Raw genomic sequence first — 113,662 nt, 5'->3', positions numbered from 1 at the left:
AGTCATCATGGGGGCGTATGGAAAGTTTGAACGCCATGGCGCTGTTCGTTCAGGTCGCGACCGGCGGCAGTTTCGTCGCCGCAGCCAGACAGCGTGGCTTGTCAGCATCCGCCGTCAGCAAAAGCATTGCCCGGCTCGAAGCGAGCCTGCAGGTGCGCTTGCTGAATCGCAGCACCCGTAATGTGACGCTGACCGATGAAGGAATGCGTTTCCTTGAACGCAGTCAGAGCATTTTGGCGCAGGTGCAGGCGGTGGAAGACGAAATGGCGCAGAGCAGCGCGGCCCCGCAGGGAACGCTGCGCGTCAGCCTGCCGGCGGAAAGTAGCATGACGCCGTTGCTGGCCGCGTTTTTGCGTGAATATCCCGCCGTCAGGCTGGAGCTGGAGTTTACCGATCGCTTTGTCGATGTGATCGCTGAAGGTTTTGATCTGGTGATCCGCGCCGGTCAGCCGACCGATTCACGACTGGCAGCGCGCCGGCTGGCGCCGCTGCGTTCTTTGCTGGTGGCATCGCCCGACTATCTGCGGCGGGCGGGAACGCCGCGTCATCCCAACGATTTGTTTAGCCATGCATGCTTGCATTACCGCTCTTCCAATAGCGGCCGGCTTGAGGTGTGGCAACTGCGGGAGTTTGCCCCCATCGATTTTCCGCGCTTACCGGTCACCATGGTGTGCAACAACATCGAGGCGCGCATTTGCTTTGCCCGTGACGGGCTTGGCCTGGCCTGGCTTCCCGACTATTTCGTGCGGGCGGACATCGCCGCCGGCACGTTGATCAGCGTGTTGGACAATCATGCCGTGCGCGCCGAGGCGATGTGGTTGTTGTGGCCTTCCGGCCCCTATTTGCCGCCAAAAGTGCGCGTGCTGATCGATTACCTGAGCAGGCGTGCCGCCTGAAGCAAGTGCGCTAATCGATAGCGCAGACCAGGTGAATATCCTCCGGCTCGCGGGCGAACAGCTCGGCATCCGGGCGCTCGATGAGCCGGCAACCCTGCGCCAGGTAGAAGTCTACGGTGCTTTTGTTGGGGATGGAGGAGACGTACAGCCCGGCGGCCCCTTCTTGCTCGGCCTGCCTCAGGCAGAGCTGGAACAGCTGCTTGCCTAGCCCCTGGCCGCGTTGGTGCGCGCTAACGTAAAAGAACAGCAATTGGCGCAGATCCTGCTGCGGGCCGCGCGGCTCGGTGTCCAGCGCCGCCGCCGCTACGATCTCCTCGCCGTCGAACAGCGCGAAAAACGCGCCACCGCGATCGAAACATGCCTCGTGGATTGGCGTATAGGTTTCCCGATCGTGCGGATCCCAACCGCGTACATCATAGTAGTCCGGGTAGGGCTGCAGCTTGCCGTCTTGCAGGCGATACAGGGTGTCGATAATTTCACTGCGGTCGATATCCCATAGCCGGTCAAGTTGCTGCCGTTGCAGCAGTACAGGGGCGATCATGTTCGTGATTAACTCTCAATCTGTGGCCGGTAACTTTCCGGCAAATCGATGATAAAGCCGATGCCGCGATCGTCGAGGCCCTCGGTGATGCGCAGCTGTGCGCCGATTTTGTCGGCCAGGTTGCGGGCGATGGCTAATCCCAGTCCGCTGCCGGTCTGCTGCGTGCCGGGCACGCGGTAAAAGCGTTCAAACAGGCGCGGAAGGTGCTCTTCGCTCACTCCGAGGCCGTTGTCGCGCAAAGTAATATAGCAGCCGAGCGGCGCCAGCGAGCGGATATTGGCTTCGATGCGGCTGCCGGGCGGCGCGTACTTGAGCGCGTTGTCCAGCAGATTGGTGAAGATGGCGATCAGCGCATGGCGATCGGTGCTCACCACCACGTCCTCACTGCCGTCGAGCGACAGTTCGACGTCTTTTTCCAACGCATAGGGAACGTGCTGCGCGATGCATTTGCCGATTTCGGCATAGATGTCCACCGCCTCAATTTTCAGCGGAAAATCTTCCGCCTCCAGCTTGGCCAGGTTGATCAGCTGGCGCGACAGCGACGCCGCGCGATCCAGCCCTTGCTGCATGTCGCCGATGATCTCCTGGCGTTCCTGCCGCTCCGAAACCTGAGTCAGCAGATGCAGCTGCGCCAGCACGGCGGCGATCGGTGTGCGCAGTTCGTGCGCCGCATCGGCCATAAAGCGTTTCTCGCGCTGGTTGGCGGCGTCGATGCGCGCCATCAGCTTATTGACCTCCACCACCACCGGCCGGATCTCCTGATACTGCTCGCTGACGTTGATCGGCGACAGGTTGCCCGGCTGGCGATCGGAAATGGTGCGGGCGATCTGGCGCAGCGGCCGCAGGCTGAAGTAGGCGGTAAACAGTAAGGTGATGATGATCGCCGCCAGAATGCCCAGCAGCGGTAGGGCGGTGCTCTCCGCCGGGTTGCCGAAAATGGTGGTACGGTTGTCGAAGGATTCGCCGACAATCACCCTAAACTGCTGCTTATCGCTCCAGCTACCGGCGATATGCCATTCCACGTTGGCGTAGCTGATGGTGCCGGTCAGCACCGTCGGAGGCAGATTCAGCGGTTGTTCCTGCCGGGGCGAGGCGTAAATAAGCCGATTGTCACGATCGTAAACCAAAAATAACGGGCGATAGTCTAGTTCTTCCACGGCGCCGTTTTTAATCGATTCGATATACATCTCCTCGATATCTTTGATGATGTCGATATAACGGGGATCGGCAATGTCGGTTTTGTCGAGAATATTAGCGATGCCGAGTGCGACAAGGCGCTGCTGATTATCCAAATACTTTTCTGCATCAGGGTAATAGAAGTATTTCACCCAGCCGATTAATACTCCCCACAGCAGCAATATAGCCATAACCTGAAAAACAATGGTGCGCATAAAGAAGGATTTGAAACTGATCATCCCGTTACTCTTTTTTCAGCAAATAGCCAATGCCGCGTACGGTAATGATTCTTTCTTTACCGATCTTGCGGCGTAAATTATGCATATGCACTTCCAGCGAGTTGCTTTCCACGCTGTCACCGTGGCCGAACAGCCGCTGTTCCAACACCGCTTTGCGCACCACGGTGCCGGCGCAGCGCATCAGCTCGTGCAGCAGGTGGTATTCTTTTTTCGACAGCATCAGCAGTTCGTTATCCAGCGTCACCTGATGGTTGACCGGATCGAGATACAGCGTGCCGAGGCTCCAGGTTTGCGAAGCGAAGCCGGCCATGCGCCGGTTGACCGCCTTGACGCGCGAGATGAGCTCGGGCAGTGCAAAGGGTTTGGCCAGAAAGTCGTCCGCGCCGGAATCCAGGCTGTTCACCAGGCTTTCGATGCGGTCACGGGCGGTCAGGATGATGATCGGGATATTTTGCCCGGCGGCGCGCCAGGCGATCAGTTTCTGCAGACCGTCGCCGTCCGGCAGCGTGAGATCCAACAGCATCAAGTCGAACCCGCCGGGTGAAAGTTTATTTTCCGCGTCCGCGAGCAGGCGCACCCAGCACAAATTAAAGCCGGTTAGCTCCAATGCGCGGCACAGCGCCTTGCCTAATTGCAGGTCGTCTTCCACCAACAGTATGTTCACGTTTATTCCGCTGAGATCCTTGAGTCGCGATTATCTAACTATAACCCTGACGGGAAGACAACGGGGAAACCCGCTTTGCCTGCGCGTTCTTAAGCAAACCTTAATCTGGCTTTAATCTCGCGTTAAGGGAGCGCGAGGGAATTTCAGTTATTTTTGTCGCCATTCGATATCACCACAGAGAGGGCGACAATGCGCACTGACGGTTACCCGAGCGCGGGCGCTTCGCGGCGGCTGATGGATTCAGGCTTGGCGATGCTGCTCATTCTGTTGATGCTGTCGTTTCGCGGCGATGTGCACAGCCCTGCTCACAAAGGCCTGCATGCTTCCGCTTTGCAGCGGGGCCATCAGGTGGCGGTAACGGACGCCTCCGGCTGCGCGAAATACCGGATTAAAAAGCTGCTGCGCCGCCTGGCTCAGCTCTGAAGCGTTTTCTAGAGCGCCGCTCTATACTCTGACGGGCAAACGGGGTGCCTGTGTGCAGGCCGTTATTTTTATATCGCCAACCAGAGAAAAAAATACGATGACGAAAGTGGCATTGGTGACTGGCGCAAGCCGGGGAATTGGCCGCGCGACCGCCTTGTTGTTGGCCCGGCAGGGCTATGCGGTGGGCGTGAATTACCTGCGCGACGAAAGTGCGGCACGGCAGGTGGTGACGGAGATCGAGGCGCAGGGCGGCAAGGCGCTGGCATTGCAGGCCGACGTGGCCGACGAAGCGCAGGTGATGGCGATGTTCGGCGCACTGGATGCCGGGCTGGGCACGCTCAGCGCGCTTGTCAACAACGCCGGCATTCTGTTCCAGCAGGCGAACATTGAACAGCTGACCGCCGAGCGCATCAATCAGGTGCTGAGCACCAACGTTACCGGTTACTTCCTGTGTTGCCGCGAGGCGGTGAAGCGCATGGCGCTGCGCCATGGCGGGCAGGGCGGCGCTATCGTCAATGTGTCCTCCGCCGCTTCCCGTTTAGGCGCGCCGGGGGAATATGTGGATTATGCCGCCTCGAAAGGCGCCGTCGATACGCTGACCATCGGGTTATCGCGGGAAGTGGCGGCGCAGGGCATTCGCGTCAACGGCGTGCGGCCCGGTTTCATTTATACCGAGATGCACGCCAGCGGCGGCGAGCCCGGCCGGGTGGATCGCGTGAAGGACAGTTTGCCGATGCAGCGCGGCGGCCATCCGCAGGAAGTGGCGGAGGCGATCGCCTGGTTGCTGTCCGACGCCGCGTCTTACGTGACCGGCACTTTTATCGAGGCTGCAGGCGGGCGTTGAACGCATCCGGAGGGTTTTGGCATCTCTCCGGAGGCGATGTGCTTTGGTTAAATAACAACCAAAATGTGGTTACAAAAATGTATGTTTATTTTGAATGGAATCAGAATAAAAATCACAGTAACCAACGCAAACACCGTGTCAGCGTTGAGATTGCGCAGCGAGTTTTTCTGGATCCCAACCATTTGGCTGTGCTGGAAAGATCGAGGGCAGAGAAGAACCTTGGCAAACGATCGGTATGGTCGGCTCCTGTTTGCTGCTGCTGGTGGCGCATACGACGATCGAAACGGATGTCGATGGCGATACGATAGAGATCGTGCGCATCATTTCAGCACGCAAGGCCGATGCCAAACAGAGGGGAATATATGAAGCGCAAAAATTCCGCCAAAAATCTGGCTCATAGCGTACTCCCTCCGTTGACGGAGGAGCAGAAAGCGCAACTTGCTTCGCTGAGCGCGTTGCCGGACGAGGATATCGATTACGCCGATGCGCCGGCGCTGGGGGAGGAAACGTGGCAGACTGCGGTGCAGGGGCGTTTTTATAAACCGATGAAAGTATCGAAAACCATCCGCATCGATGCGGATGTGCTGGCCTGGCTTCAGCGGCCAGGCAAAGGCTATCAGAAACGCCTGAATGCCGTTCTGCGTGAAGCGATGTTGAAAGAGCATGAGCACGAGGAATAATGTGTGTCAGGCGGCTAACAATCCGGTGAGGCTCTCGCCGGATTTTTTTTGCCGTTTTTTCAGGTAATGCCTCTCAACCTCGACTGTCTATTGGCGGCGTTCGGTCAAAACCACAAAAACGGTCATTAACGGTCATGTTGCGGAACGTGGAATTGTGACCGTTTACCGTTTCTCTGCTGTGCGCCTCAGGCATTCGTTCATCATAACTGTCTGTTACTCCACACTTTCGTAATTATTCATTTCAATTCCTTCCCGATTTTTTTGACAACTATCACAGCGCCATCGTTGACCGATCGCGGGGCGAGGCGCTTTGCGTCTGCGCGCAAAACGCGGCGCAGCAAATCGATATCGTAATCATCGTTGTGGAGGAGAAAAGAAACATGCTGCCTGTAGAACGTCATCGCTTTATCACCGAAGTCTTGAGCCAGCGCGGCCGCGTGATGGTGCAGGAGGTGGCGCAGCTGTGCCACATCTCTATCGAGACGGCGCGGCGTGATCTGGCCCTGCTTGAACGGCGCGGCCTGCTGCTGCGCAGCCACGGCGGCGCGGTGTTCGTCGAGCCGCCGGCGGTGGAAAAAACCTATGTGCCCGCCGAGATTGACCAGGGCGAATCGTTCCGCCAACGCAGCAACGAAGCGCCGGAGCAGAAGACGCGCATCGCCAAACGCGCGCTGGAATTTATCGCGCCGGGGGATTGCCTGCTGCTGGACAGCAGCTCCACCAGCTGGTTTTTGGCGCGCCAGCTGCCGGATATCTCGCTGGTGGTGCTGACCAACTCGCTGCACATCATCCAGACGCTGGCCTGCAAAGCCAACGTGCGCACCATCGGCCTGGGGGGCGAGTATTCCGCCAAGTACGAGGATTTTATCGGCGTGCTGGCGGAGCAGATGCTGAAAGAGTTCGTGATCAACAAGCTGTTCTTCTCCTGCCACGGCATCTGCCAGGACGGTGGCATCCGCGAGAGCAATGAGCACCATGCGCGGCTGAAGCAGCAGATGCTGCTGGCGTCGGAGCGCAAGTTCCTGCTGGTGGACAGCAACAAGTTCGGCCGCCGCTCGTTTGCGCGCATCTGCCACTACCGGGAGATAGATACCTTAATCACCGATCGGCTCAGCGACGACGAGTTTCGCCAGGAACTGGCCTGGAACAACGTCGACGTGATCGAAGTTTCACCCGCCGCGAAAAGGGCGGCGCGATAACAACAACGAAAACCCTTTATTACAGCCAACACTTGTGGAGAGAGAACAATGAAAAAATCCGTACTGGTCGGTCTGTTTGCCTCGCTGCTGCTGTCGCTATCCGCGCAGGCGGCGGACAAGCTGAAAATGGGCGTGGTGGTGAAAATCGGCGGCATTCCCTGGTTCAACGCCATGGAGGCCGGCATCAAAAGCGAGAGCGCCAAACGCGGCATCGACGCCTGGATGGTTGGGCCGACGGCGGCGGATCCGGCGCTGCAGGTGCGTGCCATCGAAGATCTGATCGCGCAGAAGGTGGACATTATCGGCGTGGTGCCGAACGACGCCCGGGTGCTGGAACCGGTGCTCAAGCGCGCGCAGGAGGCGGGCATCAAGGTGATCGTGCACGAGTCCCCCGGCCAGAAGTACGCCGATTGGGATTTTGAGTTGGTGGACGCCTCGCAGCATGGGGTCAACCACATGAAAGCGTTGGCCGCCTGCATGAAAGAGCAGGGTAAGTATGCGGTGTATGTCGGCAGCCTGACGGTGCCGCTGCACATCACCTGGTCGGACTCGGCCATCAACTACCAGAAGCAACACTACCCGAACATGCAACTGGTGGGCGACAAGTTTGGCGTGGGGGAATCGCTGGATGACAGCGTGCGCACCACCAACGACCTGATGGCTAAATATCCCGATCTGAAAGGCGTGCTGGCGTTCGGTTCGCAGGGGCCGATCGGCGCCGGGCGCGCAGTGCTCAACCGCGGCAAAAGCAACGATATCTGCGTCATCGGGCCGTTCAGCCCGGGCCAGGGCGCTTCGCTGGTCAATCGCGGCGCCATCAAGGGCGGTTACATCTGGAATCCGATGGTGGCCGGCGAAGTGTTCGTGCGCATCGCCGACATGATGCACAAGGGGGAGAAAATCACCGACGGCATGACCATTGAAGGCATGGGCAAGGTGCAGGTGGATGCGCAGCAGCACACCATTCTCGGCAACGCCACCGAAAGCCTGGATAAGCAAAACCTGCCGAAACTGGTGAAGATGGGGCTGTGATCATGGCGATTTCCGGCAATACGGCAACGCAGGGCGCGCCGCTGATCGCGCTGCAACAGCTGTCGATGACCTTTGGCGGGCAGCGTGCGCTGAACGAGATTTCACTGGCGTTGATGCCGGGAGAAGTGCACTGCCTGGCCGGCACCAACGGCTGTGGCAAGAGCACGCTGATCAAGGCGATCGCCGGCGTCTATCAACCGGACGACGGCAGCCGCATCATCATCGATGGGCAAACCTTCGGCCGGCTGTCGCCGGATCAGGCGCGCGCTTTCGGCATTCAGGTGATTTACCAGGATCTGTCGCTGTTTCCCAATCTGACGGTGGCGGAAAACATCGCCTTCGAACACAACCTGCGCGGGTTGTTGGGTTGGCACCGCCCGGCGCGGCTGCGGCGCGCCGCCGAGCGCCAGCTGCAATCGCTGAGTTTCAATCTGGATCTCGACAAACGAGTGGCGGAGCTGCCGATCGCGCAGCGCCAGCAGGTGGCGATCTGCCGTGCGCTGGTGGCGGAGGCGCGGCTGGTGATCATGGACGAACCGACCGCTTCGCTGACCCGCACCGAGGTTAACCAACTGCTGCGCACGGTGGACTATCTGAAAGCGCAGGGCATCTGCGTGGTGTTCGTCAGCCACCGGCTGGACGAGGTGCTGGAGATCTCGGATCGCGTCACGGTGATCCGCGACGGCAACAAAGTCGGCACCTGGCCGGCGGCAGAGATCACCGGCGATCGTCTGACCGAGCTGATGACCGGTCGGAAGCTGGATTATCGCCTGAAAGCGCCCAGCCTGAATAAGGATCGGGTGATGCTGGAGGCGGATCGCCTGAGCCGCGCCGGCCAGTATCAGGACGTGTGCTTCCGGCTGCATCAGGGGGAGGTGCTCGGTCTGTGCGGGCTGCTCGGCTCCGGGCGCACCGAGCTGGCGCTGAGCCTGTTCGGCATGACCCGGCCGGACAGCGGCAAACTCTACCTCGACAGCAAACCGGTGCGCTTTCGCGGCCATGAGGACGCGATCAAGGCCGGCATCGGTTACGTTTCGGAGGATCGCCTGACGCTGGGGCTGGTGCAGCAACAGTCGGTGGCGGACAACGCGGTGCTGACCATTCTCGATAAGCTGCGCGGGCGTTTTCGCCTGATCGACGACTACCGCAAGAATCGCATCGTGGCGGAGTGGATCGCCAAACTCGGCGTGCGGGTGGCGGATCCGGATCAGGCGGTCTCGACGTTGTCCGGCGGCAATCAGCAAAAGATCGTGCTGGCCAAGTGGGTGCTGACCCAGCCGCGGATCCTGATCCTCGATTCGCCGACCGTCGGCGTCGACGTCGGCGCGAAGGCCAGCATCTACCAACTGATCCATCTGCTGGCGCAGGAGGGGATCGCGATTCTGCTGATCTCCGACGAGGTGCCGGAGGTGTATTACAACTGCGATCGGGTGCTGCACTTCAGCGGCGGCAGCGTGATCGGCGAATACCTGCCGGAGCAGGTGAGCCAGCAACGGCTGGCGGAGGCGATCAATGCGTAGATTCAGCCTGAAACCACGCGGCAACGAAGGCTACCTGGCCTGGGTGCTGCTGCTGACGGTCATCGTCTTTTCGCTGCTCAGCGACCAGTTTTTGACGGTGCAGAACCTGCTCGATCTCAGCGAAAGCTACGCGGTAAGCGGCATTTTCGCCCTCGGCCTGTTCGTGGTGCTGGTGACCGGCGGTATCGATATCTCCTTCGCCGCGGTGGCCTCGGTGGTGCAGTACCTGATCGCCACGCTGGCCACCCACTACGGCCTGGCCAGTCCGACGGGCAGCATCCTGCTGGCGTTGGCGATCGGCGCCGCGCTGGGCATGGTCAACGCGCTGTTGATCTACTGCCTGCGTATCGTCTCGATCATCGTCACCATCAGCATGCAGGCACTGTTGTTCGGCATGCTGATGTGGCTGACCAACGGCCGCAGCCTGTACGCGCTGCCGGACTGGTGGACGCTGCCGCGCAGCGTGCTGCCGTTCCAACTGGGCGAGCAAAGCTATCAGCTCGGCTTGCCGACGCTGGTGATGCTGGCGGTGGCGCTGCTGACCTGGCTGCTGCTGAACAAGACCCACCTCGGGCGCCAGCTGTTCGCCGTCGGTGGCGATGCGGAATCGGCGCGGCGCATCGGCATCCGCGTCGGCCTGCTGCACCTGTTCGCCTATGGCTATTTGGGCGCGATGGCGGCGATCGGCGGCCTGGTACAGGTGTACCGCATGGGGGAAGTGGTGCCCAACGCGCTGGTGGGCGGCGAGCTGGACGTGCTGGCGGCGGCGGTGTTGGGCGGCGCCAGCCTGAACGGCGGCAAGGGCAGCGTGGTCGGCACGCTGATGGGCGTGTTCCTGATCGGCGTGCTGAAAAACGGCCTCAACCTGATCGGCGTGTCCAGCTATTTCATGAACGTGGCGATCGGTCTGGTGATCGTCGCGGCGATCACCGTCACCCACTACAAGAAACGCAAAGAAACCGACGTCGGTTTCGCCTGAGGAGCGCCTGATGGGCAATAACCTGAAATTTCGTCCGGACGGCGCCGCCGTCGGTCTGATGGCATTGCTGCTGGCGGTGGTGCTGGTCTTCAGCCTGCTGATGCCGGGGCGCTTCTTCAGCGGCGCCACCTTCACCAGCGTGGCGTTCCAGCTGCCGGAACTGGGCCTGTTGACTCTGGCGATGTTCATTCCGATCCTCAGCGGCGGTCTGAACCTGTGCATTATCGCCTGCGCCAACCTGACCAGCCTGCTGATGGCCTGGCTGTTTATCCGCTATCTGCCGGCGGGCGCCGGGCTGGGGATGCAGGCGCTGTGGCTGGCGTTGGCGCTGGTGGCGGCGATGCTGCTGGCCGGGCTTATCGGCGCGGCGACCGGCGCGCTGGTGGCCTACGTCGGCGCGCATCCGATTCTGGTGACGCTGGCCACCATGACCACGGTCAACGGCATCGGCATTTACCTGACGCGCGGTGCGGCGCTGAGCGGCATGCCGGAGATCGTGCGGTTTATCGGCGCCGAGAGCGTGCTGGGCGTGCCGGTGCCGCTCTTGATCTTCCTGACGGTCGCCGCGCTGCTGGCGCTGTTTTTGCAGAAAACCCGCCTCGGCAAGTGTATCTACATGAGCGGCAGCAACATCAACGCTACCCACTTCAGTGGCGTGAATACCCACCGGGTACTGATCGCCATTTACACCCTCTCCAGCCTGCTGTGCGTGATCGCCGGGCTGGTGATGATGGCGCGCTTCAACTCGGCGCGCATGGGCTACGGCGACTCTTACCTGCTGCTGACGGTGCTGGCGATCATTCTGGGGGGCACCGATCCGTTCGGCGGCTTCGGCCGGGTCAGCGGCGTGGTGTTGGCGCTGGTGGTGCTGCAGGTGATCGCCACCGGTTTGAACCTGATGAACGTCAGCCCGCACTTCAGTCTGGCGATGTGGGGCGCGGTGCTGATCGCGGTGCTGGCGCTGAAGTTTTTCCGCCATCGCTATCGGCAGCGGCGGGCGATGCGCCGCAGCGCGGCACAGGCCAGAACCGCGGCGGGCCACTGATCTTTTTTCCCTTTTGCGCAGGATAACGCTAATGAAATACCAGATTTCACCTTCACTGATGTGCATGAACCTGATGGATATTCGGCAGCAATTGGCGGTGCTGAACCGCCGCGCCGATATGTTGCACATCGACATCATGGACGGGCACTACGTTAAAAACATCACGCTGTCGCCGTTCTTTATCGAACAGATCCGGCCGCACACCTCGTTGCTGCTGGACGTGCATCTGATGGTGGAGAACCCGACCGATTTTATCGACCCTATCGCCCGCGCCGGCGCGGATTTTATCTGTCCGCACGCCGAAACCATCAACCGCGACGCGTTCCGGGTAATTAACCAAATCCGCGCGCTGGGCAAAAAAGTGGGGGTGGTGCTGAACCCGGCCACGCCGGTGGAGTTTATCCGCCACTATATTCATCTGCTGGATAAAGTCACCGTGATGACCGTCGATCCGGGCTATGCCGGGCAGCCGTTCATTCCCGAAATGCTGGAAAAGATCCGCCAATTACGCGATCTGAAACGCCAACAGGATCTGAACTATCTGATCGAAATAGATGGATCCTGCAACCAGCGCACCTACCACGATCTGATGGGCGCCGGTGCGGAAGTGTTGATCGTCGGCAGTTCCGGGCTGTTCAACCTCGATCCGGATCTGGAAACGGCGTGGGAAAAGATGCTGGATCAGATGCGGCAAGCGGCCTGAGGCGGGGGATATGATGCGGCATTTTCTTGGCGTTGACGTCGGCGGCACCAATACCCGCCTGCTGTTGATGGATGATGAAGGCGAGTTCAGCGGTTACCGCAAGATAGCGACCGCCGATTGGGCGCAGCAGGCCGATCCGCTGGCGGCGTTGGGCGATCTTATCGCCCGGCATTGCGAGGATCGTCAGGTGGTGCAGGTGATGCTGGGGCTGCCGGGGATCCTCAGCCGCGATCGTTCTCGGGTGTTGTCGTTGCCGTTTATCCCGGCGCTGGATGCCCAGCCGGTGGCGGCGTTATTGAGCGAACGGCTGGCGCTGCCGGTGCGAATGGACAAGGACGTCAACCACCTGTTGTGGTGGGATCTGCAGCAGCTGCCGGCGCTGCCGCAGGTGGCAGTGGGGCTGTATCTGGGCACCGGCATGGGCAACAGCCTGTGGCTGAACGGTGATTTTTACCACGGGGCGCACGGCGCCGCCGGCGAGCTGGGGCACATTCCCTGGCCAGGCCATCAGGGTGAATGCCCGTGCGGCAAACGAGGCTGCGTCGAGAGCCTGACCTCCGGCCACTGGCTGACCGGCTGGGCGCGCGCCAACGCGCCGCAAACGCCGTTCGAGCGGCTGTTCGAATGCCACGGCGATCATCCGGATCTGCGCCGCTTCGTCGATCGATTGGCGCAGACCATCGCCATCGAAATGAACGTGCTCGATCCAGAGCGGCTGATCCTGGGCGGCGGCGTGATCGCCATGAGCGGTTTTCCGTTGGCGCAGCTGGAGCAAGAGATCCGCCGCCATTTGCGCGGGCCGCAGCCGGCACAGGGGCTGACGATCTCCGTCAGCCGCCTCAGCGATGAAACCGGCAGCAAAGGCGCCTGTCTGGCCGCCCGGCGCCACCTCCAATTGAGCAGGGAGTATCAGCAATGAAAGGCAAAGTTTGCGTGTTCGGTTCGTTCAACCTGGATATCGTCGCCGGCATGGCGCGCTTTCCGCAGCCCGGCGAATCGCTGATTGCTCGCAACAGCATGATGGGGGCGGGCGGCAAGGGCGCCAATCAGGCCACCGCCGCGCTGCGCGCCGGGGCGCGGGTGCATTATATCGGCAAGGTGGGGCGCGACGACTTCGGCACCTTCGCCCGGCGTCATCTCGCCGCCGCCGGCTTCGATGCGGTGACGCTGTTCTCGACCGGCGATTGCCCGACCGGCAATGCGCTTATCTACGTTGCCGGCGAGGATGCGGAGAACATGATCGCCGTCGATCCCGGCGCCAATCTGACGGTCAGCGACGATGAGGTGCGCCAGTGCCGGCCGGCGATTGCCGCGGCGGATATTCTGCTGACCCAGTTGGAGAACAACCTGCCGGCGATCGAGCAGGTGATCGCTATCGCCCGTGAGGCGCGGACGTTCATCATTCTTAACCCGGCGCCGTTTCAGCCGGTGCCGGACAGCCTGCTGGCGCAGGTCGATCTGCTGACGCCCAACGCCACCGAATGCACGTTGCTGACCGGCGTGCCGGTGCGGGATGAGGCTTCAGCGCGGCAGGCGGCACAGGTGCTGCACGCCAAGGGCATTCGCTTGCTGATCGTGACGCTGGGCACGCAGGGGGCGTTGTTCTCGGACGGGGAGCGCAGCGAGCTGATCCCGGCGTTTCCGGCGCAGCCGAAAGACACTACCGGCGCGGGCGATGCGTTTAACGGCGCCCTGGCGGCGCAGTTGGCGAATCAGGTGCCGTTAGCCGAGGCGGTGCGCTTCGCCGCCGCCTATGCGGCGGTCTGCGTGGAGCGAGCGGGAGCGGCGGTGTCGATGCCGAGCTATGACGAGGCGCTGGCGCGCCAACGGGCGTGCGCGTGACGGCGACGGGCTGCGGCGCAGAGGCGGCAGCCCGGTCCCCTTACTTCAACCAGCCTTTGCGCTGCGCATCCCGAAGATGTTGCTCCATGTGGTGCCACAGCTCGGGGTGCACGTCAGCGATCGATGCATTGCGCGCCAGCACCTGCTCCAGGCTGATGCCGTTTTCTACCCAGCTCTGGCCTTCGTTGTGCAGGTTCATCAGCATCGGCATGGTGCGATCCAGCAGTAAGGCAAAGCGCGCATCGGCGCTTTCGCCGTCTTCATATTCCTGCCATAAAGCGGTGAAATACTCGCGCTGAGCCTCCGGCAACATGCCGAACAGACGGCGCGCCGCCGCCACTTCCTGATCGTGGATCGCCGCGCGGGCCGCCAGATCGTAGACCAGCACGTCGCCGGCGTCGATTTCCACGATGTCATGCAGCAGCGCCATCTGGATCACGCGCTGAATGTCTACGTCATCACCGGCGTAGGGGGCCAGACTCATGGCGGCGATGGCGAAATGCCAGCTGTGTTCGGCGGAGTTTTCCTGGCGCTGGGTGCCCAGTACCTTGGTGCGGCGTTGTACGCCTTTCAACTTATCGATTTCCATCAGGAACTGGATGACCTGGGTCATTGAACCGAAATCTAACGCGGGTACAGCGGATGACATGGTGTAAACCTCAAGGTGGGTGGGTTGAAGCCTGACGATTGTAGACCAGCGGGCGGGGGATTTCGATGGTTACACGCGTTCACATTTTTATTTTAGCGTACACGTGTACACTGGAATTATTCTCAGTTAAGCTGCTTTGCGTTAATTTCGCACAAAGCAGGGCATTTTGAGGGGTTGCGCGTTATGGGGAAAACGGACGTAGTGAAAACCGGGGCCGATAAGATCGTCGCCGCGGCTTATCCGTGGGCGGAAGAGATCGCCAACAGCATCAGCCACGGCATCGGGCTGGTGTTCGGTATTGTCGGCCTGGTGTTGCTGCTGGTGCAGGCGGTGAATACCGGCGCCGATGCGACGGCCATCACCAGTTATAGCCTGTATGGCGGCAGCATGATCCTGCTGTTTCTCGCTTCTACGCTGTACCATGCGATTCCGCATCAAAAGGCCAAGCATTGGCTGAAAAAATTTGACCACTGCGCCATTTATCTCCTGATTGCCGGCACTTACACCCCGTTCTTGCTGGTAGGGCTGGATTCGCCGCTGGCGAAGGGCCTGATGGCGGTAATCTGGGGGTTGGCGCTGCTTGGCGTACTGTTCAAGCTGGCCTTCGCCCACCGTTTTGAAGCGTTGTCGCTGGTGACCTACCTGACGATGGGCTGGCTGTCGCTGATCGTGATTTATCAGCTGGTTACGCGGCTGGAGGCCGGCGGCGTCACGCTGCTGGCGATCGGCGGAGTGGTCTACACCCTGGGCGTGATTTTCTACGCCTCCAAGCGCATTCGCTTTGGCCACGCCATCTGGCACGGCTTCGTGCTCGGCGGCAGCGCCTGCCACTTCATGGCGATCTACCTGTACGTCTAAGCGTTGCCGCTACATCTGAATGCGTATTGAACAGGCGCCTCTTTTGTTTTAAAAAAGAGGCGCTTGCTTCTTTCGGGTATCCAGCAAGCCCGTTCTTTCATTTCTGAGCCCGCATACTCTTTCTCTAACCTGTTCAGGACTCATTACGATGATCGTTCGCTTATCCAAAGCGCTGCTGGTCTGCGCTATCGCCTTGTTTGCTTCGCTGGTGGCCTTCGGTAACCTCACCGACTACGGCTCCAATTTCGCCTTCGTGCGCCACGTCTTTATGATGGACACTCTTTTCCCCGACGCCACTATCGGCTACCGCTCGATACAGACGCCGTGGCTGCATCACGCCGGCTATATTTTCATCATTGCGCTGGAGAGTCTGACCGCGCTGCTGTGTTGGATTGGCGGCCTGCGCCTGCTGGGCGGCCTGAAACTGCCTGCCAAAGCTTTCAACGGCCGAAAACAATGGGCGGTAGCGGGCCTGACGCTGGGCTTCCTTACCTGGCAGGTCGGTTTTATGTCGATTGGGGGGGAGTGGTTCGGCATGTGGATGTCGCAGCAATGGAACGGCGTGCCGAGCGCGTTTCGCTTCTTCGTCACCATCATCCTGGTGCTGATCTACCTGGTGCAGCGCGATGGGGAGTTGGACGAGTAGTTAAGACGGCCGCAGGCAGGGCACCTGCGGCCGGCGGGTTATTTCTCTTCGGCCAGCGAGTAGGGCAACGGTTTGATCGCCAGCTGGCTGGCGGCATCGTCGCGTACCCGCAGCTTGCTGTCGGCATCCAGATCGTTGTTCATCACCACCTGCACCCACAGCGTGCCGTCGGCCAACTGACTCGACGCCAGTACGGTGCCGGTGCGGCGCCAGTTTTCCCCCAGCTGCAGCTCCAGATCTTCCGCCGCCTGCGGGGCGCGGGCGGCTTTACCTTCCAGCCAGTAGAGCGCACGCTTATTGGCGCCGCGGAACTTGGCGCGCGCCACCATCTCCTGACCGGTATAGCAGCCCTTGCTGAAGCTGATGCCTTCCAGCGCCTGGAGGTTGGTGGCCTGTGGGATCAGCTGCGCGCTGTTGGCGGCGTCGATAACCGGATAACCGGCCTCGATCTCCAGCGCCAGCCACTGGCCGCTGTCATTCAGCTCCGCCTGATCGTGCAGTTTGCCGATCAGCTGTTCGGCAACGGCGGGGCGAGTCACCAGCAGAAAACGCTCCGCCGGCGCATTGAAGTGCAGCAGCGTGGTCTCGCCCTCCTGCACCACCGGGTGCTCGGCGCTCGGCAGCGTGGCGAACAGGCCCGCCAGCGCGGCGCGCGCCTGGAAACCGGCGACGCCCAGCAACACCGCGTCATTGTCGGCGGCGATGGTGACTTTGGAGAACACCGCATATTTTTTGATTTCAGCCAGCTGGCTGTCCAGCACGCTGCGGCGCTCCAGATAGGCGAAGCCTTCGCCACGGCGGAACAGACGCAGGTTGCTCCACATTTTGCCCTTGGCGTCGCAGTGGGCGCACAGCACGTGTTGATCGGCCGCCAGCGCGTCGATGTCCGCCGTCACCTGGCCCTGAAGATATTTCACCGTGTCCGGCCCGTTCAGCGTCACCAGCGCCCAATCTTCCAGCGAGATCAGCGTCAGGGGAAGATGGGTGGAAGCGGAGGGCTGACGGGGTGGGAATGGAATGTTATGCGCCATAGTAAGTTCCTGCTCAACGTTTAGCTTACCTGAAGGGTATTGAACCCATGGTAAAAGAGGCGGCGGGCTTTGCAAACTGTTATTCGCGCCGCGGTGCCGGGGGGCGCTTTTTTTGGCATTTTGCGCTTTATTGCGTTTTCCACCTCCAAGCGGCTTCCCGGCGTGTATGTCAAATTGTTACTCTATAGGCTTGCGGCCAGGGCGCCCTTGCAGACAGATCCCCCGGCTGATGGAATTATATTGCGACGGCGTTGCCATACAGTGTGTCATTTGAACCCTGCGCTGGCGCTGCCGCGCTGAAAAGAGGTGAGTCATAACAACATGGATATTAACAACAAAGCACGTATTCACTGGGCTTGCCGCCGTGGCATGCGCGAGCTGGACATCTCCATCATGCCGTTCTTCGAATACGAATACGACAGCCTGAATGACGCGGACAAGGCGTTGTTCATCCGCCTGCTGGAGTGCGACGATCCCGATTTGTTCAACTGGCTGATGAATCATGGCGCGCCGCAGGACAGCGAGCTGCAAAGAATGGTGACCCTGATCCAAACGCGAAATAAAGACCGTGGCCCAGTGGCGATGTGATATCCGCATTTCCTGGCGCACCCAGCTGTTTTCCCTGTTGACCCACGGGGTTCTGATCCTGCTGATCCTGATTTCGCCCTGGCCGGAAGGCTTTGGCCCGCTCTGGCTGGTGCTGCTGACGCTGGTGGTGTTTCAGTGCATTCGCAGCCAGAAGCGCATCGCGGCGGTGCAGGGTGAACTGCGGCTGCTGGCCGACCGGCGCTTCAGCTGGCACGGCCGCGAATGGCAGCTGGCGAAAAAACCCTGGATGCCGGGCTACGGCATGCTGTTGACGCTGCAGCCGATGGAGGGCAAAAAGCGCCGCCGGCTGTGGCTGGCTTCCGACTGCATGGGTAAGGAGGAGTGGCGCCATCTGCGGCAGCTGTTGCTGTATCCTCCGGCGGGTGACGGCGAGGAGCACTGATGAAACCCGTACTCTGGTTGGTGGAAGATGAACCCAGCATTGCCGATACGCTGGTTTACACGCTGGAGAGCGAAGGCTTCGAGGTGCGCTGGTTCGAACGCGCAGAGCCGGCGTTGCAGGCGCTGGCGCAGGGCGCGCCCGCGCTCGCTATCCTCGATGTCGGTTTGCCGGATATCAACGGCTTTGAATTGTGCCGCCGCCTGCTGGCTCAGGCGGCCGATCTGCCGATTCTGTTTCTTACCGCCCGCAGTGATGAAGTGGATCGCCTGATCGGGCTGGAGATCGGTGCCGATGACTATGTTGCCAAACCGTTCTCCCCTCGCGAGGTCAGCGCCCGGGTGCGTACCATTTTGCGCCGCCTGCATAAGCAGCAGCGCCTGCACCAGAGTGCGCTCTACCATTTCGGCGCTTTCGTCCTCGACGAAGACGCCGCCATCATCTGCTATCACCAGCGGCCGCTGCCGCTGACCCGTTACGAATACCTGCTGCTGAAAACTCTGCTGTTGGCACCCGGACGGGTGTTCTCGCGGCAGCAACTGATGGAAAGCGTCTGGGCGCAGGCGGAAGAAAGCCTGGATCGCACCGTCGATACCCACATCAAAACGCTGCGTGCCAAGCTGCGTGCGGTTGAGCCGGGTGAACCGCCGATCCACACCCACCGGGGATTGGGCTACAGCGTGAGCCGCCAGCCATGAAAATTGGCCTGCGTCTGCTGCTGGGATATTTTCTGATCGTGGCGGTGGCCGGGTATTTCGTGCTGAGCATTTTCGTCCAGGAAGTTAAGCCCGGCGTGCGGCGCGCTACCGAAGGCACGCTGGTGGACACCGCCAACCTGCTGGCGCAGATCGCCCGTCAGGACATGCAGCGCGGCGATGCGGCGCATGGCCAACTGGCGCAGGCGTTTATGCAGCTGAATCAGCGGCCGATCGGCGCCAACATTTCCGGCATCCGCAAGGATCGCAGTGAATACCACGTCTATCTTACCGATGCGCGGGGCAGGGTCATCTTCGATTCCGCCGGTCGCGCGCTGGGGCAGGATTATTCGCGCTGGAATGACGTTTATCGAACGCTGCGCGGCCAGTACGGCGCCCGCAGCACCCGCAGCGATCCGCAGGATGAAAACAGTTCGGTGATGTATGTGGCCGCGCCGGTGATAGAACAAGGGCGCATTATCGGTGTGCTCACCGTGGGCAAACCCAACAGCACCATGGCGCCGGTGATCAAACGCAGCGAACGGCGCATTCTGTGGGCCGGCGCATTGCTGCTGGGGATCGCGTTGCTGATCGGGGCGGTATTTGTGTGGTGGATCAACCGCTCGATAGGCCGGCTGGTGCGCTATGCAGACGGGGTGGCGCAGGGGGAAAACGCGCCGCTGCCCAAAGTGGGCGGCAAGGAGCTGACGCAACTGGCGCAGGCGTTGGAGAGCATGCGCCTTAAGCTGGAAGGCAAAGCTTATATCGAACAGTATGCGCATACCCTGACGCATGAGTTGAAAAGCCCGTTGGCGGCGATCAGGGGCGCGGCGGAGCTGTTGCAGGAACTGCCGCCGCCGGAAACCGCCCGGCGTTTTCTCACCAACATCGAGCAGCAAAGCGCGCGTATCCAGCAGCTGGTGGATAAACTGCTGGTGCAGGCGCGGCTGGAGAGCCGGCCTGAAATGGAGACGGCGCCCATAGCTATCGCGGCGTTGATCGACCAGGCGGTGGCGGGCAAAGAGGCGCAGGCGACGCAGCGCGGCGTCAGGTTGCAACTGGAGACGTTGGCGGAGGTGACGCTGAACGGCGATGCGTTGCTGATCAGCCAGGCGCTGACCAACCTGTTGGACAACGCGATCGACTTTACCCCGACGGGCGGTTGCGTCAGCGTGCGAGGCGAACGGCGGGAACAGCATTACTGCATTAGCGTCTGCGACGACGGCAGCGGCATTCCTGACTATGCGCTCGATAAGGTGTTCGAGCGTTTTTATTCGCTGCCGCGCGCCGAACGCCCGAAAAGCAGCGGGCTGGGCCTGAACTTCGTGCAGGAAGTCGCCCGTCTGCATCATGGCGGTATTCACCTGCACAACCGCCGGCCGCACGGGGTAGAAGCGACGTTCATGTTATCGCTGTGACTTCACCTTCCCTTCACATAACCACATTCTGATTTCACCTGCGGGTTTTATCGTGACCTCATTACCTACAAGGAGTGAACATGATGAAATCGGTACTTTTCTGGAAAATAACCACGTTGCTGGGATTGATGTTGGTGATGTTGATTCCCATCGCCCAGCTGATGAGCGTGATCGACGAACGCAGCGGCTATCGGCAAAGCGTGGTCGGGCAGGTGAGCGACAGCACCAGCGGGGCACAGCGCGTGCTCGGCCCGTTGATTGTCATTCCTTATGTCGAACGAGAAGAGAAGAAAGACGAGAAAGGGCAAACGGTGGTGCAGCGGGTGCAGCATTACCGCTATTTGTTGCCGGAGTCGCTTCAGGTGCAGGGGGCGCCGAATGTGGAGGTGCGCAAACTGGGCATTTATCAGACGCAGGTTTACCAAGGGCCGCTGAACTTCAAGGTGCGTTTCGGTCAGCCGGAGCTGACGGATTTGCAACGTGCCAACGTGACCGTCGGCCAGCCGTTCTTATTGGTAGCGCTGAGCGACTCTCGCGGCATCAAGAGCATTTCTCCGCTGGCAACACCGCAGCCGGTGGCCTTTGAGCCGGGCACCGGTGTGGGATCGTTGCGCCAGGGGATCCACGCACCGCTGACGCTGGCGGCGCTGCAACAAAAAGAGGGACTGAACGCCGATTTCACCCTGACGCTGGCGGGCACCAGCAGCCTGTCGCTGGTGCCGCTGGGGCGCAGCAGCGAACTGCAGTTGCAAAGCAACTGGCCGCATCCGAATTTCCTCGGCAACTTCCTGCCGGACGAACGCAAGGTGACGGAGCAGGGGTTTAGCGCTCGCTGGCGCAGCACCTGGTTTGCCAACAACATCAACAGTGCGTTCTATTACGATGATGGCATTATCGACGAGGATAAGCTGCCGGCCTTCAGCGCCAGCCTGGTCGAACCGGTCGATCACTATCAACTGACCGAGCGCGCAGTCAAATACGCGCTGCTGTTTATCGGGCTGACGTTTATGGCGTTCTTCCTGTTCGAAACCCTGACCGGGCTGCGAGTGCACCCGATTCAATATCTGTTGGTCGGTGCGGCGCTGGTGCTGTTCTACCTGATTCTGCTGGCCTTTTCCGAACACCTGGGGTTTGCTCTCGCTTACCTGGCGGCCAGCATCGCCTGCAGCGGGCTGATCGCCTTCTATCTGAGCGCCGTACTGCGCGGCAAGTTGCGCGGTGCGCTGTTCGCCGCGAGCTTATTGTTGTTGTACGGCGTGCTCTATTTGCTATTGCAGTCGGAGGACAATGCGTTGGTGCTGGGGGCAGGGCTGCTGTTTGCCATTCTGGCGGGCATCATGCTGTTGACGCGCAAGTTGGACTGGTATCAGGTGGCCGATCCGGCGCGTCTGACAAAGGAAATGCCTGCCAGCGAAGAAGAACCACGTTTCCGGCTGTGGAAATAAGCGGGGAAATCGGGCGCGTTAAGCGCCCGATAGCGGTTACAGCAGCGGCTCCATTTCCAACAGGATCTGTTCGCACCATTGCTGCAGGCGCTCTTCGCTCAGATCGTATTGGTTGACCTCATCGAGCGCCAGGCCGACGAAGTGTTTGCCGTCGGCGCTCAGCGGTTTGGGGCTGGTGAACTCGAAGCCCTCAGTCGGCCAGAAGCCGATGAACTGTACGCCCAGCGGCGCGATGTGATCGTGCAGCATGCCCAGCGCGTCGAGGAACCACTCACCGTAACCGAGCTGATCGCCCATGCCGTACATGGCGACGATCTTGCCTTTCAGATCCAGCGCCGGCAGCTGCGGCCAGATCGCTTCCCAATCTTCCTGCAACTCGCCGAAATCCCAGGTTGGGATGCCGAGGATCAGAATGGAATACTCCTCCATCAGCTTGGGCGAGACGTCTTTCAGGTTGTGCAGGTCGACCAGGTCCTCACCCAGAATCTCACGGATTTTTTCCGCCGCCATCTCGGTGTAGCAGGTGCTGGAGCCGTAAAACAGACCAATCTTCATGTGTAAACCGTTACGTTGCTGTTTAGAGAATTGCAGCGAGTATACCTGATTTGCGCCGGCTTAAGGCATAATGGCGCGGGTGGAAATGCAACAAAGAGAGGACCGCGTGCAACAGCAAGACAATGCGCTGATTGAACAATTCCTGGATGCGCTGTGGCTTGAGCGCAATCTGGCGGAAAATACGCTGGCCTCTTACCGGCTGGATTTACAGGCCCTGGGCGCCTGGCTTGGCCAGCAAAACACCACCTTGCTGCAGGCGCAGGCGTTGGATCTGCAGGCGTTTCTCGCCGAGCGGGTGGACGGCGGCTACAAGGCCACCAGTTCCGCGCGCTTGCTGAGCGCCATGCGTCGCCTGTTTCAGTATCTGTACCGCGAAAAACTGCGTGCCGACGATCCCACTGCGCAGCTGGCTTCCCCCAAGCTGCCGCAGCGTTTGCCGAAGGATCTGAGCGAGGCGCAGGTCGATGCGCTGCTGCAGGCACCCTGCGTCGATCAGCCGCTGGAGCTGCGCGACAAGGCGATGCTCGAAGTGCTGTACGCCACCGGGCTGCGAGTCTCCGAACTGGTGGGGCTGAGCATCAGCGACGTCAGCCTGCGCCAGGGCGTGGTGCGGGTGATCGGTAAGGGCAACAAGGAGCGGCTGGTGCCGCTGGGCGAAGAGGCGGTTTACTGGATCGAAAATTATCTGGAACATGGCCGCCCTTGGCTGGTCAACGGCCAGACGCTGGATGTGCTGTTCCCCAGCACCCGCTGCCAGCAAATGACCCGACAGACGTTCTGGCATCGCATCAAACACTATGCGATCCTTGCAGGCATCGACAGCGAGCGTCTGTCGCCGCACGTGCTGCGGCACGCGTTCGCCACCCATTTGCTGAACCATGGGGCCGATCTCCGTGTCGTACAGATGTTGTTAGGGCACAGCGATCTCTCGACCACGCAAATTTATACTCATGTAGCGACCGAACGACTGAAACAGCTACATCAACAGCATCACCCGCGCGCCTGAGCGGCGGGTTCGAAAGGATTGGAACAATGAAAAAAGGTTTAATGCTGCTTTCTCTGCTGGTGGCTTCGGTGGCCGGCGCCGCCCATGCCGATGACGCAGCGATCAAAAAAGCGCTCGCCGGTCTGGGCATCCAGCAGGCGGACGTGCAGCCTTCGCCGGTCGCCGGTCTGAAAACGGTGCTGACCGACAGCGGCGTGCTGTACGCTTCCGAAGACGGCAAGCACATTCTGCAAGGCCCGCTGTTCGACGTCAGCGGCAAAGAGCCGGTCAACGTGACCAATCAGCTGCTGAGCACCAAGCTGGACGCGCTGAAAGATCAGATGATCGTTTACAAGGCGCCGAAAGAAAAACACGTGATCACCGTGTTCACCGACATCACCTGCGGGTACTGCCACAAGCTGCACCAGCAGATGAAAGAGTACAACGATCTGGGCATCACCGTGCGTTACCTGGCGTTCCCGCGCCAGGGGCTGGCCTCCCAGGCTGAAAAAGACATGAAGTCAATCTGGTGTACCGCCGACAAGGCCAAGGCGTTTGACGCCGCCATGAAGGGCGACGCCATCTCCCCGGCGACCTGCAAAACCGACATCAGCAAGCATTACGAGCTGGGCGTGCAGTTCGGCATTCAGGGCACGCCGGCGATCATCCTGGAAAACGGCATGATGATTCCAGGCTATCAGGGGCCGAAAGAGATGGCCGCCATGCTGGACGCGCACCAGGCCGCTACCAAAGCCGGTGGTTAATCGCCGGTGAGTATCAAAACGCAACTACGCCGCCGCCCGGCGGCGGACGACACGCATCTGCCCGCCAGTTTGCCGCCGTTGCTGCGGCGGCTTTACGCCCTGCGCGGCGTGCAGGCTGAGCAAGAGCTGGAGCGCGGCGTCAAAGGTATGCTGCCCTGGCAACAGCTGGACGGCATCGACGCCGCGGTCAGCCTGCTGCAACAGGCGCTGGCTGACGGCCGCCGCATCATGGTGGTGGGCGATTTCGACGCCGACGGCGCCACCAGCACTGCGCTGACGGTGTTGGCGCTGCGCAGCATGGGCGGCGCTGCCGTCGACTATCTGGTGCCGAACCGCTTCGAAGACGGTTACGGCCTGAGCCCCGAAGTGGTGGAACAGGCGGCGGCGCGCGGCGCGGAGCTGATCGTCACCGTCGATAACGGCATCTCCTCCCACGCCGGCGTCGACGTGGCGCACGCCAAAGGCATGCAGGTGCTGGTGACCGATCACCACCTGCCGGGCGAGACCCTGCCGGCGGCCGAAGCGATCGTCAATCCCAACCTGCGCGGCTGCGCCTTCCCATCCAAGTCGTTGGCCGGGGTAGGCGTCGCGTTCTACCTGATGCTGGCGCTGCGCGCCCGGCTGCGGGACAGCGGCTGGTTCGAGCAGCGCGTCCTGGCGATGCCCAATCTGGCGGAACTGCTGGATCTGGTGGCGCTGGGCACCGTGGCCGACGTGGTGCCGCTGGACGCCAACAACCGCATTCTGGTGTATCAGGGGTTAAACCGCATCCGCGCCGGCAAATGCCGCCCAGGCATCCGCGCGCTGCTTGAGGTGGCCAACCGCGACGCCCGCCAACTGGCGGCCAACGATCTCGGTTTCGCTCTCGGCCCGCGCCTCAACGCCGCCGGCAGGCTGGACGACATGTCGATCGGCGTGGCGCTGCTGCTGAGCGACGACATTGCGCAAGCGCGTATGCTGGCCAACGATCTCGATGCGTTGAATCAGACGCGCCGCGAGATCGAGCAGGGCATGCAGGTGGAAGCCCTGCAGCTGTGCGATCAGTTGGAGCGCACCAGCACCGAGCTGCCTTACGGGCTGGCGATGTATCACCCGGAATGGCATCAGGGCGTGGTGGGCATCCTCGCTTCGCGTATCAAAGAGCGTTTCCACCGTCCGGTGATCGCGTTCGCGCCGGCGGGCGACGGCATCCTGAAAGGCTCAGGCCGTTCGGTGCCAGGCCTGCACATGCGCGACGCGCTGGAGCGGCTGGATATGCTGAACCCTGGGCTGATGATGAAGTTCGGCGGCCACGCGATGGCGGCCGGGCTGTCGCTGGAAGAAGCCAAATTCGACGAGTTCCGCGAGCGTTTCGGCGAGCTGGTGGGGGAGTGGCTCGATCCGGCGATGCTGGAAGGGGTTATCTGGTCTGACGGCGAACTGGCGATGCAGGAGCTGTCGCTGACGACGGCGGAGCTGCTGCGCGAGGGCGGCCCGTGGGGCCAGGCGTTCCCGGAACCGACCTTCGACGGCAAGTTCCGCATTCTGCAGCAGCGGTTGGTGGGCGAGAAACACCTGAAGCTGATGGTGGAGCCGCTCGGCGGCGGCCCGCTGCTCGACGGCATCGCTTTCAACGTGGACACCACGCTGTGGCCGGACAGCAGCGTGCGCGAAGTGGAATTGGCCTACAAGCTCGACGTCAATGAGTTTCGCGGCAACCGCAACGTGCAGCTGTTGATCCAGCATCTTTGGCCGCGCTGAAGTGAAATTGCGTTCATGCGCCGGCAAGTGGCCGGTGCATGAACGCACCATCAGTTTCGTGGCGAGATGATCAGGCTGGCGACCCCTTTCTGTTCGATAATTTCCAGCATTCTTAGCGCGGAACCCTGAGGTTTTACCGCGTTGCGTTCCCATTTTTGTACGCTGGTGGTCGACATGTTGACCACGGCCGCCAGATCGGCCTGGCTTAGGCCAAGCCGCTTGCGCAGCATTTTGATGCGTGCACCGTCCATTTGCTCACGCTGTTCACGCTGGGTATTTTGCTCTTGCGCCTGTACGCGCGCATCGATGTTGCGCATCGTATCGTCTGAGACGGCGCCTACCTCATGGAAACGTTGCGCCATTTTTTGCAGCCTGAGCAGGCGATTTTCAGTCATCGCATTTCACCTCTCGCAGGTAACCGCTATCGATGGCTCGTTTGATAATTTCCGGCGGCATGGCAAGAAAGTCTTTGGCGAGTTCACGATAGGTTGCCAATTCATCATCGTTAATTTCTTTTGCACCGCTCTGTTTTACGGTGTTTTTTAGCCATCCATCAACAAAATACTGATGATGTCCGCGTTTAAACGCCACGACCGATCGGGCGCCGCCCCGTTTACCCCGATTGAGCGGAATGCGTTTCTTGTAGACGCCGCCGCCCAGATCGCCGTCATGGTTGCCATGTTCAAGTTCGTGAGCCGCCGTGCAAATCTTTTTATCGACGATGCGATTTTTCTTCATAAATTTGTCGAAATCATCCGTGATGAAAATGTCCATATTGGCAACGCCTGTCCCTGAGAGTCATCGTGGTGACTATAGTCTTAATGGCTACCTTGCTCAATACTTGAACAGCTTAGCGGCGTAGTGGGCATAAGCAATAAAACGCTGACGAAATTCCAGCTCATCCTGCCACCCGCTTTGCTACCCGATCGCCACAAAAACTGACCAACTCGCTATAAACTGCCGCCCGGATCCGTTAGAATTAGCGGTTCCAATGGCATTCCGCCATCGACGACATCAACGTAAAAGAACGAAACCATGTTTGAAATTAATCCGGTAAAAAACCGAATTCAGGACCTGTCCGAGCGGACTGCGGTTCTTAGGGGGTATCTTTGACTATGATGCCAAGAAGGAACGTCTAGAAGAAGTCAACGCCGAGCTGGAGCAGCCGGACGTTTGGAACGATCCTGAGCGCGCACAGGCGCTCGGCAAAGAGCGCGCCGCGCTGGAAGCCATCGTTGAAACCATCGATCAACTGCAGCAGGGCGGCGAAGACGTCAGCGGGCTGCTGGAACTGGCGGTGGAAGCCGACGATGAAGAGACCTTCAACGAAGCGGTCGCCGAGCTGGATCAACTGATCGCCAAGCTTGAGCTGCTGGAATTCCGCCGCATGTTCTCCGGCGAATACGACAGCGCCGACTGCTACCTGGACATCCAGGCCGGTTCCGGCGGCACCGAGGCGCAAGACTGGGCCAGCATGCTGCTGCGCATGTACCTGCGCTGGGCCGAAGCCAAAGGCTTCAAAACCGAAGTGATCGAAGAGTCCGACGGCGACGTCGCGGGCTTGAAATCGGCCACCATCAAGATCATCGGCGACTACGCGTTCGGCTGGTTGCGCACTGAAACCGGCGTGCATCGCCTGGTGCGCAAAAGCCCGTTCGACTCCGGCGGCCGTCGCCACACCTCGTTCAGTTCGGTGTTCATCTACCCGGAAGTGGACGACGATATCGATATCGATATCAACCCGGCGGATCTGCGCATCGACGTGTACCGCGCCTCCGGTGCGGGCGGTCAGCACGTCAACAAAACCGAATCCGCCGTACGTATTACTCACCTGCCAACCAACATCGTGGTGCAGTGCCAGAACGATCGTTCTCAGCATAAGAACAAGGATCAAGCGTTTAAACAGCTGCGAGCCAAGCTGTACGAGTTTGAGATGCAAAAGAAAAATGCTGATAAACAGGCGATGGAAGACAACAAGTCCGACATCGGCTGGGGCAGCCAAATCCGTTCTTACGTGCTGGATGACTCCCGCATCAAGGATTTGCGCACCAACGTCGAAACGCGTAACACGCAGGCCGTACTGGATGGCGACCTGGATAAATTCATTGAGGCAAGTTTGAAAGCCGGGTTATGAGGAATAGAAATGTCTGAACAACAAGTACAGGGCGCCGATCAGGCGCTGGATCTCAATAACGAACTGCAGTCCCGCCGCGAGAAACTGGCCGGCCTGCGCGAGAACGGCATTGCGTTCCCGAACGACTTCCGTCGCGATTCCACCTCCGACAAACTGCACGCTGCGTACGGCGATAAAGACAACGAAGAGCTGGAAGCGCTGGGCGTAGAAGTGACCGTTGCCGGTCGCATGATGACTCGCCGCATTATGGGCAAGGCGTCCTTCGTTACGCTGCAGGACGTGGGCGGCCGCATTCAGCTGTACGTCGCGCGCGACGATCTGGCTGAAGGCGTGTACAACGACCAGTTCAAAAAATGGGACCTGGGCGATATCCTCGGCGCGCGCGGCAAGCTGTTCAAAACCAAGACCGGTGAACTGTCGATCCACTGCACCGAACTGCGTCTGCTGACCAAAGCGCTGCGCCCGCTGCCGGACAAATTCCACGGCCTGGCGGATCAGGAAACCCGTTACCGTCAACGTTATCTGGATCTGATCGCCAACGAAGAATCGCGCAACACTTTCAAAGTGCGTTCGCAGGTGATGTCCGCTATCCGTAACTTCATGGTGGAACGCGGCTTCATGGAAGTCGAAACCCCGATGATGCAGGTGATCCCGGGCGGCGCGTCCGCGCGTCCGTTCATCACGCACCACAATGCGCTGGATATCGACATGTACCTGCGCATCGCGCCGGAACTGTATCTGAAGCGTCTGGTGGTCGGCGGCTTTGAGCGCGTGTTCGAAATCAACCGCAACTTCCGCAACGAAGGCGTTTCTCCGCGTCATAACCCAGAGTTCACCATGATGGAACTCTACATGGCTTACGCGGATTACAAAGACCTGATCGAACTGACCGAGAGCCTGTTCCGCACCCTGACCGAGAAAGTGCTGGGCACCTCTCAGGTGCAGTACGGCGACGAAGTGTTCGATTTCGGCAAGCCGTTCGAGAAGTTGACCATGACCGAGGCGATCAAGAAATACCGTCCGGAAACCGATCTGGCTGATCTGGCCGACATGGGCAAAGCGGTGGCCATCGCCGAATCCATCGGCATCAAGGTTGAGAAGAGCTGGGGTCTGGGCCGCGTCGTGACCGAGATCTTCGAAGAAGTGGCGGAAAGCCATCTGATTCAGCCGACCTTCATCACCGAGTACCCGGCAGAAGTGTCGCCGCTGGCGCGCCGCAACGACGTTAACCCGGAAATCACCGACCGCTTCGAGTTCTTCATCGGCGGCCGTGAAATCGGCAACGGCTTCTCCGAGCTGAACGACGCCGAAGACCAGGCGCAGCGTTTCGCCGATCAGGTGAACGCCAAAGATGCCGGCGACGACGAAGCTATGTTCTACGACGAAGACTACGTTACTGCGCTGGAGCACGGCTTGCCGCCGACTGCCGGCCTGGGCATCGGTATCGACCGCATGGTGATGCTGTTCACCAACAGCCACACCATCCGCGACGTGATTCTGTTCCCGGCGATGCGCCCGCAGAAGTAATCCCGTTTAGCGTGCAACAACCGGTGCAGGCAGCTGCGCCGGTTTTTTTTCGCCCACGGAACTTAACCGCTTAAAACATCGACAGTTACGCGCCATCTCCGCTTGCCCGCCGCCGATAACCGGTTATAATGCCTGTCGCACACCGATGCGGGTGTAGTTCAATGGTAGAACGGCAGCTTCCCAAGCTGCATACGAGGGTTCGATTCCCTTCACCCGCTCCAAAATCTCCTTATGTATCATTTCATTAAGTTATAACCACTTTCAGAAAAGACGATTTCTCACCGAACCGCATTACCGTTTGGGTATCGAGTTGGCTTGTGATCATCTCACCCCCTGGTCCTGCGTTTTGGCGCGATAAACAACGCGCCACCCAAGCCTGACGCGGGTGTGAGCCGCCGTCGCTGCCCACACCGCGCTATTGCCGCTTAACTCCACTTCTGTTTAGCCCCGGATGGCAGGCGGTCGTCGGTTTCTCCGCCGGCGCGATCGCACTCTTTCGGCAGCAGGAAGGTGATGGTGCCTGCCAGCAGCAGCGATACGGCCAGCGCGCAAACCGCGACGTTCTGCCCATACAGATAAATCATGACGCCCACCAGATAGGGGCCGCAGAACCCACCGAGATTGCCCAGCCCGTTGATCACCCCGCGTGCGCTGCCGGCGACTTCTGCCGACGCAATGCGCCCGGGAATAGACCAGAATGGACTGGTCGCCGCTTTAAGGAAGAAGCCGCACACCACCAGCGCGATATAAGCGGCCACCACGTGCTCATGCAGAATTACCGAGGCCACCAGCGCCGCCGCAAAACAGTACAGGGAGATCCTCACCCATAAACGGCGTTTACCGCTGCGATCGCTGAACAGCGAAATCACATAAATCCCCGCCAGAGTGGCAATAAACGGCAGGATCGCCAGCACGCCAACATTAGCCATGCTGCCGCCGGTCAGGTTCTTCAAGATGGTGGGCAGCCACAACGTATAACCATAGTCACCGGTTTGGTAGAAGAAATTCAGCACGACCAGGCGCATCAATCCTTTGTTACGGAACACGGCTTTGAGCGGCGCTTTGGCCGCCGGCGCCATCCCTTCTCGCGCTTTGCGCTCCCGGGCCAGCTCGGTCAATAGGTATTCGCGTTCCTTGGCCGGTAGCCAACGCGCTTCTTCCGGGCGGTCACTGATCACCAGCCACCAAATGGTCAACACCACGATCGACAATAAGCCTTCGATAATGAACAGCCAGCGCCAGTCGAGGGCGGCAATAATCGCGCCGGAAACCGGGGCGGTCAGCATCCCTCCCAATGGCGCAAACATCATGACAAAGGCATTGGCCCGGCCCAGTTCTTTTTCCGGGAACCAATTGCTTACCATGGTCAGCACCACCGGCAACATCCCACCTTCGGAGACTCCGAGAATAAAACGCAGCGCGAGCAACTGATATTCATGGGTGACAAACCCGGTAGCGATAGAGACAATCGCCCAGGCCACGAGCGACCAGGCAATAAAACGTTTGCCGCTACCGTAAACCGCCAGCCGTCCGCCGGGAATCTGCAGAAATAAATAACCAATAAAAAAGATACCGCTGGCCACGCCAGCCATCTGGCTGGTAATGCCTAAATCCTGTTCCATGCCGCCCGGCAGAGCAAAGCTGATATTAACGCGATCCATAAATGAAATAATGCAGGTGATAAGGATCGGCGCGATAACCCGCAGCCAGCGAGTTCCTGGTATTTTATCGGTCATAGTAACGCCTCGATGATATCCGCCACGATAAGCGGATATTTTGTTAGGCTGAATAAAAATGATGGTTCGCCATTCAGGCGATCATTTTTATTGAATTAAGCCAGGAATATCCTGATGGGAAAAATAACCAGCCAGATTATCCAAAACGGATTGGCTCATTCCCTGGCGGGTTTCTACGGTAGCGCTGGCCACGTGGGGCTGAAGCAGAACATTCTCGAGAGCCAAGAGCGCCGCCGGTACATGGGGTTCGTTTTCAAATACGTCCAGAGCGGCCCCGGCGATAACATGATTTTGTAACGCCGTTATCAGCGCCGGTTCATCGACCAGGCTGCCGCGGGCGATATTGATAAGCCAGGCGCGATCGGGCATGGCGGCAAATACGCTAGCATCAATAATCCCGCGGTTCTCCGCACTGCCAGACGCCGCGATCACCAGAAAATCACTCTGTGCTGCGAGCGCGTGCAGATCGGCGCACCACTGATAGTCCAGGCCGCCTTTGCGCTGGCGATCGGTATACAGGACGGTCATATCAAAGCCTTTGGCTCGTCGGGCGATGGCTTGGCCGATGTTCCCCATGCCAAAAATGCCGATGCGTTTGCCGCTCACTTTGGTCGCCAGCGGCGGCGGCGTCGTTTCCCAGCGGCCTTCACGCACAAAGCGGTCCCCTTGGCACAGGCGGCGGCTGGCGGACAGCAGCAGCCCCATCGCCAGATCGGCCACATCATCGGTCAGCACGCCGGCGGTGATCCCGACGCGGATATCACGCTCCCGGGTGTAGTTGAGATCGATAGCGTCTGTGCCCACCCCAAAGACGGCAATCATGCCGGCCTGCGGCAGCTGTTCCAGCGTCTCTCGGGTGACCCCCACATCGCCACGGGTGACCACCGCCCGAACCTCTGCGCCATGGCGAGCCAAAAAGGCCGGAATGTCAGATTGTTCATAGAGACGGAATACCCGGTAACTGGCGTCCAACGCGATCTGTAAAGCGTCCATGACCGGCGCGATAAGTAAAACGGTAGGTTGAGTGTCAGTATGCATGGTTGCGATCCTGTCTGAAAACAAAATGGGATATCTTGTATCAGACGTTTTTTTACCGCTTATTTTTGCGATCTGTATCACGCCAAAGAGTGTTAAAAAACCGTGTTACTGCTGGCGTGATCTGGTGTGCAATTTCATTATTTCTGTCAGTTATTATCAGGGGAAATAAGCACATTATGCCGGTGGCCGGGTCAGTGAAACCTATCAACCCTGTTGGAATCGGTGAATATCCAGCGATTATCTGCTGTGGATCACAGGATAGGTAACGTCGTTTCGTAACATGCCATTAAGTGATTTTTGTCATGTTTTTAAGCAGCTAAAAGCCGTGAGATAGGTCGGCGCTTATTCCGTCATGTCAAAGACGATCCCGCAACGGCTCAGACTGTCGGCGGAAAACCTCCCTCATCCACCTCCTGAATAATGGTGCACGAGTGCTATTTCAGATGTTGCACAAGGGCTCGCCCCTCTCGTAAATACGGCTAACGTTTGGCGTTTAAATATTGCGTCGGGTCGAATCCATTTACGACATAAATTACGCCGAGTTATTTTCCGGGTAATTCGTCGCGCGTTTTTATTATGTCATTAATGCACCGTGAGTTTATCGTCGGTGCAAAAAACGGCAACGCCATAACACCTTGATCTTTTAATGCTATTCCTCATTTAGATGCCATTTTTCATTTTGGTTTGCATGCATTCTGATACATATTAAAAAAAACTATACAAAAACATAATTATTTTGGAGCTAACTATGTCGTTGCAAACCGTGCTTACCCGCAGGGAGGCGCTGGCAAAAATGGTGGGCGTAATCGTCACCGCCAGCCTGTTACCTTATTCAAATATTACCTATGCGGAACGGGCTCAGATTGCCGCTTCGCCCATTGAATACGCGCAATTTTTGCAAATTTCGAGGAAAATTACGGCGTTTGACGATCTGGACGTCACGCTCTCCGCCCGCTATTTTTCTGCACTGCGCGAGCATTTTCCGCAGCTGAACCCACAGCTCAACGCCCTGTTCATCCTGAGCCAACAAACCACAGATGCGGAAGCCTTTAACCGGAAGGCGATCGAGCAGGGGCAGAGTGAGCTGATCCAGGCAATTGTGACCGCGTGGTATACCGGAACCGTAGATCCTTCAAACGCCGAACATGGCCAGCTGATCGCCTATAAAGAGGCGCTGATGTACCGCACGGTGCAGGATGCTTTGATTGTGCCGACCTGGTGTAATTTTGGCCCCCTGTGGTGGACCGGCCTGCCGCCGGGTGTTACCCGCCAACCCGCCATTCCCGCAACAGATTTGCCTGCCTTATTTGCCGAAAAAGATAAGGAGCCCGCGTGAAAAGCCCAATCATAAATGCTGCCAGCGATGCTGAAGCCGATGTCGTCATTGTCGGTTCCGGCATCGTGGGCGGCCTGATGGCGGATACTTTGGTGAGCCAGGGATATTCGGTGCTGGTGCTTGAAGCCGGCCCGCGCATTGAGCGCGCTCAGGCGGTGGAAAACTGGCGCAATATGCCGCTGCACAACCGTGCGGGGTCGGACTTCCAGGGACTTTACCCTCAATCGGAGTACGCCACCGCGCCGCTCTATTTCCCGGAAAACGACTATATCAAGCTGACCGGCCCCAATGGATCTGGTTTTAAGCAGGGTTACTTGCGCGTGGTGGGAGGAACCACCTGGCATTGGGCAGCCTCCTGCTGGCGTAATCACCCCAATGACTTTCGCATGAAATCCCTCTACGGCGTAGGGCGAGACTGGCCGATTTCCTACCAGGAAATCGAACCGTGGTACGCCAAAGCCGAAGAGGAGATCGGTGTTGCCGGCCCGAACAACCCGGAGTGGCAGTCCCCTGCGGAACGCAGTGGGCCTTACCCGATGGACATGGTGCCCTGGGCCTACGGCGACCGGCGTATCGCGGAGATTGTAAATCCTCACGGTTTCAAATCGGTGCCCATTCCGCAAGGTCGCAGCACTCGGCCCTGGAATGGGCGGCCCACCTGCTGCGGTAACAACAACTGCCAACCGATCTGTCCGATCGGAGCGATGTACAACGGCATTCACCACGTTGAACGGGCCGAACACAAAGGGGCGAAGGTGATCCCCGAAGCGGTGGTGTACAAAATCGACACCGACGACAATAACCGCGTCACTGCCGTCCATTGGTACGATACCACGCACCGCTCTCATCGGGCGATCGGCAAAGCGTTCGTTCTGGCCTGCAATGGGATTGAAAACCCGCGCCTGCTGCTGCTGGCGGCCAACGAAAAGAACCCGAACGGCATCGCGAACAGCTCGGATCAGGTGGGGCGCAACATGATGGACCACTCCGGCCTGCACTGTTCCTTCCTGGCGCGTGAGCCTCTGTGGGTTGGCCGCGGTCCGGCGCAGAGCAGCTGCATGGTGGGGTATCGCGACGGCGCCTTCCGCAGCGACCATTCCGCCAACAAGATCATCATCAATAACATCAATCGGGTTATCCCATCCGCCCTGGAGGTGCTGAAAACGGGCAAGGTCGGCAAGGCGCTGCAGGAGGAAGTGCGCGACCGCGCCAGCCGCTCGGTGGATCTCTCCATCAGCCTGGAACCGCTGCCGGATCCGAATAACCGCCTAACGCTGAGCCCAACCCGCAAAGACAAACATGGCCTGGCTTGCCCGGACATCCACTACGACGTCGGCGACTACGTGCGCAAAGGGCTGGAAGTGGTCAAAACTCAGCTGCGCCAGATCGGCGACTTGTTTGATGCGCAAGAGTTTGTGATTAACGACAAGCTGAATGCCAACAACCACATTATGGGCGGCACGATCATGGGCAGCGATCCCAGCAACTCGGTGGTGGACGGTAACTGCCGTGCTCACGATCATGACAATCTTTGGATCCCGGGCGGAGGCGCGATGGTTTCGGCCAGCGTCGTCAACACCACGTTGACGATGGCGGCGCTTGGGCTTAAGGCGGCCAATGACGTACTGCGCGCCCTGGAGAGCAAATGAATAAAGTAACCCACTCGTTGGCGGCGGCGCTGCTGCTGGGATGCGGCCTCGCGGCGCACGCTCGGGACGGCGATCTGATCGCTAAAGGGCAGGCGCTGGCTATCGCCTCGGACTGCATGGCCTGTCATACGAATGCGCAGCAGCAGGGCAAACCTTTTGCCGGGGGATATGGCATCGCTTCCCCGATGGGCACCATCTACGCCACCAATATTACCCCATCGGTGAAATACGGCATCGGTGGCTATTCCGAAGCTGAGTTTGCCGATGTGCTGCGATCCGGGATCCGCAAAGATGGCTCGCATCTCTACCCGGCAATGCCTTACACCGCCTACACCCGTCTGAGTGATGACGAGATCCATGCGCTGTATACCTACTTTATGCATGGCGTCGCCCCGGTCGATGAACCGGCCGAGCACTACACCGATCTGCCGTTCCCGTTCAATATCCGTCTCTCCATGGCGGTGTGGAATATGCTCTATTTGGACAATCGGCGGTACGTCGCGGATCCGACAAAGGATGACGCATGGAACGAAGGGGCCGCGCTGGTGCAGGGCCCGGCTCACTGCGGAACCTGCCATACGCCGCGTAATGTGCTGATGGCGGAAGACAACTCGCGTTTCCTGATGGGGGCATCGTTGGGTGCCTGGTACGCGCCAAATATCACCGCCGATCGTCAGGAGGGCATCGGCAGCTGGAGCGAGCAGGAGTTAATGGACTATCTGAAAACCGGCCGGGTGGAAGGGCGCGCGCAAGCGGCGGGGCCGATGGCCGAGGCCGTTGAGCACAGCTTCCAATACCTTACCGACCGGCAGCTGCGGGCGATAGCGATTTACCTGAAGAGCGTGCCTGCGCAGGGCGACGATCGTCAGAGCGCCAGTCTTAGCCTGGCGCACTACAACGTCGAGCGCAACCTGCGCGGCGTGAACTCGCCCAACGCCAACCACACGCTCAATAGCGGCGAGGCGCTTTACAGCGGTTACTGCGCCAGTTGCCATCAGCCGGACGGCAGCGGCAGCCTTAACCAGGCCTACCCATCGCTGTTCAATAACTCCACCACGGCAGCGAGCAACCCGTCAAATTTGATAGCCGTTATTCTGCAGGGGGTCGATCGCCGGGTTGACGGTAAGCATGTGTTGATGCCGAGCTTTGGGGCCGGTTCTTACATCGGCGAGCTGACGGATAAGCAGGTGGCCGATATTGCGAACTTCGTGCTGCAGAAATACGGCAACAGTAGGCTGAGCGTGACCGAGGCCGACGTGAGTGAAGTGCGCGCCGGGGGGCCGAAACCGCTGTTGGCACGCGCGCAGCCGATGATTCTGCCGGGCATGGCCGGCGGCGCGATAGTCGTCATCCTGCTGATACTATTTTGGCTCCGTCGCCGTAAGGCGCGTTAAGGGGAGGGAACGGCCAGGTGGGCGACGCCGCCTGGCTGAAGTTGAACGGCGCAAGGCGGGCTTTTCCGCAGACGAAACCGGCAGGGCAAGCTATATCGTCTCCCCCATCGACAGGCGATAGTGGAGATCGACGTGCTCAATGGTCGGCAGCCCTTTGATTTTCTTTATGATGATCTCTGTCGCCACTTTCCCCATTTCATACCGTGGCGTCAGTACGCTGGCCAGTTTGGGAGTAATGACCTGCCCGATCTCAAGACCGTGAAATCCGGCAATGGCGATTTGCGCGGGGACGCGGATGCCGTTTGCCAGGCACTCCTGCAGCACCCCCACGGCCAGATCGTCATTGGTGCAGAGAATACCGTCCATATCCGGATACATTTGGCTCGCGAGCGTCATCATGCCTGTCCCGATCGAAATGGAAGAGACCTTATTGGGGGAAATGCGCCCGGTAGGTAAATCCTGGTTCGCCATCGCCTGGCAGTATCCCGCATAGCGCTGTTCATCGCGGATATCAGACATTGAACCAAAATAGATAATGCGCTTTTTACCGCTAGCCAGCAGCATGGTGGTCATGTCATAGCCGGCTTTGACATTGTCAAAACCCACGTTAATTCGATCTGCGTTGCCCGATAGCCCCATAATTTCGGCAACGGGTATCTTCGCCGCCCGCAGGAATTTTTCCGCCCGCAGGCTATGGACCGACTCGGTCAGCAGCAGCCCTTTGATCTTAAAAGCCAGAATGGCGGCAATTTGCTCCTCTTCACGTTTGCTGTTGTAGTCATAATTGACCACGAGCGTCTGATAGCCCTGCACAGACGACACGGATTCAATGCCCGCAAGCACGTCAGCAAAGATCAGATTGTTAAAGGAAGGGACCAGAACGCCGATCAGGGGAGGGCTGTTGGCAGAGAGGGTCGGGTTGTCAGGATCGGCCTGATAGCCGACGTCCTCGATCACGCTGGCAATGCGCGCCGCCGTTTCTGGTTTCACCCTCTCCGGCGTGCGCAGATAGCGACTGACCGTCATTTTAGTGACACCCGCCAGTACAGCTATGTCATTTAACGTAATTCGCTGCGACTTCACCATTGATTCTCATCTGACCCAGACCGTGTTTGTCATTATGCCGACTGCCGAGTCAAAAGAGAATGCGTGCAATGTGCTGTCTCCGGGCGTCGGGCGGCTACCGCAAGATGCGCCGTTCTCGCTATCTTTTCCATGCCATACCGGCATTAATAGGCTCTTTTCCTCGCAGATCATGACGGTTTGATATCAAGGGAGGAAAAGGCCATTTACCCCTTTGCGGCCCGCCCAATGGGGTGAGCGGGCCGATGCTGCGGTTAACTGAGGATATCTTCGGCGATCGTATCGAACAGCGTGTCGATCTCGCCCTGGGTGTTGTAGTGCATCATGCCGATGCGCAGCACGCCGCCCTCTTGCAGCCCCAACTGCTGAACCAGGCCCAGCGCATAGAAATGTCCGCTGCCGGCGCAGATATTGTGCTGCCCCAGGCGGCGGGCGATCGCGTCAGGCGTATGACCATCGAAGGTCAGGGCGAAGGTCGGCGTGCGACGTGTGCTGTCCGCCTGCGGATTACCGTAGAGCCGGATGCCGTCGAGCATCTGCAGCCGTTGCAAAAAGTGGCGGCACAGCGCCTCTTCGTGCCGGTGGTAAGCGGCGAAGCTCTCCTGTAGACGCTGTCTTAACGGCGCGCCGGGCGTGCCCCATTGCGCCAGATAGTCGATCGCCGCCGTGACGCCGGCCAGCGCCTCGAAGCTCTGCGTGCCGGTCTCGAAACGGCCGGGGCCGACGTCGGTGGCCGGTTCGACTTTGTACGGCTGCAGACGCTGCAGCCACTGCGGCGCGATATAGGCCATGCCGACGTGCGGGCCGAAGAACTTGTAGGCGGAACAGACCAGGAAATCACAACCCAACGCCTGTACGTCGATCAGGTTGTGCGGCGCATAGTGTACGGCGTCGACATACACCTGTGCGCCCACCCGATGTGCGGCTTCGACGATGGTTTTGATATCGACGATGCTGCCGGTGACGTTGGAGGCGTAGCTGACCGCCACCAGGCGGGTGTTGGCGTTGATGCGTTCACACACTTTCGCGGCGTCGAGGGAACAGTCGGCGTGCTCCAAGGCTATCTGATGCAGCACAGCGCCTTTATCGGCGGCGGCTTGCCGCCAGCTGGAGACATTGGCGTAGTGATCCAGCGCGGTGACGATGACCTCATCGCCGGCCTGCCAGTCACGGCTGATAGTGCGGCTGAGGTGAAAAGTCAGCGTGGTCATGTTCATGCCGAAGACGATGTTGTCGGGTGACGGCGCATTTAACAAGGCGCGCACCGATTCCCGCGCCTGGCCCATCACCTCGCCGGTGACGCGGCTGGAGAAGTAGTGGCCGCCCAGGTTGGCGTTGTATTTCCCCAGGTAGTCCGTCATTTTTTCCAGCACGCCCCGTGAGACCTGCGCACCGCCGGGGCCGTCGAAAAAAATCACCGGCTTGCCGTCGATCTGCTGAGACAGGGCGCTGAACTGGCTTCGGGCGAGCTCGGGCGTAAAGATCATGCTTTCTCTCCCCGGGCGGTGAGGACGAAGAGATCCAGGTAGCCTTCTTCTTGCGGGCTCACGGCGTTGATCGGCGTGGCGTTATGCCACAGTTTGCTGTCCGCCAGCAGCACGGCCTCGCCGTCCGCCAGCGCTTTTTTAAAGAAGGGATCGTGATGGCTGTCGTCGTACAGCATGATTTCGCCGCCGACGATGTTGTGCCGGTGAATGGCGATCATGGCGATATGGTCGAAACCGTCCTGGTGAATGCCTTCCGGCGCCACCAGCGTATCTTTCTGGATGGCGACCACGCGCATTTGGTGGATCTCTATCTCGGTGCCTTCCGGCAGCTCGTTATTTTCGGCGAACAGGTTGCACATCTCCGCCATGCCGGCGCTCTGCAGCACGGCGCTGTCGATAGGTTCGAAGCGGCGCACCACGTTGCCCTGGAAGTGGTTGATCTGATCGGACTGCATGAAGGTGCGCGGCCCCACTTCGGCGACGTTGGGGTTGAGATATTTGACGACCGAATAACGGCGCAGGCGATATTTGCCATCGGCGTGTTGCGTGTGGGGCAAGAAGGAAAACGAAGGCATCAGTTGTTGGGTGGCTTGTGGGCTTAGTACAGTCATACTTATTACGTTTTCGTGTTTCTGTAACATAATCACCTCTAATAATAATAATTTCTGATGTTGTAGGGGGTAATTCGATTGAATTGTAGACGACTCTATAACCAACGCAATTTGAGGTTGGCGAGGTGTGATGGCGGTCGTAAAGCTGGATGAACGCGAAGAGCAGAAGGGGCGTACCAGGAGGGGGCGACACGGCGCGGCCTATTCCCCGCGCAGCAGCTGGCACGGGGTGACTGCATGGTCGAAACGGTCAGAAGGTTTCGAAATAGAGCTCGCGCAACAGCCAGGAAATTTCATTATTGGTGCGGTTCAGGGTATCGATTCTGTGAACCCCTTTCGCTTCGGCGCGCAGATCGAGCAGCAGATTACGAATCTGCTGAAACAGTGGGGTTTGCGGGCTCGGCTTGGCTAACTGTTGTCCGCACAATTTGATACCGGCGTCGCAACCGGTGGCGATGTCCGCCAGGCAGCATGGGCAGACGGTTTGTTGACGCGCCATATTACGGCATTGCTGCCCGATTACCTGATTGAAGTGGCGCAATTGCAGGCAAACTTCACGTGAGTTCAGCGGGTTGGAATGGGTAGTCATCGGCTTCAGCTCCCTTGTCTTCACCTATATTGGCACTTACCGATGAAGATAACCACGGACAAGCTGCGGGGGTATCGCGTTGTTTTGCCTGGAAACGGCGGAGAAGAGGAGGCGAAGTGACGGCCCGCCGGCGGCGGGCCGGTAGGGTCAGGCGCGTTTGAACAGGTTCGCCGCCTGGAACAGCGCAAAGGAGCTGACCAGCATCTCGATGCCGACGATCGCCGTCACCAGCGTGACCGATGCCGCCGGGCCTGAGCCGATCAGCATCCAGGCGATGATCAAATCGAGTACGCCAATGACGTACTGCAACCAGTTGCCCGGCAATCCGCGGCGCATATAGCCAGCCGCCAGGCGCGCGATGCCGCCGAGCGCGAACAGCACGGCAAGGTACACCGCCAGCGCCAAAATGCCCGCCAGCGGGCTGGTGATGAACACATAGCCGATAATCAGGTAGGCCACGCCCAGTAAAATGCCGCCGATCATCGGCCAGGTATTCTGCGCCCGATTGGCGATCATGGCGATAATCAGCCCGGCGCCGCTCAACAGCAGCAGGACGCCCACCACGATGCTCAACGCCGCGCCGGAGGCGAAAGGATTAACCAGACACAGTATGCCGCCGGCCAGCAGCAGGAAGGCGATGATCAGCAGGGTGGTGCGTTGCTTTTTGAGCAGATCTTCGCTCAGGAGGGGCAAATTATTGCGGTCGAGGTTCAACATGACAGTACTCCATTTCGTCGTTGGGTAATAAATCAGTCATCCTTACCTGTTTAGCATAGACCGTCTGGGGGTTTTTGACTGACCCGGCGCAAATGTTACACTGTGCGGCTGACGCGCATCAGAACCGAAACGACGACCGAGGACAGGATTTGAGCACAGGAAGCAAACTGGCAGGGTGGCGCCGCATCGCGGTGTGTCTGACATTGGGGCTGCTGTTGGCCGGGTGTTCGGGTAAAAACACCTACAACCGCGACTACGACAAACTGCCGAAGGGCAGCTACACCGGCAAGTCCTACACCGTCAAACGGGGCGATACGCTGTATTACATCGCCTGGATCACCGACAGCGAAGTCAGCGATCTGGCCAGAATCAACAAGATACGCGCGCCCTATAATCTGGAAGTGGGGCAGAAACTGCGGCTGAGCGGCGGCGCGCCGACCAAAACCGCCGCCACGCGCCGTAAAACCTCTTCTTCTTCTGGCGCGATCGCCAAGCAGACGCCGCCGCCGGGTGCCGCTCGCTGCTGGCGCTGGCCGACCAGCGGCCGGATCGTGCAGGCCTACTCCAATTCAGATGGCGGCAACAAGGGCATCGACATTGCCGGCAAACGCGGCCAGCCGATCTACGCTTCCGCCAAGGGCAAAGTGGTGTACGTCGGCAACCAGCTGCGCGGCTACGGCAACCTGATCATGATTAAGCACGGTGAAGACTTTATCACCGCCTATGCGCACAACGACACTACGCTGGTGCGCAACGGCCAGGATGTGAAAGCGGGGCAGAAGATCGGCACCATGGGCAGCACCGGCACCGATTCGGTGTTCCTGCATTTCCAGATTCGCTACCGCGCCACCGCGCTCGATCCGCAGCGTTATCTGCCGCCGCAGGGGTCGTCGCCATCCTGTTAACGTCAATCAGGCTCCTTGCGGAGCCCTAGCCTGTTGACCAGGGAGGGAAAAGCGTGGTTTTTCCTCCCTGGTGGTGAACAGCCGAAAATCAATGCATTGATTTTCCTTATTTTTTATAGGTTGCCTTCTGTAAGCCCGGCTACGGCATCAGATTTGCTATTAATTTCAGGCTCCTTGCGGAGCCTGAGATGAGTTATTTCAGCGGCAGATAAAGATCGGTCACCAGTTCATATTCTGCCACCTCGTGCACGAAGTTGTGGTAGTGGAAATAGAGCGGGAAATCGCGCAGTTCCTCGCCGCTGGCCGGCAACCACTCGCGGTACAGATAGTGGGCACTTTCCGAGAGCCCATCCAGCGAGCCGTGATGGCGCAGCACCGCGCAGCGCCCGGCCGGCAGCGTGCCGTTCACCACGCCGAAGGCGTTGTCCTCCGGGATCGGCATAGTGACTTCGCCGCAAATGAAGAAGTGGAAGTCCTGCGCTTCGGTGATGGCCGGATCGTGCGGCGCGATGCCGTAAGTGCGGCTGCTTCTGACCGGCGACAGGCCGCTGGTTTTGCGCCACTCGATAAAGCGTGCGGCGGTTTCGTTGACCAGCGCGGGCGGGCCGCTATGTTCGATCATCGCCACCGGCGTGGCCGGAAAATCGACAATGTCTACCTTCATGGGTTGTTTCCTTTTGTGTTTCGGTTCGGGAAAGCGCTGTTGCCAATCGATCCAGGCCGGCTGTTTGCGAAACTGGCTCGGCGTTTGGCTGAACGCCTGTTTGAAGGCGCGGCTGAAGGACTCCGGGTTCTGAAAACCGGCGTCCAGCGCGATGTCAATCACCGGCTCCAGCGGGTTATACGCCAGGCGGTACGAGGCGCGTTTAAGCCTCATCCACTGGATATAACGCCACACCGAGATGCCACAATACGCGCTAAACTGGCGTTGAAAATGAAAGCGCGAAAAATGGGCCACTTCGCTCAGTTTTTCGACGGTGAGCGCCTCGTCCAGGTGGCGGTCGATATAGTCAAAGACCTGCGCAAAGCGTTTTGCATACGAGTGGGTCATGTGATTGTCTCCTCCATGCCTGAACTTTGCCCGAACCGCCGCCGCGTCTCCTGACGGATGATGCTGAGTTGCCATTGCAGGAAAACGGGATGGCTGCGGCGTTTGCCGCCGGCCAGGCCAAAATCATAACCCCGCGCGGCCGTGCGCCGCGAGCCCGACCGAGAAGATGAATATTACATGATGGATCGTTCCCGTTTGCTGAAATTCCTGCTGCCCTATCTGTGGCCGAAAGACAACCCGCGGCTGCGTTGGTATCTGGTGGTGGCCTTCGTGTTCATGGTGGCGGCCAAGGTCAGCACCACGCTGGTGCCGCTGGCCTACAAAGCGATGGTCGATGCGCTGAGCGGCGAGACGGCGAAAATGCTGGCGGTACCGCTGGGGCTGATCGTCGCCTACGGCGTGGCGCGAGTGGGCGGCGCGCTGTTTGAGGAGCTGCGCAACGTGATGTTTATCCACGTCAGCCAGAACGCCACGCGCCTGTTGGGCGTGCGGGTGTTTCGTCAGCTGCACGCGCTGAGCCTGCGCTTCCATCTGGAACGCCAGACCGGCGGGCTGTCGCTGTCCATTGAGCGCGGCACCCAGGCGGTGTCTACCGTGCTGTCGCGGCTGCTGTTTTCTATCGTGCCGATCCTGTTCGAACTGACGTTGGTCACGGCGATTATGTGGCACATGTTGAACGGCTGGTTCGCGTTGGCGATCCTGGCGACGGTCGGCTGCTACATCCTGTTCACCGTGCTGGCGGTGAGCTGGCGCACCCGCTTTCGCCGCGAGCTCAACAAGGCCAATGCCGACGCCAACAGCAAATCCATCGACAGCCTGCTGAACTATGAAACCGTGAAGTACTTCGGCAATGAAGAGTTCGAGGCCGAGCGATTCGATCTGTCGCGCAGGCTGTATGAATACGCCGCCATCAAGAACCAATTCAGTTTTACCGCGATTAACCTGGGGCAAACCGCCATTATCTCGATCGGGCTGATCGTGATGATGACGATGGCGGCGCAGGGGATTACGCGGGGGACGATGACGGTCGGCGACTTCGTGCTGGTTAACGCCTACCTGTTGCAGCTGTATCAGCCACTGAACTTCTTTGGTTTCATCTACTCGGAGGTGCGTCAGGCGCTGATCGACATGGAGAACATGTTCGATCTGCTGCAGGAGAAGCGCGAAATCGTCGACAGCCCGGATGCGCAGCCGCTGCGTCTCGATCGCGGCGAAGTGCGGTTCGATGCGGTCAGCTTCGGCTACGACGTGCGTCGGCCGATCCTCAAACAGGTGAGTTTTGCCATACCGGCGGGCCACACGGTGGCGGTGGTCGGCGCCTCCGGCGCGGGCAAGTCCACGTTGTCGCGCCTGCTGTTTCGCTTTTACGACGTGCAGGGCGGCGCCATTACCCTCGATGGCCAGGACATTCGCCAGCTGACCCAGGCCAGCCTGCGGCAGGCGATCGGCATCGTGCCGCAGGATACGGTGCTGTTCAACGATACGCTGCGCTACAACATCGGCTATGGCAAAACCGGCTCCAGCGATGAAGAAATAGAGCGGGCGGCGCGGCTGGCGCATATCCATGATTTTATTGTCGGTCTGCCTGACGGTTACGATACCCGGGTGGGCGAGCGTGGGCTGAAGCTGTCGGGCGGTGAAAAGCAGCGGGTAGCGATCGCGCGCACCATCCTGAAAAATCCGGCCATTCTGGTGTTCGACGAGGCGACCAGCGCACTCGATACCCAAACCGAGCGCGAAATCCAGGGCCACCTGCGCGAGGTGAGCCGCAACCACACTACGCTGGTGATCGCCCATCGGCTCTCCACCGTGGTGGACGCCGATGAGATCATCGTGCTGGAGGCGGGAGAAATCGTCGAGCGCGGGGGGCATGAGGCGCTGCTGGCGGCAAACGGCCGCTATGCTGCGATGTGGCAAACCCAGTACAGCGAAGATCACGAACTGAGCTGACGCCGCCGTTTACCTTGCCGAAGGAGCGGCCTGCAGCCGTTGTATCACGTAGTCGCAGGCGATGCGGTAATCCTGCTGCAGATCGGTTTCATCCCCGGCCAGGCTGCCGCGCAGCCAGAGGCCATCGATCATCGCCGCCAGCCCGCGCGCTGCGTCGCGCGCCTGCTGCAGCGGCAGCTCGCGGCGGAACTGGCTGCAAATATTGGAATAGAGCCGCCGATCGTTGGCGCGCTGCAGGCGGCGCAGCACCGGCTGATGCATGCTGGCGGCCCAGAAATCGAGCCAGGCGCGCATGGAAATGGCGTTGGTTTGGCTGGGGTGGAAGTTGCCCTGAATGATGGCGCACAGCTGCGACTGGCTGTCGCTCGCCGCCTGAGCGCGGCACTCGGCCACCGCGTCGCGCAAATCGCGCAGGATCTTGCGCATGGTGGCGCTCAGCAATCCCTCCTTATCGCCAAAATAGTGGCTGACGATGCCGGTCGACAGTCCGGCTTCTTTCGCCACCTGCGACAGGGTGACGCCGGCCAGCCCCACCACGCTGATAGCCTCGAAGGCGGCGTTAATCAGCTGTTCCTTGCGCTGCTCAGGAATGTCTCTGCGGTACATATTTTCCTCAACTGATAGGCCAATCACACTTTGGATTTGATTGATTGAACGGTCAATCAATACTCTATATGCTGCAAAAATGTCAAATAAATGACGATTAAATGTTAAATAAAAGTTGCATTTAAATCGTCAGTCTTTCGCCTCATGGAAGCCTGCCAATGACAATAAAAACTCCTCCATCGCTTGACGAAGAACCTGTCAGATTGAATGCCCCGGTATTTTTCGGATCTGCAGCGGTGATATTGCTGCTGGGGGCGTTGATTGTGCTGTTTCCCGCCGCCAGCAAACAGTGGCTGAATGTTGCGCAGAATTGGGTGGCCGACGTGTTCGGCTGGTATTACATGTTGTTGATGGTCGCCTGCATGGCGTTCGTGTTCTGGCTGGCGCTGTCGCGCTTTGGCCACATTCGCCTCAGCCAGGATGACGAGCCGCCGCAGTTCAGCTACCCCTCCTGGGTGGCGATGCTGTTTTCGTCGGGCATCGGCATTGCGCTGGTGTATTACGGCGCCTATGAGCCGCTGGATCACTTCCTGTCGCCACCGGAAGGCAGCGGCGGCAGCGTGCAGGCGGCGCGACAGGCGATGGCGCTCACCTTCCTGCACTGGGGGCTGCACGGTTGGGCGCTGTATGCGCTGATCGCCACCGCGCTGGCCTATTTCGCCTATTGCCGCGGTTTGCCGCTGGCGCTGCGTTCCGCACTGTATCCGATCTTCGGCGAGCGCATCCACGGCGGCGTCGGCCATCTGGTGGACAGTTTCGGCATTCTGGTGACGGTCATCTCGATGGTAACCAACCTGGGGATCGGCGCGCTGCTGGTGAACTCGGGGCTGTTTTACCTGTTCGATATCCCGCAAAGCACCGGCGTGCTGTTGGCACTGATCGTGGTGATGATGGTGGTGGCCACGTTGGCGGCGGTCACTGGCGTCGAGAAGGGCATTGCCATGCTGTCGAACATCAATGTCGGCTTCCTGTGCCTGCTGCTGCTGTTCGTGTTTCTGGCCGGCCCGACGCTGAACCTGCTCAACGGCATGTTGCAGAACGTCGGGGATTATCTGACTTCGCTGGTCAGCCGCAGCTTCGATATGTACCTGTACGGTAAGGCGCGCCAATGGCAGGGCGCCTGGACGCTGTTCTATTGGGCCTGGTGGGTGGCGTGGGCGCCGTTCGTCGGGCTGTTTATCGCGCGCATTTCCAAAGGGCGCACCATTCGCGAACTGATCTTCGGCGTGTTGTTGATCCCGCTGGGATTCACGCTGGCGTGGCTGTCGATCTTCGGCAATACCGCCATCAGCCTGGTGCTGGAAGGCGGGCAGGCGATCCTGGGGCAGGTGGCGCAAAGCGATCCGCCGATGGCGGTGTTCAAGCTGTTCGAATACCTGCCTTATACCCAGCTGACCGCCGGTTTCGTGGTGGTGATAAGCTTCGTGCTGTTTCTGACGCCGGTCGATTCCGGCACGCTGATGATAGCCAACCTCTCCTGCCAGGGCGGTTCCGCTCACGATGACGCGCCGGCCTGGCTGCGGGTGTTCTGGGCGGCGGTCACCACGCTGGTGTGCGCCGGGCTGTTGTACGCCGGCAGCTTCAGCGCGATGCAGACCGCAGTGGTGCTGTGCGGCCTGCCGTTCTCGGCGGTGATCGTGCTGTATATGCTTAGCCTGCGCAAGGACCTGTGCGGTTACGCCATGAAGCCGGCGCTTCCCTGAGGCAGATTATTCGTCCGCGCGCGGCCGGTGATGCACGTACTCGACAATCGTGCCGTCCGGCAGGCGCGCATTGAAACAGGCGCCGGTGGGCACCTCCACCGGGCCGAAGAAGATCTCGGCCCCGGCGGCCAGCAGCCGCCGGTGGTAAGGATAAATGTCATCGACCAGCAGCGTGCCGACGGTGCTGCGGAAAGGGCGCAGCTGCTCTTCCGACCCTTCCAGAATCAGAAACGGCCCCACCGCCGCCAGCACCAGCCGATGCTCGGGAAAGTCGAAGCGCATATCCGCTTCCACGCCGTGCAGCTGCTCGTAGAACGCGATGGCACGGTCAATCTCGCCTTCGTCGACGTAGACCCGAATCAGCACGCGCGGCTCGCGCCGCGATGAAGAGTCGGCGGTTTTGCGCCAGAAACCGGCTTCGGTCAGTTTTGCCGTTATGTTCATCTCCTTGCGGGTTGTCTGCCGCTTATCATGCCGCCATTTTCCATCCGAGTTTGGATCGAGTTGGCATAAGCTAGCCGCGCCGGTAATAACCCGTTCACTGGGCATGAAAAAGGGAGCTCTGTTTGTGATTCTTGTCACGGCCTGCGCTTTTATTATTATTCAGCATTGATAATGTCATCGCGTGATTATTGATTAACACAATGGAGTTAATCGTTCGCATTATGGTCGCTATAAAGCAAACAGATTCAAATAATAAAGAGGGTAGGGTTATAAGGCCGATGAAAGGGAAGATACCGTCTATTTATAAGAAAGGATTAAGTTTTGTTTATTAACGTATTTATAAATCACGTGGCTTTGGTTTCTTTTATAAAAAGAAAAAGTGCCGAATAAATTTGGTTTATTTATTAAAAACAAAAAGTTGATTTATTTTCATGTCGTTCACGCGCGGTGAAAAATGCCTGGTTCGTTCTCCCGGCGCCGTTTGCAACGGCCGTTTGACATGTCCGCAGCTTGCGATAATTTTATGTCATTAACATGTTAATGAGTTGTTGTTGTGACGGATGGCCAAATTCTCCCTTGGCCGAACGCTTAACGCACTTATGCCATGGCGGGTCGCCATTCATAAGTTAACTTATGGACAAATGACGCTATGAATACATCGCCAGGGCCACGCGGAACATTAAGTGAAGAGAACCGGTTGCTGATTATTTTATTTTTTGTCTTCGGCTGCGTGTTCGTCGATCGCCTCACCATCTCGTTTCTGTTTCCGATGATTGCCGCCGACCTTAAGCTGAGCAACGTGCATCTCGGCACGCTGTCGGCGGTGTTGGCGTTAACCTGGGCGCTGTCCGGCGCGGGATTGGGGGCTATCGCCGATCGCTTTAATATCCGCAAACCGATGCTGATCCTATCGATCCTGGTGTTTTCGCTGTTCTCCGCACTGTCGGGGCTGGTCAGCGGCTTTGCCATGTTATTGATCTTCCGAGCGCTGATGGGGATCGCCGAAGGGCCGGTGCTGCCGATCGCCCAGTCGCTGATGGTGGAAAAATCGCAGCCGCAGCGCCGCGGTTTCAACATGGGTTTGATCCAGGGCGCGGCGCCGGGGCTGCTGGGCGGCATTATCGCGCCGCCGCTGATCATCTATCTGGCGCAGAAGTGGGGCTGGAGCATGGCGTTTCACCTGACCGCCGTGCCGGGCATCATTCTGGCGTGGCTGATCTATCGCTATGTGAACGGTAAAAAGGATCCCGCCTTTATCGCCGCGCCGGCGGCCGGCAAGGCGGCGGGCAAAGCCGCTTACGGCGAGCTGTTCAAAATCAAGAACGTTGCGCTGTGCATTCTGATCTCCTGCGTGTTCGTCACCTGGTTCATGATCATCATTACCTTCACCCCTAACTTTTTGGTGACCGACCGCGGCTTCGGCGAAGGCACGATGGGCGGCATCATGAGCGCCATCGGCGCCGCCTGGGTCTTCTGGGGCGTGGCGGTACCGGCGATCTCCGATCGCCTTGGCCGCAAACCGACGCTGATCTTCTTTTCGCTGTTGGCGGTGTGCTGCCCGCTGTTCCTGAGCTACGTCGACAACCCGTGGCTGCTGGGCGTGCTGGTGTTCCTGTCTTATACCGGCCTTGGGTGCTTCACGCTGTTTATGGCCACCATCCCCTCTGAAACGGTGTCGCCGGCCCGTATCGCCACCGCGTTGGGGCTGGTGATGGGGATCGGCGAGGTGATTGGCGGCTGTCTGGCGCCGTTCATCGCCGGGCTGATCGCCGATCGCTACGGGTTGGTCAGCGTGATGTGGCTGGCGGCTGCCGGCGCCGTCTGCGCCGGCGTACTGAGTTGTTTTCTCGATGAAACGGCTCCTGCCGTGGTGAACCGCAGAGCGGTGAAACCGGCGGGCGTCGTCGACGTTTAAAGCGGCTTTCATCCCATTAATCAAGGAGAGCGAAGATGTCAGCAGAACCATCCGTACTGAATCAAAATGCCGAACCGGACTGGAAGAATTACGACGATTTCGCGCGCGGCATCGACACCAACCGGCTGCCGGGCACTCAGGACTGGCGCGGCAAAACGTTGCAGATCGCCTTTGAAGACGGCGGGGAAATCACGCTGCGCTTCAGCGCCGATCGGCAGCGGGTGCTTTGGGCCTGGGGCGGGGAGAGCGGCGAGGACGCTTATGAAGAGGTGCAAACCTCCGCCGCACGTTATTTCTTCAATATTCCGCTGCAGTCGCCGGGCAACGAGTGCCTGACGCTGGTGCTCAACCGTGAAAGTGGCCGGGCGCTGCTGGTGCGCAGCACGCTGTTGCCGGAACAGACGGTAGAAAAGGGTTCCCGTCTCAAACAAAGCTTCCACGTCGGCCGGATTGCCGGCATCGCACCGGGCGGCGTTGCGCCGCATCTGACCCGCGAGCTGATCGGGTACCGCACGCTGAACGTCTACAGCCCCAATCACTATTACGAACACTTTTACGTCAACACCGAGCGCTACGCCTGGCAGAACCTGCGCGGCGAGCAATTCGGCCACGGCGACATGGACTACGCCACCTACTACAAATTTGAGGAAGAGATGTTCCTGTTCACCTTCCGGGAAAAGATTATCCCGGTGTGCTCGGTATTCTTCTTCGACTTTATCTCCGGGCGCTGCACCGGCACCTTCCTCGGGCTGGACGCCGCCGGCCGGGTTCTGGTGTCGCCGGCCGGGGCTTTCATCAGCAAGATGAGCTACAACGCTTATCCGGAGGGCGTGCAGCCGCTGTGAGTCAGGCGTTTCTGACCAGCGAACCGGCGTTGATCTCCGCGATGGTTTTCGCGCCGGTGAGCGTCATGGCCACGCGCATCTCTTTGTCGATCAGATCCAGCAAGTTAGCGACGCCGGCTTCGCCGGCCGCCGCCAGCGCATAGACGAAGGCGCGCCCCAGCAGTACGGTGTCGGCGCCCAGCGCGATCATGCGTACCACGTCCAGGCCGCTGCGGATGCCGGAGTCGGCCAACAGGGTAATGTCGCCTTTCACCGCGTCGGCGATCGCCGGCATGGCGCGCGCGGTCGACAGCACGCCGTCCAGCTGGCGGCCGCCGTGGTTGGAAACGATGATGCCGTCGGCGCCGAAGCGCACGGCGTCTTTGGCGTCCTCCGGATCCAGAATGCCTTTGATGATCATCGGGCCGTCCCAGAATTCGCGGATCCACTCCAGATCTTTCCAGGAAATCGACGGATCGAAGTTGGCGCCCAGCCAGCCGATGTAGTCTTCCAGGCTGGTCGGTTTGCCGCGGTAGGCTGAAACGTTGCCCAGATCGTGCGGCTTGCCGAGCAGGCCGACGTCCCAGGCCCACTGCGGATGGGTAAACGCCTGCAGCACGCGGCGCAGGGCGGCGTTAGGGCCGCTCATCCCCGAATGGGCGTCGCGATAACGGGCGCCCGGCACCGGCATGTCGACGGTGAACACCAGCGTTTTCACGCCGGCGGCCTTGGCGCGCTCCAGCGCGTTGCGCATAAAACCGCGATCTTTGAGCACGTAGAGCTGGAACCACATCGGCCGATCGATCGCCGGCGCCACCTCTTCGATCGGGCAGACCGACACGGTGGACAGGGTGAACGGAATGCCTTTTTGGGCTGCGGCGCGCGCGGCCTGCACTTCACCGCGGCGGGCGTACATGCCGGTCAGCCCCACCGGCCCCAACGCCACCGGCATCGCCAGCTGCTCGCCGAACAGCGTGGTTTCCAGGCTGAGTTCGGACATATTGCGCAGCACGCGCTGGCGCAAGGCGATATCGGCCAGGTCTGCGGTATTGCGCTTCAGCGTATGCTCCGCGTAGGCCCCGCCGTCGATATAGTGAAACAGAAACGGCGGCAGTTTGGCCTGGGCGGCGGCCCGGTAGTCGGTTGACGCGGAGATGATCATAGTGTTTACCTTCTTGTCTTGCTTGCGATAACGAGTTGTCGGTCAGAGCATGAGGATCGCCGCCATACCGGCCGCAATCCCGCCGTACGCCAGCATCGGCAGCACGGTCTTTCTGATGATTTTGCCTTCGGCGTTGCCGATCCCGAGGATCGAGCAGACCGCGATAATATTGTTCAGGCACACCATGTTGCCCATGGCGCCGCCGACGGACTGCAAGGCCAGCGTCAGATTGACGTCGAGGCCGCTGCTCTGGGCGATCGACTGCTGAATGCCGCCGAACGTCAGGTTCGAGACGGTATTGGAACCGGAGAAGAACGATCCCAGCGCGCCGAGGAATGACGAGAACAGCAGCCAGCTGCCGCCGGTCAGCGCCGCCAGCGCTTTGCCGATCAGGATCACCGGCGCGTTGTCGCCGCCCTGCATCATCAGGTTGACCATCACCAGCGCGCCGAACAGGGCGATAAAGGGCCGTGCGATGCGCCCGCCGGTTTCACTGAACATCTGCCGCACCTGGCCGCCATTCAGCCGGAACAGCGGAATGCACAGCAGCACCACCAGCAGGAACGGGATCAGCGCCGGGACATACAGCGTTTTGTAGCCGGCGGCGGCGGAGGTGCCCAGCACCTGTTGCAGTTCGACGATCAGCGCCCGGCTGACGCGCAGCTCCCCGAGCCAGCCGAGATTTTCCTGCCACAGCAGCGCGGTGTTGTTGAGCAGCGCCTTGAGGCCCAGTTGGTGAACGCGTGTCACTATCAGAATAGCAATCAGCAGCAGGGTCGGGGTCATGGCCTTGACCACCTGCAAGAACGGCACCGCTTGCCCGGTGCTCTGCGGTTTGTCGCTGCTGGCGAGGCCGATACCGCCGCGCGCCAGCAGCACCGACAGCGCCAGGCCGATCGCGCCGCCGACCAGCGCCGGGAACTCATAGTTCACCTGGGCCAACAGCAGATAGGGCACGGTGCAGCTCAGTACGCTGAGCAGGATAAACGGCAGATTGCGGCGGATATCCCGCCAGGAAACGATAAAGCGCAGCGCCAGCAAAGGAATGACGAAACCGGCGACAAAGTGGATCAGCGCGGTTTGTCGGCCGATCTCCAGCAGGCTGGCGTCCGACAGGCCGAGATTGGCGAAGCCGAACCAGGTGGGGGTGCCCACGGCGCCGAAGGAGACCGGCACCGAGTTCATCACCAGCGTCAACAGAGCGACGCGCAGCGGGTTGAAGCCCAGCCCGACCAGAATCGGCGCGGCGATGGCGGCCGGGGTGCCGAAGCCGCTGGCGCCCTCAATCATAAAGGCGAACGCCCAGCCGATAATCATCAGCTGGGCCACGGGATTGGGGCTGATGGTTTCCAGCCAGCGGCGCACCACGTTTTCCGCGCCGCTTACCTGCATCAGTTTGTTGAGCAGGATGGCGCCGGCGATGATGGTGATCGGCGTCAGCGTCGACACCAGCGCGGTGATGATATGGGCATGCAGCAGCCGCAGCGAGGCATCGAACCACAAGAGCTGTACGGCGTACACCACGGCGGCCGTCAGCGGCAGGGCGAGGTAAGAGGGCACGCCATTCCTTTTGGTCATCATCCAGATCAGCAGGATGATGGGCGCAATACTGAAAAGCAGGGGCATAAGATCCTCAGGGTTATTATTTTTATGGGCAGAGAGATGTAGCTGAAAGGTTAATTACCGCAACATTTTTATTCTAATCACAACGTTGGCGACGATGCCATGCGGTAATTTTTTAACATCAGCGAACGGCGCCGCCGGCGGGGAAAACGTCGGTGTGAGGGGTTAAATTAATGTGTTTAAAATCAGACTAATAGAAGTGGTTTTTGTGTGATGAATGCGCGAGTTCACATTAATTAAGCGGTAATGTTCAATAGATTATGTCCAAAAACGCCGTAATCCCCATGGCATTTTCCGGCCATGGAGAAATAATCAGAGCAGAAAACTCAAAAGTAATGGCTGATATTTTGGTAGGAACCGATGATATGTTCGATCAGTAGGCGAGTTTTTAACGGCAGATTGCGGGTGTAAGGATAGACGGCGTAAATGCCCAGCACCTTGCCGCAGTGGCCGGCCAAAATCTCCGTCAGTTTTCCGTCCTGCAAGTCTTCGTACACCATGCAGCGCGGCACCATGGCGATGCCGTGACCGCCGATTACCGCTTTGCGGATCGCTCGCGCATTGTTGGCCGACAGGTTGCCGTTAACCTGCAGCTCGTAGATGTCGTTGCGCCCTGGCCGCTTCATCAGCCAGTTGGCGGTGCCGCTCTCCTGGTAGGTGTAGGTCAGGCAGTTGTGGCTAAGCAGATCGTCGGCGCTGCGCGGTTCCGGGTGGCTTTCCAGGTAGCCCGGCGAGCAGACGATCACCCAGCGGGAATCGAAGATCGGCCGGGCAATCAGGCTGGAGTCCGGCATGGTGCCGGTCCGGATCGCCAGATCGATGCCTTCTTCCACCAGATCGACGAAGCGGTTTTCCAGCCGCATTTCGACCTTTAGGCTGGGATGCTGGGCGCAAAATTCCGCCACGCTTTCGCTCAGCAGCAGCTCGCCCGAAATGGTTGGCACCGACATGCGGATGGTGCCGGTCAACTCTTCGCTCTTTTCGCTGACGGCGTACAGCGCCTCCTGCACTTTGGCGCCGATCTCTTTGGCCTGCTGGTAGAGCGCCTGGCCGCTTTCGGTCAGCGTCAGGCTGCGGGTGGTGCGGTACAGCAGGCGGGCACCCAGCGATTTTTCCAGCCGCCCGATGCGTTTACTGACCACCGAGCTGGTGATGCCGGCGCTCTCCGCGGCCTTGCTGAACGACCCGCAGTCGACAATCAGGGCAAACAGAATCAGGTCGTTGGCGTATTCGTGAGTGGCGAGCATAATCGGCTGTTCCCTTCAGCGGCAAGTGGCGCCAGTGTAAGTCTCTCGTTTCAATAAGCAATCATCAAAATGCCCCCGACGCCGAAATCAGAGGCTGCGCGAACAATGAGAATTCGTCTTGATCTCATTCTCGCGCCGCTTACAATGCCTGCCAGATCGCGACTTCAGAGGTTTTTTCATGGAACTGCTACGGGTGGTTTATCACCAGTATCGTTGGCCCTTTCTGGCGGTGATGGCATTGACCATGACCAGCGCCGGCTTAGGCATCGGTATCATTGCATTTATCAATCAATACCTGATGGACGCCGGCGGCGATGCATTGGCCGTGCTGCCGATGTTTCTTGCCCTGCTGGCATTGCTGATGGCGGTCACGCTGGGCTCGCAATTGGCGCTGACGACCTTGGGCCATTACTTCGTCTACCGCCTGCGCGGGCAGTTAGTGAAGCGCATCCTGGATACCGATATTGAACGTCTCGAACAGCTAGGCAGCGCTTCATTATTGGCCAGCCTGTCCAGCGATGTGCGCAATATCACCGTCGCCTTCGTGCGCTTGCCCGAACTGGTGCAAGGGGTGATTTTAACCCTGGGATCGGCGGCCTATCTGGGATGGCTGTCACCGAAAATGCTGGCGGTGACGGCGGTTTGGGTCGCCATCACCGTGGTGGGCAGCGGTTGTCTGGTCTCGCGGGTTTATCGCCATATGGCCAGTTTGCGCGAGTCAGAAGAGCGTCTCTATCATCATTATGAATCGGTGATTGACGGTCGTAAGGAACTGACGTTGAACCGCAAGCGAGCGCAGGCGCTGTACGAACAGGCCTATCAGCCTGATGCGCAAGCTTACCGCTACCATATCATTCGCGCTGATACCTTCCATCTGAGTGCGCTCAACTGGTCAAATATCATGATGTTGGGGGCGATCGGGCTGGTGTTCTTTATGGCCAACAGCCTGGGATGGGCGAACTCGACGGTAGCCGCCACGTATTCCCTGACGTTGCTGTTCTTGCGCACGCCATTACTGCAGGCGGTCGGAGCGTTTCCGACGCTGGTCAGCGCCGAAGTCGCCTTCAACAAGCTGAAGACGCTGCGCCTGGCCGAGTACCAACCGGCGTTCCCTGCCGCCACCGGCCGTGCCTGGCAGACGCTGGAACTGCGCGACGTGGTTTTTCACTATGCGGATACGGAACAGCAGCCCGGTTTTGCCGTCGGGCCGCTCAATCTGACGCTGCGGCGTGGCGAGCTGGTCTTTTTGATCGGTGGCAACGGCAGCGGCAAGTCAACGCTGGCGATGCTGCTGACCGGGTTGTACCGGCCGGTGAGCGGGCACATCGTTGTGGATGGCATCGCCCAGACCGCAGCGGATATGCCGGATTATCGTCGGCTGTTTTCGGCGATTTTCACCGATTTTCATCAGTTCGATCGCTTGCAAGGGCCGGAAGGTGGCGAACCCGATGCGGAGTTGGTCGCCGTCTGGCTCGAGCGCTTGAATATGAAAAGCAAACTGCAGTTCGACGGCGACAGGGTGACCAACCCGCAGCTGTCGCAAGGGCAGCGCAAACGTCTGGCCCTGCTGCTGGCGGTGGCGGAACAGCGCGATATCCTGCTGTTGGATGAATGGGCCGCGGATCAGGATCCGCAGTTCCGGCGTATTTTTTATCGCGAGCTGTTGCCAGAGTTGCGCGCGTTAGGCAAAACGGTATTCGCCATCAGCCATGACGACCACTATTTCGAACACGCCGATCGGTTGCTTGAGATGCGCTCCGGCCAGCTGCGCGAACTGACCGGCTGCGAGCGTGAACACGCCAGCCGAGACTCCGTCAGTCGAATTGGCTAATCCTCGCCGGCCCGGGCGAAACCTAAACGGGCCGGCGCTTCTCCTCATGCGATTCAGTACGTCGCTTCATTTTCATCCTCTTCTTCAGCGTCGCCTGTTGCCGATTTGGCTTATGACCAGTCAAATGATTTAGTGACTAATTATTTACCAGTGGTTTAATTTTAGCCATTAAAGGTGTGACACACTGTATGTTCGTTCGCCTATCAATACGCGTTATCGGCTGCCGATAACAGTGGTATCCACGGTGCCGTGCTCATTGATACTGCAATGCAGGTATTTGGGTAGCAGTGATTTTTTAAATATCCATAGGAACAAACTACTTTATCGATCGTTAAAACAGATCAATAATCATCGTTTGAATGGTTTAATCTATTGGTTAGGGGCGCTGTGGTGAGCAAGGATGGATCAAATATCAAACGTAAGGCATGGCTATGCGTGTTTATCGGTTGTGGGCTGTTCTGGCTGCTAACCGCTGCCGTGATTTACTGGCTACTGATTAAGTAAGCTGAGCAGGAAGACGATTGGTGAACAAAAAGCAGGCTAAAAATCGTGAGGGCGCTCGGCGTCGCGCGCAGTCCAAAATTCCGCCTTCATGGGTGCTGAGCGATGAGCAGCGCGCCTTCATTGAAGATTTGTGGCAGGATAACGCCCCTGAGGCGGAGCGACCTATCGCCCAGCGGCGCTAACCGATCAGGCGGCTACGGCCGGCCAATGCGCCGAACAGCATTTGCAGGAGAGTCAGACAGAGCAACACGATCAGCGGCAAACGCCAGCCTTCCGTCAGGTCATGCAGCAGGCCGAACAGGGTGGGGCCCAAGGCCGCCAGCAGATAACCGACGGATTGCGCCATACCCGATAACAGCGTCGCCTGGTGATGATGCTGACTGCGCAATCCGAAGAACGACAGCGCCAGCACCAGCGAACTCCCCGCGCCCAACCCGGCGAACGTCAACCACACCAGCGAGCTGGCGGGTTGCACCAATAATCCCCCGACGCCGATAAAGATCAGCAGAGAACTGCCCAGCGCGATCGCTCGCTGATCGCGCGCCCGCGGCAAAATCACCACCATCACAAAGTTGGCGACGATCGCCACCACCTGATACACGAACAGCTCGAAGCCCGCCTGCTGAGCCGAGGTGCCGTGGCTGGCGGCAAAGGCGCTGAACCAGCCGATAATGGTGTAAAAAGCAATAGATTGCAGCCCCATGAACATCGCCACCTGCCATCCCAGCGCACTGCCCCAGGGAGAACGATAGCGTTGCGGCTCCGTCGACAGCGGCTCTTTGACTGCGGGCGTGGCGGGGCGTCGCAGCTGTGGCAGCCACACCAGCAGCGCCAGCAGCGCGGGCAACCCCCAGCACAGCAAAGAGAACCGCCAGCCGAGATCGCCCAGCGAAGCCAGCGGCACCGCCAGGCCGGAGGCGATGGCGGCGACCAGCGACATCACCGCCGCATAGGCGGCGATCATGGCGGCGGCGCGATGTGGGAAATCTCTTTTCACCAGCGTCGGCAGCACTACGTTGGCGAGGGCGATGGCGGCGCCGATCAGGATGCTGCCGAGCCACAGCATGGCGTCTTGCGGCAGGGAACGCAGCGCAATGCCGCAAACCAGCAGCGCGAGGGCGAGGCCCAGGGTGCGCTCGATGCCGATGCGTTTCGCCAGCGCCGGGGTCAGCGGCGAAAGAACGGCGAACAGGATTAGCGGCAGCGAGTTGATCAGGCCGGCGGCGGTGGCGGATAACGCCAGCTGTTGCTGGATCTGCTCCAGCAGCGGGCCCACGCTGGTCAGGGCGGCGCGCAGGTTGGCCGCGATCAGCATGATGCCGACGATCAGCAGTACCGGGCGATGTAAACGGCGGCGCGGGGTTAAGCTGGATGATGGGGATGAAGCGGGTTGCGGCATGGGTTCCTCGCACCAGGGCATGCAGTCAATCAGCGCTGCATGGCGTGATGCGTTGATTGACGTTAACGCTTACGTACCGCCAAATTGGCGGTATCCGATCGCAAGTGTAGGGAAGATGCTTCACGCTGACAAGGGGAGGGGCCGGCGTGATAGGGGCGGTTAATCCCCGTCGGCGACAGGATAATTGCCATTATGTGATCCTGGTCACTGAGTGAACTAAAAGTCCTGGCGCGGGGCGGGCCATGCGCCGCTTTCACTTCTCTCTCCCCTCATGCGGCTGCTCTCCGGCGTGCGCGCTTGTCATGGCATTTCACTTTGCCTCCATTCCGCTTCCTGACTTTTCGATCTGTTTCGATTCGAAAGGTTTTTTGGCGATTTTTTTGCTAAAACGGGGCTGTAAGCCCGATCACAATTTCATTGCTTTCGCTTTGCTGTAATGCCAGCGCAGTAGAGCGAAAGCCATCTTCTCCCCGGCGATGCCGGAAACCTGAGGACCGCAGCTCATGCCAGTGAATACCGCAAAGCGACGTGAACACATCATCGATCTGTTATGCGAGCACGGCAGCGTGCGCGTGGAGCAGCTCAGCAAACAGTTTGCGGTATCCACGGTGACGATCCGCAACGATCTGCGCTTTCTGGAACGAAAAGGGTGTGCGCTGCGCGCTTACGGCGGCGCGATGCTCAATCAGCAATTCGCTTTCGATCGGCCGTTGCGGGACAAAGGGCGGTTGAATCGCGACGTCAAAACGCTGATCGCCAACGCGGCGGCCGGCTATGTGCGCGACGGCGATGCGCTGATCCTCGATTCCGGTTCCACCACCGCGCAGATCGTGCCGTTCCTGAAGGGGCGGCGCGATCTGGTGGTGATGACCAATGCGCTGAACATTGCCTACGAGCTTTCGGGAAACGACGGGGTGGAGGTCATGGTGCTGGGGGGCAGCGTGCGCCGCAACTCTTACTCGCTCTACGGTCCGGCTGCCGAGCAGCAATTGCGTCAGTACCGATTCGACAAGCTGTTTTTGGGCGTCGACGGGTTCGATCTGAGCGCCGGCATCACCACGCCTCACCCCGGTGAGGCGCACCTCAATCGCGTAATGTGCGAGGTGGCACGCGAGATTATCGCGGTGGCGGATGCCAGCAAATTTGGTCGCAAGAGCTTTTGCATGATTCGCGAAGCCGGACAAATCCATCGGCTGATCACCGACAGCCGTCTTCCGGACGATTACGAGCGGGCGTTAACCGAGCTGGGCGTGGAGGTCATCATCGCCGATCGGTAGCAGGGCGCCTGCATGGGGGCTTCATGCAGCAGTTGTTACAGCTTGTCGAGCAGCACAAGGCCGGTATGCCGGTCGGGATCTTTTCCGTCTGTTCCGCCCATCCCTGGGTTCTGAAGGCCGCGTTGCGGCAGGCCAAAGCCCGTGGCACGCCGGTGTTGGTGGAAGCGACGTCCAACCAGGTCAATCAGTTCGGCGGCTATACCGGCCAAACGGCGACCCAGTTTCGCGATGCGCTGTGGCGGCTGGCGGATGAGGTTGGCCTGGCGCGCGAGCGCGTGTGGCTGGGCGGCGACCATCTGGGGCCCAACGCCTGGCAAGATCGCCCGGCTCAGGAAGCGATGACGCTGGCGGAAACGTTGATCGACGATTACGTCCGCGCGGGATTTCGCAAAATTCATCTCGATTGTTCCATGTCGTGCGCCGATGATCCCTCGCCTCTGGGGGATGCCGCTGTCGCCGAGCGGGCAGCGCGTTTGTGCGCGGTGGCGGAACGCGCCTGGGCGCAGAGCGGCGGCGAAGCGCCGGTCTATGTGATAGGCACCGAAGTGCCGGTGCCGGGCGGCGCGCAGGAAGCGCTGGCGGGCCTGCAGGTCACCACGCCGCAGGCGGTGGCGCAAACCCTGGAAACACACCGTATCGCCTGGCAAAAGGCCGAGCTGAACGATGCCTGGCAGCGAACCATCGCGCTGGTGGTGCAGCCGGGCGTCGAGTTCGATCACCACAGCGTCGAACGTTACCAGCCGCAACGCGCCGATGCACTGAGCCATTTCATCGAACGGCAGCCGGGCATGATCTATGAAGCGCACTCCACGGACTACCAACCGCCGCAGGCCTATCGCCAGCTGGTGCGCGATCATTTCGCCATCCTGAAGGTGGGGCCGGCGCTGACCTTTGCGCTGCGCGAAGCGCTGTTCGCCCTCGATCGCATCGAACGCGAATGGCTGGGGGAACGCCAGTCGGCGCAGCTGTGCGCCACGCTGGAACAGGTGATGCGCGAGCAGCCGCAACAGTGGAGCCGCTATTACCACGGTACGCCGCACCAGCAGTACCTCGATCGCCACTACAGCCTGAGCGATCGGGTGCGTTACTACTGGCCGCAGCCGCAGGTGCAGCAGGCGGTCGACGGCTTGCTGGACAACCTGCGCCGCAGCCCGGCGCCGCTGGCGCTGCTCAGCCAGTATCTGCCGGATCAGGCGCGGGCGCTGAACGCCGGCGAATTGAGCGCCGATCCGCAGGAGTGGGTGCTGCATAAAGTGACGCAGGTGCTCGACGATTACCACGCCGCCTGTTATCCGGAGGGCCGCTGATATGCCGAACATTTTAATGACCCGCATCGACAATCGCCTGGTGCACGGCCAGGTAGGCGTGACCTGGACCAACACCCTCGGCGCCAACCTGGTGGTGGTGGCCAACGACGAGGCCGCCGCCGATCCGGTGCAGCAGAACCTGATGGACATGGTGGTGGCGGAAGGGGTGCAGACCCGTTATTTCACGCTGCAGAAAACCATCGACGTGATCCACAAGGCGGCGGATCGACAGAAGATCTTTCTGGTATGCAAAACGCCGCAGGACGTGTTGACGCTGGTGCGCGGCGGGGTGCCGATCCGTTTCGTCAACGTCGGCAATATGCATTTCGCCGAGGGGAAGCGGCAGGTGCACAAAACGGTGTCGCTGGACGACGGCGACGTGGCCGCGTTCCGCGCGCTGGCGGCGCTGGGCGTGGAGTGCGAAGTGCGCCGGGTGCCGGATGAGGCGGGCGAGGCGATCGGCAAACTGCTCTTTTGAGCCTGGGGGGAAGCATGTTGACGGATGCGTTATTGATTGCGCTGTTGGCCGGGTTGGCGGGGGTTGACCTGTTCGACGGCCTGACCCACTTCCACCGGCCGGTGGTGATGGGGCCGCTGGTGGGGCTGATTTTGGGCGACGTCTACACCGGCTTGCTGGTGGGCGGCACGCTGGAGCTGGTGTGGATGGGGATGGTGCCGCTGGCGGGCGCCCAACCGCCGAACGTGGTGATCGGCGGGGTGATCGGCACCGCGTTCGCCATTCTGACCAAGGCCGATCCTAAAGTGGCGATCGGCGTGGCGGTGCCGTTCTCGATAGCGGTGCAGGGCTGCATCACGCTGCTGTTTACGCTGTTCTCACCGATGATGCACCGCTGCGATCGCATGGTGAAAGAGCTGAACTGGCGCGGCATCGAACGGGTGAACTACCTCGGTATCAGCATTCTGTTCATCTTCTATTTCGTGGTGGCGTTCCTGCCGATTTACTTCGGCGCCGATGCGGCCAGCGCCATGGTGCAGAAGGCGCCGGGCTGGCTGCTGGACGGACTGGCGGTGGCGGGCGGCATGATGCCGGCAATCGGTTTCTCGCTGCTGATGAAGGTGATGATGAAAAAAACCTACGTGGCCTATTTCATTCTCGGTTTCATCTCGGTCACGTTTCTCAAACTGCCGATTCTGGCGGTGGCGCTGGGCGCCCTGGCGATCGCTCTGATCGACTTCTTCAACACGCAACGCGGCGCGGCAGAGACGACGGCTCGGCCCGCTCCGCAGGAGGACGCCGAAGATGGCATTTAACGATTCCGACGATCTGCTGGCGCAAAAGGCCGAGCAGCGTATGGCGCAGGCGCTGGCCACCAGCCAGGTGGAGCAGGACGATTACCTGGACAGCCAGCCCGCCGAAGCGCTGACGCGCGGCGACATCAACCGTATGGCTTGGCGTTCGCTGCTGCTGCAGGCATCGTTCAACTACGAGCGCATGCAGGCCGGCGGCTGGCTGTATCAGCTGATCCCCGGGCTGCGCAAGATCCACCGCAACCCGCAGGATTTGGCCAATTCGATGAAGATGCACATGGAGTTTATCAATGTGCACCCGTTCGACGTCACCTTCCTGTCCGGCCTGGTGCTGGCGATGGAGCAGAACAAGGAGAAGATCTCCACCATCCGCGCGGTGAAAGTGGCGCTGATGGGGCCGCTTGGCGGCATCGGCGACGCGCTGTTTTGGTTGACGCTGCTGCCGATCTGCGCCGGGATAGGCGCTTCGTTGGCGCTGGAGGGCAGCCTGTTCGGGCCGATCGTCTTCCTGCTGCTGTTCAACCTGTTCCACTTCGGCCTGCGTTTCGGGCTGGCGCACTACGGCTACCAGGCCGGCACCAGCGCGCTGGCGCTGCTGAAGACCCACACCCGGCGCATTTCGCACGCCGCCTCCATTGTCGGCATGACGGTGATCGGCGCGCTGGTGGCCTCGTATGTGCATCTGTCCACGCCGCTGGTGATGCATGCCGGCAAGGCCAGCGTGGCGCTGCAGACCGACGTGCTGGACAAGCTGATGCCCAACTTACTGCCGCTGTGTTTCACGCTGCTCATTTTCTTCCTGATGAAGCGCGGATTCTCGCCGGTGAAGCTGATTGGCGTCACCGTAGTCATCGGCGTAGCGGGCAAATTTATCGGCATTTTGTGAGGAGCGGAATATGCCAGGCATTGTGATTACCGGCCACGGCGGCTTCGCCAGCGGACTGTTGCAGGCGGTGGAACAGGTGGTGGGGCCACAGCCGTACTGCGCGGCGGTCGATTTCCCCGAACAGATGAGCACCGCGCAGCTCAGGGAGGCTTTGCGTTCGGCGCTGGTCGCAGTGGCGCAGCCGGACGGCGTGGTGTTTCTCACCGACATGCTCGGCGGCTCGCCGTTTCGCAGCGCCTGCGAGCTGGCGGATGCGCAGGGGGATTGTGAAGTGCTGACCGGCGTGAATATGCAGCTGGCGGCGGAAATGATGCTGGAGCGCGACGGGTTGAGCCTGGATGAGTTTCGCGAGGTGGCGCTGGCGTGCGGTAAACGCGGCCTGACCAGCCTGTGGCATGAGCGCCGCCGGGTGAAATGCGAAAACGTGCAGGCCGACGGCATCTGAACGAAAACCGGGCGCGCTCGCGCCCGGCTTCGTGAGTTATGCCGGCAACGGGCTCAGCGCCAGGCGCGCCGGTTGGTCTTCGCCGCGGCTGAAGCGCCAGCAGGTCTGGTGATATTTCGCCACGCTGTTGCGGTGCGCCACGCTGATCAGCGTCACGTCCGGCAGTTCATCCACCAGCAGGCAGTACATCAATTGCTCGGTTTCATCGTCCAGCGCGCTGGTGGCTTCGTCAAGGAACAGGAGGCTAGGGCGTATCAGCAGGGCGCGGGCGAAGGCCAGCCGCTGTTGCTCGCCCGGCGACAGGCGATGGCTCCAGTTGGCGGAGGTGTCCAGCCAGCGCTGCAGGTGTTTCAGGCGGCAGTTTTCCAGCACCCGCATCAGCTGCGCGTCGCTGTATTCTGTCGCCAGGCTCGGATAGCTCAACGCTTCACGCAGCGTGCCGATCGGAATGTAGCTGCGCTGTGGCAGGAACAGCGTGTTGGCGTTGGCCGCCAGCCCGATGGCACCCGCGCCGTAAGGCCAGATGCCGGCGATGGCTCGCAGCAGCGTCGACTTGCCGCAGCCGGAAGGGCCGACGATCAGCAGGCGATCGCCGCGTTGCAGCGTCATCTCGGCGCCGGTCAGCAGCGGCTGGCCGTCGGGCAAGTTCAGGCTGAGATTGTCCAGCGTTAACGGATGGACGGCCTCTTCCCGCAGCTGAATGCCGCGCGGCTGATGATGCACCTGATCGACGGCGGCGTTGAAGCCCGCCAGACGGTTGACGCAGGCTTTCCAGGTCGCCAAATCGTTGAAAGCGTCGATAAACCACGACAGCGCCCCCTGCACCTGGCCGAAGGCCGAGGCGATCTGCATCAGGCCGCCCATCTGGATGGCGCCGGAGAAGTAGCGTGGCGCCGCCACCAGCAGCGGAAACACGATGGCGAACTGGCCGTAGAAGTTGGTGGCGATGTTCAGCCGCCGGGTGATGCGCATGATCGCCCACCAGTTGCTGCGAATGGTATCGAAACGGTCGCCCAACTGCTGTGCCTCGCGCGGTTCGCCGTGGTACAGCGCGATGGCGTCATTGTTTTCACGGATGCGGATCAGGCCGAAACGGAAGTTCGCCTCGTACCGTTCCTGGTTGAAGCCCAGCATGACCAGCGGTTTACCGACCCACCAGATCAACAGCGATCCCAACACCGCATACAGCAGCGCGAACCACACCATATAACCGGGCAAGGTGATGGCGTGCTGGCCGAGTGCGAAGGTCATCGGCCCGCTGACGTGCCATAAAATGTCGATAAAGGAAAACAGCGTCACCAGGCTGGAGAGCAGCCCGAGCGACAGCGACAGGGTATATTGGGTCAACACGTTGAGATCTTCGGCGATACGCTGATCGGGGTTATCGACGATCTGCTGCTGCTCGGTGTGGTAATACGCCTGATGCGCCAGCCATTTATCCATGAACTTTTCCGTCATCCAGCGCCGCCAGCGCATCTGCAGCCCCTGGGTCAGGTAGATTTTATAGACCGCCAGCACGATGAAGATCAGCGCCAGATAGGTAAAGCGCCACAGCTGTGCCTTGAACACTGGGTAGTTCTTGTTCTGCAGCGCATCGTAGAACACCTGGTTCCACTGGTTGATCTGCACGCTGATATAGACCAGGCCAAGCGACAGGACGACGATGGCGATCAGCATCATCCAGGCGCGCCATCGCTCCTCTGACACCCAAAAGGGTTTGATCAGCTGCCAAACGGCGTGTTTCTGCAAGGGGGTTGCGTTCATAGCGGCTCATTAATTGCGGCATTTTGTTCAGCATGGGCCGCGGGCCGGTAACAAACAAACCGTGACTGTAAGCAGTTTTGACTCCGCTAACCGTTTGAAATAATACGGTTGAATCGCCGGCGGCCATGCAGGCGATCGCAATTGCGGCATACACTCCGGCGCCGGGCGGTTATACTGGCGCCGAATTTTTGCAGAAAGGATAAACGATGAAGGCTTGGTTTCCCCTGTTGCTGACCTGCGGCGTCTTCGCCAGCGTCCGGGCCTGGGCGCACATTGACGAGCCGGACATTGCTGCCGACTGCCAAAAGGTGGCGAGCTACGCCGAACTGGGAAAAAAGGCCTATCAGCGGCAGGATTACGCCAAAGCCGCCGACATCTTTCGCGATCAGGCGGCCTGGAGCGAATTTTGCGGCCTGAGCGAGCAGGCGGTTGCCACGGCTTACAACAACGTGGCGCTGTCGCTGATGCACGCCGGCGAATTGCTCAAGGCGCAGGCCTATCTGGCGCTGGCGCCGCACGACGATAAATCGCAGCACAACCTGAGCCTGTTGCGTCAACGTCTGGCGCAGCGGCCGCAGCCGCAGGGGCCGGGCGGCGTGTATTGGCAATACGCCGGGCGCGGCGTGTGGAGTGAAGTGGTGGTTAAGCCGCAGGGCGAGCGCTGGCTGATCGATTTTTCCGGCTACGCGATGCCGCAGATGGGGCTGTATTACGGGCCGAACATGGGGGACTTTTCCGCGGAGCTGCCGATCGCACACGGCAAGGCCGTCTACCACCAGCACGAGTCGGACAGCGCGCAGGTCTGCGACGTGACGATGGAGTTCGGCGAGCAAGCGTTGGAAATGCACACGCGGGGCGATTGCGGGTTCGGTCACAACGTGCGGGCGGAAGGGCGGTTCGTGCGGGTAGAATGACCCGCCCCGACGACCGGGGCGAGCAGGGTTACGCCAGTGCGGCGGCGCCCAGCAGATTCTTCCAGGCTTCCACATTGCCCAGATAATTGCCGGCCGGCAGCAGATGCAGGCGGCCATCACTATCCTGCAGTGCAAAGGTCGGGAAGCCCTGGCCTTGCACTTTGGCCAGCAGCGCCCGGCTTTCCGCGATATGTTGCGCGGTCGGCGCGCCGCTGTTGAAGCGCATTTCGGCGATAAACGCCGCCGAAGGCAATCCCAGCTCTTTCGCCAACGCTTCCAGCACCGGCGTGTCGGCGATGCGACGGCCTTCCTGATAGTGCGCCTGCTGAATGCGGTGCAACATGTCTAACCCGCGCCCCGCCAGCTTTTCCGCCGCCAGGATAGCGGTGATCGGCGGCTCGGAATCCATCACCGCCGTGGTGTCGCGCAGCAGACCGTTGAAATAGGCTTCACCGAACGGCTGGCCCGTCATTTCGGCGATGCGTTTGTCGTGCGGAATGACGTAGTTGCGCCATTCGTCGGTAATCTGACGGCGGTTGTTGCCGGTCATCATGCCGCCGGCGTGCGGCACGACCTTGAGCCCTGGGAGGCTCTGAGCCGCTTTCACCAGCGGCGCGGCGCCGTAGCACCAACCGCACAGCGGATCGAAAATGTAATGCAAAGTGGTTTCGGTCATCTTAGCTCCTCGCCTGGCGCGGCGGTTCGCCGCCGCGCCAGGACTGGTTCAATCACGCTCGGGCGCTTATTGCGGCCACTTCATCTCGCCTTTCAGCACTTTCGCGCTCAGTTCCAGACTCGATTCGTCTTTCAGCGTCGGGTAGTGCTTTTTCATCGCTTCAATCAGCGCGGTGGAATCCTTGGCCTTAGGCAGCTCGGCTTCCAGCGTGGTCAGGTATTTCTGAGTGAAATGCACCGATGCCAGCGTCTGCGCTGCACCCGGCAGGAAGTGGCCCGGCACGACGACCTGCGGCTTCAGCGCTTCGATGTTTTTCAGCGTCTGCTGCCAGTGCTGGCGCGATTCCACGCTCTGGTTGTCGGCGATCCACGGATGGATATTGTCCCCGGCGACCGCGACACCGCCCACTACCGCTTTCAGCGCCGGGATCCAGACGAAGGTGCGATCGGGAGTCGGGCCGTTCAGACCTTTCACTTCCACTTTTTGGCCGTCGATGGTGAAGCTGTCGCCCTGCAGCGGCTGCGGCACGATCACGGTTTTAGGCGCGTTGTCTTTCAGGATTGGGCCCCAGTAGGCGACTTTGCCGTCTTTGGTGGCGTTGATGTCCTTGATGGTGCCCGGCGAAGCGATGATTTTCGCCTCCGGGAAGGCGGCCTTAATCACGTCCAGACCGAAGTAGAAATCCGGATCCGAATGGCTGATGTAGACGGTGGTCAGTTTTTTGCCGGTCGCCTTGATCTTTTTCACCAGCTCTTCGGCATCGTTGCGCTGGAACTGAGCGTCGATCAGCGCCACTTCATGTTTGCCGCTGACGATCTCGGAAGACACCGGGAACACGCTTTTCTCGCCCGGGTTATACACTTCCATGGTCAGGGTGTCGGCAGCGGTGGCGTAAGCGCTCAGGGTGGCAACGCCGGTGAAGGCCAGAGTTAACAGTGATTTCTTAAACATGGGCAGAGGTCCTTAGGTATCGGTTAATGTTGTAATGATGTTAGGTTGCATAAAGCGATAGAAAAACCGGATAATAAGCAATTATTCGTTGCATAAATCGGACTAATAATGGATCGCATTACCGCCGCTGAGGTTTTTGTCACCATCGTCGATCGCGGCAGCATGATCGCCGCCGCGGAAACGCTGGAGATGTCACGTGCGATGGTGACGCGCTATCTGGCGCAAATGGAGCAATGGGCCGGAGCGCGTTTACTGCATCGCACTACCCGTAAGCTTAGTCTGACCGACGCCGGTGAGCGCACTCTTGAGCGATGTCGGCAAATGTTGGCGTTGGCGGGGGAGATCGATCTGGTGGAGGAAGGGCAGAGCGATGAGCTGCGTGGCCTGCTGCGCATCACCTGTTCGCAGTCGCTGGGGCAAACGGCGCTGGTGGGGGCCGTCGCTCAATATCTGAAGCGTCACCCGCAGGTGGCGGTCGATCTGCAGATGAACAACCGGGCGGTGAATCTGGTGGAGGAACGCATCGATCTGGCGCTGCGCATCACCAATGAGCTGGATCCCAATCTGATCGCCCGGCCGCTGTCCAGCTGCGCGTCGGTGGTGTGCGCCGCGCCGGCTTATCTGGCGGCGCACGGCACGCCGCGTCAGCCGCAGGATCTGGCGTTGCACAACTGTCTGACCTACTCCTATTTCGGCAAAAGCCTGTGGCATTTCGACGCGCAGGGGGTGAAATCGGCGGTGGCGGTCAGCGGTAACCTGAGCGCCAATGAGTCGGTGGTGTTGATGGCCGGCACGGTGCAGGGCGCAGGCATTTCCATGCAGCCCTATTATTCGGCGGCGCCGCTGCTGGCCAGCGGCGAGCTGGTGGAACTGTTGCCGGGCTATCGGCCGCAGTCGATGGGCATCTACGGCATCTACACTTCACGTCGACAAATGCCCGCTACCCTGCGCACCATGCTGGACTTTCTGGTGGAGTGGTTCGCCAGCGATCCGCAGTGGCAGGCGACGCTTCGCTGATGAAATTAACAATGTGGTAACATTTGCACACATTTTTCATCGTCAGCGCATTCAAGCGCTTAGCGCCCAGCGCTGAATGATTTGTGCGCTGTCCGCCTGTCTCTGCTGGTCTTCGCTCTGCGCCGCGTGCTATTTCTGTGGGGCGAAAAGCGAGAATAAAACTTATTAATTATAGGGTTAAGTATTATCCCTCCGCTTGGAACATCTCATCTGACCCCGCTTGTTCGGGCCGCCCTGCGGGTGGCCCGGGATTATGCTTGTTTATTGAATAGCCCTGAGCGCCTGACGCCGGGCTGTGTTGACCGGGAGCGTTACCCATGCCTGTTTCTTTGCTCGCACTGGCATTAAGTGCATTTGCCATCGGCACCACCGAATTCGTCATCATGGGGCTGCTGCCCGACGTGGCTGGGGATCTGCAGGTGTCGATCCCGTCGGCCGGCTGGCTGATCAGCGGCTATGCGTTGGGCGTGGCGATTGGCGCGCCGATCATGGCGCTGTTGACCGCCAAACTGCCGCGCAAGAATACGCTGCTGCTGCTGATGGTGATCTTCATCATCGGCAATGTGATGTGCGCGTTGGGATACAGCTATAACTTCTTGATGCTGGCGCGCATCATCACCGCACTGTGTCACGGCGCGTTTTTCGGCATCGGCGCCGTGGTGGCCGCCAATCTGGTGGCGCCCAACCGACGGGCTTCGGCGGTGGCCTTGATGTTCACCGGCCTGACGCTGGCCAACGTGCTGGGCGTGCCGCTCGGCACCGCCTTGGGGCAGGCGTTGGGCTGGCGTTCCACCTTCTGGGCGGTGGCGCTGATCGGCGTGCTGTCGTTGTTGGCGCTGTATGCCAAGCTGCCTGCGTTAAAAGATGAGGCGCCGACCGATCTGAAAAAAGAGCTGGCGGCGTTGCGCGGCGGCGGCATTTGGCTGTCGCTGTTGATGACGGTGGCGTTCGCCGCCTCAATGTTTGCGCTGTTCACCTATATCGCGCCGTTGCTGACCGAAGTGACCGGTGTCTCGGCGAGCGGCGTAAGCTGGACGCTGCTGCTGATGGGCGTAGGCCTGACGGTGGGCAATATCGTTGGCGGTCGCTTGGCTGACTGGCGGTTGGCGCTGACGCTCAGCTGCACTTTCCTGGCTATTGCGCTGTTCGCCGCCTTGTTCCACTGGACCAGCCATGCGCTGGTGCCGGCGGAAATGACTCTGTTCCTGTGGGCCGCCGCCGCTTTCGCCGCGGTGCCGGCGCTGCAGATCAACGTGGTGACTTACGGCAAGAAAGCGCCGAATCTGGTTTCCACACTGAATATTGCGGCGTTTAACGTCGGCAATGCACTCGGCGCCTGGGTAGGCGGAGCGGTGATTGCGCAGGGGCTGGGGTTGACCCGCGTTCCTCTGGCGGCGGCGGCGATAGCGCTGCTGGGGCTGCTGCTGTGCCTGGTGACCTTTAAACGCGCCAAGCGCCCGGCTAGCGCCTGATCGCCGCGTCGAGCCGAGCGGGGAAACCGGCCGCCTGCTGATGCAGATGGTCGATAAAGGCCGTGACCAGCGCAGAAGAAGGGCGATGCAGCGGCCGGATCAGGCTGACGGTGAACGGTACCTCGATGCTGAACGGCCGCACGTGCACCCCGCTGCCGGCATAGTCGAGCGCCGTCAACGGGTTGACGATCGATACGCCCACGCCGGCCCTCACCATGGCGCACACCGATGCTGCGCTGTGGGTCTCCATCACCATGCGCCGTTCGACGCCCTGTTCGGCGAACAGCGCATCCAGCAAGTGACGATAGCTGTCGGTGCTCGACAGGCTGATAAAGTTTTGCCCGGCGAAATCCTGCGGCGTCAGCTGGTCTTTCGCCGATAAAGGGTGACCCGCCGGCAGCACGCAGACTTCGTTCAACGTCATCAGCGTCATTCGCTCGGTACCCGCCGGCGTCAGGGCGGTTTCCGTCAGCCCAAGGTCGTGGCGCTGGGCCGACAGCCACTCCTCCAACAGCGGTGACTCCTGCGGGATCACGCTGAAGCTGACTTCCGGATAACGTTCGATAAAGGGCCGACACACCGCCGGCAGCAGCGATTGAGAAAATACCGGCAGGCACAGGATCGACAGCTGCGCCTGCTGAAACTGGCGAATGCCGGCGGCGGCGTTGACGATGCGATCGAGGCCGTAATAGGAGCGTTGCACTTCTTCGAACAGCCGCAGCCCCTGCACGGTAGGGGACAAACGCCCCCGCACCCGGTCGAACAGCTGCAGCCGGATCAGCTTCTCAAAGCGCGCCAGCTCGCGGCTGACGGTCGGCTGCGAGGTTTGCAGCAGGGCCGCCGCTTCGGTCAGGTTGCCGGTGGTCATCACCGCCCGAAAGATTTCGATCTGTCGCAAAGAGATGTTGTGCATGGCGAGGCTGCTCGGCTGGGGAAGAAAGCCATATCATAAATGAATAGACTACGGCTAAATAGATATTTTCCAGTCGATTCAGCGTGCGGCACTATGGCTTTATCCGCCGTTACTTTCGAATTGGGAATATCGCCATGCCACGCCCGTTGCACGACACCTCCACCGCGTTGAACGCCGCTAACCTGCTGGCCTTGCCGCAGCGTTTCGGTTGCCCGGTCTGGGCCTATGATGCCGACATCATCAGCCAGCGCATCGCTCAGCTGCGCCACTTCGACACCATCCGCTTCGCGCAGAAGGCCTGTTCGAACATTCATATTTTGCGCTTGATGCGCGAGCAGGGCGTGAAGGTGGATTCGGTATCGCTGGGTGAAATCGAGCGGGCGCTGCAGGCCGGTTTTCAGCCGGGCGGCGAACCGAGCGAGATCGTCTTTACCGCAGACGTGCTGGATCACGCCACGCTGGCGCGCGTCAGCGAATTGAAGATCCCGGTCAACGCCGGTTCCATCGACATGCTGGATCAACTCGGTCAGGTTTCTGCGGGGCACCCGGTGTGGCTGCGCATTAATCCGGGATTTGGCCACGGCCACAGCCAGAAAACCAACACCGGTGGCGAGAACAGCAAGCACGGCATCTGGTATGCCGATCTGCCGCAGGCGGTGGAGAAGATCCGCCGCTATGGCCTGAAGCTTGTCGGCGTGCATATGCATATCGGTTCCGGCGTCGATTACCAGCATCTGGAGCGAGTTTGCGACGCGATGGTGCAGCAGGTGATCGATCTCGGCCATGACATCAGCGCCATTTCTGCCGGCGGCGGCCTGTCTATCCCCTATCAGTACGGCGAAGAAGCGATCGATACCGAGCACTATTTCGGTTTGTGGAACCGGGCGCGTGAGCGCATCGCCGCGCATTTGGGGCACCCGGTGCAGCTGGAGATTGAACCCGGGCGCTTCCTGATGGCGGAGGCGGGCGTGCTGGTGGCCGAAGTGCGGGCGGTGAAAGACATGGGCAGCCGCCACTTCGTGCTGGTGGACGCCGGCTTTAACGATCTGATGCGGCCGGCGATGTACGGCAGCTACCACCATATTTCGCTGTTGCCGGCCGATGGCCGCGACACGTCGGGGCAGCCGCTGCGCGAAACGGTGATCGCCGGGCCGCTGTGCGAATCCGGCGACGTGTTCACCCAGCAGGCGGGCGGCGGCGTGGAAACCCGCGAGCTGCCGCCGGTGCAGATCGGCGATTACTTGGTGTTCCACGATACCGGCGCCTACGGCGCGTCGATGTCTTCCAACTACAACAGCCGTCCGCTATTGCCTGAAGTGCTGTTCGAAAACGGCGAACCGCGTTTGATCCGCCGCCGCCAAACCATCGAAGAGCTGATCGCGCTGGAACTCATCTGATAAGCGGGCGGGCGCCTGGCGCCCGCTTCACAGCGTCATGCGGCGGTGCTGGCCATTGGGCAATTGCACGTCCAGCGACAGCGTGCCGCCCATCGCTTCGATATAGCGTTTGAGTGACGACAGTTTTATTTCGCTGCCGCGCTTTTCCAAATTGGCGACGGAGGGTTGGCTGATGCCGAGCCGCTTCGCCAATTCAACCTGAGAGACCGCCAGCTCTTCCCGCAGCATCGCCAGCCGCAGCTCGAAAATTTCCTTGTCCGCTTTTTGCCTGGCTGCGCCAACGACGGCGGGATCGAGCTTGTCGATCAATTGGGATAAAGGTTTAGCCATCTGCACTACCTCCGGGTGGCCAGATAATGTGAAAACTCCATGGCGGCGATGGGCAACATGCGCTGGTAAAAGCGCTTGTCGCCGGTTTTATCGCCACCGCACAACAGCACCGCTTGCCGCTGTGGGTCAAAAGCGAAAAACACTCTGAAAGGGCGCCCGCGATGTTGAACGCGCAGCTCCTTCAACTGCCGGGCCGCGTCGGAAAAATGCAGCGTATCGGCGTGCGGCCGCGCCAACTGCGGACCGAACGTCTGTAATTTGAAGATTGCCGCCAGGATGCTGGTTTGCTGGGCGTTGTTCAGCGCTAAAAACCAGTCGTCGAACCGTTCGACGGTCACCACTTGCCACATGATTCGCTCCGAATATAGCGTTTATGCTATATAGTGTAAAGGTTATTATTCGAGCAATATGCACGAACGCAGGGAGCGGAAAAAATCAACAGTCGGGAAATGAGGAGGGCTGCGCAATATGAACGCATGGGTGACGGCTCACCCATGCAGCGATGTCATTACGGCTGTTCGTGCGCGTTGTTGAGGATGGCGACCGAGTGGCGGCGCACCAGCGTCGGGCTGAACATGTTGGTGACTTCCGGCAGCGGCTGCCGATTGGCCAGCGCCAGCGCCAGCTCAGCCGCCTGGGTGGCCATCGCCACGATCGGGTAGCGAATGGTGGTCAGGCGGGGCCGCAGATAGCGCGAAATCAGCACGTCATCGAAACCGATCAGCGAAATTTGCCCCGGCACGTCGACGCTGTTATCGCTCAGTACTGACAGCGCGCCGGCGGCCATCGGATCGTTGTAGCAGGTGATGGCGGAGAACGAGCGGCCGCGGCCGAGCAGCTCGGTCATCGCCTGTTCGCCGCCGATCTCGTCCGGCTCGCCGTAGGCGATCAGCTTTTCATCCACCGCAATGCCATGCTCTTGCAGCGCGTCGAGATAGCCTTGCAGGCGATCGGTGGCGTCGGAAATCTGGTGGGTGGAGCAGATGATGGCAATGCGCTGATGCCCTTGCTGGATCAGATGGCGGGTCGCCAACCAGGCGCCGTAGCGATCGTCGAGCGCCACGCAGCGCGCTTCAAAACCCGGCAGCGTGCGGTTGATCAGCACCATGCCGGGGATTTGTTGCATCCAGTCGCAAAGCTCCCGATCGCTCAGCCTTTTGGCGTGCACCACCAGGGCTTCGCAGCGGTGCCGCACCAGCTGTTCTATCGCCTGGCGCTCTTTTTCGGCGTCGTGGTAACCGTTGCCAATCAGCAGAAAATTGCGGGTGGCGTAGGCCACCTGTTCGACCGCTTTGACCATCGCGCCGAAGAAGGGATCGGAAACGTCGGAGACGATCAGGCCCAGCGTCTCGGTGGATTGCTGAGCCAGCGCCCGCGCGTTGGCGTTGGGGTGATACTGCAGCTGTTCCATGGCGGCCAGCACCGCGGTGCGCGATCCTTCGCTGGCCTTGGGGGAATGGTTTATCACACGGGATACCGTGGCCACGGAAACACCCGCCAGCCTGGCAACATCCTTTATCGTAGCCATATCAGTCAACACATCCTGGGTAATCGCTTACATCCCCCAGTCTTGCGGAAAAAAACCGGGGCTGCAAGCGGTGTCGTGCGCAACTTGTGGCGGCCGTTGCAGAATCTCTTCGCGGCTGCGCGCATAACCACCACCTGCCGAACGATAGCGCAATTTGTACGTTGGCGCTGGCGACAGGCTGAGGTAACGTCTGTGGATTCCGATTTGCGCCGAGAACGCCATGTCCATTAAACGCTATCCGCAGCTCGCCCATTGGGGCGCCTATACCGCCGTGGTTGAAGACGGCCGGCTTATCCGTTGTGAACCCTTCGTCGACGATCCTGACCCTTCGCCGCTGCTCGATTCCATCGCGCCGATGGTTTATTCCGACAAGCGCATCCGCAAGCCGGCGGTGCGCCGTTCGTGGCTGCAAAAGCGCGAGGGCAGCGATCGCACGCTGCGCGGCAGAGAAGATTTCATCGAGGTGGACTGGGATTTGGCGCTCGATCTGGTGGCGGAGGAAAACCGTCGGGTGCGCGACCGTTACGGCGCTTCCGGGCTGTTTACCGGCTCATACGGTTGGTCATCGGCCGGGCGGCTGCACCATGCGCGTTCGCTGGTGCGGCGGTTCTACTTCAGCGGCGGCGGCGGCGTCGATCAGCAAGGCAACTACAGCTGGGGCGCGGCGCAGTTCTTCCTGCCGTATGTGATCGGCACTTTCTCGCCGCTCACCGGCCGGGTCACCAGCTGGCCGAGCGTGGTGGAACACTGCGAACTGTTTGTGGCGTTCGGCGGGCTGGCGCTGAAAAACGCCCAGGTCTCTTCCGGCGGCGCGGCGGAGCATGCGCTCAAGCCCTGGCTGCAAAAGCTCGCGCGCAAGGGCACGCCGGTGATCAACATCAGCCCGATGCGCGACGATTGCCCCGAGTTCGTCAATGCGGAATGGATCCCGATCCGGCCGAATACCGACGTGGCGCTGATGTTGGCGCTGGCTTACGAAATTCAACGGCTGGGCGCTCAGGACGAAGCCTTCCTGCACAGCCACTGCGTGGGTTATCAGCAGCTGGCGGATTACCTGAACGGCGCCGGCGACGGCGTGGCGAAAACCCCCGTCTGGGCCAGCGCTATCACCGGCATTCCGGCAGCCCGCATCGCGCTGTTGGCGCGGCAGCTGATCGGCGTGCGCAGTTTCATCACCTGTTCTTACTCGGTGCAGCGCGCGCACCGCGGCGAGCAACCCTATTGGATGATGATCGCACTGTCGGCGATGCTGGGGCAGGTGGGGTTGCCGGGCGGCGGTTTCTCGTTCGGCCACGGTTCGATGAACGGCGTCGGCAACCCGCGCGTGGACACGCCCGCGCCGACCATGCCGGTCGGGGACAACCCGGCCGGGTTGGCGATCCCGGTGGCGCGCATCTGCGACATGCTGCTGCACCCCGGCGAAGCCTATCAATTTTGCGGCGAGACGCGGCACTACCCGGATATCTATTTGGTGCACTGGGGCGGCGGCAACCCATTCCATCATCATCAGCAGTTGAATCGGCTGGTGGAGGGCTGGCAGAAGCCGGACACGGTGATCGTCCAGGATATCTGGTGGACGGCGGCGGCCAAGATGGCGGATATCGTGTTGCCGGTCACCAGTTCGCTGGAGCGTAACGATATCGGCGGCTCGTCGCGCGATCGCTACGTGCTGGCGATGCATCAGGCCATTGCGCCACAGCACCAGGCGCGCAACGATTTCGATATCTTCGCCGATCTGGCGGAGCGTCTCGGCTATCGCGAACGCTTCACCGAGAACCGCGACGAACGGGCCTGGATCGAAGAGATCTACCGGCAATGCGGCGTAGCGCAGCAGCGCGCCGGCGTCGCCTGGCCGGAGTTTGAGGCGTTTTGGCGGCAGGGCTATGTCGAACTGCCCGCGCCCGCCAAAGAGTTTGTGTTTTTCGACGCGTTCCGCGCCGATCCGCAGGCCAATCCGTTGCAAACGCCCAGCGGCAAGATTGAACTGTTCAGCGAGCGGATCGCCGGTTATCGCTATCAGGATTTCGCCCCGCATCCACAGTGGCAACCGCCGGTGGAGTGGTTGGGGGCGCCGCAGGCCAAAAACTGGCCGCTGCATCTGATCTCTATCCAACCGAGCGATCGTTTGCACAGCCAGATGGATCCGGCGCCGCTGGCGCAGGGGAACAAAACCGCCGGGCGCGAAACCCTGTATATGCATCCGGACGACGCCGCGCCGCGCGGTGTGCTGGACGGCGCCGAAGTGCTGGTCAGCAACGCGCGCGGCGGTTGCCTGGCGGGAGTATCGCTGACCGACGGCGTAACGCGCGGGGTGGTGCTGATGGCGACCGGCGCCTGGTTCGATCCGGGCGTTGGCGCGCAGCGTCAACCGATTGAACAGGCGGGCAACCCGAACGTGCTGACGCTGGATATCGGCACCTCGCCGCTGACGCAGGGGCCGAATGCCATGAGCTGTCTGGTGGAGGTTAGCGCTCGCTGAGCGAGGCGTATCCGATCGCGTACCTGGAGAGGGGGCTCTGCGGCGATTATTTATCTTTTGGTCGCCGTGAAGGTTTAAGTTTCATTGAGTTATTACAGCCGGTCGCGGGAAATTTACAGCTGGTTGCATTTGGAGCAGAACTCTTGCGATTCGGCGGTAGTTTCCTGCACGGCATCTCTCTAGAGTAGGTGATCCCAGAGGTATTGATTGGTGAGAAATCAGCGTGCCTTGCATGCTGAAGCCATTTTCAATTGCACCAACCTACGCGGATGCGTAGGTTTTTTTTTGCCCGCCATATAGTATTCTTTTCCCTACAACGATTTACGCCTCCATGGCCAAGGGAGAAGGGCATGATATTTTCACTGCTGCGCGCGCTGTTTCGCCTGTTGTTTCGGGTACGGGTCGAAGGGGACGTCCAGCACTTCGAACGGCAAAAACTGCTGATTACGCCGAACCACGTCTCTTTTCTTGACGGCGTGCTGTTGGCGCTGTTCCTGCCGATTAAACCGGTGTTTGCGGTTTACGCCAGCATCGGCGAGAGCTGGTTTATGCGCTGGCTGCGGCCTTACATCGATTTTGTCTCGCTCGACCCCACCAAGCCGATGGCCATCAAGCAGCTGGTGCGCATGGTCGAGCAGGGGCGGCCGATCGTGGTGTTCCCTGAAGGGCGCATCACCGTGACCGGTGCACTGATGAAAATCTACGATGGGGCGGCGTTTATCGCCGCCAAATCGGGTGCCACCGTGGTACCGGTGCGGATCGACGGCCCCGAATTCAGCCCGTTCGGCCGCATGGCCGGGGTGTTCAAGATCCGCTGGTTCCCGCGAATCAGCATCCGCATCTTGCCGCCGACCACGCTGCCGATGCCGGAGGCGCCGCGTGCGCGCGAACGCCGTGCGCTGGCGGGTGATCGGCTGATGCAGATCATGATGCGGGCGCGGATGGATACGCGTGAACCGCAGACTCTGTTCCATGCCTTGCTGGCGGCGCAGCACCGCTACGGGCGCCGCAAGCCCTGCATCGAAGACATCGCTTTCAAAGAAGACAGTTACCAGACGCTGATCAAGAAATCGCTGGGCGTCAGCCGCATTCTGCAGCGCTTTACCGCCGAAGGGGAGCACGTCGGGCTGCTGTTGCCGAATGCCACCATCACCGCGGCGGCGATCTTCGGCGCTTCGCTGCGCAACCGTATTCCGGCGATGCTCAACTACACCGCCGGCGCCAACGGCCTGAACAGCGCGATGCTCGCCGCCGGCATCAAGACCATCGTCACCTCGCGTCAGTTTCTGGAAAAGGGCAAGCTGACCCACCTGCCGGAGCAGGTGACGCAGGCCAACTGGGTGTATCTGGAAGATCTGAAAGACACCGTCACGCTGGCGGACAAGCTGTGGATCCTGCGGCATTTGCTGCAGCCGCAGCGCGCGGTGTTGCCGCAACGCCCGGAGGATGCGGCGCTGATCCTGTTCACTTCAGGTTCTGAAGGCCACCCCAAGGGCGTGGTGCATTCGCATGCCAGCCTGCTGGCCAACGTAGAACAAATCCGCACCATTGCCGATTTCACGCCGCGCGACCGCTTCATGTCCTCGCTGCCGTTATTCCATTCGTTTGGCCTGACGGTGGGGCTGCTGACGCCGCTTCTCACCGGCAGCCGCATTTTTCTCTACCCCAGCCCGCTGCATTACCGCGTGGTGCCGGAGCTGGTATATGACCGCAACTGCACGGTGTTGTTCGGTACGGCGACCTTCCTCAACAACTATGCGCGCTTCGCCCATCCGTATGATTTTGCCCGCCTGCGCTACGTGGTGGCCGGTGCAGAGAAACTGGCGGACAGCACCAAACAGATCTATCAGGATAAATACGGCATTCGCATCCTGGAAGGCTATGGCGTGACCGAGTGCGCGCCGGTGGTGTCGATCAACGTGCCGCTGGCGACCAAGGTAGGCACCGTCGGCCGCATCATGCCGCAGATGGAGGCGCGTCTGATCGCGGTGCCGGGGATCGACAACGGCGGCCGCCTGCAGCTGAAGGGGCCGAATATCATGAAAGGCTATCTGCGGGTTGAGCGTCCCGGCGAACTGGAACCGCCGGCGGCGGAAGATGCCAACGGCGTGCTACAGTCGGGCTGGTACGACACCGGCGATATCGTCAGCCTGGATGAGCAGGGCTACTGCACCATTCGCGGGCGCGTGAAGCGCTTCGCCAAGCTGGCGGGCGAGATGGTGTCGCTGGAGAGCGTCGAACTGCTGGCGCAGCGGTTGTCGCCGGAAAAATTGCATGCCGCCACGGTCAAAAGCGACAGCAGCAAAGGCGAGGCCTTGGTGCTGTTCACCACCGATCCCGCCATCACCCGCGAGGCGTTGCTGCGGGTGGCGCGTGAACTGGGCAGCCCGGAGCTGGCGGTGCCACGCGATATCCGCCTGTTGAAAACGTTGCCGGTGCTGGGCAGCGGCAAACCCGATTTCGTCACCCTGCGTCATATGGCCGAACAGCCGGAGAGTGCCTGATGAATCCTTCGACCGAGTCCCCTTTGTTGTCACGCGGCATGATCGCGGTGATCAGCGCGCAGTTCCTCTCGGCGTTCGGCGACAATGCGTTGCTGTTCGCCACGCTGGCGTTGATCAAACAGCAGCTTTATCCGGACTGGAGCCAGCCGATCCTGCAGATGGCCTTTGTCGCCACCTACATCATTCTTGCGCCGTTTGTCGGTCAGGTGGCCGACAGCTTCGCCAAAGGGCGGGTGATGATGTTCGCCAACGCCCTGAAACTGGCGGGGGCGTTGGTGATCTGCTTTGGGTTCAACCCGTTCCTCGGCTACAGCCTGGTCGGGGTAGGCGCTGCCGCATATTCACCGGCCAAATATGGCATTCTGGGCGAGATCACCAGCGGCGAGAAGCTGGTCAAGGCTAACGGCCTGATGGAAGCCTCGACCATTGCCGCCATTCTGACCGGTTCGGTGGCCGGCGGCATGCTGGCGGATTGGCATGTGGTGGCGGCGCTGGCGGCCTGCGCCTTGGTTTACGCGGGAGCGGTGGTCGCCAACCTGTATATTCCGCGTCTGGCGGCGGCGCGCCCGGGAGCCTCCTGGCGCCCGCGGGCCATGACGAACAGCTTCTTTACCGCCTGCGTTACGCTATGGCGCGATGGGCAGACGCGTTTCTCCCTGATCGGCACCAGCCTGTTTTGGGGGGCCGGCGTGACGCTGCGTTTTCTGCTGGTGCTGTGGGTGCCGGTGGCACTCGGCATTGCCGATAACGCCACGCCGACGCTGCTGAACGCCATGGTGGCCGTCGGCATTGTGGTGGGCGCCGGCGCCGCCGCGCGTTTCGTCACGCTGAAGACGGTGAAACGCTGCATGCCGGCCGGGATCCTGATCGGCGTCGCGGTCGCGGTATTCGCGCTGCAAACCACCATGCTCAATGCCTATGTCTTGTTGGCGATCATCGGCATGCTGGGGGGCTTCTTCGTGGTGCCGCTCAATGCGCTGCTGCAGGAGCGGGGCAAGCATTCGGTCGGCGCCGGCAATGCGATCGCGGTGCAAAACCTGGGTGAAAACGCCGCCATGTTGCTGATGCTGGCGCTGTACTCGCTGGTGGTGAAGCTGGGCGTGCCGGTGGTGGGCGTCGGCGTCGGATTTGGCGTGGTGTTTGCGCTGGCGATTAGCGCACTGTGGTGGTCGCAGCGGCGGTGAAACGGGGCGCAGCGCAGGCTGCGCCCTCGCTGTATTAAGGCGCCGGAATGGTAAACCGGGTATGGATCTCTTCAAGCGCCTGCAGCACGTCCTCATCCAATACCACATCGAGGCTGCCGAGGTTGATTTTCAACTGCTCCACCGAGGTGGCGCCCAGCAGGGTGCTGGCGACGAACGGCTGTTGGCGCACGAAGGCCAAGGCCATCTGCGAAGGATCCAACCCATGTTTTTTGGCCAGCGCCACGTATTCGGCGATCGCCAGCTGGGTTTGCTGCCCTGAATAACGGTTGAAGCGGGTGAACAGCGTATTACGCGCACCGGCCGGTTTTGCGCCGTTGAGGTATTTACCGCTCAGGGTGCCGAACGCCAGGCTGGAATAGGCCAGCAGCTCCACCCCTTCGTGCTGGCTGATCTCGGCCAGGCCAATCTCAAAGCTGCGGTTCAGCAGGCTGTACGGGTTTTGAATCGACACGATGCGCGGCAGCTCGTGCTTCTCCGCCAGCTGCAGGTAGCGCATCACGCCCCAGGGCGTTTCGTTGGAAACCCCGATATAGCGAATTTTGCCGGCGCGCACCTGTTCGGTCAGCGCCTCCAGCGTTTCCAGCAGCGTGACCGTGGCTTTGTCATCAGTGTATTGATAATTGAGTTTGCCAAAGCAGTTGGTGGCGCGCTGCGGCCAGTGCAATTGGTAGAGATCGAGATAGTCGGTATTCAGCCGCTTGAGGCTGGCGTCGAGCGCGGCGCGGATGTTTTTGCGATCCAGCGCCTGCTGCGGACGGATGCTGCTGTCGGTGCCGCGCACCGGGCCCGAGACTTTGCTGGCCAGGACGATTTTTTCGCGGTTGCTGCGCGCCTTGATCCAGCTGCCGATATAGCTCTCGGTCAGGCCCTGGGTTTCCGGGCGGGGCGGCACCGGGTACAGTTCGGCGGTGTCTATCAGGTTCACGCCTGCGGCCAATGCATAGTCCAGTTGCGCATGGGCGTCGGCTTCGCTGTTCTGTTCGCCAAAGGTCATGGTGCCCAGTCCCAGCACGCTCACTTCTAAAGAACTGTGGGGAATACGGTGGTATTGCATTAACGGCCTTCCTTTCTTGTTAGCGCTGACGGGCCGCGCGGCCCGGTAAAACAGGAGCCCAATGTCAGAAGACGGCGCGAAGTCCGTCGGGCGGCGATGTCGCCTTTCCTGACTATAACCAAGCGGTGAAGATGGGGGAAGCGGATTCCGTGCGGACACGAATGAGGGCTACCGCGCTTGAATGGGCGATAGCCGGCGAGCGGTAATTAGCGTTCGATAACCTGAGAAACCTGATCGCCGTTGATCTGGCGGTGATTGCCTTTTTCATCTTTATAGCTGATGAGGCCGGTGTCTTTGTCGATCTCCGGTTTGCCCTGCGTCAGGATCATGTTGCCATCCTTGGTCGCCATTACGTAGTCGCTGGAACATCCCGCCAAACCGGCGGCCATGACCAGCGCAGACACTGCCATTACCCACTTTTTCATCCTGCGGATCCTCGTTTGTGCAGAAAACATTGTTATTTCAAGATTAGCAAACTCTCGGCGAAGGGCGTCTCAGATAAGTCTTTATCTGATAAGAAAAAGTGAAATGAGAGGTCAACGAAGGGACGAAAGCCGCCGGGGGCGGCTTTCGTATAGGGTTTATTCCGGCGAACGGTTTTTCTTGCTGCGCATCAGATTGAGCGCTTCTACCGACATGGAGAAGAACATGGCGAAGTAGATGTAGCCTTTCGGCACGTGCACCTGGAAACTTTCCAGCATCAGCGTGAAGCCCACCAGGATCAGGAACGCCAGCGCCAGCATTTTTACCGACGGGTGGCGATTGACGAACTCACCGATCGGCCGGGCGGCGAACATCATCACACCGACGGCGATCACCACCGCCGCCATCATGATGAACAGGTGGTCGGAAAGGCCCACGGCGGTAATCACCGAATCCAGGCTGAAGATAATATCGAGCAGCATGATCTGCACGATAGCGCCGAAGAAGCTGTGCACCTTGGTGTGGTGTTCTTCCTCCGAACCTTCGATAGTTTCGTGGATCTCTTTGCTGGCTTTCCAGATCAGGAACAATCCCCCCAGCAGCAGGATGAGATCGCGGGCGGAAACGGCGTGATCCAGCACGGTGAACAGCGGGTGCGTCAAGCGAATCACCCAGGCGATAGAGGCCAACAACGCCAGACGCATCAGCATGGCGGCGGCCAGACCTAGTCGGCGAGCTTTGTTCTGTTGCGCTTTAGGCAGCTTGGCCACCACCAGCGACAGAAAAATGATGTTATCAATACCCAGTACGATCTCAAGAATGGTTAGCGTGCCTAACGCTAACCAGGCATTGGGATCCATAATCCATTCGAACATTGCCCGGCACACCTTAATACTTAATCAATGCAAAGCGTGAATTATACGCGTTTATCGTGGCGCTGACAGGGTTAGCTAAACCAGAGTTAAACGAAATCGCTTAGATCGAGAAATGTCTTGCCAGCAATGCGCCGGTAAACCCCTTTTTCAGATAGAAACCGCGCGGCAGCGTCATGATGGGTTGCCCCTGCTCGCCGATGGCTTCGGTGAGCGCCTTGCTGTTGGCCGCTTTGGGGCGCAGTTGCAGCACCTCGCCGTGGCGTGCGGTGATGTGTTCTACGTGGCCGAGTACGATCAGATCCATCAACTCTTCCCAATCGCGGCGCAGCCTCTCTTCTTCTGCGGCGCTCGGGCTCCACAGCAGCGGCGAACCGACGCGGCGTTCGGCCAGCGGGATTTGGCGCTCGCCTTCAACCGGGATCCACAGGACGCGCGCCAGTTTGTGGCGAACGTGGCTGCTGGCCCAGGTAACGCCGCTGTTGCCGGTGAGCGGGGCCACGCAGACGAAAGTGGTCTCCAGCGGTTTGCCTGCGGCGTCGACAGGGATGGTTTTCAGCTCGATGCCCAGCTCGGGAAAATCCTGCTCCGGCTTGCTGCCGGCCATGGCGCCGAGGTACAACTCCAGCAGCATGCCCACCCAGCCCTTATCGCGTTTCAGATCCTTGGGGATCGGTAACTGTGCGCGGGCGGCCAGTTCGCCGAAGCTGAAGCCGGCCAGCGCCTGAGCGCGCTCGAACAGCTGCCGTTCATTTTCCGGCGGGGGCGGCAAAGGGGATAAAAACGCCATAAATCAAGCCTGTCGAATTTGGTTGAAAAATGTACTGCGATTATACACGGCGGACGATAGCCGCTATCGCCTGGGGAAAAGAATAATAGTAGCATGATTTTACATGACTTTTTTTCTTTCCCGATGTGAGCGGCAATGCGCGTGCGGGGCTTGTTCACCTGAAGCCACCGACAATAAACAGGATCTTACACCTATTTATCCACAGATTTATGGGATAACCCAAATTTTTACCGATCACTGGTTCAATTTACAGCCTTGACTCGGGCGGGTTTTTACGAATTTGTCCGTTTTGTGCGTAACTTGCCCGGATAATCTGTGGATAAAAACGGCGTTGGTGGATCTTTCGCCAGGGTAAGATCCTTACCGTGCATAGATCACATTTTTGCCCTGTACATAACTGCGGGTCATTGGTTAACTTTTTGTTTTTAAAATTAATGTATGTTTTTGGCGATAAAGGTCGATTTTAGGGTTTGAGAGTTTTACCGGCTTATCCCTCGAGTTCTGCACACACCTATCCACAGAAAAAGTGAATAAAACCGCTCTGAAATGCTGGGGTATGTTTATAACTTTGCCAATATCTGTGAGTTATCCCAATGTTATCCGGCCCGCAGCACCGTAAAGCAGTGGTTTACCGCCTGTAGCTTGTGTGAAACAATCAGGATATCTATGCGAATTTAAGCTTATCGAGGTAGTCCGGTGATCGATGATGATGGCTACCGCCCGAATGTTGGTATCGTAATCTGTAATCGTCAGGGGCAGGTCTTATGGGCCCGCCGTTACGGTCAGCACTCCTGGCAGTTTCCCCAAGGTGGGATTAACCCTGGTGAAACTGCGGAGCAGGCGATGTACCGTGAGCTGTTCGAAGAAGTGGGGCTGAATAAAAAGGATGTGCGCATCCTGGCTTCGACCCGCAACTGGTTGCGCTATAAATTGCCGAAACGTTTGGTGCGTTGGGACACAAAGCCGGTTTGTATCGGCCAAAAGCAAAAATGGTTTTTGTTGCAGCTATTGTGCAATGACGCTGATATCAACATGCAGCGCAGCAGCACGCCGGAGTTCGACGGTTGGCGCTGGGTGAGCTTCTGGTATCCGGTGCGCCAGGTGGTGTCGTTTAAACGCGACGTCTACCGCCGGGTGATGAAAGAATTCGCCGTGACCGTGATGCCGATGCAAGAGCAAGCGGCGCCGCGGCAGGCTCCCGCTTATCGCCGAAAGAGAGGTTAAGTTAAGCAGACTATGCTCACGCGCTTGCGAGAAATTGTAGAGAAGGTGGCCGCGGCGGCCAGTCTGACGGATGCGCTGGATCTGCTGGTCAATGAAACCTGTCTGGCGATGGACACTGAAGTCTGTTCCATCTACCTGGCGGATAATGACCGTCGCTGCTATTACCTGATGGCCACGCGCGGGCTGAAAAAGCCGCGCGGGCGCACTATCGCATTGGCGTTTGACGAGGGCGTCGTCGGGTTGGTCGGCCGCCGGGCCGAGCCCATCAACCTGGCCGATGCCCAAAGCCACCCCAGCTTCAAATACGTTCCGCAGGTGAAAGAGGATCGCTTCCGATCCTTCCTTGGGGTGCCGATCATTCATCGGCGCCAGCTGTTGGGGGTGTTGGTGGTGCAGCAGCGTGAGCTGCGCCAGTTCGACGAAAGCGAAGAGTCATTCATGGTGACTCTGGCCACGCAGATGGCCGGGATCCTTTCACAATCGCAGTTGAATGCTATTTTCGGCCAGTATCGCCAAACGCGCGTGCGCGCGCTGGCGGCCTCGCCAGGCGTAGCCGTAGCGGAAGGGTGGCAGGACAGCAGCCAACCGTCGCTCGATCAGGTTTACCGCGCGTCGACGCTGGACACCGCCAGCGAACGCGAGCGCTTGACGCTGGCGCTGGAAGAGGCCGGCGCGGAATTTCGCCGTTTCAGCAAGCGTTTTGCTGCCAGCTCGCAAAAAGAGAGCGCGGCGATCTTCGATCTTTATTCTCACCTGTTAAACGACGCCCGCCTCAAGCGCGAACTGTTCGCCGAAATCGACAACGGTTCAGTGGCGGAGTGGGCGGTGAAACAGGTGATAGAAGCCTTTGCCGAGCAGTTCGCCAAATTGCAGGACACCTACATGCGCGAGCGCGGCAGCGACCTGCGCGCGCTCGGCCAGCGCCTGCTGTTCCATCTCGACGACACCACTCAGGGTGCCACCCAGTGGCCGGCGCGTTTCGTGCTGGTGGCGGATGAACTGACCGCGACATTGCTGGCCGAGGTGCCGCAGGATCGCCTGGTCGGCGTGGTGGTGCGCGACGGCGCCGCCAACTCGCATGCGGCGATTTTGGTGCGGGCGATGGGGGTGCCGACGGTGATGGGCGCCGACATCCAACCTTCTCTGCTCAGCCAACGGCTGCTGATCGTCGACGGTTATCGCGGCGAACTGCTGGTCGATCCTGAGCCGGTGTTGGTGCAGGAATATCAGCGGCTGATCAGCGAAGAGCTGGAGCTGAGCAAACTGGCGGAAGATGACGTCGAGCAACCGGCGCAGCTGAAAAGCGGCGAACGCATTCAGGTGATGCTGAACGCCGGTCTCAGCCCGGAACATGAGCAGCTGTTGGGCGGCCGAGTGGATGGCGTGGGGCTATACCGCACCGAAATCCCGTTCATGTTGCAAAGCGGCTTCCCTTCCGAAGAGGAGCAGGTCGCGCAGTACCAGGGCATGCTGCAGCTTTACCCGAGCAAACCGGTCACGCTGCGCACCTTAGACATCGGTGCCGACAAGCAACTGCCCTATATGCCGATCAGTGAGGAGAACCCTTGCCTGGGCTGGCGCGGCATCCGTATCACCCTGGATCAGCCGGAAATTTTTTTGATTCAGGTACGCGCCATGCTGCGCGCCAATGCCGGCACCGGCAATCTGGGCATTCTGCTGCCGATGGTCACCAGCCTGGAAGAGGTCGACGAGGCCAAACGCCTGATTGACCGCGCCGGGCGTGAGGTGGAAGAGGTGCTCGGCTACGGGATACCGAAACCGAAAATCGGCGTGATGCTGGAAGTGCCGTCGATGATTTTCCTGATCCCGCATTTGGCCGGGCGCGTTGACTTCATCTCGGTTGGCACCAACGATTTAACCCAGTATCTGTTGGCGGTGGATCGCAACAACACCCGGGTGGCTTCGCTGTATGACAGCCTGCATCCCGCGATGCTGCAGGTGCTTAAGCTGATCGCCGAACAGGGGAAGGCGGCGGGGTTGCAGCTTAGCCTGTGTGGCGAACTGGCCGGCGATCCCATGGGCGCGCTGTTGCTGGTGGGCATGGGCTACCGCAATCTGAGCATGAACGGCCGCAGCGTGGCGCGCATCAAATACCTGCTGCGGCATATCGAGCTGTCCGACGCCGAAGTGCTGGCGCACCGGGTGTTGAACACCCAAATGACCACCGAAGTGCGCCATTTGGTGGCGGCTTTTATGGAACGACGCGGCATGGGCGGGTTGATTCGCGGCGGCAGATAACCGCCGCAGGCGGTAATTTTTTACAGAACTTTTCCCGCTCAGCCGGACCGGACCGCGTTAAGCCTATGTTATGATGCGCAACCTCAGCGCGGCGCATGCTCGTCGCCCTGCAAACCGCAGCGGTCAACGCTGCCGCTTGAAGGGCGTGGGATAACCTGCGTCGCCGTTTGGCACCTGCCGCCCCCGCATGGGGAAAAATAACAGACATGTTGTGGTGATAGATGAGCAATAGCTATCTGGCGTTTCCTAAATTTGATCCGGTCATTTTCTCCATTGGCCCGGTTTCTCTGCATTGGTACGGCCTGATGTACCTGGTCGGCTTTGTTTTTGCCATGTGGCTGGCGGTGCGCCGCGCCAACAAGCCGGGTAGCGGCTGGACCAAAGATGAAGTGGAAAACCTGCTCTACGCCGGTTTCCTGGGCGTATTTGTCGGCGGCCGCGTAGGCTATGTGCTGTTCTACAACCTGCCGCTGTTCCTGGATAACCCGCTCTATCTGTTCAAGGTCTGGGATGGCGGCATGTCGTTCCACGGCGGTTTGATGGGGGTGATTCTGGTGATGTTCTGGTTCGCTCGCCGCACCAAGCGCACCTTCTTCCAGGTTTCCGATTTTATCGCGCCTTTGATTCCGTTCGGTTTGGGCGCCGGCCGCCTCGGCAACTTTATCAACGGCGAGCTATGGGGCCGCGTGACCACCGACACCCCTTGGGCGATGTTGTTCCCAAGCTCGCGCAGCGAAGACGTGGCTCTCGCCGCCGCCGATCCTTCCCTGCTGCCGCTGCTGAATCAGTACGGCGTGCTGCCGCGCCATCCGTCGCAGCTGTATGAGCTGCTGCTGGAAGGCGTGGTGCTGTTTATCATTCTGAACCTGTTCATCCGCAAGCCGCGGCCGATGGGCGCCGTATCGGGCCTGTTCCTGATCGGTTATGGCGCATTCCGCATCATCGTCGAAGCGTTCCGCCAGCCGGATGCTCAGCTCGGCCTGTTTGACGGCGTGATCAGCATGGGGCAGATCCTGTCCATCCCAATGGTGGTGGCCGGTGTTATTATGATGATTTGGGCGTACCGTCGTCGCCCGCAGCAACAAGTGTCGTGAGGGACAAATGAAACAGTATCTGGATTTGATGAACAAGGTGCTCACCGAGGGCACCCCTAAAGCCGACCGTACCGGCACTGGCACGTTGTCGATTTTCGGCCACCAGATGCGTTTCAATTTGCAGGAAGGTTTCCCGTTGGTGACCACCAAGAAATGTCACCTGCGTTCGATCATTCATGAGCTGTTATGGTTCCTGAACGGCGATACCAACATCGCCTACCTGCGTGACAACAAGGTCACCATTTGGGACGAGTGGGCCGACGAAAACGGCGATCTCGGCCCGGTTTACGGCAAACAGTGGCGCGCCTGGGGCGCGGCGGACGGCCGTCAGATCGATCAACTGAGCAACGTGCTCCAACAGTTGAAGCAAGATCCGGACTCGCGCCGCATCATCGTTTCCGCCTGGAACGTCGGCGAGCTGGACCAGATGGCGCTGGCGCCGTGCCACGCGTTCTTCCAGTTCTACGTGGCGGACGGCAAGCTCTCTTGCCAGCTGTACCAGCGTTCCTGCGACGTGTTCCTTGGCCTGCCGTTCAACATCGCCAGCTATGCGCTGTTGGTGCACATGATGGCGCAGCAGTGCGATCTGGAAGTGGGCGACTTCGTCTGGACCGGTGGCGATACTCACCTGTACAGCAATCACATGGAGCAGACTCAGCTGCAGCTGACGCGTGAACCGCGCCCGTTGCCGAAGCTGGTGATCAAACGCAAGCCGGCTTCGCTGTTCGATTACCGCTTCGAAGACTTCGAGATCGAAGGTTACGATCCGCATCCGGCCATCAAGGCGCCGGTCGCGATCTGACCTTAACCGCATCACACCAGGGGGCGCACGATTGCGCCCCCTTTTTTTATCCGCATTGCGCGCCGCGCCGCATTTTATTGTCGCCACTTGTCGCTACAGAAAAAACCTTGCGCAGCTTGCCGCAAGGCTTGCGCATACGGCTTTACCGCCTTGTGGCCCTCCGTACACTGGCCGCATGAACGAAAATACGCTTTCGAACATCGACGATTGCCAGCGCGGCATGACGCTGATTGAGCTGCTGGCGGTGCTCCTGATCGCCGGCATGCTCACCGGTTGGGGCGTCGGCCAATGGCGCCACCATCAGCAAGCGCTGCGGCTGGAGCACACCGGCCAGCAGCTGCTGGCGTTTTTACTGCGATTGCAGGCGGAGGCTAACGGGCGCAACCGCACGACGCTGCTGTGGTTCAAGCACGGCGCCCCCTGGTGCCTGGGCGGTGGTGCGCCGCCGCCGGATTGCGCTTCCGCCGAGGGGCCGGTCTTTTCATCGCCTTATCCCGACGTCGTTTTGAGGGGCTACACCGGCAAAGAGATCGGGTTTTACGGTTTGCGCAATACCGCCCAGGCGGGGCACATTCTTCTCAGTAACGATGCTGGCGGCCTGCGGCTGGTGCTGTCCGTGCGGGGAAGGCTGCGTTTGTGCAGCGAAGGGCATCGGATAAGGGGCATCGGGCTATGTTGACCTTAGAACGCGGTTTTACTTTGCCGGAGGTGATGCTGGCACTGGTGTTCGGCAGCGTGATCGCGCTCGGCGCGGCGAAAACCTACCCGCTGCTGCGCCAGCAAAACGTGGCCGTCGGCCAGCATTTCCGGCTGGAGTCAACGCTGCGGCAGCTGGCGTTCAACATCGAGAAAGACCTGCGCCGCGCCGGTTTTTGCGCCGGACAGTGCGCCGGGCGTCCGCTGTTGATCGGTCAGGCAGCGGGAGAGGCGGCGGGGAGCTGCGTCATCGTCGCCTACGACATCACGCGCAGCGGGCAATGGCTCACGTCGGGTGAAGATGCGGGCTACTTCGGTTATCGGCTGCGTAATGGCGGCTTGGAAGGGCAGCGCGGCGTAAACCAATGCGATGGCGGCGGCTGGGAGCGGTTGCTCGATCGTGACGAAGTGCGCATTGAGCGGTTTCATGTGGCGATCGAACGGGGGGAGCACGGGGCCGTGTTGGCCCGTTTGAGCCTGGCGGGGCGCTCTGTCGGCGATGCGCGTATCGGGCGCAGCCTGAACGGGAGCGTTGAGATGGCGGCGTTGCCATGAACCGGCGTACTCAGCAAGGCGGCAGCACCCTGGCGGCGGTGATGTTGCTGCTGGCGTTGGGGCTGATGTTGCTCAATGCTCAGCATCGGCAATTGGACAACGCTCTGTTGCTGGCGGCCGATCAGCAACGTTACCTCCAGGCTTACAATCAGGCCGCTTCGGCGCTGAGTTGGGGCATGATCCAGCGCTGGCCACGCGCCGATTTGGCTACAGGGGCCTGGTCATGCCGGCAACGCGCGGAACTGACGGCCTGCGCCCGGTTATCTGCCAGAGCGGGCGTAGTGATGGTGCGCGGCCGGGGCGAGATGCGCGGCGGTGAGCCGTTATGGCTTTATCAGTTGGGTGCGTTTGAGGGGGCGGAGGTTGCCAGCAGGATCTTGGCGCAGCCCGGTGGCCGGCTGGATTTTTGCCCCGAGAAAAGGCTGGCCGACTGTGACGGCTAATGCTCGCGTACGGCGGATATCCCGCAACGGCTTCAGTTTGCCGGAGGTGCTGGTGGCGGCTTTGCTGTTCTCGGTGTCGCTGCTTGGCTTGTTACAGTATCATCAGGTGCTGTTGCAGTCGTTCCAGCGCCAGTGGCACTACCGGCAAGCCTGGATATTGGCGCACCAGCAGCTTGAAGCGTTTGCCGTCACTGGGCGGTTCGATGCTGAACCGCCGCCGGAAGGCTGGCGACGCGAGACGGCGCTCGAGGGTGCTGATGTGGGGTGCCGCCGATTGACGGCCAGTATACAAACGCCGCAGCGGCAGTGGGCGACGCTGAGCCGCTGGTATTGCACCCGTTTTTGAGCCGGTACGTATCTTGTTTTAAAGGAGCCTTCATGTTCACGGTTTATCATTCCAATCAGCTGGATTTATTGAAAACGCTGACCAGCGCGCTGATAGCCAGAGATCCGTTGGCCGATCCTTTTCAACAGGAAGTGGTACTGGTGCAGAGCCCCGGCATGGCGCAATGGCTGCAAATGCAACTGGCGGAACAGTTCGGCATCGCCGCCAATGTCGCGTTTCCGCTGCCGGCGACCTTCATTTGGGACATGTTCACCCGGGTATTGCCGGATATCCCGAAAGAGAGCGCCTTCAGCAAGGACGCCATGACCTGGAAGTTGATGTGGCTGCTGCCGGAGATGCTGACCCAGCCGGCGTTCGCGCCGCTGCAGCACTATCTGACCGATGACGGCGACAAGCGTAAAATCCATCAGTTGGCCGGCCGGGTAGCTGACCTGTTCGACCAATACTTGGTTTATCGCCCGCAGTGGCTGGAGAGCTGGCAGCGCGGCGAGCGCATCGACGGTCTGGCGGAGGCGCAGCAATGGCAGGCGCCGCTCTGGGTGCGCCTGGTGGAATACACGCGCGAGCTGGGGCAGCCTGAATGGCATCGCGCCAATTTGTACAGTCGCTTTATCCACGCGCTGGAGCAGGCGACAACGTGTCCAGCCAGCTTGCCGCCGCGGGTGTTTATTTGCGGTATTTCAGCGCTGCCGCCGGTTTATCTGGAGGCGCTGCAGGCGCTGGGGCGGCATATCGATATCCACCTGATGTTCACCAACCCCTGCCGCTACTATTGGGGCGACATTCAGGATTACGCTTTCCTGGCCCGCTTGCAGAGCCGCAAGCGTCGTCACTACCATCAGGCGCGCGAACAGGGGTTGTTTCGCGAGCCTGGCGACGCGGCGCATCTGTTTGACGCCGAAGGGCAGCAGCAGCTCAGCAACCCGCTGCTGGCCTCCTGGGGTAAGCTGGGGCGCGATCACCTCTATTTGCTGTCGCAGATGGAGGGGGCGCAAGAGGTCGACGCCTTTGTCGATATCCCGGCCGATACCATGCTGCACGCCGTTCAGCGCGATATGCTGGAGCTGGAAGACCATGCGGTAATCGGCATTACGGCGGATACGCTGGAAAGCAGCTTCAGCAAGCGCCCGCTCGATCCGCAAGACCGTTCCCTCAGCCTGCACGCCTGTCACAGCCCGCAGCGGGAAGTGGAGGTATTGCACGATCGGCTGCTGACCATGCTGGCGGAGGATCCCTCGTTGACGCCACGGGATATCATCGTGATGGTGGCGGATATCGACAGCTACACGCCTTACATTCAGGCGGTGTTCGGCAATGCCCCCGCCGAGCGCTACCTGCCGTTCGCCATTTCCGATCGTAAGGCACGCCAGGCACATCCGGCGCTGCAGGCGTTCATTTCTCTGCTCGATCTGCCGCAAAGCCGCTTTACTTCGGAGCAGGTGCTGGCGCTGCTGGAGGTGCCGGCCCTGGCCGCCCGTTTCGCCATTGGCGAAGAGGGGTTACGCCTGCTGCGTCATTGGGTGGGTGAATCCGGCGTACGCTGGGGCTTGGACGACGATAACGTGCGCGAACTGGATCTGCCCGCCACTGGCCAGCATACCTGGCGCTTCGGCATTACGCGCATGCTGCTCGGCTACGCGATGGACAGCAATGCCGGCGATTGGCAGGGCATTTTGCCTTACGACGAGTCGAGCGGATTGGTCGCCGAACTGGCGGGACAACTGGCGGATCTGCTGGCGCAGCTCAGCCATTGGCGGCAAATCTTGAGCGAGGCGCGCTCGCTCGACGCGTGGCTGCCGCTGTGCCGGCAACTGCTGGATGCTTTCTTTGTTGCGGACAGCGACACCGAAGTGGTGCTGGCATTGATCGAGCAGCAATGGCAGCAGGCCATCAATTTTGGCCTGGCGGCCCGCTATCCCGATGAGGTGCCGTTGACCATTCTGCGCGACGATCTGGCGGCGCGGCTCGATCAGGAGCGCATCAGCCAGCGCTTCCTCGCCGGGCAAATCAACTTCTGCACGCTGATGCCTATGCGCTCCATTCCGTTCAAGGTGGTGTGCCTGCTGGGTATGAACGACGGCGTGTATCCGCGCACGCTGCCGCCGCTGGGCTTCGATCTGATGGCGCAACAGGTCAAACGCGGTGACCGCAGCCGCCGCGATGACGACCGCTATCTGTTCCTGGAGGCGATTCTGTCCGCGCAACAGCGGCTGTATATCAGCTTCATCGGCCGTTCCATCCAAGACAACAGCCCGCGCTATCCTTCGGTATTGGTGACCGAGCTGCTGGAGTACCTCGAACAAAGCTATTGTCTGCCGGGAGATGAAGAGCTCAGCGCGGACGACAGCGCCCAACGGGTTGGCGAGCACTTGTTGACGTGGCACACGCGCATGCCGTTCGCCGCCGAGAATTTCTTGCCGGGCTCGGAGGAGCAAAGCTATGCCGCCGAGTGGTTGCCCGCCGCCGACGGGCGCGGCGCGGCGCATCCGGCCTTTAACCAACCGCTGCCCGCCGAAGCGTTGCAGCAGGTCTCGTTGGATGAGCTGCTGCGGTTTTACCGTCATCCGATTCGCGCCTTCTTCCAGCTGCGGTTGGGCGTCAGTTTCATCCTGGAGGAGACCGAACTGCCGGACGAAGAGCCCTTCACGCTGGATAATCTCAGCCGCTACCAATTCAACAGCCAACTGCTGAATACCCTGATCGACGGCGACGATCCCGAGCGGCTATTCCAGCGGGTGCGCGCCGCCGGCGGCTTGCCTTATGGCGCTTTCGGCGAAATCTATTGGCAAAAGCAGCAGGAAGAGATGAGCGAACTGGCCGAGCAGGTGCGTGCGGAGCGCACACAGAGCCATAGCCTGGAGCTGGATATCGAGATAGCCGGCGTGCGCCTCAGCGGCTGGCTGCATCAGGTGCAGGATGACGGCCTGCTGCGCTGGCGGCCCGCCACGCTATCGGCGGTGGACGGCATATTGCTGTGGTTGGAGCATCTGGTGTACTGCTGCGCCGGCGGCACCGGCGAGAGCCGCATTTACGGCCGCAAGAACTCCGCCTGGCGCTTTGCCGCGCTGGCGCCTGAAGATGCGCAGGTGCAGCTGGCGGAACTGCTGGCGGGCTATCAGCGCGGTTTGTGTCAGCCGCTGTTGCTGCTGAACAAGAGCGGCTGGGCATGGCTGAGTCAGTGCTATCAGCCGGAAACACAGCAAATCGACTGGGAGGAAGAAGCGCAAATTAAGGCCCGCGCCAAATTGCTGCAGGCCTGGCAGGGCGATCAGCGCATTCCCGGCGAAGGGGAAGATCCCTACGTGCAGCGAGTGTTCCGACAGTTAGACAATGACTACTTAGCGCAAATACTGGCCGAAACAGAGCGTTATCTGCTGCCGGTAGCGCGACATAACCTGGGGTAACAATCCCCCGGTGGTGCTGTGCGGCGCGAGGTGGTAAAAATAACGAAGGTTATATTCAACCATTGGGGTGATTCCCGGTCTTACATAACGTACAGGCATATACCCGCCGTTTCTCAGGCCGACATACTGGCGGAGAACTCGGCGAGTACAGATTTGGTTATGTGATTTTGATGCACGTCGCCAACGTCAGGGAGTGGGCGTAGCGACGTCGGAATAGGGGTTTATTTTGGATATGCGCAGACAGTTGGCCCGTATCGCCGGGCTGGTATTATTGGCTATGTGTTGGGCACCGTTGAGTTGGGCCGCGCAAGGATGGCAACCGCTGGCGGAGAAGATCAACAAGAGCGAGCACGATCCGCGCCAGTACGAGGCGATCAAGCTGGCTAACGGTATGACGGTGCTGCTGGTGTCAGACGCCCAGGCGCCGAAGTCGCTGGCGGCGCTGGCGTTGCCGGTCGGTTCTCTCGAAGATCCGAACAGCCAACTGGGGTTGGCGCACTATCTGGAGCATATGGTGCTGATGGGCTCCAAACGCTATCCAGAGCCGGAAAACCTGTCCGAATTCCTGAAAAAGCATGGCGGCAGCCACAACGCCAGTACGGCCTCTTATCGCACCGCCTTCTATCTGGAAGTGGAAAATGACGCGTTGGAGCCGGCGGTCGATCGCATGGCCGACGCCATTGCCGAGCCGCTGCTCGATCCGGGCAACGCCGATCGCGAGCGCAACGCGGTGAATGCCGAATTGACGATGGCGCGTTCGCGCGACGGCATGCGTATGGCGCAGGTCGGCGCGGAAACTCTTAACCCGGCGCACCCAAGCGCGCGCTTCTCCGGCGGCAATCTCGACACGCTGAAAGACAAGCCGGACAGCAAGCTGCACGATGAATTGACCGGCTTCTATAAGCGCTACTATTCCGCCAACCTGATGATGGGCGTTTTGTACGGCAATCAGCCGCTGTCGCAGCTGGCTGACATTGCGGCGAAAACCTTTGGCCGCGTGCCGAATCACGACGCCAGCGTGCCGCCGATCACCGTGCCGGCCGTCACGCCGGAACAGCAAGGCATCATCATTCACTATGTCCCGGCGCAACCGCGCAAGCAGCTGAAGATCGAGTTTCGCATCGATAACAACAGCGCCGCGTTTCGCAGCAAAACCGATACCTACATCAGCTACCTGATCGGCAACCGCAGCAAGAACACGCTGTCCGACTGGCTGCAGAAACAGGGGTTGGCGGACGCCATCAATGCCGGCGCCGATCCGATGGTGGATCGCAACGGCGGCGTCTTCGCCATCAGCGTTTCCCTGACCGACAAAGGCCTGGCCAAGCGCGACGAGGTCGTCGCCGCCATCTTCAATTACCTGAAAATGCTGCGCAGCGAAGGCATCAAGCAGAGCTACTTCGATGAAATCTCGCATGTTCTGAACCTGGACTTCCGCTATCCGTCGATCACGCGCGACATGGACTATATCGAATGGCTGGTAGACACCATGCTGCGCGTGCCGGTTGAGCATGCGCTGGACGCGCCTTACCTGGCCGATCGCTATGATCCTAAGGCGATCGCCGAACGCCTGGACGCCATGACGCCGCAAAATGCGCGCATCTGGTTCGTCAGCCCGGATGAACCACACAACAAGACGGCCTATTTCGTCAATGCGCCTTACCAGGTCGACAAAATCACGCCGCAGCGTTTCACGCAGTGGCAGCAACTGGGCAGCGGCATTTCCCTGTCATTACCGGCGCTCAACCCGTACATTCCAGATGACTTTACCCTGACCAAGCCGTCGCACGAGTTCAAAAAGCCGGAAATGGTGGTGGATAAACCCGGTCTGCGCGTGCTGTACATGCCGAGCCGCTACTTTGCCGACGAGCCGAAGGCCGACGTCACCGTCGCTTTCCGCAACGCCAAAACCATGGATTCCGCGCGCAACCAGGTATTGTTCTCGCTGACGGATTATCTGGCCGGTCTCGCGCTGGATCAACTGAGTTATCAGGCGTCGGTCGGCGGGTTGAGTTTCTCGACCTCACCGAATAACGGCCTGATGTTTAACGCCAACGGCTTTACCCAGCGTCTGCCGCAGTTGCTGACGGCGCTGATCGAGGGCTATTCCAGCTTCACGCCGACGGAAGATCAGCTGGCGCAGGCCAAGTCCTGGTATCTGGAGCAGTTGGACGCCGCCGAGAAGGGCAAGGCGTTCGAGCTGGCCATTCAGCCGGTGCAAATGATTTCACGCGTGCCGTACTCCGAGCGCAGCGAGCGCCGCGAGGTGCTGAAGACGCTGACGCTGAAAGACGTGCTGGCCTATCGCGACAGCCTGCTGGCCGAGGCCACGCCGGAGCTGTTGGTGGTGGGCAACATGAGCAAGCAACAGGTCGATACGCTGGCGTCGACGCTGAAACATCGCCTGGGCTGTACCGGCATCGAATGGTGGCACGGCGAAGACGTGGTGGTGGACAAGAATCAGCTGGCCAACCTGCAACAGGTGGGCAGCAGCACCGATTCGGCGCTGGCGGCGGTCTACGTGCCGACCGGCTACGACGAAGTGACCGGCATGGCCTACAGCTCGTTGCTGGGGCAGATCATTCAGCCGTGGTTCTACAGCCAACTGCGCACCCAGGAGCAATTGGGGTATGCGGTCTTCGCCTTCCCGATGTCGGTGGGGCGCCAGTGGGGCGTCGGCTTCCTGCTGCAGAGCAACAGCAAGCAGCCGGCCTACCTGTACCAGCGCTATCAGGATTTCTACCCGAAAACCGAGAAGCGTCTGCGTGAAATGAGCGAGGCCGATTTTGAGCAATACAAACAGGCGCTGATCAATGAACTGAAGCAGCGGCCGCAAACGTTGAGTGAGGAAGCCAGCCGGTTCGCCAACGATTTCGACCGCGGCAATTTCGCTTTCGATACCCGGCAAAAGCTGATCGCGCAGGTGCAACAGCTGACGCCGGCCAAACTGGCGGATTATTTCCATCAGGCGGTGATCCAGCCGCAAGGGCTGACGGTGCTGTCGCAGGTCAGTGGCAGCGGGCAAGACAAAGCGGATTACGCGGCGCCTAAGGATTGGGTCACCTATCCGAACGCCTCTGCATTGCAGCAGATCCTGCCGCGCAAAGTGGCGACGCCATGACGGAAATCGCCCCGCAAAGGCTGGAGCCGCTGACGTTACCGCTGTTCGGCGAACGCCTGATCGAGGCGTCGGCGGGCACCGGCAAAACCTTCACCATCGGCGCGCTGTATCTGCGTTTGCTGCTGGGGTTGGGCGGTGAAGCAGCGTTTTCCCGTCCGCTGACGGTCGAAGAAATCCTGGTGGTGACCTTTACCGAGGCCGCCACCGAGGAGCTGCGCGGGCGCATCCGCGACAATATTCACGGGCTGCGCATCGCCTGCGTGCGCGGTAAAGACGCAGAATGCAAAAATCTGCTATTTATCGAATTGATGGAAGAAATCGACGATTTGAGCGACGCCGCCTCACAGTTGCTGGCGGCGGAGCGGCAAATGGACGAAGCGGCGATCTACACCATCCACGGTTTTTGCCAACGGATGTTGACCCATAACGCCTTCGAGTCCGGCATGCTGTTTGAACAAACGCTGGTGCAAGACGAATTGCCGCTGCGGCGGCAGGCCTGTGCAGATTTCTGGCGCCGTCATTGCTATCCGTTGCCGCTGGGCGTGGCGCGTGCGATCAGCCAGGAGTGGAGCGGCCCGGAAGCGTTGCTGGCAGATCTTTCCGGTTATCTGCACGGCGAAGCGCCGGCGCTGCGTCGGCCGCCGAAAGACGAAGAAACCGTATTGATGCGCCATGAGCAGATCGTTGCGCGCATCGACGCCATCAAGGCGCAATGGCGGGCGGCGGCGGGCGATCTGGAGGCATTGATCGCTCAGTCCGGCGTCGATAAGCGCAGCTACAGCAGCAAGCACCTGCCGAACTGGCTGAACAAGGTCGGCGAATGGAGCGGGCAGGAAACCCAGGATTACCAGTTGCCGAAGGAGTTGGACAAGTTTCGCCAGTCGGTGCTGTTGGAGAAGACCAAGAAAGGCGAACCGCCGCGCCATGCGCTGTTTACAGCGATCGACGAGCTGTTCGATGAGCCGTTGACGTTGCGTGATTTAATCATGGCGCGTGCCCTCAGCGAAATCCGCACCTCCATTCAGCAGGAAAAGCGCCAGCGCGCCGAGTTGGGTTTTGACGACCTGCTCAGCCGGTTGGACGGCGCCCTGCAAAGCGGCGGTGGCGAACAGCTGGCGCAGGCGATCCGCCAGCGTTACCCGATGGCGATGATCGATGAATTCCAGGATACCGATCCGCAGCAATACCGTATTTTCCAAAAGCTTTACGTCGGCCGGCCCGATTGCGGCCTGCTGTTGATCGGCGATCCCAAGCAGGCTATTTACGCCTTTCGCGGCGCCGACATCTTCACCTACATGCGTGCGCGTTCAGAGGTGAGCGCCCACTATACGCTGGAGACCAACTGGCGCTCGTCGCCGTCGATGGTCGCCAGCGTCAATCACCTGTTTTCTCAGGTAGAAAAACCTTTCCTGTTCGGCCAAATCCCCTTTATCGAGGTCAACGCGGCGGAAAAGAACCAAGGGCTGGCGTTTGAGCTGCACGGCAAGCCGCAACCGGCGATGCAGTTCTGGCTGCAGCAGGGAGAAGGCGCGGGTGTAAGCGATTACCAACAGCTGATGGCGCGCCTGTGCGCCACGCAAATTCGCGACTGGCTTAGCGCCGGGCAGCAGGGGCTGGCGCGGCTGCATGGCGGCAAGGAATCTCGGCCAGTACAAGCCTCCGATATTACGGTGCTGGTGCGCAGCCGGAATGAAGCGGCGTTGGTGCGTGATGCGCTAAGCGCATTGTCCATTCCGTCGGTCTACCTGTCCAACCGCGACAGCGTGTTCGACACCCCGGAAGCCAAAGACCTGCTGTGGTTGCTGCAGGCGGTGTTGGCGCCGGAGCAGGAACGCACGCTGCGCAGCGCTATGGCCACCGGGCTGATGGGGCTGGATGCGCCGACGCTGGACGGCCTGAGCCGCGATGAGCGCGCCTGGGACGCGCTGGTTAACGAATTCGATAATTACCGCACGCTTTGGCTGCGCCGCGGCGTATTGCCGATGCTGAGCGAGGTGATGAAAGCGCGCCAGCTGGCGGAGAACCTGTTGGCCAGCCCCGGCGGCGAGCGGCGTTTGACCGATGTGCTGCATCTGGGAGAGCTGTTGCAGGAAGCGGCGGCGCAGCTCGACAGCGAGCATGCGCTGGTACGCTGGCTGGCGCAGCAGATCGCCCAGCCCAATCGCCAGTCCGACAATCAGCAGCTGCGGCTGGAGAGCGACCGGCATCTGGTGCAGGTGATCACTATTCACAAGTCCAAGGGGCTGGAGTTCGATCTGGTGTGGTTGCCGTTCGTCGGCAATTTCCGCCAGCAGCAGCAGGCGCTGTATCACGATCGCCACAGTTTCCAGGCGTTGCTGGATCTCGATGCCAATGAAGAGAGCCAGGCCTGGGCGGAGGAGGAGCGCTTGGCGGAAGACCTGCGTCTGCTGTACGTGGCGCTGACCCGCTCGGTGTACCACTGCAGCATCGGCATCGCGCCGTTGTTCCAGGGCACGCGCAAGAAGCAGGGCGATACCGATCTGCACCGCAGCGCATTAGGTTATCTGGTGCAGGGCGGGCAGCCCGGCGACGCCGTGTATCTGCAGGAGCGCCTGCAGCAATTGGCGGGTGGCGGCATTGCGCTGTCGCTGGTTGAATCGCCGGACGAAGCGCCCTGGCAGCCCCAGACGGCGTTGGCCGAAGCGCTGGCGGCGAAAAGCTTTACCCGGCGGATCCAGGATTTTTGGCGGGTGACCAGCTATACCGGTTTGCAGCAGCACGGCGCGAGCCTGATGCAGGATCTGCTGCCGCGTCTGGATATCGACGCCGCCGGCGAGCGGGGGGAAGAAAGTGAGCCAGCGCTTACACCGCATACCTTCCCGCGCGGCGCGACGCCCGGCACCTTCCTGCACAGCCTGTTTGAAACGCTGGACTTCACCCAGCCGCTCGACGAACAGTGGCTGCTGGAACAGCTGCAACAGCAAGGGTTCGCTGAACACTGGCAGCCGATTTTGCTGACGTGGATGCAGGTGTTGCTCAACACGCCGCTCGATGGCAGCGGCGTGACGCTGGCGGCGCTAACGCCGCAGCACAAGCAGGCGGAGTTGCAGTTCTATTTGCCGATTAACCGGCTGTTGCAGGCGCAGGAGCTCGATGCTCTGGTGAAGCGTTACGATCCGCTTTCCGCTCGCTGCCCGGCGCTGGATTTCCATCAGGTGCAGGGCATGTTGAAAGGCTTTATCGACCTGGTGTTCTGTTGGCAGGGCAAATACTACCTGCTGGACTACAAGTCCAACTGGCTGGGGGAAGACAGCAGCGCTTATACCCGGCCGGCGATGGAGCAGGCGATGGCGGAGCATCGTTACGATCTGCAATACCAGCTCTACACGCTGGCGTTGCATCGCTATCTGCGTCATCGGCTGCCGGATTATGATTACCGGCGCCACTTCGGCGGGGTGATTTATCTGTTCCTGCGCGGCGTGGATGCGGCGCACCCGGGCAACGGCATTTTCACCTGTCTCCCCGAATTTGAGCTGGTGGCGGGAATGGATCGCTTGTTCAGCGGCGAAGCTGCGGCGGCGGAGGAAGAATCATGATCGCACTGCTGGAGCAGGCGGTGGCGCTTGGCGCGCTGCGGCCGCTGGACGTGCAGTTTGCCCGCGTGGTGGCGAGCGAAGACGAACCCGATATTTTGCTGGCCGCTGCCTGCCTGAGCGCAGAGGCGGGGGCCGGTCACGTCTGCTTGATGCTGGATCAACTGCAGGCAGACACCCTGTTTGAAGGGCGCCAGCCGGCGCTGGCGCTGGCGATGTGGGAAGCCGCCGGGCGACCGGATAGCGCGCGTTGGCAACAGCGTTTGGCGGCCAGTGCGGCGGTCGGAGACGGCAGCGGCGCTACGCCGCTGGTGCTGCGCGGGCCGCGTTTATATCTGCAGCGCATGTGGCAAAACGAAGGCGAAGTGGCGGCGTTTATCGGCGGTGAAGGCGAATCGCTGGCGGTGCCGGAGGCGGAGCTGCGTGCCATTCTCGATCGCTTGTTCGGCGCGGCGAGCGACGAGCCCGACTGGCAGAAAATCGCCGCAGCGGTGGCTGCAACGCGGCGCATTGCGGTCATTTCCGGCGGGCCGGGCACCGGTAAAACCACCACCGTCGCCAAACTGTTGGCGGCGCTGGTGCAACTCGATGAAAGCGCCCGCTTGCGCATTCAGCTGGCGGCGCCGACCGGCAAGGCGGCGGCGCGCCTGACGGAGTCGCTCGGCAGCGCCAGCCGTCAGCTGGCGCTGGCCCCGGCGCAGCAGGCGCTGTTCCCGACCGAGGCGGCGACGCTGCACCGTTTGTTGGGGGCGCAGCCGAACAGCCAGCGCATGCGCTATCACCGCGGCAACCGGCTGCATTTGGATGTGTTGGTGGTGGATGAGGCCTCGATGGTCGATCTGCCGATGATGGCGCGCCTGATTGCCGCGCTGCCCGACCAGGCTCGGGTGATTTTCCTTGGCGACCGTGACCAGTTGGCCTCGGTGGAGGCCGGTGCGGTGTTGGGGGACATTTGCCGTTTTGCCGAGCAGGGATACAGCGATGCGCGCGCGGCGGAGCTGAGCCGCCTGACCGGTTGTGCGATCGAAGGGCAGCAGGCTGACGCGGAAGCGGCGGTGCGTGACAGCCTATGCCTGCTGCGCAAGAGCTATCGCTTCGATGCCCGCTCCGGCATCGGCCAACTGGCGTTGGCGGTTAACGCCGGTGCCGGGGATCGCGCGCTGGCGGCACTAAACGGCAGTTTCGGCGATGTCGCGGGCTATGCGCTGGCGACGAGTGAAGAGTATCAGGCGCTGTTGGATGCCTGCGTAGCGGGCTATCGCGATTCTCTGCGGCTGACCGCCGAAGGCGCGGACGCGGCGACGGTGCTGGCGGCCTTTGGCCGTTTCCAGGTGCTGTGCGCGTTGCGTGAAGGGCCGTTCGGCGTCGCCGGCCTGAACGAGCGCATTGAGCTCGGGTTGCAGCGCGCCGGTCTGATCGACCGCAAGCCGGGCGTGCTCGGCCGCTGGTACCGAGGGCGGCCGGTGATGATCGGCCGCAACGACAGCGCGCTGGGGCTGTTCAATGGGGATATCGGCATTACGCTGCCGGATGCGCAGGGGGAACTGCGCGTGCATTTCCAACTGCCGGACGGCAGCATCAAATCGGTGCAGCCGAGCCGTTTACCGGCGCATGAAACCGCCTATGCCATGACGGTGCACAAGTCCCAGGGATCGGAGTTTGACCATACGGTCCTGGTATTGCCGAATCACTTCCTGCCGGTGCTGACGCGCGAGCTGGTTTATACCGCGATCACCCGTGCGCGCAAGCAGCTCTCGCTGTACGCTACGGAGGCGGTGCTGTTGCGGGCCATTCGCACGCCGACCCAGCGTCGCAGCGGGCTGGCTGAACGGCTGCAGACAGCGGAATAAGCGGCAAAAGGGCGCGGCAATGAACGGCCGCGCCCGCAGGGATTACAGATCGGCCAGCAGGATTTTGGAACGGCGCTGGTAGTTGTACAGCGCCTGTTTTTGCATCGGCAGCACGTCGACCTCCGCCGGAGTGAATCCGCGCTCCTGGAACCAGTGGATGCTGCGGGTGGTCAGCACGAACAGCTTTTTCAACCCCATCTGCCGCGCCTGGTTTTCTACCCGCTGCAGCAGCATTTCGCCGCGCGAGGAGCTGCGGTAATCGGGATGCACCGCCACGCAGGCCATTTCACCGATTTTTTCCTCCACGAACGGGTACAGCGCCGCGCAGGCGATAGTCAGGTTATCGCGTTCGATAATGGTGAATTTGTCGATCTCCATCTCCAGCTGTTCACGCGAACGGCGCACCAGGATGCCCTGCTGCTCGAGCGGCCGGATCAGCTCCAGGATGCCGCCGATGTCGTTGATCGTCGCCCGGCGCACCTGTTCGGCACTCTCCATCACGATTTGGGTGCCGATGCCGTCGCGCGAGAACAGTTCCTGCACCAGCGCACCGTCTTCCTGATAGCTGATCAGGTGGCTGCGGCGCACGCCGCTGCGGCAGCCTTTCACCGCGCCGCGCAGGAAACGCACGGTGCCGGAATGGTAATCGCCGCCTTCCTCCAGCTCTTCAAGGCGCTTTTGCGCATCGTTGGGGAACAGCTCGGAAAGGATATTGCCTTCGGCATCGGTTACGCCCTGCGAGGAGCAGAAACCGATCATTTTTTCCGCTTTCAGCTTGATCGCCAACTGGGTAGCCACTTCTTCTGACGTCAGATTGAAGCTCTCGCCGGTGACCGAAACCGCGACCGGGCCGATCAGCACGATGGCGTTGCTGTCGAGCTGACGGTGGATTGCGTCTTCATCGATGCGGCGAATGCGGCCGCTGTGGCAGTAGTCGATGCCGTCATCGACGCCCAGCGGCTGCGCGATGATGAAGTTGCCGCTGACCACGTTGATATGCGCGCCCTGCAGCGGCGTGTTGTTGAGGCTCATCGACAGCCGGGCGGTGATGTCGAGCTGCAGCAGGCCGGCAGCCTGCTTGACCAGTTCGAGCGTATGGGCGTCGGTCACGCGGGTGTGTTTGTGGTAGATCGGCTCATAGTTATGCTGAGCCAGATTGGCGTCGATTTGCGGCCGCGCGCCGTAAACCACCACCAGGCGAATGCCCAGGCTATGCAGCAACCCGATATCGTTGACGATGTTGGAGAAATTCTCGTGTTCGATGGCTTCCCCGCCGAGCATGATGACAAACGTCTTGCCGCGGTGGGCGTTGATATAGGGGACTGAGTGACGGAATCCTTGCACCAGCTCTGTACTACGTTCCTTCACGGCCAAACCTCTTTGCATATTTATACGGTATTTTTGTATTTTTATTCTTTTATTGTGCCGATGGCAAGTGGGAAATCGTCATGAAGAGTGTGCTAAGGGCGCTAAATCGTTAATAAATTGAAAAACCATAAAAAGATTTTCTGATGACAGGGCTGGAATGATTGGTTAAAGTTTTCGGCATCCCCATTTCATTGGTGTTTTTTTCATCTGTTGTAAACAGCTATTACTGCCGGAGCCGCATGCCAAACTCTAATCACAATCTGGGCCGCCGTCGTTTATTACAGGGCGTTGCCGCCAGCTGGTTGCTGAGTGTGAGTCGTACGGGCTTCGCCGCATCATCGCACGTGATCGCCGTGCGCGTCTGGCCATCCTCCACCTATACCCGCGTCACGTTGGAATCCAACGTCGAACTCAAATACAAGCAGTTCGCCCTGACCAATCCCGATCGCGTGGTGGTGGATATCGAAGGCGTTCACCTCAACAGCGTGCTGAAAGGCATCGCCGGGCAGGTGCGCGCCGACGATCCTTATCTCAAGCAGGCGCGCGTCGGCCAGTTTGATCAGAATACCGTGCGGCTGGTGCTGGAGCTCAAACAAAGCGTCAGCCCGCATATTTTCACGCTGGCGCCGGTGCCGGAGTATCGCAACCGTCTGGTGATGGATCTCTATCCGACCAAGGTCGGCAGCGGCGGTGAGGAGTATGATCCGCTACTGGCGTTACTGGAAGATTACAACAAGGGCGATCTGGAGCGCACGCTGCCGCCGGAAGCGCCGCAGGCCGGCAAGGCGGGGCGCGATCGGCCGATCGTCATCATGCTGGATCCTGGCCACGGCGGCGAAGATCCCGGTGCGATCGGCAAGTACAAGACGCGCGAGAAAGACATCGTGCTGCAGATTGCCCGCAAGCTGAGCGCCATGATCAAGCGCGAGCCGAACATGAAGGTGTTCATGACGCGCAACGAAGACGTGTTTATCCCGCTTAAGGTGCGCGTCGCCAAGGCGCGCAAGCAGCGTGCGGACCTGTTCGTTTCGATTCACGCCGATGCCTTTACCAGCCGCGCGGCGCGCGGTTCATCGGTGTTCGCGTTGTCCACCAAGGGCGCCACCAGTTCGGCGGCCAAGTTCCTGGCGCAGACACAGAACGCGTCGGACCAAATCGGCGGCGTCAGCAAGAGCGGCGACCGCTATCTCGACCACACCATGTTCGATCTGATCCAGACCGCGACCATCAACGACAGCCTGAAGTTCGGCAAGGAAGTGTTGAATCGGATGGGCAAAATCAACCGGTTGCACAAGAATCGCGTCGATCAGGCCGGTTTTGCGGTGTTAAAGGCGCCGGATATCCCGTCGATCCTGGTGGAGACGGCGTTTATCAGCAACATCGAAGAGGAGCGCAAGCTGCGCACCAGCCATTTCCAACAGCAGGTGGCGGAGTCGATTCTGGCAGGCATCAAGGCTTATTTCGCCAACGGCGGCGCGCTGGCGAGCCGATAACGGCAGGGCCGGGCGCGAGTCCGGCTATTTTCGCGGATTGCAGATACAAAAAAACACCCGTCAGGGTGCTTATCTGTTGTCATCAAGAGTTGGTTGCGGGGGCCGGATTTGAACCGACGACCTTCGGGTTATGAGCCCGACGAGCTACCAGGCTGCTCCACCCCGCGTCCGATGGATGCGCACTATACTCTCCATGCGTTTTGTTGCAAACCCTTTTTGCATTTTATTGCCCTAAACCCGTTTTTCTGCTGAATTTGCCCGCAATTTGCCTTCTTTTTCATCACTATCCTCCGTGCGGGTTTTTTTATTTGCAGCGATTCCTTTATCAATGAGCGTTTGTTATCGTTCAGCCGGTAGATCATATCAGTTTGAGAGTGTGCGCGATGAAAGGACGTTGGGGCAAATACCTGCTTGGCGGGTTGATGGTGGCGGTGTTGGCGGGCTGTTCGTCCAAGCCGACCGATCGGGGTCAGCAATATAAAGACGGCCGTCTGGATCAATCGCTGGAGCTGGTCAATCAGCCCAACGCCAAAGGTTCGCCGGTCAACGCCAAGGATTATTCTGATCAGCTGATGGAGATCAAGTACGCGTCGCCTTCGCTGTTTAATCGCAACAACAGCACTTATCAGGCGGTGCAAAGCTGGATGGCGTCCGGCGCCGACACGCGCATGCTGAGCCAGTATGGCCTCAGCGCTTACCAGATGGAAGGCGTCGACAATTACGGCAACGTGCAGTTTACCGGCTACTACACGCCGGTGGTGCAGGCGCGCTATACCCAGCAGGGCGAGTTCCGCTATCCGCTGTACCGTATGCCACCGAAGGGCAGGGGGCGCCTGCCGGATCGCGCGGGCATCTATTCCGGCGCGCTCGACGATCGCTATATCATCGCTTACACCAACTCGCTGATGGACAACTTCATGATGGAAGTCCAGGGCAGCGGCTACGTCGACTACGGCAATGGTCAGCCGCTGGTGTTCTTCGGCTACGGCGGCAAAAACGGCCACGCCTATCGCAGCATCGGCAAGGTGCTGATCGATCGCGGCGAAGTGGCCAAGGCGGACATGTCGATGCAGGCGATCCGTCAGTGGGCGGATACCCACAGCGCCGCAGAGGTGCGTGAGTTGCTGGAGCAAAACCCGTCGTTCGTGTTCTTCCGTCCGGAAGCTTTTGCGCCGGTGAAGGGCGCCAGCGCGGTGCCGTTGGTTGCCAAAGCCTCGGTAGCGTCCGATCGTTCGCTGATTCCGGCGGGCACCACGCTGCTGGCCGAAGTGCCGCTGCTGGACAACAAGGGTAAATTCACGGGAAAATACGAGATGCGCCTGATGGTCGCGCTCGATGTGGGCGGTGCCATCAAGGGCCAGCATTTTGACATGTATCAGGGCATCGGGCCGGAAGCCGGTCACTCGGCGGGATATTACAACCACTACGGCCGCGTTTGGGTGCTGAAGAACAATGGCGGCGGCCAGCTGTTCAGCGCCAATCAGTCAAACGGCGGCGGTTCGTTGTTGGCCACCCGGTAAACGCACGCGGCGTGAAAGATTGACCCGCAAGGGCCGGATTTTCCGGCCCTTATCATTTGCATTACGAAGGTAATTAAAGCGTTATGAGCACAGCTTATTCGGAAGCCTATCTGCAGCGTTTCGGCGGTACGGCGCGGTTGTACGGCCAGCAGGCGCTGGCGGTGTTCGCGCAGGCGCATGTCTGCCTGATCGGCATCGGCGGCGTGGGTTCCTGGGCGGCTGAGGCGCTGGCGCGCACCGGCATCGGCGCCATCACCCTGATCGACATGGATGATGTCTGCGTCACCAATACCAATCGTCAAATCCACGCATTGCGTCAGCATGTCGGGCAATCCAAAACCGAGGTGATGGCGGAGCGCATCCTGGCGATTAACCCGGAATGCCGGGTGACCTGCATCGATGATTTCATCACTCCGGACAACGTCGCCGAGCTGCTGGACCATAACTTCAGCTATGTCATCGACGCGATCGACAGCGTGCGGCCGAAGGCGGCGCTGCTGTCCTACTGCCGCCGTTTCAAGATCCCGGTGGTGACCACCGGCGGCGCCGGCGGGCAAATAGACCCGACTAAAATCGACGTGGCCGATCTGGCGAAGACCATTCAGGATCCGCTGGCCGCCAAACTGCGCGAGCGGCTGAAACACGATTTCAACGTGGTGAAGAACGGCAAGGGCAAGCTGGGCATCGACTGCGTCTTCTCCAGCGAGCCGCTGGTTTATCCGCAGCCGGACGGCTCGGTGTGCGCTTCGCGCAGCACGGCGGAAGGGCCAAAAAGGATGGATTGCAGCGCGGGTTTCGGCGCGGCGACCATGGTCACCGCCACCTTCGGCTTCGTCGCCGTATCGCACGCGCTGAAAAAGATGCTGGCGAAGGCGGCGCGTCAGGCGTAACGGGCGGCGATCGCCTGCACGGCGGCGGCCAACGCCGCCAGGCCGCTGGCGCGCGTGGCGCTAAGCTGAGCGCGCAACGCCAACCGGTCGAACAGTGCCAGCGGATCCAATGCGGCGATCTGCTGCGGCGTTTTCCCTTCCACTTCGGTCAGCAGCACCGCCAGCAGGCCGCGCACGATGCGCCCTTCGCTGTCGCCATAGAAATGCAGCGTGCCGTCTTCCAGCAACTGGTGTCCCAGCCAGACGCGGTTTTCACAACCGCTCAATTCCATTTCTTCGCTGCGTAAGCTTTCTGGCAGCGGCGGCAGCCGTTTCGCGAGCATGATCAGCTGGCGGTAGCGGTCCTCCCACTGTTTCAGCGCGCTGAAGGTGGCGATCAACGCGTCGGCGGTGACCTCTCGGCCAAAAGGATGGGGGGCGAGCATAGCGTCTCCGGGAGTCAAGTCAGTCGGCCAGCAGGTCGAGGGCGTGAGTCAACGCGCTGACCAGCGTATCGACGTCCTGTTGCGTATTGTAGGGGGCGAACGACGCGCGCAGCGTGCCGCTGACGCCTAACGCCGCCATCAGCGGTTGCGCGCAGTGTTGGCCCGCGCGCAGCGCAATGCCTTGTTCCGCCAGCAGTGTGACGATGTCGCTGTGGTGTACGCCGGCGATGTCGAACGCCAGCAGGCTGGAGCCGGAACTGCGGAAGCTGCGAAAACCCGGCAGCTGCGCCAGGCGCTGTTCCGCTCGATCCGCCAGTTCGCGGCTGTAGCGCTCCGCCGCCGCCATGTCCTGTTCGCTGAGCCAGGTGAGCGCCGCGGCCAATCCCAGCACGCCGGCGATGTTTGGCGTGCCGGCCTCGAAGCAGTGCGGCGGTTTTTGCGGGGTAAAACCGTCGAACGACGCCTGGGTCAGCATCTTGCCGCCGCCTTGCCAGGGCGCCATTTGCGCCAACAGCTCGGCTTTGCCGTACAGTGCGCCGATGCCGGTCGGGCCATACAATTTGTGGCCTGAGAAGGCGTAGAAATCGATGTCGAGCCGCTGTACGTCGGCCGGGCCGTGCACCACGCCCTGTGCGCCGTCGATCATCACGCGCGCGCCGGCGGCATGCGCCAGCGCGATTGCCGGCGCCAGATCCGGGCAACCGCCGGTGACGTTGGACATTTGCCCCAGCGCCAACAGGCGGGTTTTCTCGTTGAGCAGGGCGGGCAGCTGCGTCAGGTCCGGCAGCCGGTCGGCGCCGATCGGCAGTTTCACCACGTGCGCGCCGGTTTGCTCCGCCACCATCAGCCAGGGGATCAGGTTGGCGTGGTGTTCCGCCTCGCTCACCAGGATTTCATCGCCCGGCTGCAGGCGTGGGCGCAGGTAGCTCTGCGCCACCAGGTTGATCGCCTCGGTGGTGCCGCGCGCCCAGATGATGTCATCGGCCGACGGCGCATTGAGCAGCCGTGCGACCTGGCCGCGCGCCAGCTCGAAGCGGGCGGTCAGATCCTGCGCCGCCCGATGTTGGCTGCGGTGCACGGTGGCGGCGTCATCGCGATAAAACTGCTGCGTGGCGTCGATCACCGCCTGGGGTTTCAACGCGGTGGCGGCGCTGTCCAGATAGATGCCGTCCTGCGCGAGCGCGGGAAACTGTTGGCGAAAAAGGCTGGGGTTAAAAGGCGTCATACCCTGATTGTCACTGGCTTGAGTCGATGGGTGATCCTGTCCTATTTTGCCGTCTGAGACAAGCGATCCCGTCCATTAGGAGTTATCGCCTGGCAAAATTGGGAAAGTTTGTTATGCTATTAAATGTGCGCTAATTAATCGCATCTATACAGATAAAAGGTATTTATCAGCATTTAAAACTACAAAGGAGTCCTCAATGAAGAAAACAGCCGCAGTTATCTCTGCCCTGATGCTTACGTTCACCCTGGCCGCCTGTTCCAGCAACTACGTGATGCATACCAATGACGGACGTACCATTGTCGCTGACGGTAAGCCTAAAGTGGACAACGACACCGGTATGATCAGCTATAAAGACGCTAACGGCGTCGAGCAGCAGATCAACCGCGCCGATGTGAAAGAGATGGTTGAAAGCAACCAGTAATCGTCAGGCAAAAAAAAAGCACCGCAAGTTTTGCGGTGCTGCATAAAATCACTATGGACAGACAGGGTAAATGTACAGGAAGTGAAAAAACAGTAGCCTAGCTACCATGTCCGGAATCGCCGGACAATTTGCAAACACAACATCACAACCACAAGCCAAAAGTTCATCGGCGTCCTCGACACCCACTCCCTTTTCGTTCCGGCCCGGGAAGTGCCGCCACTATAGGTATTTGCTGGCGCATCCTCAACGGACAAATTATAATGGCTCGGATTAAAAAAACTAATGGCAATACGCCGTTAGCGTTTACCGATGGCTTGCCACACAAAGCCGCCCGATTTTCGGCACCGAATCATTCGGATTAATGTTACACAAAAGTAGCTAATTTAATGTCTAAACGCTTACCTCCCCTCAATGCGCTGCGCGTGTTCGATGCGGCCGCTCGCCACCTGAGTTTCACCAAGGCGGCGGAAGAGCTGTTCGTGACTCAGGCCGCGGTGAGCCACCAGATCAAGTCGCTGGAGGACTTCCTCGGGCTGAAGCTGTTTCGTCGGCGCAACCGCTCGCTGCTGCTGACCGAAGAGGGGCAAAGTTACTACCTCGATATCAAGGAGATCTTCTCTTCGATCAACGAGGCGACACGCAAGCTGCAGGCGCGCAGCGCCAAGGGGGCATTGACCGTCAGTCTGCCGCCGAGCTTCGCCATTCAGTGGCTGGTGCCGCGCCTGTCCGGCTTTAACTCAGCTTATCCGGGCATCGACGTGCGCATCCAGGCGGTGGACCGCGAAGAGGACAAGCTGGCGGACGATGTCGACGTGGCGATTTTCTACGGCCGCGGCAACTGGCCGGGGCTGCGCGCCGAGCGTCTGTATGCGGAATATTTGCTGCCGGTTTGTTCGCCGAGCCTGCTGACCGGCGATCATCCGCTGAAAACCGCGGACGATCTGGCTTATCATACCTTGCTGCATGACGTTTCACGCCGCGACTGGCTGGCGTATACGCGCCAACTGGGGTTGCAGCACATCAACGTGCAGCAGGGGCCGATCTTCAGCCACAGCGCCATGGTGGTGCAGGCGGCGGTGCACGGCCAGGGTGTGGCGCTGGTGAACAACGTGATGGCGCAAACCGAGATAGAAGCCGGTCGCCTGGTGTGCCCGTTCAACGATGTGTTGGTCAGCAAAAACGCTTTTTATCTGGTATGTCATGACAGCCAGGCAGAACTGGGTAAAATAGCCGCCTTCCGGCAGTGGATCCTGGCGCGCGCCGCCAGCGAACAAGAAAAGTTCCGCTTCCGCTACGAACAATAAGGCCGGCCGCCGCCTTGCCGCGGCCGGTGATTTTTAATGGGATAGATCACGATGAGCAGCCGTTCCATGCTGGTTTTCGCCGCTATCAGCGGCTTTGTGTTTGTCGCGTTGGGCGCATTCGGCGCGCATGTGCTGAGCGGTACGCTCGGCGCCAACGAAATGGCCTGGATCCGCACCGGGTTGGAGTATCAGGGGTTCCACACTCTGGCCATCCTGGCGCTGGCGGTCGCGATGCAGCGCCGCGTGAGCCTGTGGTTTTACTGGAGCGGGGCGCTGCTGGCGCTCGGCACCGTGTTGTTTAGCGGCAGCCTCTATTGTCTGGCGCTGTCGCACCTGAAGGTTTGGGTATACATCACGCCGGTTGGCGGCGTGTGCTTCCTGATCGGCTGGATATTGATGTTGATTGGCGCTTTGCGTCTGAGGAAAAAGGCCGAGCGCCATGAATAAGATTGCGTTGTACTGCCGTCCCGGTTTTGAGAAAGAGTGTGCGGCGGAGATCACCGACAAGGCCGCCCAACTGGAGATTTACGGCTTTGCGCGGGTAAAAGAGCACAGCGGCTACGTGCTGTTCGAATGCTACCAGCCGGATGACGCCGACCGGCTGGCGCGGGAAATTCCGTTCCGCGAACTGATTTTCGCCCGTCAGATGATCGTGGTGGGCGAGCTGCTGCGCGATCTGCCGCCGGAAGATCGGGTATCGCCGATCGTCGGCATGCTGATCGGCGTGGTTGATCGCGGCGGCGAGCTGCGGGTGGAAGTGCCGGACACCAACGAAAGCAAAGAGCTGATGAAATTCTGCCGCAAGCTGACGGTGCCGCTGCGCGCCGCGATGCGCGAGCAGAAGGTGCTGATGGCGCGCGAGAACCCGACCCGCCCGGTGGTGCACGTGTTCTTCATCGCGCCGGGCTGCTGCTACGTCGGTTACTCCTACAGCAATAACAACTCGCCGTTCTATATGGGCATTCCGCGTCTGCGCTTCCCGGCCGATGCGCCGAGCCGTTCGACGCTGAAGCTGGAAGAAGCGTTCCATGTGTTCATCCCCGCCGACGAGTGGGACGAACGCCTGGCCAGCGGCATGCACGCGGTCGATCTGGGCGCCTGCCCGGGCGGCTGGACCTATCAGCTGGTGAAACGCAGCATGATGGTACACTCGGTGGATAACGGCCCGATGGCGCCGAGCCTGATGGAAACCGGCCAGGTGACGCATCACCGCGCCGACGGCTTTAAGTTCGAGCCGAACAGCAGCAAGATCTACTGGCTGGTGTGCGACATGGTGGAGAAACCGGCGAAGGTGACCAGCCTGATGATTCAGTGGCTGGTGAAAGGTTGGTGCCGCGAAGCGATCTTTAACCTTAAGCTGCCGATGAAAAAGCGCTATGAGGAAGTGTCGCAAAACCTGATGAGCATCCGCGAAGCGCTGGGCGCCGCCGGCATCAGCGTCGAAGTGCATGCCAAGCAGCTGTACCATGACCGCGAAGAGATCACCGTGCACGTGCGCCGCATGTGGTCGGCGGTGCCGGGCCGGCGCGACGAGCGCGATTAATCGCGTTAAGCTTGATGAAGGGCGCTGCTTGCAGCGCCCTTATTGTATCGGCAGGCGCAGTTGCTGCAGGTTGCCGTCCAGCGACAGGTCGGTGCGCAGCGTGGCGACTCGTTTGCTGACGTAGGCCAGCTCGCGGTGCTGTTCCAGCTTGCCGCGCCATTTCGCCGGCACCTGCTCCAGGTGCTGATACAGCCCGTCCAGGCTGCCCGATTGTTGCAACAGCAGCACGGCGGTTTTCGGCCCGATGCCGGCCACGCCGGGGATCTTGCTGCTGCCAATTCCCGCCAGCCCCCAATAGTCCGGCAGCTGCTGCGGCTGCACGCCGAATTCCTGCTGCACGAAGGGCATATCCAGCCAGCGTTTCTGGAAATAATCGCGAATTTGCACGTTCGGCGCCAGCAGCTGGCAGTAGCCTTTGTCGGTGGAGACGATGGTCACCTGATGGCCGCCGCCGGCGACCTTCGCCGCCAGCGTAGCCGCCAGATCGTCCGCTTCATTGCCGGGGGAATGCCAGCTGGCGACGCCCAACTCGGCGAAGGCCTCGCGCAGCTGCGGCATCTCCTGCTGCAGGTTTTCCGGCATCGGTGAACGCCCGGCCTTGTAGTCCGGCAGAATTTGGTGACGCCAGCT

General features: G+C 60.3%; 104 protein-coding genes, 2 tRNA genes and 1 pseudogene (1 of these 107 running past the window's edge). 69 read left to right on the top strand and 38 right to left on the bottom strand.

Annotation, left to right across the window (positions count from 1 at the left end):
- Positions 1 to 17 precede the first annotated feature (17 nt).
- Complete coding sequence (locus tag AAIE04_RS22230) at positions 18 to 896, top strand: LysR family transcriptional regulator (RefSeq protein ID WP_498577695.1); 879 nt, start codon at positions 18 to 20, stop codon at positions 894 to 896.
- A gap of 10 nt (positions 897 to 906) precedes the next feature.
- On the opposite strand, the gene AAIE04_RS22225 is transcribed toward AAIE04_RS22230, so the two are convergent.
- The 3 genes from AAIE04_RS22225 to AAIE04_RS22215 are packed head-to-tail and all read right to left on the bottom strand — an operon-like array spanning position 907 to position 3,516.
- Positions 907 to 1,434, bottom strand: coding sequence for a GNAT family N-acetyltransferase (locus tag AAIE04_RS22225; protein ID WP_498577700.1), 528 nt, complete (start codon positions 1,432 to 1,434; stop codon positions 907 to 909).
- Between the two features lie 11 nt (positions 1,435 to 1,445).
- Complete coding sequence (locus tag AAIE04_RS22220) at positions 1,446 to 2,852, bottom strand: ATP-binding protein (RefSeq protein WP_019455639.1); 1,407 nt, start codon at positions 2,850 to 2,852, stop codon at positions 1,446 to 1,448.
- 4 nt (positions 2,853 to 2,856) lie between these two features.
- Entirely contained in the window at positions 2,857 to 3,516 is a 660-nt protein-coding gene (locus AAIE04_RS22215; RefSeq protein WP_019455640.1) for a response regulator, read from the bottom strand.
- 189 nt (positions 3,517 to 3,705) lie between these two features.
- On the opposite strand from AAIE04_RS22215, the gene AAIE04_RS22210 reads away from it, so the two are divergent.
- The 12 genes and pseudogenes from AAIE04_RS22210 to rbsK all read left to right on the top strand — a co-directional run bounded on the left by AAIE04_RS22210 (position 3,706) and on the right by rbsK (position 13,783).
- Complete coding sequence (locus AAIE04_RS22210; protein ID WP_019455641.1) at positions 3,706 to 3,939, top strand: hypothetical protein; 234 nt, start codon at positions 3,706 to 3,708, stop codon at positions 3,937 to 3,939.
- A gap of 97 nt (positions 3,940 to 4,036) precedes the next feature.
- Positions 4,037 to 4,783 (top strand): SDR family oxidoreductase, encoded by a 747-nt coding sequence (locus tag AAIE04_RS22205; RefSeq protein ID WP_498057487.1) that lies wholly within the window; start codon positions 4,037 to 4,039, stop codon positions 4,781 to 4,783.
- A 77-nt stretch (positions 4,784 to 4,860) separates the two neighbouring features.
- Positions 4,861 to 5,183: pseudogene (locus AAIE04_RS22200) on the top strand (BrnT family toxin).
- Positions 5,146 to 5,463: a BrnA antitoxin family protein gene (locus AAIE04_RS22195; protein WP_063917974.1), complete on the top strand. Its 318-nt coding sequence runs from the start codon at positions 5,146 to 5,148 to the stop codon at positions 5,461 to 5,463. The pseudogene AAIE04_RS22200 and the gene AAIE04_RS22195 overlap by 38 nt, the downstream one beginning before the upstream one ends.
- Before the next feature lie 380 nt (positions 5,464 to 5,843).
- The gene (locus AAIE04_RS22190; protein ID WP_004931653.1) at positions 5,844 to 6,662 is read left to right on the top strand and encodes a DeoR/GlpR family DNA-binding transcription regulator; all 819 of its coding nucleotides are present in this window, start codon (positions 5,844 to 5,846) and stop codon (positions 6,660 to 6,662) included.
- A 48-nt stretch (positions 6,663 to 6,710) separates the two neighbouring features.
- Positions 6,711 to 7,694, top strand: a complete 984-nt coding sequence (locus AAIE04_RS22185) for a substrate-binding domain-containing protein (protein WP_019455647.1) — start codon at positions 6,711 to 6,713, stop codon at positions 7,692 to 7,694.
- 2 nt (positions 7,695 to 7,696) lie between these two features.
- Positions 7,697 to 9,214, top strand: a complete 1,518-nt coding sequence (locus AAIE04_RS22180; protein ID WP_498577694.1) for a sugar ABC transporter ATP-binding protein — start codon at positions 7,697 to 7,699, stop codon at positions 9,212 to 9,214.
- Positions 9,207 to 10,193 (top strand): ABC transporter permease, encoded by a 987-nt coding sequence (locus AAIE04_RS22175; protein WP_019455649.1) that lies wholly within the window; start codon positions 9,207 to 9,209, stop codon positions 10,191 to 10,193. Before AAIE04_RS22180 ends, AAIE04_RS22175 begins: the two co-directional genes overlap by 8 nt.
- 10 nt (positions 10,194 to 10,203) lie before the next feature.
- Entirely contained in the window at positions 10,204 to 11,238 is a 1,035-nt protein-coding gene (locus AAIE04_RS22170) for an ABC transporter permease (protein WP_498577693.1), read from the top strand.
- Positions 11,239 to 11,269: 31 nt separating this feature from the next.
- Positions 11,270 to 11,941 carry a D-allulose 6-phosphate 3-epimerase gene (alsE, locus tag AAIE04_RS22165; RefSeq protein ID WP_498577692.1) on the top strand — a complete coding sequence of 224 codons (672 nt, stop codon included), beginning with the start codon at positions 11,270 to 11,272 and terminating at the stop codon, positions 11,939 to 11,941.
- Between the two features lie 10 nt (positions 11,942 to 11,951).
- The gene (gene alsK / locus AAIE04_RS22160; RefSeq protein ID WP_197668312.1) at positions 11,952 to 12,860 is read left to right on the top strand and encodes an allose kinase; all 909 of its coding nucleotides are present in this window, start codon (positions 11,952 to 11,954) and stop codon (positions 12,858 to 12,860) included.
- Positions 12,857 to 13,783 (top strand): ribokinase, encoded by a 927-nt coding sequence (rbsK, locus tag AAIE04_RS22155; RefSeq protein WP_498577691.1) that lies wholly within the window; start codon positions 12,857 to 12,859, stop codon positions 13,781 to 13,783. The genes alsK and rbsK overlap by 4 nt, the downstream gene beginning before the upstream one ends.
- Positions 13,784 to 13,823: 40 nt before the next feature.
- On the opposite strand, the gene AAIE04_RS22150 is transcribed toward rbsK, so the two are convergent.
- Positions 13,824 to 14,432 (bottom strand): HD domain-containing protein, encoded by a 609-nt coding sequence (locus AAIE04_RS22150; protein ID WP_025304127.1) that lies wholly within the window; start codon positions 14,430 to 14,432, stop codon positions 13,824 to 13,826.
- A 183-nt stretch (positions 14,433 to 14,615) separates the two neighbouring features.
- On the opposite strand from AAIE04_RS22150, the gene trhA reads away from it, so the two are divergent.
- Positions 14,616 to 15,290, top strand: a complete 675-nt coding sequence (gene trhA, locus AAIE04_RS22145; RefSeq protein WP_019455655.1) for a PAQR family membrane homeostasis protein TrhA — start codon at positions 14,616 to 14,618, stop codon at positions 15,288 to 15,290.
- A gap of 148 nt (positions 15,291 to 15,438) precedes the next feature.
- Positions 15,439 to 15,936: a DUF2165 family protein gene (locus tag AAIE04_RS22140; RefSeq protein ID WP_435981769.1), complete on the top strand. Its 498-nt coding sequence runs from the start codon at positions 15,439 to 15,441 to the stop codon at positions 15,934 to 15,936.
- Positions 15,937 to 15,974: 38 nt separating this feature from the next.
- Here AAIE04_RS22140 and ygfZ read toward each other — a convergent pair whose 3' ends face one another.
- On the bottom strand, positions 15,975 to 16,967 hold the full coding sequence (ygfZ, locus tag AAIE04_RS22135; RefSeq protein ID WP_154747448.1) for a tRNA-modifying protein YgfZ: 993 nt from the start codon (positions 16,965 to 16,967) through the stop codon (positions 15,975 to 15,977).
- A gap of 321 nt (positions 16,968 to 17,288) precedes the next feature.
- Here ygfZ and sdhE point away from each other — a divergent pair, with 321 nt between their 5' ends.
- The 5 genes from sdhE to creD all read left to right on the top strand — a co-directional run bounded on the left by sdhE (position 17,289) and on the right by creD (position 21,513).
- A complete protein-coding gene (gene sdhE, locus AAIE04_RS22130) occupies positions 17,289 to 17,555 on the top strand; it encodes an FAD assembly factor SdhE (RefSeq protein WP_019455657.1) in 267 nt (88 codons plus the stop codon).
- A complete protein-coding gene (locus AAIE04_RS22125; RefSeq protein ID WP_019455658.1) occupies positions 17,536 to 17,958 on the top strand; it encodes a protein YgfX in 423 nt (140 codons plus the stop codon). The genes sdhE and AAIE04_RS22125 overlap by 20 nt, the downstream gene beginning before the upstream one ends.
- The gene (gene creB, locus AAIE04_RS22120) at positions 17,958 to 18,653 is read left to right on the top strand and encodes a two-component system response regulator CreB (protein WP_498057492.1); all 696 of its coding nucleotides are present in this window, start codon (positions 17,958 to 17,960) and stop codon (positions 18,651 to 18,653) included. Before AAIE04_RS22125 ends, creB begins: the two co-directional genes overlap by 1 nt.
- The gene (gene creC / locus AAIE04_RS22115) at positions 18,650 to 20,068 is read left to right on the top strand and encodes a two-component system sensor histidine kinase CreC (protein WP_498577690.1); all 1,419 of its coding nucleotides are present in this window, start codon (positions 18,650 to 18,652) and stop codon (positions 20,066 to 20,068) included. The genes creB and creC overlap by 4 nt, the downstream gene beginning before the upstream one ends.
- 80 nt (positions 20,069 to 20,148) lie before the next feature.
- The gene (gene creD / locus AAIE04_RS22110; protein ID WP_498057494.1) at positions 20,149 to 21,513 is read left to right on the top strand and encodes a cell envelope integrity protein CreD; all 1,365 of its coding nucleotides are present in this window, start codon (positions 20,149 to 20,151) and stop codon (positions 21,511 to 21,513) included.
- A gap of 36 nt (positions 21,514 to 21,549) precedes the next feature.
- On the opposite strand, the gene fldB is transcribed toward creD, so the two are convergent.
- Entirely contained in the window at positions 21,550 to 22,068 is a 519-nt protein-coding gene (gene fldB / locus AAIE04_RS22105) for a flavodoxin FldB (RefSeq protein WP_019455662.1), read from the bottom strand.
- 85 nt (positions 22,069 to 22,153) lie between these two features.
- Here fldB and xerD point away from each other — a divergent pair, with 85 nt between their 5' ends.
- From xerD to recJ, 3 genes are read left to right on the top strand one after another with little or no spacing between them, the layout of a single operon-like run.
- On the top strand, positions 22,154 to 23,074 hold the full coding sequence (gene xerD, locus AAIE04_RS22100) for a site-specific tyrosine recombinase XerD (RefSeq protein ID WP_154747450.1): 921 nt from the start codon (positions 22,154 to 22,156) through the stop codon (positions 23,072 to 23,074).
- Positions 23,075 to 23,100: 26 nt separating this feature from the next.
- A complete protein-coding gene (gene dsbC / locus AAIE04_RS22095; RefSeq protein WP_063917967.1) occupies positions 23,101 to 23,817 on the top strand; it encodes a bifunctional protein-disulfide isomerase/oxidoreductase DsbC in 717 nt (238 codons plus the stop codon).
- A gap of 6 nt (positions 23,818 to 23,823) precedes the next feature.
- A complete protein-coding gene (recJ, locus tag AAIE04_RS22090; RefSeq protein ID WP_498577689.1) occupies positions 23,824 to 25,557 on the top strand; it encodes a single-stranded-DNA-specific exonuclease RecJ in 1,734 nt (577 codons plus the stop codon).
- A 50-nt stretch (positions 25,558 to 25,607) separates the two neighbouring features.
- Here recJ and AAIE04_RS22085 read toward each other — a convergent pair whose 3' ends face one another.
- Both AAIE04_RS22085 and AAIE04_RS22080 read right to left on the bottom strand, forming a co-directional pair.
- A complete protein-coding gene (locus tag AAIE04_RS22085) occupies positions 25,608 to 25,952 on the bottom strand; it encodes a helix-turn-helix domain-containing protein (RefSeq protein WP_154747451.1) in 345 nt (114 codons plus the stop codon).
- Complete coding sequence (locus AAIE04_RS22080) at positions 25,945 to 26,331, bottom strand: type II toxin-antitoxin system RelE/ParE family toxin (protein WP_154747452.1); 387 nt, start codon at positions 26,329 to 26,331, stop codon at positions 25,945 to 25,947. The genes AAIE04_RS22085 and AAIE04_RS22080 overlap by 8 nt, the downstream gene beginning before the upstream one ends.
- Positions 26,332 to 26,592: 261 nt before the next feature.
- Here AAIE04_RS22080 and prfB point away from each other — a divergent pair.
- From prfB to AAIE04_RS22065, 3 genes are all read left to right on the top strand, one after another.
- Positions 26,593 to 27,691, top strand: a protein-coding gene (prfB, locus tag AAIE04_RS22075; RefSeq protein WP_197668307.1) for a peptide chain release factor 2 whose coding sequence is annotated in 2 segments (ribosomal slippage) — positions 26,593 to 26,667 and positions 26,669 to 27,691 — 1,098 coding nt in all. Because the reading frame shifts where the segments join, the coding sequence is not laid out codon by codon here.
- Positions 27,692 to 27,700: 9 nt separating this feature from the next.
- Positions 27,701 to 29,218, top strand: coding sequence for a lysine--tRNA ligase (gene lysS, locus AAIE04_RS22070; RefSeq protein WP_019455668.1), 1,518 nt, complete (start codon positions 27,701 to 27,703; stop codon positions 29,216 to 29,218).
- A 147-nt stretch (positions 29,219 to 29,365) separates the two neighbouring features.
- Positions 29,366 to 29,439, top strand: a tRNA-Gly gene (locus AAIE04_RS22065).
- Between the two features lie 204 nt (positions 29,440 to 29,643).
- Here the strand turns inward: AAIE04_RS22065 and AAIE04_RS22060 are convergent.
- Both AAIE04_RS22060 and AAIE04_RS22055 read right to left on the bottom strand, forming a co-directional pair.
- A complete protein-coding gene (locus AAIE04_RS22060; protein ID WP_019455669.1) occupies positions 29,644 to 30,954 on the bottom strand; it encodes an MFS transporter in 1,311 nt (436 codons plus the stop codon).
- Between the two features lie 87 nt (positions 30,955 to 31,041).
- The gene (locus tag AAIE04_RS22055) at positions 31,042 to 31,992 is read right to left on the bottom strand and encodes a 2-hydroxyacid dehydrogenase (RefSeq protein WP_498577699.1); all 951 of its coding nucleotides are present in this window, start codon (positions 31,990 to 31,992) and stop codon (positions 31,042 to 31,044) included.
- 748 nt (positions 31,993 to 32,740) lie between these two features.
- On the opposite strand from AAIE04_RS22055, the gene AAIE04_RS22050 reads away from it, so the two are divergent.
- The 3 genes from AAIE04_RS22050 to AAIE04_RS22040 are packed head-to-tail and all read left to right on the top strand — an operon-like array spanning position 32,741 to position 36,371.
- Positions 32,741 to 33,328 carry a sugar dehydrogenase complex small subunit gene (locus tag AAIE04_RS22050; protein WP_019455671.1) on the top strand — a complete coding sequence of 196 codons (588 nt, stop codon included), beginning with the start codon at positions 32,741 to 32,743 and terminating at the stop codon, positions 33,326 to 33,328.
- The gene (locus AAIE04_RS22045; RefSeq protein ID WP_498577688.1) at positions 33,325 to 34,977 is read left to right on the top strand and encodes a GMC family oxidoreductase; all 1,653 of its coding nucleotides are present in this window, start codon (positions 33,325 to 33,327) and stop codon (positions 34,975 to 34,977) included. Before AAIE04_RS22050 ends, AAIE04_RS22045 begins: the two co-directional genes overlap by 4 nt.
- Positions 34,974 to 36,371, top strand: a complete 1,398-nt coding sequence (locus tag AAIE04_RS22040) for a c-type cytochrome (RefSeq protein ID WP_198636929.1) — start codon at positions 34,974 to 34,976, stop codon at positions 36,369 to 36,371. The genes AAIE04_RS22045 and AAIE04_RS22040 overlap by 4 nt, the downstream gene beginning before the upstream one ends.
- A 90-nt stretch (positions 36,372 to 36,461) precedes the next feature.
- Here AAIE04_RS22040 and AAIE04_RS22035 read toward each other — a convergent pair whose 3' ends face one another.
- From AAIE04_RS22035 to AAIE04_RS22015, 5 genes are all read right to left on the bottom strand, one after another.
- Positions 36,462 to 37,454, bottom strand: a complete 993-nt coding sequence (locus AAIE04_RS22035; RefSeq protein ID WP_025160221.1) for a LacI family DNA-binding transcriptional regulator — start codon at positions 37,452 to 37,454, stop codon at positions 36,462 to 36,464.
- Between the two features lie 254 nt (positions 37,455 to 37,708).
- Positions 37,709 to 38,941 carry a cysteine desulfurase-like protein gene (locus tag AAIE04_RS22030; RefSeq protein WP_498577687.1) on the bottom strand — a complete coding sequence of 411 codons (1,233 nt, stop codon included), beginning with the start codon at positions 38,939 to 38,941 and terminating at the stop codon, positions 37,709 to 37,711.
- Positions 38,938 to 39,552: a 2OG-Fe dioxygenase family protein gene (locus AAIE04_RS22025; protein WP_230329007.1), complete on the bottom strand. Its 615-nt coding sequence runs from the start codon at positions 39,550 to 39,552 to the stop codon at positions 38,938 to 38,940. Before AAIE04_RS22025 ends, AAIE04_RS22030 begins: the two co-directional genes overlap by 4 nt.
- A 250-nt stretch (positions 39,553 to 39,802) precedes the next feature.
- Positions 39,803 to 40,141 (bottom strand): hypothetical protein, encoded by a 339-nt coding sequence (locus tag AAIE04_RS22020; protein ID WP_074056032.1) that lies wholly within the window; start codon positions 40,139 to 40,141, stop codon positions 39,803 to 39,805.
- Between the two features lie 147 nt (positions 40,142 to 40,288).
- The gene (locus tag AAIE04_RS22015) at positions 40,289 to 40,858 is read right to left on the bottom strand and encodes an HdeD family acid-resistance protein (protein ID WP_498577686.1); all 570 of its coding nucleotides are present in this window, start codon (positions 40,856 to 40,858) and stop codon (positions 40,289 to 40,291) included.
- Positions 40,859 to 41,007: 149 nt separating this feature from the next.
- On the opposite strand from AAIE04_RS22015, the gene actS reads away from it, so the two are divergent.
- Positions 41,008 to 41,763: an amidase activator ActS gene (gene actS, locus AAIE04_RS22010; protein WP_498577685.1), complete on the top strand. Its 756-nt coding sequence runs from the start codon at positions 41,008 to 41,010 to the stop codon at positions 41,761 to 41,763.
- Between the two features lie 193 nt (positions 41,764 to 41,956).
- Here actS and AAIE04_RS22005 read toward each other — a convergent pair whose 3' ends face one another.
- The gene (locus AAIE04_RS22005) at positions 41,957 to 42,814 is read right to left on the bottom strand and encodes an AraC family transcriptional regulator (protein WP_211130057.1); all 858 of its coding nucleotides are present in this window, start codon (positions 42,812 to 42,814) and stop codon (positions 41,957 to 41,959) included.
- Positions 42,815 to 42,994: 180 nt separating this feature from the next.
- On the opposite strand from AAIE04_RS22005, the gene AAIE04_RS22000 reads away from it, so the two are divergent.
- Positions 42,995 to 44,764, top strand: coding sequence for an ABCB family ABC transporter ATP-binding protein/permease (locus tag AAIE04_RS22000; RefSeq protein ID WP_074056076.1), 1,770 nt, complete (start codon positions 42,995 to 42,997; stop codon positions 44,762 to 44,764).
- A gap of 9 nt (positions 44,765 to 44,773) precedes the next feature.
- Here AAIE04_RS22000 and betI read toward each other — a convergent pair whose 3' ends face one another.
- Positions 44,774 to 45,370 (bottom strand): transcriptional regulator BetI, encoded by a 597-nt coding sequence (gene betI, locus AAIE04_RS21995; protein WP_498577684.1) that lies wholly within the window; start codon positions 45,368 to 45,370, stop codon positions 44,774 to 44,776.
- Positions 45,371 to 45,528: 158 nt separating this feature from the next.
- Between betI and AAIE04_RS21990 the strand changes: the two genes are divergently transcribed.
- Complete coding sequence (locus AAIE04_RS21990) at positions 45,529 to 47,073, top strand: BCCT family transporter (protein ID WP_498577683.1); 1,545 nt, start codon at positions 45,529 to 45,531, stop codon at positions 47,071 to 47,073.
- A 6-nt stretch (positions 47,074 to 47,079) separates the two neighbouring features.
- On the opposite strand, the gene AAIE04_RS21985 is transcribed toward AAIE04_RS21990, so the two are convergent.
- Positions 47,080 to 47,511, bottom strand: a complete 432-nt coding sequence (locus AAIE04_RS21985; protein WP_019455685.1) for a VOC family protein — start codon at positions 47,509 to 47,511, stop codon at positions 47,080 to 47,082.
- 703 nt (positions 47,512 to 48,214) lie between these two features.
- On the opposite strand from AAIE04_RS21985, the gene AAIE04_RS21980 reads away from it, so the two are divergent.
- Both AAIE04_RS21980 and AAIE04_RS21975 read left to right on the top strand, forming a co-directional pair.
- Positions 48,215 to 49,432, top strand: coding sequence for an MFS transporter (locus tag AAIE04_RS21980; protein WP_084799177.1), 1,218 nt, complete (start codon positions 48,215 to 48,217; stop codon positions 49,430 to 49,432).
- 35 nt (positions 49,433 to 49,467) lie between these two features.
- Positions 49,468 to 50,277, top strand: coding sequence for a MoaF C-terminal domain-containing protein (locus AAIE04_RS21975; RefSeq protein WP_154747463.1), 810 nt, complete (start codon positions 49,468 to 49,470; stop codon positions 50,275 to 50,277).
- Position 50,278: 1 nt separating this feature from the next.
- On the opposite strand, the gene lldD is transcribed toward AAIE04_RS21975, so the two are convergent.
- From lldD to AAIE04_RS21960, 3 genes are all read right to left on the bottom strand, one after another.
- Positions 50,279 to 51,418, bottom strand: a complete 1,140-nt coding sequence (lldD, locus tag AAIE04_RS21970) for an FMN-dependent L-lactate dehydrogenase LldD (RefSeq protein WP_063917954.1) — start codon at positions 51,416 to 51,418, stop codon at positions 50,279 to 50,281.
- A gap of 42 nt (positions 51,419 to 51,460) precedes the next feature.
- Positions 51,461 to 53,044: an L-lactate permease gene (locus AAIE04_RS21965; RefSeq protein WP_498577682.1), complete on the bottom strand. Its 1,584-nt coding sequence runs from the start codon at positions 53,042 to 53,044 to the stop codon at positions 51,461 to 51,463.
- Between the two features lie 323 nt (positions 53,045 to 53,367).
- Positions 53,368 to 54,288: a LysR family transcriptional regulator gene (locus tag AAIE04_RS21960; RefSeq protein WP_019455690.1), complete on the bottom strand. Its 921-nt coding sequence runs from the start codon at positions 54,286 to 54,288 to the stop codon at positions 53,368 to 53,370.
- Between the two features lie 178 nt (positions 54,289 to 54,466).
- Between AAIE04_RS21960 and AAIE04_RS21955 the strand changes: the two genes are divergently transcribed.
- The 3 genes from AAIE04_RS21955 (at position 54,467) to AAIE04_RS21945 (ending at position 56,805) form a co-directional block, all read left to right on the top strand.
- Entirely contained in the window at positions 54,467 to 56,119 is a 1,653-nt protein-coding gene (locus AAIE04_RS21955; RefSeq protein ID WP_025160229.1) for a multidrug ABC transporter permease/ATP-binding protein, read from the top strand.
- 387 nt (positions 56,120 to 56,506) lie between these two features.
- The gene (locus AAIE04_RS21950; protein ID WP_071532867.1) at positions 56,507 to 56,623 is read left to right on the top strand and encodes a YmiA family putative membrane protein; all 117 of its coding nucleotides are present in this window, start codon (positions 56,507 to 56,509) and stop codon (positions 56,621 to 56,623) included.
- A 20-nt stretch (positions 56,624 to 56,643) separates the two neighbouring features.
- Positions 56,644 to 56,805, top strand: a complete 162-nt coding sequence (locus AAIE04_RS21945; RefSeq protein ID WP_162832803.1) for a YciX family protein — start codon at positions 56,644 to 56,646, stop codon at positions 56,803 to 56,805.
- Here AAIE04_RS21945 and AAIE04_RS21940 read toward each other — a convergent pair.
- Entirely contained in the window at positions 56,802 to 58,022 is a 1,221-nt protein-coding gene (locus tag AAIE04_RS21940) for a CynX/NimT family MFS transporter (RefSeq protein WP_019455693.1), read from the bottom strand. The two genes, AAIE04_RS21945 and AAIE04_RS21940, sit on opposite strands and share 4 nt — an antisense overlap.
- A gap of 503 nt (positions 58,023 to 58,525) precedes the next feature.
- Here AAIE04_RS21940 and agaR point away from each other — a divergent pair.
- The 6 genes from agaR to agaF are packed head-to-tail and all read left to right on the top strand — an operon-like array spanning position 58,526 to position 63,206.
- Positions 58,526 to 59,299, top strand: coding sequence for a transcriptional repressor AgaR (gene agaR / locus AAIE04_RS21935; protein ID WP_004931804.1), 774 nt, complete (start codon positions 58,526 to 58,528; stop codon positions 59,297 to 59,299).
- Positions 59,300 to 59,322: 23 nt separating this feature from the next.
- A complete protein-coding gene (locus AAIE04_RS21930; RefSeq protein WP_019455695.1) occupies positions 59,323 to 60,606 on the top strand; it encodes a D-tagatose-bisphosphate aldolase, class II, non-catalytic subunit in 1,284 nt (427 codons plus the stop codon).
- Between the two features lies 1 nt (position 60,607).
- Positions 60,608 to 61,084: a PTS N-acetylgalactosamine transporter subunit IIB gene (agaV, locus tag AAIE04_RS21925; protein WP_019455696.1), complete on the top strand. Its 477-nt coding sequence runs from the start codon at positions 60,608 to 60,610 to the stop codon at positions 61,082 to 61,084.
- 14 nt (positions 61,085 to 61,098) lie between these two features.
- The gene (gene agaW / locus AAIE04_RS21920) at positions 61,099 to 61,878 is read left to right on the top strand and encodes a PTS N-acetylgalactosamine transporter subunit IIC (RefSeq protein ID WP_049202167.1); all 780 of its coding nucleotides are present in this window, start codon (positions 61,099 to 61,101) and stop codon (positions 61,876 to 61,878) included.
- Positions 61,868 to 62,761, top strand: a complete 894-nt coding sequence (locus tag AAIE04_RS21915) for a PTS system mannose/fructose/sorbose family transporter subunit IID (RefSeq protein ID WP_015378934.1) — start codon at positions 61,868 to 61,870, stop codon at positions 62,759 to 62,761. Before agaW ends, AAIE04_RS21915 begins: the two co-directional genes overlap by 11 nt.
- Before the next feature lie 10 nt (positions 62,762 to 62,771).
- On the top strand, positions 62,772 to 63,206 hold the full coding sequence (gene agaF, locus AAIE04_RS21910) for a PTS galactosamine/N-acetylgalactosamine transporter subunit IIA (RefSeq protein ID WP_498577681.1): 435 nt from the start codon (positions 62,772 to 62,774) through the stop codon (positions 63,204 to 63,206).
- A gap of 36 nt (positions 63,207 to 63,242) precedes the next feature.
- Here the strand turns inward: agaF and AAIE04_RS21905 are convergent, their stop codons facing one another.
- The gene (locus AAIE04_RS21905) at positions 63,243 to 64,970 is read right to left on the bottom strand and encodes an ABC transporter ATP-binding protein/permease (protein WP_019455700.1); all 1,728 of its coding nucleotides are present in this window, start codon (positions 64,968 to 64,970) and stop codon (positions 63,243 to 63,245) included.
- A 206-nt stretch (positions 64,971 to 65,176) separates the two neighbouring features.
- On the opposite strand from AAIE04_RS21905, the gene AAIE04_RS21900 reads away from it, so the two are divergent.
- Positions 65,177 to 65,884, top strand: coding sequence for a hypothetical protein (locus AAIE04_RS21900; RefSeq protein WP_019455701.1), 708 nt, complete (start codon positions 65,177 to 65,179; stop codon positions 65,882 to 65,884).
- Positions 65,885 to 65,912: 28 nt separating this feature from the next.
- On the opposite strand, the gene AAIE04_RS21895 is transcribed toward AAIE04_RS21900, so the two are convergent.
- Both AAIE04_RS21895 and AAIE04_RS21890 read right to left on the bottom strand, forming a co-directional pair.
- The gene (locus tag AAIE04_RS21895) at positions 65,913 to 66,560 is read right to left on the bottom strand and encodes a DsbA family protein (protein WP_015378930.1); all 648 of its coding nucleotides are present in this window, start codon (positions 66,558 to 66,560) and stop codon (positions 65,913 to 65,915) included.
- Between the two features lie 66 nt (positions 66,561 to 66,626).
- Positions 66,627 to 67,511, bottom strand: a complete 885-nt coding sequence (locus AAIE04_RS21890; protein ID WP_063917950.1) for an MBL fold metallo-hydrolase — start codon at positions 67,509 to 67,511, stop codon at positions 66,627 to 66,629.
- Between the two features lie 108 nt (positions 67,512 to 67,619).
- On the opposite strand from AAIE04_RS21890, the gene AAIE04_RS21885 reads away from it, so the two are divergent.
- Together AAIE04_RS21885 and AAIE04_RS21880 are read left to right on the top strand one after the other, a co-directional pair.
- The gene (locus AAIE04_RS21885) at positions 67,620 to 68,528 is read left to right on the top strand and encodes a LysR family transcriptional regulator (RefSeq protein WP_019455703.1); all 909 of its coding nucleotides are present in this window, start codon (positions 67,620 to 67,622) and stop codon (positions 68,526 to 68,528) included.
- Positions 68,529 to 68,845: 317 nt separating this feature from the next.
- Positions 68,846 to 70,000, top strand: coding sequence for an MFS transporter (locus AAIE04_RS21880; RefSeq protein WP_154747467.1), 1,155 nt, complete (start codon positions 68,846 to 68,848; stop codon positions 69,998 to 70,000).
- On the opposite strand, the gene AAIE04_RS21875 is transcribed toward AAIE04_RS21880, so the two are convergent.
- Positions 69,990 to 70,913 carry a LysR family transcriptional regulator gene (locus AAIE04_RS21875; RefSeq protein WP_019455705.1) on the bottom strand — a complete coding sequence of 308 codons (924 nt, stop codon included), beginning with the start codon at positions 70,911 to 70,913 and terminating at the stop codon, positions 69,990 to 69,992. The two genes, AAIE04_RS21880 and AAIE04_RS21875, sit on opposite strands and share 11 nt — an antisense overlap.
- Before the next feature lie 134 nt (positions 70,914 to 71,047).
- Between AAIE04_RS21875 and lysA the strand changes: the two genes are divergently transcribed.
- A complete protein-coding gene (lysA, locus tag AAIE04_RS21870; protein ID WP_154747469.1) occupies positions 71,048 to 72,310 on the top strand; it encodes a diaminopimelate decarboxylase in 1,263 nt (420 codons plus the stop codon).
- Between the two features lie 27 nt (positions 72,311 to 72,337).
- Here the strand turns inward: lysA and AAIE04_RS21865 are convergent, their stop codons facing one another.
- From AAIE04_RS21865 to galR, 3 genes are all read right to left on the bottom strand, one after another.
- On the bottom strand, positions 72,338 to 72,640 hold the full coding sequence (locus tag AAIE04_RS21865; RefSeq protein ID WP_211130137.1) for a helix-turn-helix domain-containing protein: 303 nt from the start codon (positions 72,638 to 72,640) through the stop codon (positions 72,338 to 72,340).
- Positions 72,641 to 72,645: 5 nt separating this feature from the next.
- The gene (locus AAIE04_RS21860) at positions 72,646 to 72,990 is read right to left on the bottom strand and encodes a type II toxin-antitoxin system RelE/ParE family toxin (protein WP_033652133.1); all 345 of its coding nucleotides are present in this window, start codon (positions 72,988 to 72,990) and stop codon (positions 72,646 to 72,648) included.
- Between the two features lie 158 nt (positions 72,991 to 73,148).
- On the bottom strand, positions 73,149 to 74,168 hold the full coding sequence (galR, locus tag AAIE04_RS21855; RefSeq protein WP_498577680.1) for an HTH-type transcriptional regulator GalR: 1,020 nt from the start codon (positions 74,166 to 74,168) through the stop codon (positions 73,149 to 73,151).
- A 220-nt stretch (positions 74,169 to 74,388) separates the two neighbouring features.
- Here galR and AAIE04_RS21850 point away from each other — a divergent pair, with 220 nt between their 5' ends.
- The 3 genes from AAIE04_RS21850 (at position 74,389) to lplT (ending at position 80,335) form a co-directional block, all read left to right on the top strand.
- Complete coding sequence (locus AAIE04_RS21850) at positions 74,389 to 76,647, top strand: molybdopterin guanine dinucleotide-containing S/N-oxide reductase (protein WP_498577679.1); 2,259 nt, start codon at positions 74,389 to 74,391, stop codon at positions 76,645 to 76,647.
- 350 nt (positions 76,648 to 76,997) lie between these two features.
- Entirely contained in the window at positions 76,998 to 79,151 is a 2,154-nt protein-coding gene (gene aas, locus AAIE04_RS21845; protein WP_498577678.1) for a bifunctional acyl-ACP--phospholipid O-acyltransferase/long-chain-fatty-acid--ACP ligase, read from the top strand.
- Positions 79,151 to 80,335: a lysophospholipid transporter LplT gene (gene lplT / locus AAIE04_RS21840; RefSeq protein ID WP_498577677.1), complete on the top strand. Its 1,185-nt coding sequence runs from the start codon at positions 79,151 to 79,153 to the stop codon at positions 80,333 to 80,335. Before aas ends, lplT begins: the two co-directional genes overlap by 1 nt.
- A 34-nt stretch (positions 80,336 to 80,369) precedes the next feature.
- Here the strand turns inward: lplT and AAIE04_RS21835 are convergent, their stop codons facing one another.
- The 4 genes from AAIE04_RS21835 to mutH all read right to left on the bottom strand — a co-directional run bounded on the left by AAIE04_RS21835 (position 80,370) and on the right by mutH (position 83,495).
- Positions 80,370 to 81,410 (bottom strand): NADP(H)-dependent aldo-keto reductase, encoded by a 1,041-nt coding sequence (locus AAIE04_RS21835; RefSeq protein ID WP_498577676.1) that lies wholly within the window; start codon positions 81,408 to 81,410, stop codon positions 80,370 to 80,372.
- A 206-nt stretch (positions 81,411 to 81,616) separates the two neighbouring features.
- Positions 81,617 to 81,835, bottom strand: coding sequence for a YgdI/YgdR family lipoprotein (locus AAIE04_RS21830; RefSeq protein ID WP_019455714.1), 219 nt, complete (start codon positions 81,833 to 81,835; stop codon positions 81,617 to 81,619).
- A gap of 156 nt (positions 81,836 to 81,991) precedes the next feature.
- The gene (locus AAIE04_RS21825; protein ID WP_019455715.1) at positions 81,992 to 82,708 is read right to left on the bottom strand and encodes a TerC family protein; all 717 of its coding nucleotides are present in this window, start codon (positions 82,706 to 82,708) and stop codon (positions 81,992 to 81,994) included.
- A 100-nt stretch (positions 82,709 to 82,808) separates the two neighbouring features.
- Positions 82,809 to 83,495 (bottom strand): DNA mismatch repair endonuclease MutH, encoded by a 687-nt coding sequence (gene mutH, locus AAIE04_RS21820; RefSeq protein WP_019455716.1) that lies wholly within the window; start codon positions 83,493 to 83,495, stop codon positions 82,809 to 82,811.
- 696 nt (positions 83,496 to 84,191) lie between these two features.
- Here mutH and rppH point away from each other — a divergent pair.
- The 12 genes from rppH to recD all read left to right on the top strand — a co-directional run bounded on the left by rppH (position 84,192) and on the right by recD (position 102,843).
- Positions 84,192 to 84,719: an RNA pyrophosphohydrolase gene (rppH, locus tag AAIE04_RS21815; RefSeq protein WP_025160232.1), complete on the top strand. Its 528-nt coding sequence runs from the start codon at positions 84,192 to 84,194 to the stop codon at positions 84,717 to 84,719.
- A gap of 12 nt (positions 84,720 to 84,731) precedes the next feature.
- Positions 84,732 to 86,978, top strand: a complete 2,247-nt coding sequence (ptsP, locus tag AAIE04_RS21810) for a phosphoenolpyruvate--protein phosphotransferase (protein WP_019455718.1) — start codon at positions 84,732 to 84,734, stop codon at positions 86,976 to 86,978.
- Between the two features lie 221 nt (positions 86,979 to 87,199).
- A complete protein-coding gene (gene lgt, locus AAIE04_RS21805) occupies positions 87,200 to 88,072 on the top strand; it encodes a prolipoprotein diacylglyceryl transferase (protein ID WP_019455719.1) in 873 nt (290 codons plus the stop codon).
- Positions 88,073 to 88,079: 7 nt separating this feature from the next.
- The gene (gene thyA, locus AAIE04_RS21800; protein ID WP_047570709.1) at positions 88,080 to 88,874 is read left to right on the top strand and encodes a thymidylate synthase; all 795 of its coding nucleotides are present in this window, start codon (positions 88,080 to 88,082) and stop codon (positions 88,872 to 88,874) included.
- A 175-nt stretch (positions 88,875 to 89,049) separates the two neighbouring features.
- Positions 89,050 to 89,553 (top strand): prepilin peptidase-dependent protein, encoded by a 504-nt coding sequence (locus AAIE04_RS21795; RefSeq protein WP_498577675.1) that lies wholly within the window; start codon positions 89,050 to 89,052, stop codon positions 89,551 to 89,553.
- A complete protein-coding gene (locus AAIE04_RS21790; RefSeq protein ID WP_019455721.1) occupies positions 89,547 to 90,125 on the top strand; it encodes a prepilin peptidase-dependent protein in 579 nt (192 codons plus the stop codon). Before AAIE04_RS21795 ends, AAIE04_RS21790 begins: the two co-directional genes overlap by 7 nt.
- Positions 90,122 to 90,568 carry a YgdB family protein gene (locus AAIE04_RS21785; RefSeq protein ID WP_019455722.1) on the top strand — a complete coding sequence of 149 codons (447 nt, stop codon included), beginning with the start codon at positions 90,122 to 90,124 and terminating at the stop codon, positions 90,566 to 90,568. Before AAIE04_RS21790 ends, AAIE04_RS21785 begins: the two co-directional genes overlap by 4 nt.
- A complete protein-coding gene (locus AAIE04_RS21780; protein WP_498577674.1) occupies positions 90,558 to 90,914 on the top strand; it encodes a prepilin-type N-terminal cleavage/methylation domain-containing protein in 357 nt (118 codons plus the stop codon). Before AAIE04_RS21785 ends, AAIE04_RS21780 begins: the two co-directional genes overlap by 11 nt.
- A gap of 32 nt (positions 90,915 to 90,946) precedes the next feature.
- Positions 90,947 to 94,318, top strand: a complete 3,372-nt coding sequence (gene recC / locus AAIE04_RS21775) for an exodeoxyribonuclease V subunit gamma (protein ID WP_498577673.1) — start codon at positions 90,947 to 90,949, stop codon at positions 94,316 to 94,318.
- A 232-nt stretch (positions 94,319 to 94,550) separates the two neighbouring features.
- On the top strand, positions 94,551 to 97,439 hold the full coding sequence (ptrA, locus tag AAIE04_RS21770) for a pitrilysin (protein ID WP_498577672.1): 2,889 nt from the start codon (positions 94,551 to 94,553) through the stop codon (positions 97,437 to 97,439).
- Positions 97,436 to 100,996: an exodeoxyribonuclease V subunit beta gene (recB, locus tag AAIE04_RS21765; RefSeq protein WP_498577671.1), complete on the top strand. Its 3,561-nt coding sequence runs from the start codon at positions 97,436 to 97,438 to the stop codon at positions 100,994 to 100,996. Before ptrA ends, recB begins: the two co-directional genes overlap by 4 nt.
- Positions 100,993 to 102,843 carry an exodeoxyribonuclease V subunit alpha gene (recD, locus tag AAIE04_RS21760; protein ID WP_498577670.1) on the top strand — a complete coding sequence of 617 codons (1,851 nt, stop codon included), beginning with the start codon at positions 100,993 to 100,995 and terminating at the stop codon, positions 102,841 to 102,843. The genes recB and recD overlap by 4 nt, the downstream gene beginning before the upstream one ends.
- 42 nt (positions 102,844 to 102,885) lie before the next feature.
- On the opposite strand, the gene argA is transcribed toward recD, so the two are convergent.
- Positions 102,886 to 104,229, bottom strand: a complete 1,344-nt coding sequence (gene argA, locus AAIE04_RS21755) for an amino-acid N-acetyltransferase (protein ID WP_498577669.1) — start codon at positions 104,227 to 104,229, stop codon at positions 102,886 to 102,888.
- A 221-nt stretch (positions 104,230 to 104,450) separates the two neighbouring features.
- On the opposite strand from argA, the gene amiC reads away from it, so the two are divergent.
- Positions 104,451 to 105,704, top strand: a complete 1,254-nt coding sequence (amiC, locus tag AAIE04_RS21750; RefSeq protein WP_019455729.1) for an N-acetylmuramoyl-L-alanine amidase AmiC — start codon at positions 104,451 to 104,453, stop codon at positions 105,702 to 105,704.
- 90 nt (positions 105,705 to 105,794) lie between these two features.
- On the opposite strand, the gene AAIE04_RS21745 is transcribed toward amiC, so the two are convergent.
- A tRNA-Met gene (locus AAIE04_RS21745) sits at positions 105,795 to 105,871 on the bottom strand.
- A 216-nt stretch (positions 105,872 to 106,087) separates the two neighbouring features.
- Between AAIE04_RS21745 and mltA the strand changes: the two genes are divergently transcribed.
- Both mltA and tcdA read left to right on the top strand, forming a co-directional pair.
- Positions 106,088 to 107,224 (top strand): murein transglycosylase A, encoded by a 1,137-nt coding sequence (gene mltA / locus AAIE04_RS21740; RefSeq protein WP_019455730.1) that lies wholly within the window; start codon positions 106,088 to 106,090, stop codon positions 107,222 to 107,224.
- Between the two features lie 83 nt (positions 107,225 to 107,307).
- Positions 107,308 to 108,114, top strand: a complete 807-nt coding sequence (gene tcdA, locus AAIE04_RS21735) for a tRNA cyclic N6-threonylcarbamoyladenosine(37) synthase TcdA (RefSeq protein WP_498577668.1) — start codon at positions 107,308 to 107,310, stop codon at positions 108,112 to 108,114.
- Here tcdA and csdE read toward each other — a convergent pair.
- Both csdE and csdA read right to left on the bottom strand, forming a co-directional pair.
- Positions 108,105 to 108,539 carry a cysteine desulfurase sulfur acceptor subunit CsdE gene (gene csdE, locus AAIE04_RS21730; RefSeq protein WP_198636909.1) on the bottom strand — a complete coding sequence of 145 codons (435 nt, stop codon included), beginning with the start codon at positions 108,537 to 108,539 and terminating at the stop codon, positions 108,105 to 108,107. The two genes, tcdA and csdE, sit on opposite strands and share 10 nt — an antisense overlap.
- A gap of 19 nt (positions 108,540 to 108,558) precedes the next feature.
- Positions 108,559 to 109,764, bottom strand: a complete 1,206-nt coding sequence (gene csdA, locus AAIE04_RS21725; RefSeq protein ID WP_063917941.1) for a cysteine desulfurase CsdA — start codon at positions 109,762 to 109,764, stop codon at positions 108,559 to 108,561.
- Between the two features lie 196 nt (positions 109,765 to 109,960).
- Here csdA and AAIE04_RS21720 point away from each other — a divergent pair, with 196 nt between their 5' ends.
- The 4 genes from AAIE04_RS21720 (at position 109,961) to rlmM (ending at position 113,032) form a co-directional block, all read left to right on the top strand.
- The gene (locus tag AAIE04_RS21720) at positions 109,961 to 110,185 is read left to right on the top strand and encodes a YgdI/YgdR family lipoprotein (protein WP_004931891.1); all 225 of its coding nucleotides are present in this window, start codon (positions 109,961 to 109,963) and stop codon (positions 110,183 to 110,185) included.
- A gap of 386 nt (positions 110,186 to 110,571) precedes the next feature.
- Positions 110,572 to 111,489 carry a transcriptional regulator GcvA gene (locus AAIE04_RS21715; protein ID WP_004931894.1) on the top strand — a complete coding sequence of 306 codons (918 nt, stop codon included), beginning with the start codon at positions 110,572 to 110,574 and terminating at the stop codon, positions 111,487 to 111,489.
- Between the two features lie 51 nt (positions 111,490 to 111,540).
- Positions 111,541 to 111,936 (top strand): DUF423 domain-containing protein, encoded by a 396-nt coding sequence (locus AAIE04_RS21710; RefSeq protein WP_025160235.1) that lies wholly within the window; start codon positions 111,541 to 111,543, stop codon positions 111,934 to 111,936.
- Positions 111,929 to 113,032 (top strand): 23S rRNA (cytidine(2498)-2'-O)-methyltransferase RlmM, encoded by a 1,104-nt coding sequence (gene rlmM, locus AAIE04_RS21705; RefSeq protein ID WP_019455735.1) that lies wholly within the window; start codon positions 111,929 to 111,931, stop codon positions 113,030 to 113,032. The genes AAIE04_RS21710 and rlmM overlap by 8 nt, the downstream gene beginning before the upstream one ends.
- A 39-nt stretch (positions 113,033 to 113,071) precedes the next feature.
- Here the strand turns inward: rlmM and xni are convergent, their stop codons facing one another.
- Positions 113,072 to 113,662, bottom strand: the 3' portion of a protein-coding gene (gene xni, locus AAIE04_RS21700) for a flap endonuclease Xni (RefSeq protein ID WP_498577667.1). It continues 168 nt past the right edge of the window; only the last 591 of its 759 coding nucleotides appear in the window; its start codon lies off the right edge, out of view; its stop codon occupies positions 113,072 to 113,074.

It is taken from the genome of Serratia sp. Ae19-1 (genome assembly GCF_059801225.1).
The sequence above is the reverse complement of the archived record's forward strand: the minus strand, read 5'-3'. Positions and strand labels throughout refer to the sequence as shown.

Bases quoted from the DNA above. Each gene is read 5' to 3' on its own strand.
- AAIE04_RS22230 (WP_498577695.1), top strand. From the start codon at position 18: ATGGAAAGTTTGAACGCCATGGCGCTGTTCGTTCAGGTCGCGACCGGC.
- AAIE04_RS22220 (WP_019455639.1), bottom strand. From the start codon at position 2,852: ATGATCAGTTTCAAATCCTTCTTTATGCGCACCATTGTTTTTCAGGTT.
- AAIE04_RS22210 (WP_019455641.1), top strand. From the start codon at position 3,706: ATGCGCACTGACGGTTACCCGAGCGCGGGCGCTTCGCGGCGGCTGATG.
- AAIE04_RS22205 (WP_498057487.1), top strand. From the start codon at position 4,037: ATGACGAAAGTGGCATTGGTGACTGGCGCAAGCCGGGGAATTGGCCGC.
- AAIE04_RS22195 (WP_063917974.1), top strand. From the start codon at position 5,146: ATGAAGCGCAAAAATTCCGCCAAAAATCTGGCTCATAGCGTACTCCCT.
- AAIE04_RS22190 (WP_004931653.1), top strand. From the start codon at position 5,844: ATGCTGCCTGTAGAACGTCATCGCTTTATCACCGAAGTCTTGAGCCAG.
- AAIE04_RS22185 (WP_019455647.1), top strand. From the start codon at position 6,711: ATGAAAAAATCCGTACTGGTCGGTCTGTTTGCCTCGCTGCTGCTGTCG.
- AAIE04_RS22180 (WP_498577694.1), top strand. From the start codon at position 7,697: ATGGCGATTTCCGGCAATACGGCAACGCAGGGCGCGCCGCTGATCGCG.
- AAIE04_RS22175 (WP_019455649.1), top strand. From the start codon at position 9,207: ATGCGTAGATTCAGCCTGAAACCACGCGGCAACGAAGGCTACCTGGCC.
- AAIE04_RS22170 (WP_498577693.1), top strand. From the start codon at position 10,204: ATGGGCAATAACCTGAAATTTCGTCCGGACGGCGCCGCCGTCGGTCTG.
- alsE (WP_498577692.1), top strand. From the start codon at position 11,270: ATGAAATACCAGATTTCACCTTCACTGATGTGCATGAACCTGATGGAT.
- alsK (WP_197668312.1), top strand. From the start codon at position 11,952: ATGATGCGGCATTTTCTTGGCGTTGACGTCGGCGGCACCAATACCCGC.
- rbsK (WP_498577691.1), top strand. From the start codon at position 12,857: ATGAAAGGCAAAGTTTGCGTGTTCGGTTCGTTCAACCTGGATATCGTC.
- AAIE04_RS22150 (WP_025304127.1), bottom strand. From the start codon at position 14,432: ATGTCATCCGCTGTACCCGCGTTAGATTTCGGTTCAATGACCCAGGTC.
- trhA (WP_019455655.1), top strand. From the start codon at position 14,616: ATGGGGAAAACGGACGTAGTGAAAACCGGGGCCGATAAGATCGTCGCC.
- AAIE04_RS22140 (WP_435981769.1), top strand. From the start codon at position 15,439: ATGATCGTTCGCTTATCCAAAGCGCTGCTGGTCTGCGCTATCGCCTTG.
- ygfZ (WP_154747448.1), bottom strand. From the start codon at position 16,967: ATGGCGCATAACATTCCATTCCCACCCCGTCAGCCCTCCGCTTCCACC.
- sdhE (WP_019455657.1), top strand. From the start codon at position 17,289: ATGGATATTAACAACAAAGCACGTATTCACTGGGCTTGCCGCCGTGGC.
- creB (WP_498057492.1), top strand. From the start codon at position 17,958: ATGAAACCCGTACTCTGGTTGGTGGAAGATGAACCCAGCATTGCCGAT.
- creC (WP_498577690.1), top strand. From the start codon at position 18,650: ATGAAAATTGGCCTGCGTCTGCTGCTGGGATATTTTCTGATCGTGGCG.
- creD (WP_498057494.1), top strand. From the start codon at position 20,149: ATGATGAAATCGGTACTTTTCTGGAAAATAACCACGTTGCTGGGATTG.
- fldB (WP_019455662.1), bottom strand. From the start codon at position 22,068: ATGAAGATTGGTCTGTTTTACGGCTCCAGCACCTGCTACACCGAGATG.
- xerD (WP_154747450.1), top strand. From the start codon at position 22,154: ATGCAACAAAGAGAGGACCGCGTGCAACAGCAAGACAATGCGCTGATT.
- dsbC (WP_063917967.1), top strand. From the start codon at position 23,101: ATGAAAAAAGGTTTAATGCTGCTTTCTCTGCTGGTGGCTTCGGTGGCC.
- AAIE04_RS22085 (WP_154747451.1), bottom strand. From the start codon at position 25,952: ATGACTGAAAATCGCCTGCTCAGGCTGCAAAAAATGGCGCAACGTTTC.
- AAIE04_RS22080 (WP_154747452.1), bottom strand. From the start codon at position 26,331: ATGGACATTTTCATCACGGATGATTTCGACAAATTTATGAAGAAAAAT.
- lysS (WP_019455668.1), top strand. From the start codon at position 27,701: ATGTCTGAACAACAAGTACAGGGCGCCGATCAGGCGCTGGATCTCAAT.
- AAIE04_RS22060 (WP_019455669.1), bottom strand. From the start codon at position 30,954: ATGACCGATAAAATACCAGGAACTCGCTGGCTGCGGGTTATCGCGCCG.
- AAIE04_RS22055 (WP_498577699.1), bottom strand. From the start codon at position 31,992: ATGCATACTGACACTCAACCTACCGTTTTACTTATCGCGCCGGTCATG.
- AAIE04_RS22050 (WP_019455671.1), top strand. From the start codon at position 32,741: ATGTCGTTGCAAACCGTGCTTACCCGCAGGGAGGCGCTGGCAAAAATG.
- AAIE04_RS22040 (WP_198636929.1), top strand. From the start codon at position 34,974: ATGAATAAAGTAACCCACTCGTTGGCGGCGGCGCTGCTGCTGGGATGC.
- AAIE04_RS22030 (WP_498577687.1), bottom strand. From the start codon at position 38,941: ATGATCTTTACGCCCGAGCTCGCCCGAAGCCAGTTCAGCGCCCTGTCT.
- AAIE04_RS22025 (WP_230329007.1), bottom strand. From the start codon at position 39,552: ATGACTGTACTAAGCCCACAAGCCACCCAACAACTGATGCCTTCGTTT.
- AAIE04_RS22020 (WP_074056032.1), bottom strand. From the start codon at position 40,141: ATGACTACCCATTCCAACCCGCTGAACTCACGTGAAGTTTGCCTGCAA.
- AAIE04_RS22015 (WP_498577686.1), bottom strand. From the start codon at position 40,858: ATGTTGAACCTCGACCGCAATAATTTGCCCCTCCTGAGCGAAGATCTG.
- AAIE04_RS22005 (WP_211130057.1), bottom strand. From the start codon at position 42,814: ATGACCCACTCGTATGCAAAACGCTTTGCGCAGGTCTTTGACTATATC.
- AAIE04_RS22000 (WP_074056076.1), top strand. From the start codon at position 42,995: ATGGATCGTTCCCGTTTGCTGAAATTCCTGCTGCCCTATCTGTGGCCG.
- betI (WP_498577684.1), bottom strand. From the start codon at position 45,370: ATGTACCGCAGAGACATTCCTGAGCAGCGCAAGGAACAGCTGATTAAC.
- AAIE04_RS21990 (WP_498577683.1), top strand. From the start codon at position 45,529: ATGACAATAAAAACTCCTCCATCGCTTGACGAAGAACCTGTCAGATTG.
- AAIE04_RS21975 (WP_154747463.1), top strand. From the start codon at position 49,468: ATGTCAGCAGAACCATCCGTACTGAATCAAAATGCCGAACCGGACTGG.
- lldD (WP_063917954.1), bottom strand. From the start codon at position 51,418: ATGATCATCTCCGCGTCAACCGACTACCGGGCCGCCGCCCAGGCCAAA.
- AAIE04_RS21965 (WP_498577682.1), bottom strand. From the start codon at position 53,044: ATGCCCCTGCTTTTCAGTATTGCGCCCATCATCCTGCTGATCTGGATG.
- AAIE04_RS21960 (WP_019455690.1), bottom strand. From the start codon at position 54,288: ATGCTCGCCACTCACGAATACGCCAACGACCTGATTCTGTTTGCCCTG.
- AAIE04_RS21955 (WP_025160229.1), top strand. From the start codon at position 54,467: ATGGAACTGCTACGGGTGGTTTATCACCAGTATCGTTGGCCCTTTCTG.
- AAIE04_RS21940 (WP_019455693.1), bottom strand. From the start codon at position 58,022: ATGCCGCAACCCGCTTCATCCCCATCATCCAGCTTAACCCCGCGCCGC.
- agaR (WP_004931804.1), top strand. From the start codon at position 58,526: ATGCCAGTGAATACCGCAAAGCGACGTGAACACATCATCGATCTGTTA.
- AAIE04_RS21930 (WP_019455695.1), top strand. From the start codon at position 59,323: ATGCAGCAGTTGTTACAGCTTGTCGAGCAGCACAAGGCCGGTATGCCG.
- agaV (WP_019455696.1), top strand. From the start codon at position 60,608: ATGCCGAACATTTTAATGACCCGCATCGACAATCGCCTGGTGCACGGC.
- agaW (WP_049202167.1), top strand. From the start codon at position 61,099: ATGTTGACGGATGCGTTATTGATTGCGCTGTTGGCCGGGTTGGCGGGG.
- AAIE04_RS21915 (WP_015378934.1), top strand. From the start codon at position 61,868: ATGGCATTTAACGATTCCGACGATCTGCTGGCGCAAAAGGCCGAGCAG.
- agaF (WP_498577681.1), top strand. From the start codon at position 62,772: ATGCCAGGCATTGTGATTACCGGCCACGGCGGCTTCGCCAGCGGACTG.
- AAIE04_RS21905 (WP_019455700.1), bottom strand. From the start codon at position 64,970: ATGAACGCAACCCCCTTGCAGAAACACGCCGTTTGGCAGCTGATCAAA.
- AAIE04_RS21900 (WP_019455701.1), top strand. From the start codon at position 65,177: ATGAAGGCTTGGTTTCCCCTGTTGCTGACCTGCGGCGTCTTCGCCAGC.
- AAIE04_RS21895 (WP_015378930.1), bottom strand. From the start codon at position 66,560: ATGACCGAAACCACTTTGCATTACATTTTCGATCCGCTGTGCGGTTGG.
- AAIE04_RS21890 (WP_063917950.1), bottom strand. From the start codon at position 67,511: ATGTTTAAGAAATCACTGTTAACTCTGGCCTTCACCGGCGTTGCCACC.
- AAIE04_RS21885 (WP_019455703.1), top strand. From the start codon at position 67,620: ATGGATCGCATTACCGCCGCTGAGGTTTTTGTCACCATCGTCGATCGC.
- AAIE04_RS21880 (WP_154747467.1), top strand. From the start codon at position 68,846: ATGCCTGTTTCTTTGCTCGCACTGGCATTAAGTGCATTTGCCATCGGC.
- AAIE04_RS21875 (WP_019455705.1), bottom strand. From the start codon at position 70,913: ATGCACAACATCTCTTTGCGACAGATCGAAATCTTTCGGGCGGTGATG.
- lysA (WP_154747469.1), top strand. From the start codon at position 71,048: ATGCCACGCCCGTTGCACGACACCTCCACCGCGTTGAACGCCGCTAAC.
- AAIE04_RS21865 (WP_211130137.1), bottom strand. From the start codon at position 72,640: ATGGCTAAACCTTTATCCCAATTGATCGACAAGCTCGATCCCGCCGTC.
- AAIE04_RS21860 (WP_033652133.1), bottom strand. From the start codon at position 72,990: ATGTGGCAAGTGGTGACCGTCGAACGGTTCGACGACTGGTTTTTAGCG.
- galR (WP_498577680.1), bottom strand. From the start codon at position 74,168: ATGGCTACGATAAAGGATGTTGCCAGGCTGGCGGGTGTTTCCGTGGCC.
- AAIE04_RS21850 (WP_498577679.1), top strand. From the start codon at position 74,389: ATGTCCATTAAACGCTATCCGCAGCTCGCCCATTGGGGCGCCTATACC.
- aas (WP_498577678.1), top strand. From the start codon at position 76,998: ATGATATTTTCACTGCTGCGCGCGCTGTTTCGCCTGTTGTTTCGGGTA.
- lplT (WP_498577677.1), top strand. From the start codon at position 79,151: ATGAATCCTTCGACCGAGTCCCCTTTGTTGTCACGCGGCATGATCGCG.
- AAIE04_RS21835 (WP_498577676.1), bottom strand. From the start codon at position 81,410: ATGCAATACCACCGTATTCCCCACAGTTCTTTAGAAGTGAGCGTGCTG.
- AAIE04_RS21830 (WP_019455714.1), bottom strand. From the start codon at position 81,835: ATGAAAAAGTGGGTAATGGCAGTGTCTGCGCTGGTCATGGCCGCCGGT.
- AAIE04_RS21825 (WP_019455715.1), bottom strand. From the start codon at position 82,708: ATGTTCGAATGGATTATGGATCCCAATGCCTGGTTAGCGTTAGGCACG.
- mutH (WP_019455716.1), bottom strand. From the start codon at position 83,495: ATGGCGTTTTTATCCCCTTTGCCGCCCCCGCCGGAAAATGAACGGCAG.
- ptsP (WP_019455718.1), top strand. From the start codon at position 84,732: ATGCTCACGCGCTTGCGAGAAATTGTAGAGAAGGTGGCCGCGGCGGCC.
- lgt (WP_019455719.1), top strand. From the start codon at position 87,200: ATGAGCAATAGCTATCTGGCGTTTCCTAAATTTGATCCGGTCATTTTC.
- thyA (WP_047570709.1), top strand. From the start codon at position 88,080: ATGAAACAGTATCTGGATTTGATGAACAAGGTGCTCACCGAGGGCACC.
- AAIE04_RS21795 (WP_498577675.1), top strand. From the start codon at position 89,050: ATGAACGAAAATACGCTTTCGAACATCGACGATTGCCAGCGCGGCATG.
- AAIE04_RS21790 (WP_019455721.1), top strand. From the start codon at position 89,547: ATGTTGACCTTAGAACGCGGTTTTACTTTGCCGGAGGTGATGCTGGCA.
- AAIE04_RS21785 (WP_019455722.1), top strand. From the start codon at position 90,122: ATGAACCGGCGTACTCAGCAAGGCGGCAGCACCCTGGCGGCGGTGATG.
- recC (WP_498577673.1), top strand. From the start codon at position 90,947: ATGTTCACGGTTTATCATTCCAATCAGCTGGATTTATTGAAAACGCTG.
- ptrA (WP_498577672.1), top strand. From the start codon at position 94,551: ATGCGCAGACAGTTGGCCCGTATCGCCGGGCTGGTATTATTGGCTATG.
- recB (WP_498577671.1), top strand. From the start codon at position 97,436: ATGACGGAAATCGCCCCGCAAAGGCTGGAGCCGCTGACGTTACCGCTG.
- recD (WP_498577670.1), top strand. From the start codon at position 100,993: ATGATCGCACTGCTGGAGCAGGCGGTGGCGCTTGGCGCGCTGCGGCCG.
- argA (WP_498577669.1), bottom strand. From the start codon at position 104,229: ATGCAAAGAGGTTTGGCCGTGAAGGAACGTAGTACAGAGCTGGTGCAA.
- amiC (WP_019455729.1), top strand. From the start codon at position 104,451: ATGCCAAACTCTAATCACAATCTGGGCCGCCGTCGTTTATTACAGGGC.
- mltA (WP_019455730.1), top strand. From the start codon at position 106,088: ATGAAAGGACGTTGGGGCAAATACCTGCTTGGCGGGTTGATGGTGGCG.
- tcdA (WP_498577668.1), top strand. From the start codon at position 107,308: ATGAGCACAGCTTATTCGGAAGCCTATCTGCAGCGTTTCGGCGGTACG.
- csdE (WP_198636909.1), bottom strand. From the start codon at position 108,539: ATGCTCGCCCCCCATCCTTTTGGCCGAGAGGTCACCGCCGACGCGTTG.
- csdA (WP_063917941.1), bottom strand. From the start codon at position 109,764: ATGACGCCTTTTAACCCCAGCCTTTTTCGCCAACAGTTTCCCGCGCTC.
- AAIE04_RS21720 (WP_004931891.1), top strand. From the start codon at position 109,961: ATGAAGAAAACAGCCGCAGTTATCTCTGCCCTGATGCTTACGTTCACC.
- AAIE04_RS21715 (WP_004931894.1), top strand. From the start codon at position 110,572: ATGTCTAAACGCTTACCTCCCCTCAATGCGCTGCGCGTGTTCGATGCG.
- AAIE04_RS21710 (WP_025160235.1), top strand. From the start codon at position 111,541: ATGAGCAGCCGTTCCATGCTGGTTTTCGCCGCTATCAGCGGCTTTGTG.
- rlmM (WP_019455735.1), top strand. From the start codon at position 111,929: ATGAATAAGATTGCGTTGTACTGCCGTCCCGGTTTTGAGAAAGAGTGT.